Here is a 106,057-nt window from a genome sequence, read left to right as displayed (position 1 = left end):
GCTGGTGATGGTCGACGACGAGCGCCTGCCGCTGGCCCCCGGTGAGGTGCCGGAGGAGAAGTGGGTGCGCTTCCGCACCCTGGGCTGCTACCCGCTGACCGGCGCGGTGGAGTCCAAGGCCGACACGCTGCCCGAGATCATCCAGGAGATGCTGCTGACCCGCACCAGCGAACGCAGCGGCCGGGCCATCGACCACGACCAGGCGGGCTCGATGGAGAAGAAGAAGCGCGAGGGGTACTTCTGATGGCACACCAGTCGACATTGATTGCAGACAACATCGAGCAGTACCTGCACGAGCACGAGAACAAGGACCTGCTGCGCTTCATCACCTGCGGCAGCGTCGATGACGGCAAGTCGACCCTGATCGGCCGGCTGCTGCACGACTCCAAGATGATCTTCGACGATCACCTGGCGGCGATCACGCGCGACTCCAAGAAGAGCGGCACCACCGGCGAGGCGGTGGACCTGGCGCTGCTGGTCGACGGCCTGCAGTCGGAGCGCGAGCAGGGCATCACCATCGATGTGGCGTACCGCTTCTTCTCCACCGACAAGCGCAAGTTCATCATCGCCGACACCCCGGGGCACGAGCAGTACACCCGCAACATGGCCACCGGCGCTTCCACCGCCAACCTGGCGATCATCCTGATCGACGCCCGCTACGGCGTGCAGACCCAGACCCGGCGCCACAGCTTCATCGCCGACCTGCTCGGCATCAAGCACCTGGTCATCGCGGTGAACAAGATGGACCTGGTGGACTTCTCCCAGGCTCGCTTCGACGAGATCGTCGCCGACTATCGTCGCTTCTCCGAGCAGCTCTCGGTCGATGACCTTCACTTCGTACCGATGTCGGCGCTGGAAGGCGACAACGTGGTCAATCGCAGCGACCGCACGCCCTGGTATCGCCATGAAGGCGAAGCGGGGCCGGCCTTGCTGGAACTGTTGGAAACGGTGGAAATCGACCGCGATCGCAACCTCACCGACCTGCGCTTTCCGGTGCAGTACGTCAACCGGCCCAACCTCGACTTCCGCGGCTATGCCGGCACGCTGGAAGCCGGTGTGCTGCGTCCTGGTCTTACCGTCAAGGCGCTGCCCTCGGGCAAGACCAGCCGGGTCGAGCGAGTGGTCACCTATGACGGCGACCTGGAAGCGGCATGGCCGGGCCAGGCGGTCACCGTGACCCTCGAGGACGAGATCGATATCTCCCGCGGTGACTGGATCGTCGCCGAGGATGCCGACATCGCCCTGACCAATGCCTTCGATGCGGACATCGTGTGGATGCACGAGCAGCCGCTGGCACCGGGCCGGCAGTACGACATCCGCCTGGCCGGACGTTCGGTAGCGGGGCAGGTAAGCGACATTCGCTATCAGATCGACGTCAATACCCTGGAGCGGCACGAGGCCGAACGCCTCGAACTCAACGCCATCGCCCGCTGCCGGGTCGAGCTGACCGCCGAGGTGCCGCTCGATGCCTATGACCAGAGCCCCGGTACCGGCAGCTTCATCGTCATCGACCGGCTCTCCAACGTCACTGTGGGCGCGGGAATGGTGCGTAGCGTTGCCGAGACGGCAGAGCGAGCGCATCGTGAGGTCGATTGGGCCGCCTTCGAGCTGGAACTCAATGCCCTGATCCGTCGCCACTTCCCGCACTGGGAGGCCAAGGACATACGCGACCTGCTGCGCTGAGATAAGCCAAGCGAACCATGAGCGGTTGATCTTGCGGCAGCATCCTCCACACTAGAGACAGGGCTCGGCGCTTGCCGGGCCCTGTCGAGTGTCAGGGAGGAGACCATGCTGCATTGCCAGGGTTGGCTGATAGCGCACTGTTCAGGAGCATCCCCGCAAGGCAACGCAGGTCAGGTGAAGAAATGACGGGTTTCGTCAGGCGCCTGTTGCGTATCGCCGCCCGTCCGATGAGGCGCGACCGGGGCCGGGGTGGCTACGTGGTGCACCCTTACCGCGGCTATGGCTCCCGGCATGAAGTCTTCCTGAAGGGACGGGTGTTTCGCCAGGCCGCTCTAGGCGACTACATTCCCCGTTACGGCATGCTACGCGATGTTGCCGATGTGATCCGGCGCATCTTTCGTCATGGCCTGCCGCGAGTCGTTGTCGAGGTGAGCCTGGGCGACAACGTCACCACCGTTACCACCGACCGCGACGGCTACTTCGACGTTCACCTGCCACTCGACCATCCCTTGCCGTCGGATACCGCCTGGCATCACGCTCAACTGCACGTGGTGCTACCTGGCGTGGAGCCGGTGCAGTCGTTTACCGAGATATACATTCCACCCGCCGAGGCCGACCTGCTGGTGATCAGCGACATCGACGATACGGTGATGTACACCGGCGTGGCCAACAAGTTGCGCATGTTGCTTCGCCTGTTCGCCAAGCAGGCCCATCAGCGCATGGCATTTCCCGGGGTGGCGGCGCTCTACCAGGCGTTGCATGTCGGCAGCAGCGGCAAGGCCCGGCGCCCCATCCTCTATGTCTCGCGCGGCCCCTGGAGCATCTACGAGATGCTCGAGAAGTTCTTCCAGCTCAATCGCATACCCGTGGGCCCGATCCTGTTCCTGCGCGAGTGGGGCATCTCCTGGCGCAAGCCTTGGCCGCGTCGCGCCGAGGATCACAAGTACGAGCTGATCCAGCACCTGTTGTCGATGCGTGATGAGCTGCCCTGCGTACTGATCGGTGACAGCGGCCAGCACGATCCCGAGGTCTACGCGCGCATCGTGCACGAGTATCCCGAGCGTATTCGAGCAGTGTATATCCGCCGGGTCGAGCGCAAGCCCGAGCGTGAGCGTGCCATCGATATGCTGCGCGACGAGATTCGCCACACCGGCTGCGACCTGGTGCTGGCCGACGATAGCCTGGCCATGGCGGAGCATGCCTTTGCTCAAGGCCTGATTGCCGAAGAGGGGGTGGAGAAGGTGCGCCGTGAGTCGGACCGATAGGTCGATTTGGCGTCGGCTCCGCCGCCTGATGAAGGCATGGATAGGGTTGCGGCATCGTTAACCTGTGTGTCGATTTCTTGCGTTTTTCGATTTTACTCTGCGCCTGACGCAAGGGGCTTCGTCGTTGAAGCCTGCGCCTGATCTACACAGAGGTACTCAGCATGACCACAATCGTATGGGACGGAACGACGCTCGCGACGGATTCGCTGATCAGTGTCAATGGCTCGACCTACAACCATGCGCAGAAGCTGTTCCAGCTCGACAACGGCGAATGGGTCGCCTTCGCCGGCGAGCAGCAGGAGTGGTGGGAGGTCATGGAGTGGTTCAACGCAGGTGCTCCGCGCAACGACAAGCCGCACGTGACGCGGGTCGAGATGATCATTGCCGGCCCCGATGGCGTCTACGAAATGTTCAACAAGCTGGTACGCATCCCGGTCAAGGGCCCCGTTGCCTACGGCACCGGCTGGAAGTGGGCCCTGGCGGCCATCGATCACGGCAAGAGCGCCGTCGAGGCGGTGGAGTATGCCAAGACCCGCGATCACGATAGCGGGGGTGAGGTGCAGTCCGTCACGCCAGCGACCAGGGCCGGCGTGCCCTTCGAGGCGCTGATGCGAGATGCCGAGGCGATGCCTGCAACCACCTGAATGTTGCACTGCATAACGCAGCCCCGGCCACCTGGTCGGGGCTGTGGCGTTTGGGGCCCGGGTACAGGCGACGCATGAACGCGAAAAGGTTAGGCTTGGTCCAAATTCAAGACGCTGAAACGAGACCCGAAACGCCATGATCGTGCTGCTGATTGCCTTTCTGCTGGCCATCTTCCTGCTGCCCAACGCTTGGGCCAAATGGGTGCTGGCGCGCCATTCCCGCGGTCGTGACGACTATCCGGGTACCGGCGCCGAACTGGCCGACCATCTGTTGCGCCGCCTGGGCATCGAAGGCGTTCAGGTGGAGATGACGGAGCAGGGCGATCACTACGACCCGGAGGCGCGACGGGTGCGGCTCTCCCGCGAGCACTACGAGGGGCGTTCGCTTACCGCAGTGACCGTGGCCGCCCATGAGGTCGGCCATGCCATTCAGCACCATGAAGGCTATGCACCGCTGACCGCCCGGGCGCGCATGGTCGGCGTGGCGCAGCGGGCCGAGAAGCTCGGTGCCCTGCTGATGATGGCCGCCCCCTTCCTGTTCATCCTGACCCGGCTGCCCGGAGGGCTGGCCATCGTCATCGCAGCGGCGGTGATCAGCTTCGGCACGGCAGCGCTGGTGCACCTGGTGACCCTGCCGGTGGAGTTCGATGCCAGCTTCAATCGCGCCCTGCCGCTGCTCAGGGAGTACGTACCGCCCTACGACATGCCCGGCGCCCGCCACGTGCTCACCGCCTGCGCCTTCACCTACGTGGCGGCGTCGCTGGCGAGCATTCTCAACTTAGGGCGGTGGTTGGTGATATTGAGAAGATAACCTTCTCCTTGAGCGTAAGCGGGAGCGCTTCCTAAAGTTCTGGGTGTAGTCACAGGCCTTCATGGAGGAGGTGCGATATGACGACTCCCCGGGATTACATCCGCGACAATGCCAAGTCGCTCGCCGGTTGCAGCAGCGATTACGACGACCTGCTGGAGCAGGTGGGTGAGCGCCCGCTGGTACTGCTCGGCGAGGCCTCCCACGGCACGGCCGAGTTCTACCGCATGCGTGCCGAGATCACCCGGCGCCTGATTCGCGAGAAGGGCTTCGAGGCGGTAATCGTCGAGGCCGACTGGCCCGATGCGCTGCGGCTCAACCGCTACGTTCGCGGCGAAGGTGACGACACACTCAAGACCGCCTTCGACGACTTCCAGCGCTTTCCGCAGTGGATGTGGCGCAACACCGAGGTGCGCGACTTCATCGGCTGGCTCGAGGAGCACAACGCCGGCAAGGAAGCCAACGAGCAGGTGGGTTTTCACGGCTTGGACATCTACAGCCTGCACCGCTCGGCGGAAGCGGTGATCGAGTATCTCGAAGGCATCGACCCGGAGCAGGCGGGAATCGCCCGCGAGGGCTATGGTTGCCTCGACCATGGCGGTGACCCGGTCCGCTATGGGCACGATGCCGCCTTCGGTCTCAGCCGCATCTGCGAGGATGCCACCGTGCGCCTGCTCGCCGACCTGCTCGAGAAGTCGGCCGGCTACCTGCGCGAGGATGGCCCGCACTCGCGGGACGAGCAGTTCTTCGCCGAGCAGAATGCCCGCGTAGTGGTCAATGCGGAGCACTATTACCGCGCCATGTTCGGTTCACGAGTGGACACCTGGAACCTGCGCGACGGGCACATGACCGATACCATCGTCGAGCTGCGCGGGCACCTGCGCCGCCAGGGTGGGCAGGGCAAGCTGGTGGTATGGGCGCACAACTCGCACCTGGGCGATGCCTCGTTCACCGACATGGGCTGGCACCGTGGCCAGCACAATGTCGGCCAACTGGTTCGCCATCGCTTCGGTGAGGAACAAACACTGCTGGTGGGCTTCACCACCCATACCGGCTTCGTCTCCGCGGCCCATGACTGGAGTGGCCCGGTGGAGCATCGCCGGGTGCGGCCTTCCATGGACGGCAGCGTCGAAAGACTGTTCCACGACAGCGGCATCGGTGACTTCTACCTGCCCCTCGGCGAGCGTGCGGCCCCCCTGAAGGAGCCGCTGTGGGAGCGTGCCATCGGCGTGATCTACCGCCCCGAGTCGGAGCGAATCAGCCACTACTTCAAGGCTTCCGTGGCCCAGCAGTTCGATGCCGTCTTTCACCTCGACGAGACCCGTGCCGTGGAGCCGTTCGACAAGGGTGAGCTGTGGCGGCCCGAAGAAGTGCCGGATACCTATCCCTTCGGTGTCTAACGCCAGGGCGGGAACCGGCCGGTCCTCAAAACTCCGATACCTTGCCCCAGGCGCCCTTGTTCAGACGAGCCAGACGGTACTGGTGATGATCGACAAAGGGTGTCTTGCCCGTCACCATTTCGGCGATGAGGCGCCCGGCGCCCGGGCCGATACCGAATCCGTGACCGGAAAAGCCGGCTGCCAGTACGAAACCGGGCAGGTTTGCCGCCTCGTCAATGACCGGGACGCCGTCGGGCGTGCTGTCGATGTAGCCTGCCCAGCCCGCCTGAACGGGCACGCTGCCCAGGGCGGGCAACAGGCGGCGTGCACGGGCCAGGGTCTCTCTCAGGATCCGTTCCGATGGGCGCGGATCGAGAATACGGATACGCTCCATTGGGGTGGGGCGATCGAGCGCCCACTTCCTGCGCGTCTCGTGTCCGGACAGCCAGCCCTGCAGGTCGCCGAGGGAGAGCTGCTGCCAGCGCTTGGCGAACATCGGCAGGAAATGCGATGAAAAACGAAGCTGCTGCGGGGTCGGGTCCAGGCAGGCGCGCCCCGAGGTGGCAAGCGTATAGCCGCCATCTCCCCGCCGGGTGACGGATACCTCTGCCGTGTGCAGCGCATCGGGCAGGCCTTTGGCGCCTGGCATGACCGAGAGAATCGAGGAGCGCACCGAGGCCTGCGGAAAGCGGATACCGAGCTGACGACAGAAGGAGGATGCCCAGGCGCCACCGGCCATCACGACTTGCGTGGTCTTGATCACGCCCTTCTCGGTGATCACCCCCGACACCCGCCCGGCCTCGGTTTCGATGCCGCGTGCCGCGCAGTACTGATGAATCGATCCGCCATGCTTGATGACGCCCTTGGCAATCAGCGGCGCTGCCCGCGCCGGATCGGCAATACCGTCTGTCGGCGAAAATACGCCTCCCAGCCAGGACTTGCCGGTCGCTGTGCCGCGTTCGGTGGCTTCGGCGGCGCTCAGCATGTGGGTCGTGACCCCCTGGGTAATCGCGAAGTCGCGCCATCTGGCCCAGCCATCCAGCTCGGCCTGGTCATCCGACAGGTAGAACAGCCCGCAGCGGCGAAAACCGAGGTCCTCACCGAGCTCGGCGGTGATCTCTTCCCAAAGCTCGAGGCTCTTGGTCGACAATGGCAGCTCGCGCGCGTCACGGTTCTGCTGTCGGCACCAGCCCCAGTTGCGGCTGGACTGCTCGGCGCCGATGCGGCCCTTTTCGATCAGCGCCACGCTCAGGCCCTGGCGAGCCAGGTAATAGGCGGCACATGCGCCGATGATGCCGCCGCCGATGATGACGGCATCGGCGCGTTGCGGCAGGTCCGGCGTGGATGGAATCGTTAGCAATGGAGCCGGCATGGGCTTCTCCTGGCCTGACTACGAGTTTTTTATACCGCTTCGGCCTGCGCATTTCAGGCGAGGTTGCCCTGGCACAGGTATTTGGTCGCCATGTAGTCGTCGAGGCCGTAGCGTGAGCCTTCGCGACCGTAGCCCGACTCCTTGATGCCGCCAAAGGGCGCCGACTCGGCAGCGAGCGCACCTTCATTGATACCGACGAGGCCGGTTTGCAGACGCTCGGCGAGGCGCCAGATGCGTTCCACATCGCGGGAGAAGAAATAGGCGGCCAGGCCGTAGGGCGTATCGTTGGCCGCCGTCACCACCTCTTCTTCATCGGCGAAGCGGAACAAGGGCACCACCGGGCCGAAGGTTTCGTCCTGGGCCAGCTCCATGTCGTGGCTGGCGTCGCCGAGCACGGTGGGAGCGTAGTAGTTGGGTCCGCTGGTGACGCCGCCGCTCAGGCGCTGCCCCCCGGTGAGCAGCGTGGCGCCTCGGGCCAGGGCATCCTGCACGTGACGTTCGATCTTGTCGACGGCGCGGCCGTTGATCATCGGGCCGATCTGACTTTCTTCGCGGTCGCCGGGGCCGACGCGCAGCGACTGGACACGGGCCACCAGCTTGTCGGCGAAGGCCTCATAGACCGACGCCTGGACGTAGACCCGATTCGGGCTGACGCAGGTCTGGCCGCCATTGCGGAACTTGGCGGCCATCAGGCCCTCGACCGCGGCATCGAGATCGGCATCCTCGAACACGATGAAGGGGGCGTTGCCACCGAGTTCGAGCGACAGGCGCTTGAGCGTGGCGGCCGAATCGCGGGCCAGCAGCTTGCCGACCGCCGTCGAGCCAGTGAAGGTGATCTTGCGCACCCGGGAATCGCTCAGCCAGGCACCCACGACATCGCCGACACGCTCGCGCGAGGAGGTGACGATGTTCAGCACGCCGGCGGGGAGCCCGGCTTCCTCCGCCAGCGCGACCAGTGCCAGCGCGGTCAGCGGCGTATCCTCGGCCGGCTTGGCGACCACGGTGCAGCCGGCGGCGAGGGCCGGTGCGATCTTGCGGGCGATCATCGCCAGCGGGAAGTTCCAGGGGGTGATCGCCGCCACCACGCCGACCGGTTCCTTGGTCACCAGCATTCTCTTGCTGCCCACCGGGGCGGGGATGATGTCGCCGTAGCTGCGCACCGCTTCCGCCGCGAACCAGTCCACGTAGGAGGCGCCGTACGCCACTTCGCCGCGCGCTTCCGCCAAGGGCTTGCCCTGCTCACGGGAGATCAGGCGGGCGAGATCCTCGGTATGTTTCACGATCAGGGCGTACCAGCGTTTGATGATCTGCGCACGCACCGCTGCCGGTTGCTGACGCCAGCTGTCGAATGCGCGGTGCGCTGCAACGGTGGCAGCCTGTGCATCGGTGGCAGTGCTGTCGGCGACGCTGGCAAGGGTCTCGCCGGTTGCCGGATCGCTGACGGTGTATTGGTCACCGGCGGCACCTGATTGCCATTGTCCGTCGATGAAGTTGTCGGAGCGTACAAGATCGAAACGATCGAGATGGAGGGCCATGGTTGCTGCCTCGTTGATGTAATGGGTGTCGAAGCCAGAGCAGCCAAAGGGCCTTGCCCCGAGACGTGCCGGCTGCTGCATGGACCCTATATTAGGCGCCCCGTCTCGGCGGAGGCTTTCGTAATGAGGTCCGGCAATCGCAGATTCGGGCGTTTTCTAGGGAGCTCACGGAAGCTTATGCCGTTAGGTTAATGAGGGGAGGTGACAGGGTAAGGAGGAGAGAGGCCAGTCGGGAGGGATCAGTCGTGATCGCTGATCAGTTTTTCAATTGGATAGTATTTTTTCACGACGGGCGACTTGATCACGATATAGCTGAAATACTTGTCGATACCGATATTCTGCTCGAGCAGATCCTCCATGACACTTTGGTAATGGACGACGTTGCGGGTAAGGAAGGTCAACTGGTAGTCGAATCCGCCACTCACCAGATGACATTCGAGAACTTCATCCACTTTGCGTATATAGGACTCGAAGCGTGCAAAGTCTTCGAGCCGATGGTCGGAGAGGGTGATCTGAGTGAAGACCCGCTGGACGCTGCCGAGCTTCTCGAGCTGTAAGTGGGCGCCATAGTCGATAATGTAACCGGCTTTTTCCAGGCGTTTGACACGAGTCAGGCAGGGACTGGGGGAGAGTCCAACGGCGTCTGCCAAAGCGACATTCGATATACGGCCGTTGCGCTGCAAATGACTCAGAATGCGTATGTCGAGGCGGTCCAGTTTGGGTGCGCCGATCATCCAGGGCTCCGGTGGGTTCGGTCTGTCGGTCCGGTAATGACAGAAAAATGCGACGCACCATTGCCTGCGTGCGTCGCATGCGACTGTCAGCGCAGGGCCTGGCGTACTTCGGGCTGGTCGAGCACCGCATTCAGGGTGCGTTCGAGGCGCTCGAACAGTAAGTCGAAGTCATTACTTGTATAGCAAAGTGCGGGGGCAAAGCCAAGAACGTTATCGGCGAAAGCCCGCAGGATGATGCCGTTGCCATAGGCGGCTTCGAAGAGACGATCGGCCAATTTCAATGAAGGATCGAAGCGCTCTTTGCTCTGCTTGTCGGCAACCAGTTCGAGGGCGCCAAGGAAGCCGCGACTGCGTGCATCGCCGACCAGGGGATGATCGAGCATGGAGCGCAGGCCTTCTTCGAACCGCGGTGCCAGGGCGATGCCGTTCTCCAGCAGGCCATCCTCATACAGGCGTAGCACCTCCAGGGCGACGGCGGCACTTACGGGATGGGCGGAGTAGGTATGGCCGTGTCCGATCGGGAATTCCGCCCCGCCGCCTTCGGCGATGCCCTGGTAGACGGCTTCGCTCATCATCACGGCACCCATGGGGGCATAGCCGGCGGTCAAGCCCTTGGCCAGGGTCATCAGGTCCGGTGTGACGCCTTCGGCCTCACAGGCGAACATCGGCCCCGTGCGACCGAAGCCGGTGATCACCTCGTCGACCACGAACAGAATGCCCAGCTCCTGGCAGCACTCCTGCATGGCCTTCAGCCAGCCCTTGGGCGGCACGATCACGCCGCCGGAGCCCTGAATGGGTTCGCAGAAGAAGGCCGCGACGCGGTCGGCGCCGAGTTCCCGTACCTTGTCACGCAGTGCCGCAACGGAGGTCTCGATGATGGTGGCGGGATCCGAACCGAGCGGGTTGCGGTAAGGATAGGGCGAGGGAATGCGATGCTGATTGGGCAGCGGCAGATCGAAGTTGCGATGGAACACCGGCAGGGCGGTCAGCCCCGCGCCCTGGGACGAGGATCCATGGTAGCCGCGCTCCAGGGTGACGAAATGCTTCTTCTCGCTTTTGCCCTGAGCGTTCCAGTAGTTGACGATGAAGCGGATCGCTGAATCCACCGCATCGGAGCCGCCCATGGTGAAATAGACGCGCTGCAGCGATGCCGGGGTCAATTCCACCAATTTGGCGGCCAGCCGGATGGCCGGTTCGGAGCCGAAATGGAAGTAGCCGGTAGCGTAGGGCAGCCGGCGCATCTGCTCCTCGGCGGCACGCACGATGCTCTCATGGCCGTAGCCGGTGTTGACGCACCAGAGGCCGGAGAAGGCATCGAGGAGCTCGCGACCGCTGCTGTCCTGCAGGTAGGCACCGCGGCCCGCCGTGAGTACCGTGACGCCGCGCTGTTCATGAGAGCGGTAGTTGACGACCGGATGGACGAGGTGATCGCGGTCCAGTGTGACGAGATTATCTGTGTGCATGGGTCTGTCCGCCGAATATCAAATGAACGTTGGGCCTGGTGCGAGCCGCGCCGTTCCGGCGCGGGTGTCGGCCTGCCAGTTATCCTCGGCGGTTGACACGATGCACCCAGGACCATGATAGTCACCCGGCCGCAACGTTTTATTGCGACTATTCGCTTCGCCAGAACCGATAGTTTCGTAATCGTCACTGTTTCGGAAGATACTGTCGGCACCGTTCTATCGCGGCCATTGAGCCGTTGCCACCCGTTGCTTCATGCGCTCCGCGCGGCGGCATACGCGCCGAACGGTCGAGTCCCTCGTTGCTGCGGCACGTCATACCCAACTTGGCTTTCCGGTTGCGATCACAGTCAGTGGATATCCGCGTTGATCGAGCGGCCGGCGCAAGACGACCCGGCTGGAGAATTTCTCGATGCCGATGTCGTCTTCCAACAGCCGCTCCATGAGCGCCTGGAAATGGGCGATGTCCGGCGCCACGATTTTCAGGAGGTAATCGTAGCCGCCGCTGACGTTGTAGCATTCGACGATCTCGTCGTACTTGCCGGCCCCGGTTTCGAACTTGCGGAAGTCGTGCGGCCGATGGTTGCTGATGGTCACCTCGGAGAACACGATGACGTGGCTGCCCAACTTCTCCAGCGCGACGTCCGCGCCGTAGCCCCGGATGACACCGATCTCCTGCAGTCGCTTGGTACGGGCGAGGCATGGGCTCTCACTGAGGCCGACGGCCGCGGACAGGTCGACATTCGAGCAGCGTCCCTCGCGCTGAAGATGCACGAGAATCTTCATGTCGAACTGATCGAGGGAGGCTGCAGATCGCATGGTCGATTACCTTCGAGGCCGGCGCTGGTTACTGTGCTTGTGCCGCGAAGCCCAGCGCTTCGTCGAGCACTTCGATCACCATCCGGGCCTGTTCCGCTGACAGCACCAACGGCGGTCGAATCTTGAGCACATTGTGGCCCATCGCGCAGGCGCTCAACAGCACGCCCTTGTCGCGCATGCGATTGACGACCCGGGTGGTGAGTTCACGGTCGGGTGCGCGCGTCGTACGGTCCGAGACGAGTTCTACACCGACGAACATGCCTACACCGCGCACGTCACCGATGGCCTCGTGCCGGTTAGCAAGTTCCGCGATACCGTCGCGCAGGAGCTTCCCGACCCTGGCGGCATGCTGTATCAGGCCTTCCTTTTCGATCGTATCCAGCACCGCCAGTGCTGCCGCGCAGGATACGGTATTACCGGCGAAGGTGTTGAAGTACCTGGAGTGCTTGCCGAATTCCGCCAGCGTGTCAGCGGTGGCTAGCAGTCCCGCGATAGGTTGTCCATTACCCATCGGCTTGCCCATGGTGACGATGTCCGGGATGACGCCGTGACGCTGAAAGCCCCACATATGCTCGCCGGTCCGCCCGAAGCCGGGCTGGATCTCGTCGGCGATGAACAGGCCGCCGGCCCGCTTGATCGCCTCGACCGCGCCCTTCAGGAAGCCCGCTGGCTCAGGGAGGATTCCGTCGCTGGTGAACAGGGAATCGACGATCAGTGCCGCCGGCTTGATACCGTGGCGCTGCAAATCGGCAATTGCTGCCTCGACATCGCGGGTAAAGCGTTCGGAGAGGTCGGCACCCTCGGCATGATAGAGACGCGGTGCCGGGACCAGGCGAACGTGGGCGCCGAGGTCGACCGTCACGCCGAGCGACGGCGAGAATTTCGACACGGCATCGGTGAAGCCGTGATAGGCGGTGTCGGTCACGATGATACCGGTGCCGCCGGTGCGGACCTGGGCGATGCGATAGGCGACGTCGTTTGCCTCGCTGCCCGTGCAGGTCAGCATCAGATGGGCAAGCTCGGTCTCGGGCACGGTGGCGAGCAGGCGTTCGGCCAGTTCGAGAATCGTGTCGTGCAGATAGCGGGTGTTGGTCGCGAGAACCTTCACCTGATTGCAGATCGCCTCGGTCACCGCCGGGTGGCAGTGTCCGAGCGAGGCGACGTTGTTGTAGATGTCGAGGTAGCGGCGGCCATCCGGATCGATCAGCCACACGCCGTCGCCGCGCACGATATGCAGCGGATGTTCGTACATCAGCCGATAGGCCGGTCCGAGCAAGGCGTCGCGCCGCTCGATCATCGCCGCGGTGACGGGGCCCACGTCGACGCGCCCGGGGATATAGGCGTTGACCATGTTGAGGTCGGTGGTGCTTTTCATCGGCTTTCTCCTTTTCGCACTTCGGTCAGCAAGCGGTCGCGCGCTTCATCACGGGAAAGATCGTTCATCATGGCCAGCGCCGCCCAGGACGCAGGATTGTGGCGCATGATGTAGTCGCGGTTCTCGGGGTAGCGCTTGGCACGCCATTCCGAAATCAATACGGTGATGAGGTGGCGTGTCGCCATGAGATCGGCGACGATCTCCTGCTCGTTTTCGGTAAGCGGCAGTGTCGCGTGATAGGCCCCGACGAACTGAGCCGCTCCCTCGAACGGGTCGGCATTGCCCTTGGTGTGAAAGGCTGCCGCCGTCGCGACCTCGCCGACCAGCGGTGCATGCAGCATGTCGCCGAAGTCGATGATCCCCACGATGCGCTCATGATCGTCGGGAGCCACCAGCACGTTGTAGAGGTGAAAATCGTTGTGAATGACCTGCGCCCGCACCGAGGCAAGGCGGGGCAGCACATGGTCGGTGAAGCGCGTCATGAACGACTCGGCGAGCGCACGACGCGGGGCGTCCACGATGGCATTGAACTTGTCGGCCAGCCGGTGCGCGGTGGAGACGTTCCACAGTAGGTCATGCGTTGCCCCAGGGTGCGAGAAATCGCGCAGCGCGAGGTTCAATTCGGCGAGCACCGTGCCCATGGCCCGGCGCTGCGTGGCGGTCCGAGGCGTCTCGCGGATCTGAACGCCGTCGAGATAGGTCAGCATCCGCACGATGGTCTCGACCCCGTCGGGCAAGGTCACCGTATCGCGCGTTTGTCCGCCAAGCGTTCGCACCACGCGGGGCACCGGCTGGTCTGGCGATACACGGGCGATGTGGTCGAGTGCTGCGATCTGGAAATCGACGACCGACACCGGCTCGGACGGATTGCTGATCTTGACGACGTAACGGCTGCCGTCCGCGGTCTCTATACGACAATTCTGGTCGCGTTCGCCCACCAGTGACTTGATGCTGCCACGGATACCGTAGAGACGACTGACCAGGTCCTCCACCTCATCCGGGGCAAGACTGGGCACCGCCGTGCTCAACGCCGCTGCCGCAATCGCATGATTCTCTGCCATTAAGCGCCTCGTGCCGTCATGGTGGTCTGGGGCAGATACTCGGGCCCAAGCAAACCGGAAAGTTGGGAAATGTCGGTACAAGTTTATGGCGGTCAGTACTACGGCGATGCTTAATTGTCGCAAGATTCGAGCAGTTTCCTTTTCGATCTGGAGCAGGCGTGGCATTTCCTGCGGAGTGCGTCGAGACCGGGTTTTATTGGGCTTATTCGTCCTATTTCCTGAGATTCGAAAAGGGACGGTCAACTGACTAGTAGCCTCGTGTCCTATCCACCAACCCGACCAGCGGCAACCCTTCCCGGTGCCGGCGCAGGTTGTCGAGGACAGCCTCGGCGGAGGTATCCGGCTGCGTCATGCTGGCGATATGGGGCGTCAACATGATGTGTGGGTGATGCCAAAAAGGATGGCCAACCGGCAGCGGCTCTACATTGCATACGTCGAGAATCGCCGCCGAGAGGTGGTGGCTATCCAGGGCATCCAGCAGGTCGGCTTCGACCAGGTGATCGCCGCGTCCCAGGTTGATCAATACGGCCCCTGGCGGCAGCTGCCGGAACAGTTCCCGCGACAGGATGCCACGCGTCTCGTCGGTCAACGGCAGCAGGCAGACCAGGATCTCGGTGCGCGCGAGGAAGTCTGCCAACCCCTGCTCGCCGGCGAAGCATTCGATGCCGGGTAAACTGCGCTCCGAGCGACTCCAACCGGCGCATTGGAAACCGAAGTCGCGCAGCTTCTCGAGCACAGCTTTGCCCAGAACTCCCATGCCGAGCACCCCGACGCGGCGCGTGTTCGCCGTGTGTACCGGCATCGGCTTCCATATCTCCTCGCGCTGCTGGCTGGCATAGGCGAGCCAGTCACGGTGGGCAGCCAGCACGGCAAGCGTGGCATATTCGACCATGCCCGCGACCAGGCCGCTCTCTATCATCCTTACGACCGGAATGTGCTCCGGTATTCGAGACAGGTCGAACTGGTCGACACCGGCTCCCACCGAAAACACCAGTTCCAGATTGGGGAAGGTCTGCGCGATGTCCTCGGGTGGTTGCCAGGCCGCGAGATAGCGCACCTGCTGGGGGTCACCGATGTGTGGCCATATATGAAAGTCGATGTCTGGCTCACGTTCGGCGAACAGCTCGGCCCAACGTGCGCCGCGAACCGGTTCGGACTTGTAGAGAAAACTCATGGTGAGGTCTTCCTTCAACGGGTCTATTCGGAGGTGATGAGAGATCACTCTACAACAACGAACGCCCAAGACTAGGACAATCTTGCCTGCGGTTCTTATGCAATCTAGTTCATAAGCTAAGCCAATATTGGCGGCATGATGTGCCGTTAAGTGGAGAAAATCCCGTGGAACATATAATAAATCGCGCTGAAAACAGGGCAGTCGTTCAAGGGGCGGGTGCTGTAATGATTTGGAACTTGGGATGTTCCCGAGGATAGGTGGAGTTGCGACGAGGCAGCTCGAGATTCCCGGGAGCCAAGTAGGGCGAAACGATAGTCGTCAATGACAATGGTGCAATGACAGTAGACACTGGAGGCATGAGATGCAAAACAACAAACTGCCCTTTTCTCAGGCTGCTTCGGACCTGATTCGCACAGCCGGCCAGGGCATCTCGCGACGCGATGTGCTGAGGGGCATGGCGGCCGGTACCGTGCTGGCCGCCACCGCCGGCGGCTTGATGACCGGTGCGCCGTCCGCCTTCGCCCAAACGCCCCAGCGCGGCGGACGCATCAAGGTGGCGAGCGCGACCAGCTCGACCGCTGATACGCTGGACCCGGCCAAGGGCGGGAACTACACCGACTATTGTCGGCACTTCATGTTCTACAACGGCCTGACGACGCTGGACGCGACGCTGGTGCCGCAGATGTCACTGGCGGAGTCGTTCGACACCGACGACGCCCAGTCGTGGGTCGTCAAGCTGCGCCGGGACGTCGTCTTCCATGACGGCCAGCCGTTCACCGCGGCCGACGTGGTCTACTCGCTGAATCGCCACAAGGATCCTGAAACCGCCTCCAAGGCCCTCAGCGTCGCCCAGCAGATCGAGGAGGTCAGGGCCGCCGGGCCGCATGAAGTGCATATCCGGCTGGTCAGCCCCAACGCCGACCTGCCGGCGATCCTTGCCACCTCCCACTTCCTCATCGTGCGCGACGGCACCACGGACTTCAGCCTCGCCAACGGTACCGGGCCCTTCGAATGCGCGGAGTTCCAGCCGGGCGTGCGCTCGATCGGGGTGCGCAACGACAGCTACTGGAAGCCGGGCCAGCCGTATCTCAACGAGATCGAGTTCTTCTCGATCCCGGATGAGGCCGCGCGCATCAATGCCCTGCTTGCCGGCGATGTCGATCTCATCAACCCGGTCAATCCGCGCTCGATCCCGCGCGTGCTGGACAGTGCCAATGCCTCGATAATGGAAACCCCGACCGGAGGCTTCACCAACCTGGTGATGCGTGACGCCCTGGGGCCGGTTCAGAACCCGGACTTCGTGCTGGCGATGAAGTACCTGCTCGATCGCGAGCAGATCCAGCGGCTCGCCTTCGGCGGCTTCGGCGTGCTTGCCAACGACCAGCCGATCGCGCCCAACCACCGCTACTACTTCAACGAGCTGCCGCAGCGCGCGTACGACCCGGACCGGGCGAAGTATCACCTGGAGCGCTCCGGCATGGCGGGGAAGACGATTCCCCTGGTGGCCTCCGAAGCCGCCACCGGCTCGGTGGACATCGCCCAACTGCTGCAGCTTTCGGCGCAGCAGATCGGGCTCGGGCTCGAGCTTCGGCGGGTGCCGTCGGACGGCTACTGGTCCAACCACTGGATGAAGCATCCGCTGGGCTTCGGCGCCATCAGTGCCCGGCCGACCGCCGACCTGATGTTCAGCCTGTTCTATCACTCCGACGCCGCCACGAACGAATCGGGCTGGAGCAACGCCCAGTTCGACCAGCTGCTGCTGGCGGCGCGCGGCGAGACCGACGAAGCCAAGCGCCGGCAGATGTATGCCGACATGCAGGTGCTGGTGCACGAGCAGTGCGGCATCGGCATCCCAATGTTCAGGAGCAGCATCGATGGCCACAACGCCAAGCTGAGAGGGCTCAGTCCTCACCCGATGGGTGGCCTGATGGGCTACATGTTCGCCGAACACGTCTGGCTGGAAGCCTGAGGAGCGGGATGCCTGAGGGGTAGTGCATCCCGGTGAAACGCGGAACGTGAGAAGTGAGAAAGGAGAAGGGAGCGGCCACACTGGCCGCTCCCTTCTTATTTGCTGGTTTTATTACTAGAGCGCAGCTTATGCCGGGCGGTAAATGGCGTAGACCTTCTTCACATCCTCGCGGCTTTCCCAGCTCCATACGGCCCCTTTCTCGACCAGGCAGATGTCGCCCTTGGTGTAGGTGCGAGAGGCGCCGCTCTGCTCCACGACCGTGACGGCCCCCGCCAGCAGGTGCATCAGTTCGTACTGCCGCGATTCCATGGCGCGACGGTGATAGGGAGTCGAATCCCAGGTGCCGCACATGAATTCCTCGTCGACGGAGCGGTAGTCGGTATGGTTGCGGCAAGCGGGTGTCGGGCCGATCAGCAGCTCCACCAAGGGAGTGCCGGAGGGCTCCAGCGCAGCCGATTCGTCGATGGCGATCAGGTTTCCCTCGCCGGCACTTTCACCCAGGTAGCGCATGTAGAGGAGGGTGGTGGGTTCCAGGCAGTGCCAGTGGAAACCGGCACCGGCACTCAGCACCGCGCTGGCACTGTCGGTCAGCTCGAGCGTCTGGCCCTGCTGGTTCAGCGTCAGGCTGCCATCGCAAAGAATGATGAACTCGTCGGCAGGCAGCTCGGCCACGCTGCCCGTGCCCGCTTCCAGCCGGATGGCGCCGATTTCGACCGGACCGGGGGGGATTGCCAGGGGGTAGCGGTTCGCCAGGAAGGCATCCGTTTGGCCATCGGCTTGGCTGGCCGCGGCGGCAACGACTTCCCTGGCGAACTGGCGCAGGTCGATGATGGAAGGGTGGGCTGGCCGGCTGGAAACCTGGTGCGGGTCGAGAGAGTGAAGCATGAGAACCTCGGATCGATTATTGGTGGAAGAAGTCATCAGGGAAGCATGTCTTTCATGCGGTAATAGGCTCCTACGATGGGCAGGAACCAGGGCTTGCCCGTATGCATCGGGACCGCTCGCCAGGCCAGGCCCTCGAGCGGATTGGTCCCCTTGCGGCCCATGGCGATATCGGCGAGCACGCTGCCGATCAGGGTCGAGACCTGCGCGCCATGCCCCGAATAGCCCATGCCGTAGATCACCCCATCGGCGGTGCCGGCGCGCGGGTAGCGATCCTGAGTGCAGCCGACGAGACCGCCCCAGCAGTAGTCGACCTCGACGTCGGCAAGCTGCGGAAACACCTCGATCAACTGCTTGCGCAGCAGTTGACCGGAGCTGACGTCCGTTTTCTGATTCGACGCCGACGAGAAGCGGGCCCGGCCGCCGAACAGCACCCGGTTGTCCGGGGTGAGGCGGAAGTAGTTGGCGATGTTGAGCGAGTTCGTATAGTTCCGGTTGCCCGGCATGGTCGCCGCCACCTCTTCCGCGTTGAGCGGGCGCGTCACGACGATGAAGGAAGCGACCGGCATCATCCGCCGACGAAAATAGCCGAAGGTCTCGGTCGTGTAGGCGTCGGTCGCCAGAATGACCTGCCGGGCGACCAGGGAGCCGGTCGGCGTGGTCAGTCGCCAGCCCTGCGGTACCCGCTCGCGGGCAATGACAGGGTTGCGCTCCCAGATGGTCGCACCATGCCGATGGGCGGCCTGAGCCATGCCGGTGACGTAGCGTCCCATGTGCATCATCGCGGACTTCGGCGACAGCACTCCACCGTGGAAAGCGTCCGATCCCAGTTCCTTGCGCACGTCTTCGCGTGACAGCCATTCCACCGTGGGGTCGACCTCGCGGCGGAGCTCGTCGCACATGGCCTGCAGCTTCTTCACGTGGGAGGGCTTGGAGGCCAGCTTGATCTTGCCGCCACGGCGGAAGCCGCAGTCGATCTTCTCCTCGCCAATGATCGCTTCGATCATGTCGATCGAGTCGTCATAGGCCTTCCACAAGCGGCGCGCCTGGGCGTCGCCGAAACGGGCCTTGATGGCGCCGAAACTGGCGAAGTGGCCGCTGTTGAGGTGCCCACCGTTGCGTCCCGAGGCGCCATAGCCGACATGCTCGGCCTCGAGCAGGGCTACCTTGAGACCGGATTTCGCCAGCTGGCGCGCGGCGTTGAGGCCCGTGAAGCCCGCCCCGATTACCGCCACCTCGAACTCCCCCGAGACGGGGCCGGCTGCGGCCTTGTCGAACGGAACCGACGTATCGTGCCAATAGGAAACGAATTTCATGGCTGCATCTCCTGCGAAAAGTCGACAAGCACGCTCTTGATTCTGAGGTTCGCCTCGTAGGCCTGACGTCCGAGGTCCTTGCCGATGCCGGAGCGCTTGTAGCCGCCGGTGGGTATCACGAAGTCGGCCGTACGCCCATAGCGGTTGATCCACACGGTACCCGCCTCGATGCCGCGTGCCAGCCGCAGGGCACGGCCGATGTCCGCGGTATGCACGCCTGCGGCCAGGCCATAGTCGGGATGGTCTGCGAGGGCCTGTGCCTCCTCTTCGTCGTCGAAGGACTGCACGGTGAGCACCGGGCCGAAGATCTCGTTCTTCACCGCTTCCATCCGCTGATCGACATCGCTCAGGATGGTCGGCTGATAGAACCCGCCACCGTTACCCATCGAGAGGCATTGCCCACCGGTGACGATACGTGCCCCCTGTGCCGCGCTGCGCTGCACGATGCCATCGATACGTTCCATCTCCCGGCCGGAGATGATGGGGCACAGGGTGGTATCCGGCTCCCAGGTGTTGCCTGCCTTGAGTTCCGCCACGATGGCGACGAGCCGCTCGATGAACCTCTCGGCGATGGAGCGCTGCACGATCAGACGCGAGCCGGCAACACATACCTGGCCTGCGTTCGTCGTGATTGCGCGAGCCACGATGCGTGCCGTTCTTTCCAGGTCGTGAACGTCGGCGAACACCACCTGCGGGCTCTTGCCGCCGAGTTCCAGTGTTACCGCCTTGGTACCGCTCTCCGCACATGCCGCCATGATGGCCGCACCGGTTCGGGTCGAACCGGTGAAGGTCACCTTGGCAATTTTGGGATGGCGGCACAGCGCATCGCCGGTGGTGCGGCCATCGCCCTGCACGACGTTGAAGATGCCTTCCGGCACGCCGGCTTCGACGGCCAGTTCCGCCATTCGCAGGACGCTGAATGGCGTCATCTCGGATGGCTTGAGCACCATGGCATTGCCTGCGGCCAGTGCGGGGCCCACCTTCCACGAAGAGGTCACCAGCGGGAAATTCCAGGGCACGATGGAGCCGATGACGCCGTAGGGTTCCGCAATCGTCATGCCGAGATGGTCGTTGCGGGTCGCTGCCACTTCGCCGCCGATCTTGTCCGCCCACTCTGCATAGAAGCGGATGCCCTCGGCGGTGAACGGTACGTCCCAACCTGCCGCGTCACGGATCGGCCGTGTCGAGCCCACGGCTTCGAGCGGTGCCAGTGTCTTGACGTCGGCTTCGATCAGATCCGCCCAGCGCCGCAGGATGCGTGCACGATCCCGCGGCGCGCAGCGTGCCCAGTCGCTGTTTCTGAACGCATTCCACGAATCCTGCACCGCTTGGTCAACGAAATCGGCGTCCGCCACCGGCAAGCCCGCATAGGTGACGCCGTCGGAAGGGCGTTGCACATCGATCGCACTCGGGCCGCCGTCGATGTAGCGGCCTCCGATGAAATGTGCGCTGCGCACTGTTACCCGATTCGGGTCAAAGCTTTCCATGACAACAACCTCTCGATATTTGAAGAGCCGGGGCCTGGGATTTGCCGCCGGGCCGAAGGCGTGGCTGGCTAGGCCAGGCGGTAGACCGCATCGACTCGGGTCATCGGCTGGCGCGCCACATTGCGATTCGGTCCTGCATTCCATAGCCCTGTATGACGGCCGGCATGAACCACGGATTGCCACGATAGAAAGGGATGCAGGCCGGCGGCCGGAAGTCGAAGGCCGAATAAGCGTGCTCGCTGTGTCCCAGCAGTTTGTGGGCTGCGCGCGTGCCGACCCAAGGTGCCCAGACCACGCCCGAACCGCAGAAGCCAGTGGCGTAGAGCACGCCATCCTTCTCGAAGATGCGGGGTAGCATGTCGCGGTTCATCGCCACGTTGCCGAACCAGCTGTGTGAGAGGCAAACGTCCCCCAGTTCGGGAAAGCGCTTCACCAGGCCCTTGCGCAGGCGCAGCGTCGGAGCCGCCGGGTCGCCGACCCGGGAGCTGTCGCGGCCTCCCAGCAGGATGCGTCTGCCGTCGGGCGAGGGGCGGTAATAGAAGCCCAATTGCAGGCCCTCGCTCATCATCATCAGTTTCGGCATCAGGCGAGCCATTACCTCGGGGGCGAGCTCTTCGGTGGCAATGATCCGGCTGCGGACCGGCACCAGGCGGCGGCGCAGATAGGGCGTGGCGCCATCGGTATAGCCGTTGGTGCAGACCAGAACTTGCCGCGCCTGAACCGTTCCGGCCGAGGTGACGACGCGGAAGCCGGCGCCATCCCGCGCTATCGAGCTAACGGGGGTGTTCGAATGGACCGTCACTCCCGCAGCCAGGGCCACGCGCAGCAGCTCGGCGTGGAACTTGGCCGGGTTCAGCCCTCCGATGTCCATTCTGACCGTGCCGCCGCGGTAGAAGTCGGTGCCGATATAGTTGCGCTGTTCGACGTGCGGAACGGCATAGGAGTCGATCCCCAGTCTCTTCGCCAGTGCCTCTGCGCCACGGGCCATGCTCTCGTACTGCTCGAAGCCGATGGCACCGCGGAACAGGCCGGTGAGCTGGAAATTGCAATCGAGCCTTTCTGTTTCGATGAAATCGTAGAGGAACTCACGGGCGATCTTGCCTTCAGCCTCGATGGTAAGCGCCTTCTTCTCGCCGAAGCGGCGGCTGAGCGTGGCGTAGTCCGGGCGAATGCTGCCGCTGGTGATGCCGCCGTTGCGCGATGAGGCACCCTCGCCAGGACTCATGACATCGAACGCAGCAACCGATCGTCCCGCGCGTGACAGTGCGAGCCCCGCCGAAAGCCCGGCGTAGCCTGCACCCACGATCAGCACGTCGAGCTTATTGGTCAGCGGCTGCTGCGGCAGAGGTTTGACGGGGGCCGCTTGCCACCAGAAGGGGGTGCTCTGTTTGGCGATGCTGCGCTCGTGCATGGGAGTGCCTTCTCGTTGTGTTTTCAGGCAATGATCACATTGCGGGCACTGGAGTCAGCGGCCCGTCATGATAACGAGTATGGCCCTTTCGCTTTTTGAAGAGTCGCCGAAACTGGGGGGGCGAGCGGCAGGAAACACCGAAAACAGCGCTCTTGTTGGTATATCGGTCCGCGCGCTACGCAAGGTGTCTTTTCACGCTCTGGGATATCCGCAAGGCGTTACAGCCAGTGCCTTTACGAGTGCGGACGAAGGGAGAGGAGGTGCTCATTCGCCACCTCCTTACTGTATAGGCCGTGATGAGGCTCTCGCTGACCCGACGCGAGACATCCAGGGATTAGCCGAGCGCCTGGTTGATGATGGCGAACTGCTGCATGCCGGGGACAGGTTCCGGTGCTACGCCCCTGACCATGGCAACGACGGAATCGGCCTGCAGGAGACCAAGCTCCTGTAGCCAAGGGCTCAGCTGGCCAGAGTCATGGACGTCGATTCGTATGAAGGAGTCGGCGCGAGCTCCGACCCAGTAGCTGATCATGGCCTTGGCCCGTTCGGGAGAGGAGGCCACGACCGGCCCGATCACGTACCCGTGCCCGAAACGCCGCATCAGCGCGAAGCCGGTGAGTTCACCCTGGTTGTCGAGGACCACGCCATCGGCGACCTGAAGCAGTTCGTTCAGGACCGATGCGCGGGGCAGGCCGGTGCCGGCTGCCGCCAGCTCGACCAGCTTGGCGCGGTCGTTCAGACCCATTGGCCGTATGCGCTCTCCAGGCGGTGGCGCAACGACTGCGGGTTTGATCACGGTTCCCCGGTGCTGGTGGACCGTGCCGATGGCCTTGAAGCCGAGTCGCTCGTAGAGCGGTTGGCCTTCGGGCGTGGCGAACAGCAGGGTATGGCGTTTGCCGATCAAGTCGAGTATCGATTCCATCAATACGCGCCCGATTCCCTTGCCCTGTGCTTCGGGCGAAACGATGATCATACCGAGCGTTGCGTAGTCGCTGCCATGGCTCCAGCACATGGCGGTGCCGATGACCTCGCCGCTGCGCTCCGCGACGAAACCCTCGCCAAGGCGGTGTACGAACTGCCAGTCTTCGAGTCGATGCGGCCAACGAACCGCCTGCGAGAGTCGATGGGCGGCAGGCAGATCGCTCTCCCGCAGGCGTCGATAGGTAATGTCGGTGTCTAGATGCTGGATGGTCATGAATGGCTCCTCCATGGATTCTTTTAACTCTGGCGTCTGAAGCAGGGCAATACTAGGACGTTCTTGCTGTATGGAGGCATGATTATGGTGAGAAATGAATACGGTATTAATGTCCGGAGCCGATGGCAGGGGCAATAGAAAGTGCCGCTGAGTCCCATGTTTTTGGCATGTTATTGAGCATTGTCATGCGCAACAGAGTCGGGCGAGAGGGGGGGGTGGGCGAATGCGATCAATGATTCTTGTGCACGACAATTCCAGGTATCCCGGGAGCGGCTAGCCCAGAGACTGGTTCACCAGCGCGAAAGTGGCGACCTCGGTGTCGGCCGCCCCGGGGGAGGGGTGGGTCATGACGGTCACCTTTTCATGTTCCTCCATTCCGCAGCGCTTGAGGAATTCGGTGAAATCGCCCTCGGATTGGGTGGTATCGACCCTGAGAAATCTTCCTGCGTGTTTCGCTACATGGGGGGCGGTCAACGCGATGGCGTCACTGGAATCCTTCGCGACGACCGGCCCTACGACATGGCCCCGGCCGAACCTGCGGCACAGGGCAAAACCGGCGATGCACCCCTCACGCTCGAGCACCGTGCCGGTGGAACGCCCGACCAGCTCTTCCAGGATGGCCGTTCTGTCGGCACCGAAGGCGGCCAGGTCGAGGCGGGCGATGTCCACGAAATCCGTTGCTTTCAAAGGCCGAACCCGGGTGTCGGCCGGCAGCGAAACCTCGCCCGGGTCGATGGCCGTGCCCTGGTGCTGATGCACGACGCTCACGGCCTTGAAGCCAAGGGCATGGGCGAGACGATAGGCGGCCTGGGGGGCGATGATCTGAAGACGACGGCCGTGGCACTGCTGCATCACGTGATCCATCAGCCAGCCGCCACCGCCCTGCGCCTGCAGCTGTGGCGTGGTGATGACCATGCCGATGGTGGCGAAATCGTTGCCCATCGGAAACCACATTGCCGAGCCGACGATTCGGCCGATCTTGTCGCAGCCGGCAAATCCCTTCCCGACCTTGAGCAGCAGGCGCCAATCGTCGGGCCGGTGCGGCCAACCGACACCGACCGACAGCTGATGCAGCTTGTCGATATCGTCTTCCTGAAGGTCTCTCAGCGCCAGCTCATAGGTCTGCAGGCGCTTTGACGTCTTGTGGGACACCTGGCTCTCCGTCAGTGGCTTCCCTTGCAACTTTTGTAGTTTGGCAGCTGGTAAGGGCCATGGCTAGGACGTTCTTGCCGCACGGGGTGGCACGGATGTAGACCCCGCTGCCTGACGAAGTGCCGCTTCAACGACATCTCGGCAAGAGGGATGGAGACGTTGCCGGCGTGGCTTCGGGTACGCGGCAGCATCTGCCGTAGGGCGTGGGCAATGCCAACGATTGTATGTGCGAGAGGGAATAAAACGAACCAAAAGCGTTTCCCGTTGGTGCTGTAATTGTTTCAACGGCTTGTTCACATTCGATGAAGACCCTGGATTGCTGAGGTGGGCCCCTTGAGAACGGTGCGCCGACATAACAACAGACAAGCAATGATAAGCGGATAGACGGAGGCAGAACATGAAAAACAGGAACTTCCCCAATCAAGACCGACGGATCATGGCTGAGCTGGCGCGCACGGCCGGCCACGGCATCTCGCGGCGCGATGTGCTGCGGGGCATGGCGGCCGGTACCGTGCTGGCCGCCACCGCCGGCGGTCTGATGACCGGCGCGTCGTCCGCCTTCGCCCAGACCCCCCAGCGCGGCGGACGCATCAAGGTGGCGAGCGCGACCAGCTCGACCGCTGATACGCTGGACCCGGCCAAGGGCGGAAACTATACCGACTATTGCCGTCACTTCATGTTCTACAACGGCCTGGCCACGCTGGACGAGGTGCTGGTGCCGCAGATGTCACTGGCGGAGTCGTTCGACACCGACGACGCCCAGTCATGGGTCGTCAAGCTGCGCCGCGATGTCGTCTTCCACGACGGCCAGCCGTTCACCGCGGCCGACGTGGTCTACTCGCTGAATCGCCACAAGGATCCTGAAACCGCCTCCAAGGCCCTCAGCGTCGCCCAGCAGATCGAAGAGGTCAGGGCCGCCGGGCCGCATGAAGTGCATATCCGGCTGGTCAGCCCCAACGCCGACCTGCCGGCGGTCCTCGCCACCTCCCACTTCCTCATCGTGCGCGACGGCACCACCGACTTCAGCCTCGCCAACGGCACCGGACCCTTCGAATGCGCGGAGTTCCAGCCGGGCGTGCGCTCGGTCGGGGTGCGTAACGACAGCTACTGGAAGCCGGGCCAGCCGTATCTCGACGAGATCGAGTTCTTCGCGATCCCGGACGAGGCCGCGCGCATCAATGCCCTGCTCGCCGGCGACGTCGACCTCATCAACCCGGTCAACGCGCGCTCGATCCCGCGCATCCTGGACAGTGCCAACGCCGTGGTGATGGAGTCGCCGACCGGCGGCTTCACCAACCTGGTGATGCGTGACGCCCTGGGGCCGGTTCAGAATCCGGACTTCGTGCTGGCGATGAAGTACCTGCTCGATCGCGAGCAACTCCATCGTGTCGCCTTCCGTGGCTTCGGCACCATCGCCAACGACCAGCCGATCGCGCCCAACCACCGCTACTACTTCAACGAGCTGCCGCGGCGCGAGTTCGACCCCGAGCGGGCGAAGTACCACCTGGAGCGCTCCGGCGTGGGCGGGAATTCGATTCCCCTGGTGGCCTCCGAAGCCGCCACCGGTTCGGTAGACATGGCCCAACTGCTGCAGCTGACGGCGCAGCAGGTCGGGCTCCGGCTCGAGATCCGTCGGGTGCCGTCGGACGGCTACTGGTCCAATCACTGGATGAAGCACCCGCTGCACTTCGCCAATATCGGTGCGCGGCCGACCGCCGACCTGATGTTCAGTCTGTTCTACAAGTCCGACGCCGCCTGGAACGAGTCGGGCTGGCAGAACGAACAGTTCGACCAACTGCTGGTGGCGGCGCGCGGCGAGACCGACGACGCCAAGCGCAGGCAGATGTACGCCGACATGCAGGTGCTGGTGCACGAGCACGGCGGCATCGGCATTCCTCAGTTCAACAGCAGCATCGATGGCCACAATGCCAAGCTGAGAGGACTTAGCCCTCACCCGATGGGTGGCCTGATGGGCTACATGTTCGCCGAGCACGTCTGGCTGGAAGCCTGAGGAATCACGACTACGACAATTCCATCATCAAGGCGCCACCCGTGCAGCCCAGGGGTGGCGCCATAACAATAGGGTGAACCATGAACAGCACCATTCCACGGCTCGTGATTGGCCGGCTGGGCATCGGCGTGCTCACGCTGCTTATCGTCTCGCTGGTGGTATTCGTTCTCACCAGCCTGCTCCCGGGTGACGCAGTCCAGGAACAGCTTGGCCAGGAGGCTACGCCGGAAGTGGTGGCGGCACTGCGCGCCAAGTTGGGCTTGGACCAACCCGTGTACCTGCGTTACCTGAGCTGGCTGGGTGGCCTGGTGACGGGCAACCCCGGGGTTTCGCTGGTCAACGGCATGGCGGTCGATGACTTGATTGCGAGCCGGCTTCCCAACTCCCTGAAACTGGCAGCGGCCACTGCCCTGATTGCCGTACCGCTGGCGCTGACCATCGGCATCGTGTCGGCGATGTATCGCGGATCGATCTTCGACCGCTATACCAACATGCTGGCGGTGTTCCTGGTGTCGGTACCCGAGTTCCTGATTGCCACCATTGCGGTGCTGATTTTTGCGGTGAAGCTGGGTTGGCTGTCGGCGCTGTCGCGCTCGGTGGAAGTCGATTCCTTTCTGCAGCTGCTCAGTGTCTATGCCATGCCGGTGTTGACCCTGTGCTGTGTGCTGGTCGCGCAGATGGCGCGCATGACGCGGGCGGCCGTCATCGATCAGCTCAGCTCTCCCTACGTCGAAATGGCGGTTCTCAAGGGCGCACGACCGGTGCGGGTGGTGCTCCGGCATGCGCTGCCGAATGCGATCGGGCCGATCGCCAACGCCGTGGCGCTGAGCCTGTCGTACCTACTTGGCGGCGTGGTCATCGTCGAGACGATCTTCAACTATCCGGGCATTGCGACGCTGATGGTGAACGCCGTGGTCACCCGCGACATGCCGCTGGTTCAGGCGTGCGTGATGCTGTTCTCCCTTGGCTTTCTGGTGTTGGTACTGGTCGCCGACATCATCGCCATCGTATCCAACCCGAGGCTGCGCACATGAACCCGAACACGATTCCGACAGACTCACCGAAATTGAGTACACCGGGTTCGCGGGCCGATGCCGTGGCGGGTGTGACGTTCGAGGAAAAGCCGCCAAGCGTCACAAGCGTCACGCGCCGGCGCGCCAAGCGGCCGATCAGCGGTGCCCTAGGGTTGTTCGTGGTCGGGTTCTGGCTGCTGATGGCGTTGGTCGGCCCCTGGTTGGCGCCCTATGGGGCCAACAGTCTGGTCAGCGATGATGTATTCGGCGCCATCAGTCTGCAATTCCCGCTCGGCACGGACTTCCTGGGCCGGGACATCCTCAGCCGTCTTCTGAATGGCGCGCCCTACACCATCGGCGTGGCACTGGCGGCAACGTTGCTCGCCTGCCTGTTCGGCGTGGTGTTGGGCCTGGTGGCGGCTGCTTCCGGCGGTTGGATCGATGCTGCCATCAGCCGCACTCAGGACGCCTTGATCGCGATTCCCAACAAGATCTTTGCGCTGATCATGGTGGCCTCCTTCGGTTCTTCCGTGCCCCTGCTGCTGGTCATGGCCGCCTTTGCCTATATGCCCGGTTCGTACCGCATCGCGCGTGCGGTCGCGGTCAATGTCATGACGATGGACTTCGTCCAGGTCGCGCGAGCGAGGGGGGAGGCCATGCCGTACATCATGTTCATCGAGGTGTTGCCGAACATGCTCCGTCCGGTGCTGACCGACCTCGGCCTGCGTTTCGTCTACGTCGTGCTGCTGTTGAGCGCGATGAGCTTTCTCGGTCTGGGCGTGCAGCCTCCTGATGCAGACTGGGGCTCTCTGGTTCGGGAAAACATCCAGGGCCTTGGGGAAGGCGCTCCGGCGGTATTGGCGCCGGCGATTGCCATCGCCACTCTCACCGTCGGGGTCAACCTGATCATCGACAGTTTCGGCGGTCGGGCCAAGCGCGAGATGGAGAACTGAGATGAACGAAATCGTCAAGGTAAGCGGCCTGCGCGTAGCGGCGCGCAGCGAGGCTGGCGTCGATGTTCCGATCGTGCACGGTGCCGATTTGAGCCTGAACAAGGGCGAAGTACTGGCGTTGATCGGCGAGTCCGGTTCCGGCAAGACCACCATCGCGCTGGCGCTGATGGGCTATGCCCGTGCCGGCTGTCGTATCGTCGGGGGATCGGTGCGCATCGGTGATGTCGAGGTACTCGAACAGTCGGATTCCGAACTGGCGAAGCTGCGTGGACGCACCGTGGCCTATATCGCTCAGAGTGCGGCGGCGGCGTTCAACCCCTCCAAGACCATCATGCAGCAGGTGATCGAGAGTGCGCTGATCCATGGCGTGATGTCGCGACGAGCAGCGCAGACCAAGGCGGTCGAGCTGTTTCGGGCGCTGGCACTGCCGGACCCCGAGAACATCGGTGCGCGCTATCCCCACCAGGTGTCGGGCGGGCAGCTGCAACGGCTGATGGCGGCGATGGCGCTGATCACCGAGCCGGCCCTGGTGATCCTCGATGAGCCGACCACGGCACTCGATGTCACCACGCAGATCGAGGTACTTCGGGCGTTCAAGAAGGTCGTGCGCGAGCTCGACACGACGGCGGTGTACGTTTCGCACGACCTGGCGGTGGTGGCGCAGATGGCCGACCGTATCGTCGTGCTGCGCAACGGCGAGATCCAGGAGAACAGCCGCACCGAGCAGATCCTGGTGGAGCCTGAGCACCCCTATACCCGCAGCCTGCTGGCGGCGATGAAACCGGCGGAACACACGGCTGAAGCGGTGCCAGCAACCTCCGGAATCGATGAGGATCTGCTGCTCGACGTACGGGGTCTCGAGATCTGCTATGGCAGCAAGCGGGTCGTGCAGGATATCGACCTGAAGGTCCGTCGCGGAGCAACGGTCGGGATCATCGGTGAATCCGGGTCGGGCAAGACCACCGTTGCTCGGGCCATTGCCGGCCTGGTGGCACCCTCGGCCGGGCAGGTCCTGCTGGATGGCCAGCCGCTCAGCGGCACGCTCGCCGGACGAACCCGCGAGCAGTTCCGGCGCGTGCAGTACGTTTTCCAGAATGCCGACACGGCGCTGAATCCGCAGCACACCATCGAAGAGATCCTGGCGCGACCCCTGCGCTTCTACCACGGCATGCGCAGCGCGCAGCGCCGTCGCCGGGTGGCCGAGCTGCTGGAGCTGGTGCAACTGCCGGCGAGCCTGGCGACGCGTCGCCCAAGTGAGCTTTCCGGTGGCCAGAAGCAGCGCATCAACCTGGCACGAGCGCTGGCGGCCGAGCCGGACCTGATCCTCTGCGACGAAGTCACCTCGGCGCTGGATACGGTGGTGGGTGCCGCGATCCTCGAACTCATGGCGGAGCTGCGGCGGGAACTGAACGTTTCCTATCTGTTCATCAGCCACGACATCAGCACGGTACGCGCGATCTGCGACGAGGTGGTGGTGATGTATGCCGGCGCCAAGGTGGAGCAGGGCAATCGCTCGACCTTCCAGGCGCCGCCGTATCATCCGTACACCCATCTGCTGATCGACTCGGTGCCGGAGATGTACCAGGGCTGGCTCGAGGAGACACGGGCTGGCCGCGGTGCGCTGCCGCAGATCGTCATGCCGGCCTCGTCGACGCAGTTCTGTCCGTTCCTGACACGCTGTCCGGTCAGGATCGAAGGCAAGTGCAACAAGGTCCGGCCGTCGCGTGTGCGTCTCGACAAGGGCAACGAGATCCTTTGTCACCACAGCGATAGCGAACTGCGGCAGCTCGACGAGCCTGTGCCCGCCCTTGCGGCTAGCACGAGTAATTGAGGGTGCGTTCTATCATGCCGGTAGCGCCGGGCCTACGGTGACGCTGGCGTAGGGAGTGTGGAGCATGAACGAGAACAGCGGCATTCCCCCGGTGCGGCAACATGGCGAGCCTGCCCCTGACGGGAAGCGGAACGACGACGAAACGGCGCAGGCGGTCGCAACGGCCAAGCAGTATATCGATGAGAACTTCTGCGAGCCGATCAATCTCGACGATCTGGCGGCACTCGTCGGCATGACCCGTTTCAGTCTGGCCAAGCGCTTCCGTCAGCGATTCGGCACCTCCCCCTATCGCTACGTCTGCCAGGTGCGGGTCCGGCAAGCGCAGACGATGATGGAACAGGGGCTGCGGCCGACGGAGATCGCCATCGAGATCGGCTTCTTCGACCAGAGCCACCTGGCGAGGCATTTCAAGCGCCTCTGCGGGATGACGCCACGTCAGTACAGAACGCGCTGTGCACAGTCCGCAGGTCAGTGAACCCTGCGGCAGATCAAGGGGGTGGTTATGGAAAAGACGAAGGTAACGCTCGAGGACGTAAAGCAAGCGGCGGTGCGTATCCGGCCTTATGTGTGCCGTACACCACTGCTTCGGGAAAGCAAGATGGACAGCGCTTTGGGTTGTCAGGTGTATGTCAAGCCCGAGATGCTTCAGGTGACCGGCGCGTTCAAGATCAGAGGAGCGTTAAGCAAGATCTTGTCTTTGTCGCAGGAGGAACGGGACAAGGGAATCATCACCAGCTCATCGGGCAACCATGGTCAGGCATGTGCCTATGCAGGAAAAGTGCTCGGCATTCATGCGACCGTCATCGTTCCGGAAGACACCCCCACACTGAAGGTCGAGAATGCCCGGTCGATGGGGGCGGATGTCATCTTGTGGGACCGTGCCTACACAGAGCGCTGGAAAAAGGTTCATGCAGAGGTCGAGGAGCATGGCTACACCATAGTGCACAACTACGAAGACTTTGACGTCATGGCCGGCCAGGGCACGATTGCCCTGGAGATCATGGAGGATCTGGCGGATGTGGAAACCGTTCTTGTTCCGATCGGCGGGGGCGGGCTCATTTCAGGGATTTCCACCGCCATAAAAGAGAGCAATCCTGAGATAAGGGTGATTGGCGTTCAGGCCGAGGCCTGCTGTCCCTACTATTTGAGCCGCCAAAACGGTGAGCGAACCAAGGCGACAGTGAAGCAGACCATAGCCGACGGCCTTGCATGCGACTGGCCCGGCAACAACACCTACCCCATCATCGAAAAATATGTGGATGATATCGTCACCGTCTCGGAAGAAGCCATCGAAGAGGCGGTAAGGGTGGTGGCAAACGATGCCAAGCTCGTCGCGGAGCCTGCAGCCTGTGTGGGAATAGCCGCCTTGCTGGCAGGCGCTGTAAAGACTCGTCCAGACGAGAAAGTCTGTGTGGTCCTTACCTCCGGAAACTGGGGCATCGACATGATCGGCAAGCTCCTCAAGGGCGAGCGTGTGGTAGGTATTTTTTAACAAGTAAAAAGGAGCGAGCATGAAGACTCTGTTGTTGAACAAGGATGAAGTGGGATCGCTCATCGATCTGGATGCGGTGCTCGAAGCCGTGGAAAACGGTTACCGGGCATTTAACAGCGGGCAAGTCGTTCAGCCCGATTTCATGAGTATCGAGCTTCCTGGTTCACATGCCTGCATCGATTTCAAGGGCGGACTCGATCTGGCTGGTGGGTATATCACCATCAAGTCCTCCGCTGGTGGGTACAAGGGAAACCCTGAGTTGGGCCTGCCGACGGGCATGAACACCGTGATGCTGTTCGAGGCAAGCACCGGTGCTCTCAGGTGCATCATGGATGGAACCTGGATTACCGGTTGCCGTACCGCTGCTGCGGGTGCCATTTCGGTAAAATATCTGGCACGCGAGGATGCAAAGACGCTTTGTATCATAGGGGTGGGCAATCAGGCGCGCAGACAGCTTCGGGCCATCATCCGGGTGAGGAATTTCTCCGAGGTTGTCGTGTGGAATGCCTCCTCGCAAGCGCTTGATGACTACGTACGAGAAATGTCCGAGGAAACGGGCCTCGACATCCGCAAATGCGAAACCGCGGAGGAGGCGGTTCGCGCGGCTGACGTCGTCGTCACTACCACCCGCGCCCACAGGGGACCGATTGTCGAGAAGGCGTGGCTGAAGCCCGGTACGCATATCGTTGCCATTGGCTCTGACATGCCAGGTAAACAGGAGATCAGCGCCGATATCTTCCAAGAGGCCAAGGTGGTCAACGACTCTGTCGAGCTTTGTATCAAGTACGGCGATACCCAACATGCCGTTAAAGAAGGCATCATCAAGCCAGAAGACATTCATGCGGAAATCGGTGAGATCCTGCTGGGAAAAAAGGCCGGTCGCGAAAACCAGGAAGAGATAACGATCTTCGATTCGGTCGGCATGGCCATTCAAGACACCGTGACGGTTGCCATGCTGTACGAGGCGGCCCTCGACAAGGGGCTGGGCACTCCTTACGAGTTATTTTAAATAAAAGATCTTTGGTGTGTTTCAGCCTGCCCAAGTAGTTCCGTATGCGATTGGGACCGGAGCCAACAAAGCGCAGGCGATGATGAAACAGGCGCACCACGGCCGCGACTGGACAGCTTCGCCGGTCCTGATTGGTTGCGGCCTTTCCTCGAGAGATACGGCATCTGATCTGCCTGTTGCCGCTCAGCCATTCTCGACGTGACCGCCCCCGAACCTCTGCCTTCCGAGCATCCCTTCTGGGTGCATCCACGCATATTTCTGACGCCTTACGTAGCGAGCATGACCCAACCCGAGACGGCCGCGCCAGTTGTGCTGAAAAACCTTCGCCGACATCGACGTGGCGAGGCGCTGGCGAACGTCATCGATTGGTCGCGCGGCTACTGAACCTGAGAGGGCAGGAAAAGATGGCAAAGGCTAGGCATTGTCTGAAAAGTCGGCGAGCGATGGTCAGACAAGGCAAAAATCAATGAAAAGACGGAGTTTACGGGGTGTAAATGAGTACTTTGAGCTGATTTTTAACGCCGTATGACCGAGCGCAGACAGTTTTCGGACGATGCCTAGGAGGGAGTCTTCGGCAGGGCCTGGTACAACCGCCAGCCCCACGCTTCGCCGGCTGGGCGAAGCGTGGGGCGCATCGAGGACAGTGGATGTGTGATTAGAGGCCGACCAGGCCGGCCAGGCCGCCCATGTCCTTGATCACGTGAGTCACGTAATTCGGCGCCAGGTTCGGCTCATGGTTGCGATCGACCAACACGCGAGCGCCGTAGCCCAGGTCGGCAGCGGACATATGGTCGTAGCGGAAGCTGCTGGAGACGTGCATACACTCTGTCGGGGAGCAGCCGAGCTGGTCGAACATGTATTCGAAGGCCTGGAGGCGCGGCTTGTAGGCACGGGCCTGCTCGGCGGTGAAGACATGGGCGAACGGGGCGCCGAGCTTTTCGACGTTCCGGTAGATCTGGTCGTTGTCGGCGTTGGACAGGATCACCAGCGGAATTTCGTGGGCGACCTTCAGCAGGCCTTCCGGCACGTCCGGGTGCGGGCCCCAGGTTGGTACGGAGTGGTAGATCTCAAGTGCCTCCTCCTCGCGGAACTCGAGTTTCCACTTGCGGCAAGTGCGCTCGACCGAGTTGCGAACGACGTCCTTGAACGGCTTCCAGTCGCCCAGGACTTCGTCGAGGCGATAGACCCTAAAATCTTCGACGAAGGCTTCCATCTGCTCCGGGCTGATGCGATCCGCGAAGATCCTGCGCGCCGACGGGCCCATCTGGAAGTTCGTCATCGTGCCATAGCAATCGAAGGTGATGTACTTCGGCTTGAATGTGCTCATGAGTTGGGTTTCCTGTTTTTTTGCGATGGTGAAAGAAAAGCCCTTCGGCGTAGTAAGCAGTATCCCGGAGGCATGCCTCACGAATTGGGTTCATTCACTTTGCGCCGTAAACCCATTACACCATGGAGGTGCAAACAGATGGTTTCGATGCATGGGGGAGAAACCGCAAGAAACGTCGCTTTTTGGGGTGCATGCGGCATATATAAGCGTCCGTTCGGGGTAACTTGTTGCATCAGTGTTTTCCAATCCAGCCAACTTTTGGAAATGCAGTCGTGGCCACGGCCCAAGGCGCATGAGTTCCAGTAGCTGGGTCGTGGCTTGCGCCGCCATGACGGACCGGCCTGCCCACACGACAAGCCGGTCTCAAGCGACAGATGCAGTATCCGGGCTAGGAGGCCGTCGATTGGCAGCAGGAGCAGGCAGTGTTGGCGTCACTCTGGACGGCTTGTTCTTCCGGCGTGGCTGCGGTGGGCTCGCGGTCGGCCGAGGTATAGAAGGCATCGGCATGGATGTGGTCCGCCGGCACACCGCGGGCCGCAAGCAGTTCGGTAGCCGCTTCCACCATCGGGGGCGGGCCGGCCAGGTAGGCGTGGCAGCCGGTCAACCCGTCCTCGTTCGCCGCTATGAACTCGGTGACCAGACCGGTGGCGCGCTCGGTGGGACCGGTGGGCTCGGACAGCACGATATTGACCTGCAGGTTGGCGTGGCGCGCGGCCAGTTGCTGGAGATGCGACTCCAGGTAGACGTCGCGTTCGTCGCGGGCGCCGATATAGAGACGTATGGGCTGACGCATGCCGGCGGCAAGCGCGGTCTCGATGATCGACTTCACTGGCGCCAGGCCGGAACCGCCGGCCACCGCGATGATGGGGCCGGCATGCTTCTCGCGTAGGTAGGAGCTGCCGAACGGCCCCTCTACTGCCACCCGATCGCCTACCGTCAACTTGCTGGCCACATGAGTGCTGGTGGCGCCGCCCGGGACATGCCGCACGTGGAACTCGAGGGCGGGCTCGTCCGGGTGGCTGGCCATGGAGTACTCGCGGGTCGGGCAGCCGGGAAAGGTCACCTGGGCGTACTGGCCGGCGGTAAAAGCAAAGCGCTCGCCATCTTCCAGGCGCAGGCGGACTTGCTTGATGTCATGGGTGAGGTCGTCGAGCGCCACCACGGTAGCGTTCACCTTGCGCACCGGGTGGGCGGCACGCTCTTCGTCATCGAGCAGCCAGGCGACAGTACAGTCGCTGCGGGGCAGGGCACGGCAGGCGAGTATCAGGCCGGCGTCGCGCTCCTCGTCGGTCAGGGAGAAACGCGTGTGGGGGAGCAAGTCGACCTCACCTTCCACCAGCCGCGACTTGCAGGCGCCGCAACGCCCGGCGCGGCAGCTATGGGGATAGTCGATGCCCGCCGCCATGGCGGCATCGAGGAGGGTATCTCCGTCTTCCACGGTGATGGCCTTGCCGGCCGTCGTGATCTGAACGTTGTGACTCATGTTGTTGTTCTCCGAGCGTCGTTTGTGCGCCCCCCTCGTTGGGGGAGGCGCGTTGTCAGTCAGGCAGCTTGTGTGACCTGGTGGCCAACCGGGGCGGCCTCATCCGCTTCGATCACGATCGGCGGCCGGAAGCCCTTGAGGCGCAGCGCATTGGTGAGCACACAGATGCTCGAGGCGGCCATGGCCACGGCGGCGAAGACCGGCGAGAGCAGAATCCCGAAGGCGGGAAACAGCACGCCGGCGGCCACCGGGATCAGCACGGTGTTGTAGGCGAAGGCCCAGAACAGATTCTGCTTGATGTTGCGGATGGTGGCGCGGGACAGCGCGATGGCATTGGGTACGTTGCGCAGGTCGCCGGACATCAGCACCACATCGGCAGACTCGATGGCGATGTCGGTGCCGGTGCCGATGGCGATGCCCACGTCGGCCTGTGCCAGTGCCGGGGCATCGTTGATGCCGTCGCCGACGAAGGCCACCAGGCCGCCTTCTGCCTGCAGGCTCTTCACCGCATCCACCTTGCCGTCGGGCAGTACTTCGGCCACTACCTTGTCGATGCCGAGACGGCGGGCAATGGCTTCGGCGGTGCGCCGGTTGTCGCCGGTGATCATGGCCACCTGAAGGCCCTCGGCGTGCAGCGCGCGGATGGCGGCCGGCGTGGACTCCTTGATCGGGTCGGCGACGGCGATGATGGCGGCCAGGCTGCCATCAATGGCGGCATAGAGCGGTGACTTGCCCTCGTCGGCGAGCCGGTACGCGGTCTCGGCGAAGACCGTCACGTCCAAGCCCAGCTTGCGCATGTAGCGGTCGGCTCCTACTTCGACACGGCGGCCGTTGACCTCTGCCGCAACACCATAGCCGGGCTCGGCCTCGAAACGTTGCACGGTATCGGGCTCCATCCCGCGTGCCTTGGCGGCGTTGACGATCGCCTCGGCGATGGGGTGTTCCGACTGGCGCTCCACGGAAGCCACCAGTTGCAGAACCTCGGCTTCTGCGAAATCCCCGGCTACCACCAGGTCGGTGAGTTCGGGCCGGCCCTTGGTCAGGGTCCCGGTCTTGTCCAGCGCGATCACCTTGGCGTCACGCAGCGACTGCAGGGCTTCGCCCTTGCGGAACAGCACGCCCATCTTCGCCGCCTTGCCGGTACCCACCATGATCGAGGTGGGGGTGGCAAGGCCCATGGCGCAGGGGCAGGCGATGATCAGCACCGCCACGCCGTTGACCAGGGCGAAGGTCAGCGCCGGGGCAGGGCCGAAGATCAGCCAGATGCCGATGGTGATCAGGGCCACGGCGATCACCGCCGGCACGAAGTAGTTGGTGACCTTGTCCACCATGGCCTGAATGGGCAGCTTCGAGCCCTGGGCCTGCTCGACCATGCGCACGATCTGCGCGAGCAGGGTATCGGCGCCGACCTTGGTGGCCCGGAAGGTGAAGCTGCCTACCTTGTTGATGGTACCGCCGACAACGTCCGCGCCGGCTTCCTTGCGCACCGGCACGGGCTCGCCGGTGATCATGGACTCGTCGACGAAGGAGCTGCCGTCGATGACCTGGCCGTCCACCGGGACCTTGTCGCCGGGCCGTACCAGCACCATGTCGCCCTGGCGCACCTCGTCGATGCCGATCTCCATTTCCTCGCCGTCGCGGACCACGCGGGCGGTCTTGGCCTGGAGCTTCATCAGCGCCTTGATGGCCTCGCTGGTGCGGCCCTTGGCGATCGCCTCGAAGTAGCGGCCGACGAGAATCAGCGTGATGATCACCGCCGAGGCTTCGAAGTAGACGTTCACCGTGCCGGCCGGCAGCACCTGGGGGAGAAAGGTGGCCACCACCGAATAGCCCCAGGCGGCGGAGGTGCCCAGCATCACCAGCGAGTTCATGTCCGGGCCGCCGCGCATCAACGCCGGCCAGCCCTTCTGGTAGAAGCGCAGGCCGGGGCCGAACTGCACCACCGAGGCCAGGACAAAGAAGAGATAAAACAGGTTCTGCTGGCCCACGCTCATGTGTAGCCAGTGATGCAGCATGGGGATGAAGTGCGAGCCCATGTCCAGCACGAAGACGGGCAGCGTAAACACCGCGGCGATGGTGACCGCGCGCTTCAGCTCGGCAATTTCCCGTTCGCGGGCCTCGCGTTCGCGATCGCTGCGGTCCGGTGCATCGCTGGCGACTTCGGCGTCATAGCCCGCGGCCTGCACTGCCTCGATCAGGGCCTGCGGGGTCACGGCCTCGGCGACCACTTTCACGGTTGCCGTCGCCGTGGCCAGGTTGACGTTGGTCTCGAGTACCCCGGGCACGTCGGCGAGCTTGCGCTCCACGCGGCCGACGCAGGAGGCGCAGCTCATGCCCTTGACCGTCAGCTCGAGAGTGTCGGTGACGGCGGGATAGCCGGCGGTGTCCACCGCCTGCACGACACCGGCGAGGTCTGCCCGGTCGGAAGCGAATGCCACCTGGGCGCGCTGGGTGGCCAAGTTGACGGAAGCGCCAATGACGCCGGGCACGCCGCGGATCGCCTTCTCGACCCGGCCGACGCAGGAGGCGCAGCTCATGCCCTCGATGGCCAGGGAATACGCATTGGCCTCGTCGGGAGCATGCTTCTTTGTTGATTTCATAGTTTCGATCGGCATGGTCCAGGCTCCTCTGGTGTGCCGCAGGGGGTATTTGGAGCCTAAACCTTCTCATCATGGGAAGGTCAAGTGCTTATTTGAAGTTTTGTATGTTGTCTACAAAATATTGTTGACAAATTTTTTTCTGTCACCCTATCTTTTTCTCAATGGTGCAAGAGTTGGAGCGGCTCGCAGGACGCGTGACGAGCTGCGACGGGTGCCGAAGCGCGACAACAGTAATGAATATTCGAAAGTATCTGAAGGCAACGCCTCGGCTGGCTAGAGGAATGGCAGCTGCCGTGATGATCGGCCGAAGGCCGCTCCACCCTGGTAGCCTCCGGTGGAAAGATCGTCGTCGGCGAACTGTTCACCGCGGCCTCGGGATGGACGCCGAGCAACCTGAAGGCGCGCCATTGGTCTCTTGACCTTCCCAGTATGGAAAGGTCTAAGTTCCTAAACATTGCCATCACGGCACAGCTAAAAGAATAAGAACAAGAGAGGCGGGATGCCCCTGCGAAGTCCTTCGCTACATGTCGTTTTGCACAACAACAAGCTAGAGGGATAGACAATGTTGAATATTCGAAATTGCCTCAAGACGGCACCCGCCCTGCTCCGAGGGGTGGCTGTCGCTGCCATGATTGGCCCGATGGCCGCTTCGGCCTCGACAGCCTCCGGTGGCAAGGTCGTCTTCGGCGAGCTTTTCACCCCGGCCTCGGGGTGGGCGGTGGAGACCATCGACGCTTACGTGCTGTCGCGTGCGGGCTGTCTGGAGGGGCTGGCGCGCATGGATTACGACGCCTCGATAAATCCGGCGCTGGCCGAGTCCTGGGAGCAGGTATCGCCGACGGAGTGGGAGTTCCAGTTGCGTGAGGGGGTGACCTTTCATGACGGCTCCGCCTTGACGTCGCAAGTCGTCAGCGATCAGCTCAACCGACTGTTGAACGTGGCGACCCCGCCCCCGGGTTTTTCACCGAGCGTGATCGAGTCCGTGGAGCCGGCCGGCGAGCGTGTCGTGCGCATCGTCACCAAGGTCCCGGATGTCTTCGTGCCCAACCGCCTGGCCAGCCCCAATACCGGTATCCTGTCGCCCGCCGCGTTTGCCAGCGACCGCATCAACCCGGTGGGGCACTGCACGGGGCCCTTCGAGATCGTGCGTGAGATTCCCCGCCAGGGCCTGGAGCTCAAGCGCAACGAGAACTATTGGGGTGGCGAGGTGAAGCTGGCCGAAGGGGAAGTGCGCTACATCCCCGACGGGCAAGTGCGTTCCATGATGGTGGAAACCGGCGAGATTCATATCGCTCGCCAGATACCCGCGGCGGCACTGGCACAGATGGAGCGCTCGCAGAAGCTGAAGGTGCATACCGTCGAAGCGCCGCGAACCACCTCGCTCTACCTCAACAACCGTCGCGCTCCGCTGGATAACATCAAGGTTCGGCAGGCGATCCAGAGCGCCATCGACGTGGCCGGTATCGCCGAGGCGGTCTACGAAGGTTCGGTGAACCCGGCAGTGGGGCAGTTCTCCCCGAACACGCCCTGGGCACCGGAAAATGCTGCCGTCATCCCCCAGGACCTGGAGCGAGCCCGTCAGCTATTGGCGGAGTCGGGTATACCGGCGAGCGAACTGCAACTCGAACTTCTGGCTTATGTGGAGCGCCCGGTGCTGGCCGATCTGGCCGCGGTCATCCAGTTCCAGCTCCAGCAGCTGGGGATGAAAGTGAATATTCGAGTCTCGGAATATGGCGCTATCGAACCACAGCTGCTCTCGGGGGATTTCGACATGGTCCTGCTCTCGCGCGGCTACCTCACCGATGTGGCGGATCCGATCGGCACCTTGGCCGAGGACTATGGTTGTAACGGCAGCTACAACCTGGCCGGCTTCTGCGATCCGCAGGTGGATGCACAGCTGGAAAGGGCGAGCGCCCTGGTGGAGCCCGAGGAGCGCAATGCCATCTATCGGGACATCGCCGCGCGCCTGCAGGAGGAAGCGGTGAATGTGTTCTTGATCCACGAGACCATCAGCGAGGCGGTCTCCAACACGGTGGAGAACTACCAAGTGCATGTTTATGAGCGCACTGCCTTTCACAAGGACCTGGAAGTCAACTCCCACTAGCGGCTCGCTGTGAGGAAGCGCTGACTCATGTCGTGAGCACAGCACTATGTCAGCGCTTCCCGAACGAAGATGACAACAATAAACGGAGACCCTCTGATGAACAGCATGAGATTTCAGCCCTTGATTACCGCCTTTCACGATCATCTGTCAGATCCCGGCGACGCGTCACGGTTGCTCGACCGGTGAGGGGATGCTCGTGAGACACATGGCATCACGGAGTTTCGTTCCGGCCGTGCCGAAACGGGATCCGCTCGATCACTGGGAGGGCTGACACTATGGGGCTTTTCATATTACGCCGATTGGCAGTGCTGGCACTGGCGCTACTGGTCGTAACATTTCTGGTTTTTCTCATCCCCTATATCGGGGAGACGGATCCGGTGCGGGCGCTGGCTCGGGCGCGTTTCGGTCGTCTGGACCTGGATGCGGCCACCATCGAGGCGCTACGCATCGAGCTGGGCATGCATAGGCCCCTGCTGGTGCAGTATCTGGACTGGCTGCGCAGTGCGGTGACCGGCGACTTTGGCAACTCGTACATGAGCCGTGAACCGGTCGTCGAACAGGTCTGGTCGGCGCTCAAGGTGTCCGTCGTGCTGACGCTGGCGTCGCTGGGCTTCGCCTTCGCTATGGCCGTTCCCGCCGGCAGCATCGCTGCCCTGCGGCAGGGCGGCTCTTTCGACATGACGACCAAATCGCTTAGCCAGGCGTTCGTGGCCGTGCCGGAGTACTGGCTCGCCCCCATGAGCATCCTGGTCTTTGCGCTCTATCTGGGATGGCTGCCATCGGCAGGCTGGCGGGGACCGGAGTCGGTGATCCTGCCGGCCCTGGCGCTGTCGCTGCGTCCCATGGGCTATTTCACCCAGGTCATGCGAGCCTCGATGATCGACGTGCTCAACTCACCCCATATCGTGGCGGCGCACAGCCGCGGCCTGAGTGTCCGGCGCACGTTGATTGCCCATGGCCTGCGCAACGCCCTGCTGCCCGTGATCACGCTGTTCTCGGTGTGGATGGCGGGCCTGCTGGGTGGAGCGGTGGTCATCGAGGTCATCTTCGCGGTACCCGGCATGGGGCGGCTGGTCTACTCGGCCATCGTCAATGGCGACATTCCGGTGCTGCAGGCGGGGCTGGTCGCCATCGTGACCCTTGCCGTCTTGATCAACACGGTCACGGATCTGGCCTACACCGTTCTCAACCCGGTAGTGAGGATCGACAATGCCACAGCTTGATACCCCAATGCCACCGGACAGCGTGCAGGGCATGAGATCGAGAATGGGCAACTTGCACATGGTGAAGACCTGGCTTGTCCATCTCTCCCGACACAACCGCACGCTGTTGCTGGCCAGCAGCGTATTCGCCACCGTGATCATGCTCCTGCTGCTCACGCCCTGGATAGCACAACACGACCCTTCGGCGATGACGCTTTCGGGCCGCTTTGCGGGTCCCAGTGCGGAACACTGGCTGGGACTCGACCACTTGGGCCGGGATGTCTTCAGTCGCCTGCTCTACGGCGGTCAGTTCTCGGTCTCCATTACGGCCATTACCCTGGTGATCTCGGCCGTCGTTGGCACCCTGCTGGGCGTGATCAGTGCCCGGGTCGGTGGTGTCGTGGATGAATTCCTGATGCGCCTCGTGGATCTTATGATCTCGTTTCCGGATGTGCTGGTGGCACTGCTCCTGGTCGCTATCATGGGACCTGGCTATGGCACCCTGATCCTCGCGCTCACCATTACCGGTTGGACGCCCTTTGCACGGATGACGCGTGGGCTGGCGCTGGAGATCAACTCCAAGGACTACATCCGGGCGGCGGAGATCCTCGGCTGTTCTCGAACCTTCATCATTGTGTATCACGTGATTCCCAATGTCCTGAGGCCGCTCGCCACGATTGCGTTCCTGCGCTTCGGTCACAAGCTGATCACGGTGGGAAGCCTCTCCTTCCTGGGGCTCGGGGTGCAGCCGCCCGACACGGATTGGGCTGCGATGCTGGCCGAAGCATTGCCCTACCTGGATCGGGCACCTGCTCTGGTGTTGATTCCCGGCCTGGCCATCTTCATTACCGCGTTGAGTGTCACGCTGGTCGGGCAGGGCCTGGAAGCGCATATGGATGCGAAAATGAAGTGGCGTCATGAAAGCAAATGAATGATTTCCGATCGAGATAAGGAGGGTCGTCATGATGCAGCTGCATGCAGGACCAAAGCCCGTCGTTCGTTCGACCATGTCGAGCATGGTTACCGAACAGATTCGCGATGCCATTCTGTCTGGTGCCTATCCGCCGGGCATGCAGTTGAACGAAAAACTGGTCGCTGAAAGCTGTGGCGTCAGTCGCGGGCCGGTCAGGGAGGCCATTCAACGTCTCCTGCAAGAAGGGCTACTGGTCAGCGAGCCGCATCGAGGGGTTTTCGTTCTGGAGCTCACGGAGGAAGATCTCGAGGATATTTATTTTACTCGTGATGCGGTAGAGCGCGCGGCATTGAGGCGTATTGTCCATTCCGGTTGCGGAGAAGCGCTTTCCGGCCGGCTCATGACCATCGTGGAGTCCATGAAAAAAGCCGTCGAGCAGGAGGAGTGGACCGAAGTCGCCTCCCTGGACATTCGCTTCCATTCGGAACTGGTGAATGCCGCCGGCAGCCTGCGGTTGTCCCGCTTGTATGCCACGCTGATGGCAGAGATGGGACTCTGTCTCAATCAGTTACTCGGAGTATATCGTGGGCGCGGACGGCTGATCGAAGAGCATGAGCATTTGGCGAAGCTGGTGGCGAGCGGTGATGCCGAGAGACTCGAAAAAGCCATGGCCGACCATCTTCAGGAACCGGTCGAAACCATCTGCAATGCCTGGGAAAGGGCAAGGCAAGGAGCCGGAAAATTGTCTGCCTCAAGTGTGGAGAAAAGCTGAGTCGTCATGCTGGATATCGAATAGGCGTTGCTAGACAAAATCACCTGAATAATCACAACTAGGGGGTTAAAGATGCTTGCCAATCAAACAATAATGCAGCACCAGATACGACCGGAAGCCTGTGAGCCGGTCCTCGAAGTCGAGCACCTCACGGTGGGCGTTCCCGGGGTCGGTGCCATCATCAACGACTTGAGCTTGACGATTCGGCGGGGTGAAATTCTGGCCTTGGTGGGAGAATCCGGCTCTGGCAAGAGCATGACCGCGCGTAGCCTGATGCGCCTGATGCCGTCCGGGATATCGATCCTGGAGGGATCGGTGCGTATCTGTGGCGAAGAGGTACTCTCGCTACCCGAAGACAAGTTCAATGAGTACCGCGGCGCCAGAATCGCGATGCTGTTCCAGCAACCGCACGTGATGCTGGATCCGACCTGCACCGTCGGTGCTCAGGCCGGCGAGGCATTACATGTCCACCAGCATCTGACGGCGAAAGAGGAGCACGAACGGGTCGTGCAGCTGTTCCGCGACGTCGGGATCCCGGAGCCCGAAGAGCGGATGAAGTGCTATCCGCACCAGATGTCTGGGGGGATGGCGCAGCGCGTGATGATCGCGGCGGCACTGAGCGCCGAGCCTGACCTGCTTATCGCCGATGAACCCACGACTGCGCTGGATGTCACCGTCCAGGCCCAGATCCTCCAGCTGCTGGATCGTAAGCGCCGGGAGAACAACCTTTCCATTCTACTGATTACACATGATCTTTCGGTTGTCTCGGCCATTGCTGACCGGGTCGCCGTGATGTATTCGGGAGAGATCGTGGAGCAGGGCACGACAGACGAGATCCTGCACCATCCTCGGCATCCCTACACCCAGTCGCTGATTCACTGCTCGCTCCTGCAGGCCGATGAGTCGGGGCAGCTGTATGCCATTCCGGGAAATCCCCCGGAACTGTTGTCGAAGATTGCGGGGTGCCGGTTCCGTTCGCGCTGCCAGGTCGCCGAAAAGTGGGGGCACCCCGAGATCTGCTCGAGGATAGCTCCGCCGATGGTCGAGCATGACGGAGCCGGCTGCTGCGCGCGGTGCTGGGTCGGGGCATCAGATGACATCCAGGCCCAGGCCATCAGGATCTGTCAGTCCGACGTGGAGGGCAATCATGATGGCTGTTGAGGCACGAACCGACCCGACGGCGCCGATTCTCCAGATAGCGGACGCCGTCAAATACTACCCGCTGCGCGGCGGTCTCTTCCGCCAGCGGCGACAGGTGCGCTCGGTGGATGGCATCAGTCTTTCCGTGACTCCGGGCGAATCCCTGGGCCTGGTAGGCGAATCGGGCTGCGGCAAGAGTACCCTGGCGCGGCTGATTCTCGGCATGTCATCGCTGACTTCGGGCCATATCGATATCGATGGTATCGACGTCTCGTCGGCCAGGGGCAGCGAGCGCAAGCGTCTGCGGCGTACCGTCCAACTGGTGTTCCAGGATCCTTTCAGTGCACTTGACCCTCGCATGACGATAGGCCGCAGCCTGTATGCTCCGCTGTCTCAGAACCGCATCGGTACCCGGTCAGAGAGGCTGCAACGGATCATCCGTGCCCTGGACGATGTCGGCCTGGACTCGAGCTTCATCAACCGCTTCCCCAGCCAGTGCTCCGGGGGGCAGCTGCAACGGGTGGTGATCGCGCGTGCCCTGCTGCTCGAACCGCAGGTGCTGGTGTGCGATGAGCCGACCTCGGCGCTCGATTCCTCGATGCGATCGCAGATCCTGAACCTCCTGGCATCGCTCAAGAAGCGCTACAACCTCACCCTGGTGGTGATCTCCCATGACCTGCGCGTGGTGCATTACCTTTGTGATCGCGTTGCGGTGATGTATCTGGGACGCATCGTGGAAGTCGCCGAGAGCGAGGAGCTCTTCGCGAACCCGCTGCATCCCTATACCCGTTCGCTGATCAATGCCTCCATGCTCGAGGAGAAGGGGCTCGAGGGGTGTGCGATGGCACGTGGTGAACCGCCAAGCCCGATTGCTCCGCCGCCGGGTTGCAGTTTCCATCCCCGCTGTCCCATTGCCAGGCCGGAGTGCGGCAGTGCCCTCCCGGAATTGATCGCCACCAGTGATGGGCACCGGGTTCGCTGCCCCTACCATGCCGCTGATTCAGGGGAAAGTGACCCCGCCAGTCGGGTAGACATGGCGGCAGTGAGTTCCGGTTAGCGGGGTGGATCATGTTCGAGCCTTTACAAGATTGGCGATACCGGCGTCTGTTCTCAGCCCAGTGCATCGCGCTGCTGGGCACGGGCCTTGCCACCATCGCGTTGGCGCTGCTGGCCTTCGAGCTGGCGGAGGAGCGGGCGGGGGTGGTCATGGGCACGGCGTTGGCCATCAAGATGTTCGCCTATGTCATCATCGCACCGCTGGCTCAGGCCTTCGCCGAACGCTTGCCCCGGCGCCTGGTGCTGATCGTGTTGGAAGTGATGCGTGGCAGCGTGGTGCTGTTGCTCCCCTTCGTCACGGCGGTGTGGCAGGTCTACGTACTGATTTTTGTGCTGCAGTCGGCGTCGGCGGCGTTCACGCCGACGCTGCAGGCTACCATTCCCGCCGTGTTGCGAGAGGAGCGCCGCTATGTCAAGGGGCTAGCCCTGACACGACTGGCGCATGACCTGGAGAACCTGCTCAGTCCCTTATTGGCCGCTTACCTGTTGACCCTGGTCTCCTTCAACCTGCTGTTCGTCGGGACGGCGATCGGGATGTTCGCGTCGGCGGCGATCATCGCCATGACGGCACTTCCCCACTTCGAGCGCGCCGAGCAGCGCTCTTTCGCCACCCGTGCACTGCGTGGGGTGAAGATCTTTCTCCATACCCCCAGCCTGAAGGGACTCACCGCCATCCACTTTGCCATCGCCGCGGGTGGTGCCATGGTATTGGTGAATACCGTGGTCTACGTGCAGAGCGTGCTGGGGCTGGGGCAACGGGACGTGGCCCTTGTGATGGCCTGCTTCGGTGCCGGTTCCATGGCGGTGGCGCTGCTGGTGCCGCACCTGCTCGATCGTGTCAAGGACCGAACCATCATGCTGGCGGGTTGCATCATCACGGTGGTTGCACTGGGCATCGGGGTGCTGGTCCCGCAGAGCTTATGGAGCCTGCTGCTGCTGTGGCCCATGCTGGGCGCCGCCCTGGGGGCAGGCGTGACCACGGCAGGACGGGTACTGCTCCACTCGTCCAGGGAAAGTGATCGTCCCGCCGTTTTCGCGGCACATTTCTCCATTGCCCATGCGACCTGGCTGGTGACCTATCCCGTTGCCGGCGTCGTAGGAGCCCGATATGGCCTCGACACTGCCTTCCTGGTGCTTGGCGTGATGGCTGCGCTGGGCACCCTGCTGGCCATGCGTGCCTGGCCGGCCGGACTCGTGCTGACGGTGGAGCATGAGCATGTCGACCTGCTCCCCGACGATCCACACCTGATGGATGCCTATGGCAGGCGTCATGCCCACCCCATCGTGATCGACGATCTGCATGGCAGCTGGCCAGCTCCGGGGGGCAGAGTGGGGCGCCTTTAAGGAATCGTTGAACAAACCGCCGAGGGAGATGAAGCGCAAGGCGCACGGAGCACAGGAACCGGAGCATATGGGGTATATGTGAGGATTCCGAGCACCGCGCAACGCAGCGATTCGCTCGCGCAGGCATTTGTGCAGTGTTTCCTCAATGGGTGTCGACCACTACTGTCCGGCCTCATGCGTGGAGAGGCCGCACGCTGAGTGCGCAGACTCAAATAGTTCAATGGTTAGGGTGAAATGCCCACTATTCCCATCATAAGGTTACCTGCCGTGTCTCCATCGATAAAGCACATCCCAAGCGACGAGAACCTTCCTCCCTCGGCGGACATCGTCATCATAGGCGGCGGCATCATCGGCGCAACCGCAGCTTATTTTCTGGCCAGACGGGGCCTTTCAATCGCCCTGATCGAGAAGGGCTATGTCGGCTGCGAACAGTCGAGCCGCAACTGGGGCTGGTGCCGACAGCAGAACCGTGATGCCCGCGAATTGCCGATCTCCGGTATAGCCATGCGGCTATGGGACGAACTCACGGCGGAGGTAGGCATTGACCTCGGGTTTCGCCGTTGCGGCCTCCTGTACGCTACCGACGATGCCAAGCAACTCGCCCAATGGGAAGCGTGGCTAGATACGGCACGCCAGTTTGGCATCAATACACGGATACTAAGCCCTGCGGAGGCGACCTCCGCGATTCCGTCTGTAGGGCGCAAATGGCTGGGCGGCGTCCACTCCGTCGATGATGGCAAGGCGGAGCCCGCCCTCGCGGCGCCGGGGATTGCCGAGGGGGCGCGCATGCGTGGCGCCAGCATCCACCAGAACTGTGCCGCTTATGGTCTCGATATCACCAATGGTGCAGTGACGGGGGTGATCACCGAAAAAGGGGTTATCCGCACCAATGCGGTCCTGTGCGCCGCCGGGGCCTGGGCATCGGCGTTCTGCCGGCGGCATGGGATCCGCTTCCCCCAGGCGAGCGTGCGTCAGACCGCGCTGCGTACGCGACCGGCGCCAAACCTCGGGGAGGCGCTCTACACACGGGATTGCACGCTTACTCGTCGCCTCGATGGCAGCTATACCGTGGCCCTCAGTGGCAAGACAAGGCTTGAAATCACGCCGCAGGGCATCCGCTACGGGAGGGAGTTCCTGCCCATGTTCATCAAGCGGTTGGGCGCCATGGAGTTCGGCGTTGGCAAATCTTTCATTCACGGCCCCGAAGGGTCGGCCGGCTGGGGTTCGGACAAGCCCTCCGCGTTTGAGCGCAACCGTGTGCTCGATCCCGCGCCCAGGTCGGCGGCCGCGATTTTTAAACAGATCAAAAAGCGGTTCCCGGCTCTGGCGAACATCGAAATGGCCGAATCCTGGGGGGGCTATGTGGATTGCACGCCCGACGCGGTGCCGGTGATCTCCGCCGTGGATGGGATATCAGGCTTCGTTCTTGCGGCGGGTTGTTCCGGACATGGGTTCGGCCTGGGGCCGGGGCTCGGTCATTTGGCGGCAGACCTGGTCGCCAACGATACCCCCTGTGTCGATCCCAAGCCCTACAGCCTCTCGCGCTTGACGGATGGTTCCAAGGTGAAGGTGGGTGCGATTTAACCCAGGCCAATCGTGACCAGCACTGCTTTGCGTCGCCGACGCTTCTCCGGCGCCGCGTCTTGCACAGGCACGTACAGTGCCGTCATGCAGCGAAATGCAGAACAGGAGAGTCAGTATGAAGGTCAATCAGGCTTCTGTGGAGAAAGCCAGGCTTCAAACGCTCGAAACCCCGTGTCTGATACTTGATGCGGATCGTATGGACCGTAATATCCGGCGTCTGAAGTCCCATCTGGCTACCCTCGGGCCTGGGTTGCGGCCGCATCTGAAAACGGGGAAGTCGGTAGAGGTGGCCCGGCGGGTCATGATGAGCATTGCAGGCCCGGCAACGGTTTCGACGTTGAAGGAGGCGGAGCAATTCGCCGCCGCCGGCGTGCGTGACATCATCTATGCCGTCGGCATCGCGCCCGGCAAATTGGGCCGGGTGCTGGCCTTGCGAGCTGCGGGTGTGGATATTGCCGTCATTCTCGATAGCGTCGAGCAAGCGCGCCTGGTTGCCGACGCGTCTCGCGAGGCGAATACCCGCATTCCCGCGCTGATCGAAATCGATTGCGACGGCCATCGTTCGGGCGTGTTGCCGGACGAAACCCAAAGACTGGTGGAGATTGGCCGCGCCCTCCACGAGGGGGGGGCCGAGTTGCGCGGGGTGCTCACCCATGCCGGCGGCAGCTATTCCGCTCGGGGCCGAGCTGCGCTCGAGCAGTGCGCCGAAGCAGAGCGTGCGGGGGCGGTCAAGGTGGCGGAAGCCCTGCGTAAAGCGGAGTTGCCATGTCCAGTGGTCAGCGTTGGTTCCACGCCTACGGCCCATTTCAGCCAGGATCTTACCGGCGTCACCGAAGTCAGGGCCGGCGTTTTCGTTTTCTTCGACCTGGTCATGGCCGGAATCGGCGTCTGCCAGGTCGAGGACATTGCCCTCTCGGTGCTGGCCACGGTCGTCGGGCATCAGCCGGAGAAGGGATGGATTCTCGTCGATGCGGGCTGGATGGCCATGTCACGGGATCGCGGCACCGCCAAACAGGAGGTCGACCAGGGGTACGGTCTGGTTGGTGACGTGCACGGCAAGCCCTACGGCGACCTGATCATGGCGGATGCCAATCAGGAGCACGGCGTCATCGCCCTGCGCCCTGGATCAAAGGGTACTCTTCCCGAGCTACCGATTGGTACTCGGGTCCGCATCCTGCCCAACCACGCCTGCGCCACCGGCGCCCAGCATGGCAGCTATCATGTGGTTCGCGACGGTTCCGATGTCGTTGAAGCCGAATGGCTGCGTTTCGGAGGCTGGTAACGAGCGATAGTCGTCCTTCCGATATTGCGGGAAAAGGCAGAGGTGTCACCAACGCTGCCACTCAGATCGCCAGATGGCGTTCGACGAGCGCGACATGCAGGCGAATTCCGATTCCCAGCACATCGTCGTTGAAGTCGTAACGGGGATGGTGCAGCGGTACCTCCGCATCGCCGCGCCCCTGACCCAACCAGATATAAGCGCCCTTGCATGCGTTTAGCATGAACGCGAAATCCTCCGAGGTGAAGGCCGGGTCCGGAGCGAGTTCGGCGCGGGCAACGCCGGCCGCGGCGGCCAGTGCCTCGTCGGCGGCAGCCGCGTCATTGACCGTCGCCGGGTAGTAGCGCTGGTAGGTCACGGTCACGCGCGTGCCGCTGGCCAGGGCCACGCCCTCAGCGACCTGCCGCAGGGATTCCTCTATCTTGTCCTGCACCGCGCTATCGAAGGTGCGGACAGTACCGACGACACGGACCGCAGCGGGCAGGACGTTGTGCGAACTCCCTCCTTCAATCTGGGTAACCGAGAGCACCGCCGTGGACATCGGCGGAATCCGGCGAGACACTAGTCCGTTGAGCTGGGTGACGAGATCGCTTGCCGCCAGGATCGCGTCCGGTGTCTTGTGCGGCATTGCGGCATGAGCACCACGTCCCTCAACCAGGATTTCGAACTTGTCGGCCGCCGCCATGATCGGCCCCGGCCGTGTCGAAATTGTCCCGGCCGGAAGGTCCGGCCAGTTGTGGAAGGCGAAAATTCGGTCGCAGGGAAACCGCTCGAACAGCCCGTCTTCGACCATGGCGCGCGCGCCGGCGTGCCCTTCCTCGGCCGGCTGAAAAATGAAATGGACGGTACCGTCGAAGCGACGGGTACGCGCCAGCTGTTGGGCGGCGCCCAGCAGCATCGCCACATGGCCGTCGTGGCCGCAGCCATGGAAGACACCCGGGTTGCGGCTGGCGTAGGGCAGGCCGGTCTCCTCATGGATAGGCAGCGCATCCATATCGGCACGCAAGCCGATGGCACGATCGGATCTGCCTACCTTCAAGGAGGCGACGACACCGGTTCCGCCGATGCCCGTGTGAACCTCCAGTCCGAGTTGGCGCAGCGCCTCTTCTATCTTGCGCGACGTACGGCGTTCTTCGTAGGCGAGTTCGGGGTTGGCATGCAGGTCGTGGCGAAACGATATCAGGGGTGCCACCAGATCACCGATTTCCGATGTCTTGTCAGACATTTTCAGCCTCCATCGAGCAGCTTCAGCCATATCCCGCTACCCATCCCGCAGGTTGCCGAGAGGTATCGAAAGGGGATGAGCAATGCCTCATATCATGCACGAGAGCGGCAGTAATATCTTGCCAATGCCGGGTGGTTTTATGGCATTTCCTACTGTTCGTTCTCTCAAATAAGCAGCCCGTACCGCATGGCTGGAGTTAAAGTGGTCGGTAATAGAAGACGTTTACTTTGTTCGCGCTTTAACACGCCTCCCCGTGTCGATGAGGCTGGGAAATGGAGACTCGTATGTCACCTACGACCGCGGCAGTTCAAATCCAGTATCGCCCCATGCTGGAAAGCGACATTCCCGCAGCGCACACGCTTTCCCAGGCGGTGCACTGGCGACACCGGCCGGAAGACTGGCAGCTCCTGCATCGCCTCGGTGGCGGTTTCGTTGCAGAGTGCGATGGCAGCGTGATCGGTACTGCCTTGTGGTGGCCTCATGGCGACGACCATGCGTCGCTCGGCATGGTCATCGTCTCGCCGTTGGCCCAGGGGCGGGGCATTGGCCGCGAGTTGATGAACCGGCTGCTCGAGGCGATCGGTGAGCGCAACACCCTGCTTCACGCCACGCCGGCTGGGCAGCCCCTCTACGAACGGCTCGGCTTCGAGGTGATCGGTAAGATCCACCAGCACCAAGGCATCGTGGCCTCCCGCGAACCCGTCGCGCCTCCGCCGGGCACGCGCCTGCGGGCGGCCGAGGCGGGCGATGCTGCCAAGCTGGCCGAGCTAGCCTCCCGCGCCGCCGGCATGCCGCGTACGCAGGTCGTGAGCGAGCTGCTGCGCACCGCCGAAGGTGCCGTCATCGAGGACGCCAACGGCAATCCGGTCGGCTTTGGCATCCTGCGCAGCTTCGGGCAAGGCGGCGTCATCGGTCCGCTCGTTGCCCTCGATCCGGAGCACGCCAGCGCGCTGCTCAGTCACTTGGCTGCGACGCGCACCGGCTCCTTCGTGCGTATCGACATGTCCGATGAGCACGGGTTGGATTCCCTGCTGAGCGAGCTGGGGCTGGCGCACGTCGATACCCCGGTCGCCATGGTGCGGGGTGAGTCCCCACAGGTCGATCCCGGCATCCGCCAGTTTGCGATCGCCAGCCAGGCGTTTTTCTGAGCCCAGTCACTACGAGCCCCCGGTTTCTTGTCCATTTCGGGAACTCATTCTCAAGGATCGACTTCTATGACCTCGCCCATCGCACATCTCAACAGCGCGGACCGTCTCGAACGCATGTTCATCGACGGCGAATGGACCTTCCCTGAGACCTTGACCCGAACAGACGTTATCGACCCTTCGACGGAGGAGCCCATTGCCGAGATCGCCCTGGGCAGTAGTGCGGATGTCGATACGGCGGTGGCCGCGGCGAGGCGTGCATTTGCGGGCTGGGCCGCCACCTCGCCCGAGAGCCGGGCCCAGTTTCTGGATCGCATCCACGCCTTGATTCTCGAGCGCGCAGAACTGTTTGCTCAGGCGATCTCTCAGGAGATGGGGGCTCCCATTGGCTATGCGCGCAGCACCCAAGTACGGCTTGCGGCGGAGCACATCCGCGTGGCGCGGGACAATCTGGCCACCTATCCCTTCATCACCCATCGTGGCACCACAGCCATCATGCGCGAGCCGATCGGTGTGTGCGGCCTGATCACCCCCTGGAACTGGCCGCTCTACCAGATCACCGCCAAGGTGGGGGCCGCCTTGGCGGCTGGATGTACGATCGTGCTGAAGCCAAGTGAGCTGTCACCCCTTAGCGCCTTGCTCTTCGCGGAGGTGGCGCAGGACGCCGGCATTCCGGCGGGCGTCTTCAACCTCCTGAACGGTGATGGCCCCGGGGTCGGTGCGGCTCTCTCGTCCCATCCCGACGTGGACATGATCTCGCTGACGGGCTCGACCAGGGCGGGTGTCCTGGTAAGCCAGGCGGCCGCCCCGACGGTGAAACGGGTGGCTCTTGAACTCGGGGGCAAGTCGCCCAACGTCATCCTGCCGGATGCGGACCTGAGCCGTGCCATCGCCCCCGGCGTGGCGGCCGCGTTCCGCAACCTCGGGCAGTCCTGCAGCGCACCCACACGCATGATCGTGCCCCGCCAGTACCTCCAGGAGGTCGAGCGGCTCGCCTGTGCTGCGGTATCCGAGATGGTCGTCGGCGATCCACGCTTGGAACAGACGACCCATGGCCCTGTGGCGAACCGCGCCCAATTCGAGCGGGTGCAGGAGATGATCGCCGTCGGGATCGGTGAGGGCGCACAGCTGGTGTGCGGCGGGCCTGACCGGCCGGAGGGCCTGAACCGGGGCTTCTATGTCCGCCCCACCGTCTTCTCCGAGGTGCAGTCTCACATGAGGATCGCTCAGGAGGAAATTTTCGGGCCGGTCCTCTGTATCATTCCCTATGACACTATTGATGAGGCCGTGGCGATTGCCAACGACACCATCTATGGCCTCGGCGCACATGTCCAGGGCGGGAATCTCGAGACGGCACGGGCAGTGGCGGCTCGGATTCGCTCTGGGCAGGTACATATCAATTATCCGGCCTGGGACCCCAACGCACCCTTTGGCGGCTACAAGCGTTCGGGAAATGGCCGTGAATACGGCATTGAGGGCATGGAAGAGTATCTGGAGACGAAAGCCGTCCTCGGTTTCTAGTTAGCGCCCGAGCATTGCCATCTTCCAGCTCGTTGATGAGGTCGGTGATGATAAGGGGGCCGTAGATACGAATGGTACCTTCGGCCCCTCAGTGCTACGCCAGCTCGTTGGGATAGCCGGCTTCCTCGAGGACAGCGGCAAGGGCTGTTGTATCGGCGCTACTCTTGATCGTCACGTGCTGTTTCGTGAGGTCGATCTCGATGTTGGCATCGGCATCAACAGACTTGATAGCGGTCGTGACGGTCGAGGCACAGTGGCCACAGGTCATCTTGGGTACTTTGAGCGTCAACATGGTCCTGCTCCTTCTGGGTTGGGAGTTCTTAGCCTAAAGCTTCCTACTATTGGAAGGTCAAGCGCCAAACGAAATGATCGATGCGTTCATGAAAATCAATACAAGACACCTGACGCCTGTTCCGAAGTTTCCTATCATGGGAAGGAATGACCCGGTTCCGTTAAGTCGGCGGAAGTAGCGGGACAGCTCCCAGCCCAAGGAACCAGCAGGCCGCCATCGACAGGGCGCTAGTCCCGTAGCCGATGGCTATGTCACTGCAGCTGAACGCCCTCGCGGATCGGTGGCTTGATAATGTGAGGTATCCAAAATGAATATCGGACAAGCGGCGAAGGCATCCGGCATCTCGGGAAAGATGATTCGCTACTACGAGAGTATCGGCCTCATTGCCCCGGCCAATCGGACGGAGTCGGGGTATCGGATCTTCAGCGAGAAGGACGTCCACGCGCTTCGTTTCATTTCCCGGGCCCGGGGTCTGGGTTTCTCGGTGGAGCAGATGGGCAACCTGCTCGCCCTGTGGCAGGACCGTCATCGGGCCAGCGCCGACGTCAAGGCCGTCGCCCAGGCGCACATCGAGGAGCTGGACCTCAAGATCAAGAAGCTGCAGGACATGCGCCAGACCCTGGAGCACCTGGTGGATCATTGCCACGGAGACAAGCGGCCGGATTGCCCGATCCTGAGCGGTCTGGCGGCAGAGGGTGTTGCAGAAAGTACCGAACTGGAATCCGAGACCTCCTAGCATGTGGGCTGCGCGTTACCTGGGTTTCTCCGCCATCACCACGGCGCGCCTTGGCGCCGGGTAGCCCTCGCGGGTCTTGCTCGGGTCGGCCGGGTCGAGAAAGTCGGCCAGCGACTGGAAGGTCATCCACTCGGTGGTGCGCTGCTCGTCCAGTGAGGTGGTGGCTTCGTCCACCACGCGGACGTTAATGAGCCCGCAGCGTTCGAGCCACTGGCATAGCGCTTTCGAAGACGGCAGGAAATAGACGTTGGGCATGGCGGCGTAGCGTTCGCCCGGTAGCAGCACGGTGGTCTCGTCGCCTTCCACGACCAGCGTTTCCAGTACCAGTTCACCGCCGGGGCGCAGGGCGTCCTTCAATTGCAGCAGGTGCTCCAGCGGCGAGGGGCGGTGGTAGAGCACCCCCATCGAGAACAACGTATCGAAGAATGCTAGCCGCTCGGGTACGTCCTCGATGCCCACCGGCAGGAAGTGGGTGCGTCCGCCATCGGCATCGCCGATGAAGTGGCGCAGCGCCTGGAACTGGTAGAAGAAACGCGGCGAGGGGTCGATCACCAGCACGAAGGCGGCACCGGCGCCGGCCATGCGCCAGGCGTGGTAGCCGCTGCCGCCGCCCACATCGAGCACCCTGCGGCCGTCAAGCGAGGCCAGGTGCGGGGCGACCCGTTGCCACTTCCAGTCGGACCGCCATTCGGTGTCGATGTGAATGCCGGCGAGCCGGTAGGGGCCCTTGCGCCACGGCATCAGCTTGCGCAGCAGGTTCTCGCACTGTCGGCGCTGGCTGTCGTCCAGCGCGCAATCCACCGTCAGCGTGTCGCTGTCGAGTTGTACGTCGCGGGCCTGGGGCAGGGCGGGTAGCTTGGCCACCGCTTTCTCCCAGGCCGGCAGGTCGCCGTAGCGCTTGCGGTCGAGCCCGCGGGCCAACTGCTCCGGCAGGCGGGCCAGCCAGCTATCCAGCCCCTGGTCGATAAAGGCGCGGTAAAGAGGGCGCTGTTCAGGAGGAATTGCCACCTCAGGCCTCCTTGAACGCGATCAGCGAGGCGAAGTTGAGGTACTGGAACCAGGTCAGCGAGCGCGTGAAGCCGGCTCGGGTGAGCCGTGCGTGGTGCGCCTCGAGGGTGTCCGGCACCAGCACGTTCTCCAGCGCCGTGCGCTTCTGGCTGATTTCCATTTCGCTGTAGCCATTGGCGCGCTTGAAGTCGTGGTAGCGCTCCACCCGCCAGGCGTTGTCGCGCTCATCGGGGTCGACCACCTTCTCCGAGAGTACCAGCACGCCACCCGGTTCCAACGCCGCGTACAGGCGCGCCAGCAGGGTCTCACGGTCCTCGGGCGGCAGGAACTGCAGGGTGAAGTTGAGGATCACCATGCCCGACGGCTGGTAGTCGAGGGTGCGGATGTCGCCCTCGATGACCTCGATGGCGTGCTGTGGGCACTCGGCGGCGAGGGTCTCGCGGGCGCGGGCGACCATGGCCGGAGAGATGTCCACTGCGGTGAGACGGAAGGCGTCTGCAGGCAACTGGCCGGCCAGCGCCAGGCTGGCGGCACCCAGCGAGCAGCCCAGGTCGTAGACATGAGCGCCGTGGCGCAGGTGGCGTCCGGCGATCAGCCCCAGCATGCCGAGGATCTGGCCATAGCCCGGTACCGAGCGGCGGATCATGTCGGGGAAGCAGGCCACCACCCGTTCGTCGAAGGAGAAGCGCGCAACCCGGTCCAGGGGTGTGGAAAAGATCGCGTCGCGATAAGATGCGTCACTCATGAGCAAGCCGGTAACGTGGGACAGGCCAGCATTCTACGCCTGCCGCCGTCCGGCTGCACGGATGGCGCGCCGTGTCGCCGCCGAGACACGGGGAGCCGGCATGTGTGCGACATCCCGATGCGCCCGCGCTGTGGATTTACAGGCGGATACAAGGCTAGCCTGTGAGCGAAGGATTTCGCCCGTCTTGGGCTAGCCGTCAACGACGCGGTTGCTCCCGCAAGACGTCAAGGAGGATTGCTATGAACCACGCCCCAATCGACCAGACTGGCGCCTGGCAGCGGCTGATGGAGCATGCCGAGGAGATGCGCACGACCCATCTGCGCGAGTTGTTCGTCGATCAGGCGCGAGGCAGTGCCTTCATGCGCCAGGCAGCGGGACTGACCCTCGACCTGTCGAAGCAGCGCTGGAGCGACACGACGCTCGCGCTGCTGCTGGATTTGGCCCGCGAAGCCCGGGTGCCGGAAGGTATCCAGGCACTGTTGGGTGGAAAGCACGTCAACGTCAGTGAGGATCGCCCGGCACTGCATACGGCCCTGCGCCTGCCCCCGGAGGCCTCATTGATCGTCGATGGCGAAGATGTGGTGCCCGGCGTGCATGCCTCGCTGGATCGCATGGCCACCATGGTCGAGCGCCTGCATGCTCGGCAGTGGCGCGGCGCCACCGGTCGGCCAATCCATGACGTGGTCAACCTGGGCGTGGGCGGCTCCGATCTCGGCCCGCTGATGGTGACCCATGCGCTGGCCGACTATCGACCCGCCGATGCCCACCATGTCGAGGTGCACTTCGCCTCCACCATGGACGGCTCGCAGCTTGCCGACTACCTCAACCGCTTCAACCCCGAGACCACGCTGTTCGTGATCTCATCGAAGTCCTTTACCACCATCGATACCCTGTCGAACGCACGCACTGCCCGCGACTGGCTGATGGCGCGGCTGGTGAACGACGGTATCCAGGGAGTGGACGAGGAAATGGTGATGCGCCAGCACTTCGTCGGGGTCTCGGCCAAGCCCGAGAAGATGAGCGAATGGGGTATTGCCGAGGCCAATCAACTGCTGTTCTGGGAGTGGGTCGGCGGCCGCTACTCGCTGTGGGGCGCCATTGGACTGCCCATCGCCTTGGTGGCTGGCATGGCCAACTTTCGCGAGCTGCTGGCCGGCGCCCATGCCATGGACGAGCATTTTGCCAAGGCCTCTCTGGGTGACAACCTGCCGGTGCTGCTGGCGCTGGCAGGCATCTGGAACGTCAACTTCCTCGACATCCGCGCCCACTCGATCCTGCCCTACGATGGCCGGCTGGAGCACTTCGCCGCCTACCTCGAGCAGCTCGAGATGGAGTCCAACGGCAAGTCGGCTACCCACGAGGGTCGCCAGGTCAGCTACTCGACCTGCCCGGTGCTATGGGGGCAGCTCGGCCCCAATGCCCAGCACGCCTTCTACCAGCTGCTGCACCAGGGGACCCAGCCGGTGGTGTGCGACTTCATCGCTCCGCTCAAGCGTTACGATGACGTGGAAGATGTGGCGACCCGCAGGCATTTGATGTCCCAGCATCGCCTGACACTGGCCAACTGCTTCGCCCAGTCGCGCCTGCTGATGCTCGGCGACGATGCCATCGACGAGCCTGGCGAGCGGCCCGGGCACAAGCGATACCGTGGCAACCAGCCCTCCACCACCCTGCTGCTCGATCGCCTGACGCCCGCTACCCTGGGAGCGCTGATCGCGCTCTATGAGCACAAGGTGTTCGTCCAGGCCGCCATCTGGGGAATCAACCCCTTTGACCAGTGGGGCGTGGAACTGGGCAAGCAGATTGCAGGGGAGACCGAACGCATCCTGGCCGATCATCACGGCCATGAAGGCATGGATGCTTCGACCCGGGCCTTGCTCGAAGCGGTCTGGCATGCCGAGAGGGAGAACGATCGTTGAAGCAAGAAATTCGGGAGAGTGTAGAAGGGCTGGTAATGTATACAGTGGGTTCGGTATGCTGAACGCGCCCTTGGCGCCGCCGCCCGTCAGTGGTTTGCTCTACCTGCATGGCTTCAACAGCGGCTATGGCTCGCCCAAGGCGGTACTGATACGGGCCGCCTGCGCTGCACTGGCGCTACCCTGCGAGACGCCGCAGCTGCCGCATCGCCCCGCTGCGGCTCTGGAGCAGGCCGAGGCCCTGTTGGGCGGGCTGGGCTCGAACCCGCTGCTGGTCGGCAGCTCCATGGGTGGTTTTCTGGTCACCTGCCTGGCCGAGCGTCACGACCTGTCGGCCGTACTGGTCAACCCAGCGGTGCGGCCGGCGCGGCTGGTGTCGGAGTGGGTCGGAGAAGCCTTCGTCAATGAGCATACCGGTGAGCGCTTCGTCATCGAGACGGCTCACGGTGAGGAGCTGGAAGCGCTGACGCCGCGGCGTGTTTCCCCCGAGCGTTACCTGCTGCTGCTGGGGACTGCCGACGAGACGCTGGACCCGGCGGATGCTTTCGCGCTCTACCGGGGCGCCAGGACCCTCCTGCACCCCGGGGGGGATCACGTTTTCAGTATGCTGGAGACGTACCTACCGGCAATACTGGCCCATGGTGGGCATCGCCTGAGCCGTGGCGCGTGATCGCCGCAGCGTCGGGTTGAGCCCGCTGCTGCGGGACGGGCTCCAGGGAAGGAGCGGGAACCCAGCTGGGAGCGCAATCGAATTCGTAATGGCTTTGGGACACGCATGACACAGTACAGTGCCAGCTCAATCGAAGTTCTCTCCGGTCTCGACCCGGTGCGCAAGCGCCCCGGCATGTACACCGACACCACCCGGCCCAACCACCTGGCCCAGGAGGTCATCGACAACAGCGTCGACGAGGCGCTGGCCGGCCATGCCCGGGAAGTCACCGTGCGCCTGCTCGAGGATGGCGGCATCGAGGTTTCCGATGACGGCCGCGGCATGCCCATCGATATCCACCCCGAGCACGGCGTCTCGGGCATCGAGCTGATCCTCACCCGGCTCCACGCCGGCGGCAAGTTCTCCCAGTCCAGCTATCGCTTCTCCGGTGGCCTGCACGGTGTCGGCGTGTCGGTGGTGAACGCGCTGTCGCGGCGCCTCGAGGTCGAGGTGATGCGCGACGGCGCTCGCCACGGCATGGCCTTCGAGCATGGCGACAAGGTGTCGGAGCTGGCCGAGATCGGCAGCGTGGCCAAGCGTACCACCGGTACCCTGGTACGCTTCTGGCCGGACGAATCCTACTTCGACAGCCCGCGGCTGGCCATGGGGCGGCTCAAGCACCTGCTGCGGGCCAAGGCGGTACTCTGCCCGGGGCTCAAGGTTACCTTGGTGGAGACCGACGGCGCCGAGAGCGTATGGCAGTACGAGGATGGCCTGCGCGACTACCTGGCACAGGCCACCGATGGCTTCGAAGTGCTGCCGGCCTCGCCCTTGATCGGCCACTTCGCCGACGACGATCAGGCGGTGGACTGGGCCGTGCAGTGGCTCCCCGAAGGCGGCGAGACGCTGATGGAGAGCTACGTCAACCTGATTCCTACGCCCCAGGGCGGCACCCACGTCAACGGGCTGCGTTCGGGCCTGCTCGAGGCGCTGCGCGAGTTCTGTGAATACCGCAACCTGCTGCCGCGGGGCGTCAAGCTCACCGCCGAGGATCTGTGGGAGCGCGTCGCCTACGTGCTCTCGGTGAAGATGCTCGACCCGCAGTTCGCCGGCCAGACCAAGGAGCGCCTGTCGTCGCGCACCGTGGCGGCCTTCGTCTCCAGTGTGGTGAAGGACGCCTTCTCGCTGTGGCTCAACCACCACGTCGACCAGGCCGAGGCGCTGGCCGAGCTGGTCATCAGCGCCGCTCAGCGGCGCCAGAAGAGCGCCAAGAAGGTGGCGCGCAAGAAGGTCACCGCCGGCCCCGCACTGCCCGGCAAGCTGGCCGACTGCTCCGGCCAGGACCCGGCCCAGGGCGAGCTGTTCCTGGTGGAGGGCGACTCGGCCGGCGGCAGCGCCAAGCAGGCGCGCAACCGCGAGACCCAGGCGATCCTGCCGCTGCGCGGCAAGATCCTTAATACCTGGGAGGTCGACAGCCACGACATCTACGGCTCCCAGGAGGTTCACGACATCGCGGTTGCCGTGGGCATGGATCCGGGCAGCGACGATCTCAGCCAGCTGCGCTACCACAAGATCTGCATTCTCGCCGATGCCGACTCCGACGGCCTGCATATCGCCACGCTGCTATGTGCGCTGTTCGTGCGTCACTTCCCGGCGCTGGTAGATGCCGGCCACGTCTACGTCGCCATGCCGCCGCTCTACCGTATCGACCTGGGCAAGGAGGTGCACTACGCGCTGGACGAAAGCGAGAAGGCGGCGATACTGCGCCGCCTCGAGGGCAAGCGCGGCACGCCCAACGTACAGCGCTTCAAGGGCCTGGGCGAGATGAGCCCGCTGCAGCTGCGCGAGACCACCATGGCGGTGGAGACCCGCCGTCTGGTGCAGCTCACCCGCGAGGTCGGCGACGGCACCATGGAGATGATGGACATGCTGCTGGCCAAGAAGCGCGCGTCGGACCGCAAGAGCTGGCTCGAAGACTACGGCAACCTCGCGGATATCGAAGTCTGAGCTACGAGCTACGAGCTACGAGCTACGAGCTACGAGCTACGAGCAGTGGGTTCGAAGCCCGAAGCCCGAAGCTCGCGGCTCGCAGCTCTTCCAGAACGTTTCGTGCGGGCACGGCCCGCGATTTTTCCATGATGGCAGATAGGGCGCAGAACCCATGACCATGGATATCCAGGTGGCGGAGGGCGACGTCGAGCGTCTCTCGCTGCGCGAATACACCGAGAAGGCGTACCTCGACTACTCGATGTACGTCATCCTCGACCGGGCGCTGCCGCACATCGGCGACGGCATGAAGCCGGTACAGCGGCGCATCGTCTACGCCATGCGCGAACTGGCTTTGAATGCCAGTGCCAAGTACAAGAAGTCGGCGCGTACCGTCGGCGACGTGCTGGGCAAGTTCCACCCCCACGGCGACAGCGCCTGCTACGAGGCGATGGTACTGATGGCCCAGCCGTTCAGCTATCGCTATCCGCTAGTGGACGGCCAGGGCAACTGGGGCAGCCCCGACGATCCCAAGTCGTTCGCGGCGATGCGCTACACCGAGTCGCGCCTGTCGAAGTTCGCAGAGGTGCTGCTCGCCGAGCTGGGCCAGGGCACCGTCGACTGGACCCCCAACTTCGACGGCACCATGAACGAGCCGGTGGTATTGCCGGCGCGCCTGCCCCACGTGCTGCTCAACGGCGGCACCGGCATTGCCGTGGGCATGGCCACCGACATCCCGCCGCACAACGTGCATGAAGTGGTCGAGGCCACCTGCCACCTGTTGCGCCATCCCGAGGCAACCACCGGCGAGCTGATGCAGTACCTGCCGGCACCGGACTTCCCCACTGCGGCAGAGATCATCACCTCGCGTGATGACCTGCAGAAGCTCTACGAGAGCGGCCGCGGCTCGGTGAAGCTGCGCGCCCGCTATACCATGGAGGAGGGCAAGGTAGTGGTCACCGCGCTGCCCTACCAGGTCAGCGGGTCCAAGGTGCTCGAGCAGATTGCCGCGCAGATGCAGGCCAAGAAGCTGCCCATGGTGGACGATCTGCGCGACGAATCGACCCACGAGGAGCCGACCCGGCTGGTGATCGAGCCGCGCTCCAACCGCGTCGACATCGAGGCGATGATGGCGCACCTGTTCGCCACCACCGACCTCGAGAAGAACATTCGCGTCAATCTCAACGTGATCGGCCTCGACGGCCGGCCGCGGGTGATGCCGCTGCCGGACATGCTCGGCGAATGGCTCACCTTCCGCCGCAAGACGGTGCGCCGTCGCCTGGAGCATCGCCTGGGCAAGGTCGAGGACCGCCTGCATATCCTTGAAGGCCTGTTGGTCGCCTACCTCAACATCGACGAGGTGATCCGCATCATCCGCGAGGAGGACGAGCCCAAGAGTGCGCTGATGGAAGCCTTCGGTCTTTCCGACCGCCAGGCCGAGGCCATCCTCGAGCTGCGCCTGCGCCACCTGGCCAAGCTCGAGGAGATGAAGATCCGCGGTGAGCAGGACGCGCTGGAAGCCGAGCGCAAGCGCCTGAAGGAACTGCTCGGCAGCGAGGCCAAGCTCACCGACCTGATCGAGGAGGAACTGCGCGAGGCGGCACGCGAACATGGCGACGAGCGCCGTTCGCCCATCGTCGAGCGCGAGGAGGCCAAGGCACTCTCCGAGGTCGAGCTGATGGGGGCCGACCCCATCACCGTGGTGCTCTCCGAGAAAGGCTGGATTCGTGCCGCCAAGGGCCACGACATCGACCCCGAAGGACTTTCCTACAAGTCCGGCGACCGCTTCGCCCTGGCGGCCCGGGGCAAGACCAACCAGCCGCTGGTGCTGCTCGACGATACCGGCCGCGCCTACACCTTGGCCGCTCACAACCTGCCCAGTGCCCGCAGCCAGGGCGAGCCGGTCACCGGTCGAGTCAATGTGGTGGCCGGCGCCCACATGGCCGGATTGATGTTGGCCCCGCCCGAGACTCGCTACCTGCTCGCCAGCGACGGCGGCTACGGCTTCGTGGCCAAGCTCGATGAGCTGATCGGCAAGAACAAGTCGGGCAAGGCGGTGCTCTCGGTGCCCAAGGGCTGCCGTGTGATGGCGCCGATAAGAGTACCGGAAGGCGAAGACGTCTGGGTGGCGTCGGTTTCCAACGAGGGGCGGCTGCTGCTGTTCCCGCTGGAGCAGCTGCCCGAGTTGGCCAAGGGCAAGGGCAACAAGATGATCGATATCCCCGGGGCTCGAGCCGCCCGGCGCGAGGAACTGGTGCGCGATATCGCCCTGCTACCCGCCGGTGCGTCGCTGATCATCCATGCCGGCAAGCGTCATTTGACCCTCAAGGACGCCGATCTGGACTATTATCGCGGCGAGCGCGGCCGCCGCGGCAGCAAGCTGCCCCGCGGCCTGCAGAAGGTCGATAGGCTGGAAAGCTCGGCAGACTAAAGCCATAACCTGACGGCCAGGGGCAGGTCGAAGAGGAGGTCATTTGCCATGGATGGCAAATGTAGCGCCCAGGGATGGGGTCACAGCGCCTCCTCGAAGACCTGGCGCCGAAAGCCGTCCTATCAGCGTATCCTGAGGCATGCATGACACGACGACTGCTGATTCGCGCCACCGGCGCGGCACGACCCGGCCAGCTGGCCGGCCTGGGCCAGGCCATGGCGCGCAGTGGCGCAAGGCTGCTCGACATCAACCAGAGCGTGACCTTTGGCATGGTTTCGCTCGAGGCCCTGGTCGGGCTCGATCGCGACAGCGACCTGGAAGGGGCGCTCAACGAGGCCGGCGACAGCCTGGGCCTCGACGTGCAGGCCATCCAAGTCAGCGCCGAGGACTACCAGCGCTGGAGCGCACATGCTAGCCAGCCGCGGCTGATCCTGACTCTGCTGGCACCGCATCTGCCTGCCGGCATCCTTGCCGAAGTCGGCGCGCTTACCGCCGAGCACGGCCTCACCGTGGAACTGATCCATCGGCTTTCCGGGCGCGAGCCGCTGGATGGCGGCATACCGCGATTCGGCTCCTGCGTCGAGTGCTGGTTACGCGGCGAGGAGGTCGATCTCGACAGCCTGCGCGAAAAGGCGCTGGCGCTGGGCGCCATGCATGGCGTCGACATCGCACTCCAGGAAGACTCCATCTGGCGCCGCCATCGCCGCCTGGTCTGCTTCGACATGGACTCGACCCTGATCCAGGCCGAAGTGATCGACGAACTGGCGCGACGACACGGCGTCTATGAGGACGTCGCCGCAGTCACCGAGCGTGCCATGCGCGGCGAGCTCGACTTCCAGCAGAGCTTTCGCGAGCGCATGGCCAAGCTCAAAGGTCTGGATGAATCGGTGCTGGCCGAGATCGCCGAGGAACTGCCGCTGATGGATGGCGTCGAGCGGCTAATGAAGCACCTCAAGCGGCTGGGGTATCGCACCGCCATTCTCTCCGGTGGTTTCACCTATTTCGCCCGCCACCTGCAGGACAAGCTCGGCTTCGACGAGATTCATGCCAACGAGCTGGTGGTCGAGAATGGCAAGGTGACCGGCGAGGTACGCGAGCCGATCCTCGATGCCAACCGCAAGGCCGAGCTACTGCGCGAGATTGCCGCGCGCGAGGGGCTGGCCATGGAGCAGACCATCGCCGTGGGCGACGGCGCCAACGATCTCAAGATGCTCGCTGCCGCGGGGCTCGGCATCGCCTTTCGGGCCAAGCCGCTGGTGCGCAGCCAGGCACGCCAGTCGATATCGACCCTAGGCATCGATGCCGTGCTCTACCTGATGGGCTATCGCGAGGGAGACCTGGAGGACGAAAGCCGCGCGGGTTGACAGGCGGCACTGGTGAAGCGCGAGCAAGTGGCGTACCTTCGAAGGGCCTATCTCGAAGAACTATTACATCGGAGGTCGCCATGGCCCAAGCGCATTTCTCCGCGGAACTGCTGGACGAATTGAACCTGCTCTGTCTATACAATCTGGACACCACCCACGAAGGCCTCAAGGTGCATGCCGGCAGCGCCGCTACCGGGGCCGTAGCCGCTGCCTCGCGGCTGTATGCCAAGGGCCTGGTGACCCAGGCCGACGGCGGTTACCTGACACCCCGCGGGCGCGAGGCAGCCTTGCACGCGCAGGAACTGGCGGGCCTGCTGACCCCGGCTGAACTCACCACCTGAAGTCGCGCTATATCGGAAACGATGCTTCGAACTGCCCGAACTCGTGCGCCCGCCTGGATGCTCCAGGCGGGCGCCGTCATATGCATGCGGTACTCAGGTGTTGAGCACCACACCGCCGTTCAGATGCAGCGTCTGGCCGCTCATGTAGGAAGATTCCTCGCAGGCCAGGTAGACGTAGGCCGGGCCCATCTCGGAGGGCTGGCCGGCACGGTTCATCGGCACCTGGCCGCCGAAGGAAGCGACCTTCTCGGCCGGGAAGCTCGCCGGAATCAGCGGCGTCCACACCGGCCCCGGGGCTACGGCATTGATTCGAATGCCCTTCTCGGCCAAAGGGACGGCCAGTGAGCGTACCAGCCCTTGAATGGCGCCCTTGGTAGCGGTGTAGTCGATAAGAGAAGGGTTGCCCTTGAAGGCATTGATCGATGAGGTGCAGATGATGCTGTCACCCTCCCCCATGTGGGGCAGGGCCGCCTTGGTCAGGTAGAAGTGGCTGAATACGTTGGTCTGGAAGGTGCGCAGGAGCTGGTCGTCGGGAATGTCGGTGATATCGTCCCAGTCGTACTGCTCGGCGGCGTTGTGCACGACGATGTTGAGCTTGCCGAACTCCTGGAGCGTCTTGTCGACGATTTCCTGACAGAACGCGGGATCGCCCACGTCGCCCTTGAGCACCAGGCAGCGGCGTCCTTCCGCCTCGATCAGGGATTGCGTTTCGCGAGCATCGGTATCCTCCTCCAGGTGTACGGTGACGCAATCGGCACCCTCGCGGGCGTAATGCACGGCGACGGCGCGGCCGATACCGCTGTCCCCACCGGTGATGATCGCGACCTTGTCCTTGAGCTTGTCGGCGCCGCGGTAGCTCTCGCGAATGTACTCCGGCTGAGGGTCCATCTTGTACTCGGCGCCGGGCTGGTGGGGCTGCTCCTGAGGCGGTTGCTTGTCTTCGCTCATGTACTGAACTCCTTTTCCTTGGGAAACACTGCATAAATGTCTGCGCGTGCGAATCACTGCGTTGCGCGGTGCTGGTGCGCCAGCCCGGTCGAAATCCTCACCTATACCCCATAGGCTCCGGTTGACTCGCAGCCTTCGGCTTCTCGCCCCTTCGGGGCCAGCCTACGGCTGTTTGTCGCTTCGCTCGGTACTGTGCTCCGTGCGCCTTGTGCTTCATCCCGCTCGCCGATTTATCAGCGCTTCCCTTTGCACGTGATGATTTGAAGGTAGGCAGGCCGCAACCGCCAGGACAAGGCAGGGAGCGTGAATAAAGGTTTCGCTGTCGTAATGTCTGGTGAAACCGGCCGTGCCATGAATGGCGCGCCCCTCGTTTCACACCCGTGATACCATCACGCCGCCCCGACGGCCGGTGCCGGTAACCTGCGTCCGGCGGCTCTTCGGTTCCTGTCCTTTCGGATCCTGTCATGGAGTGCTTTCGAGAATGCCCATGAGTGCTTCCTTCGAGACTTGGCGCGACCGCTTCGAGCGTCTGCGCGCCCACAAGGCCTTCGAGCTGACGGTGATCACCATCATCGTCGTCTCGGCGCTGCTGATCGGCGCCAAGACCTACGAAGAGGAGGTCAGCCCCTTCCAGGAATGGCTGCTGCTGCTCGACACGGCGGTGACTGTCTTTTTCCTCGTGGAAATCCTGATCCGCATGGCGGCGGAGAAGCGTCTGCGTGACTTCTTCAAGCGCGGCTGGAACGTCTTCGATTTCCTCATCGTCACCGCCAGCCTGATCCCCATGGACGACTCGGAGATGGTGTTGCTGGCGCGGCTGTTGCGCATCTTCCGCGTGCTGCGCCTGGTATCGATGATCCCCGAGCTGCGCATGCTGATCGCGGCGCTGTTCAAGTCGATCCCGCGCATGGGCTACGTGGTGTTGCTGATGTTCATCATCTTCTACATCTACGGTGCCATCGGCAGTTTCCTGTTCGCCAGCGTCGATGAGAAGCTGTGGGGCAACATCTCGCTGGCCATGCTGACGCTGTTCCAGGTCGCCACCTTCGAGAGCTGGGCCACCGCGGTGCTTTACCCGACCATGGAGCACTACCCCTATGCCTGGATCTACTTCCTCACCTTCATCTTTCTCAATGCCTTCATCTTCCTCAACATGATGATCGGCATCGTGCTCGACGTGATGCAGAAGGAGAGCATTCAGGTGCAATTAGAGAGCGGCGAGGGCGAGGCTGCCGAGCTGCATGGCCTGCGCAGCGACGTGCGGGCGCTGAGCGAACAGCTGGCACGCATGGAGGCGATGCTGGAGCGGCGGGAGAAGTAAGTCTTCCGCTATGCTCTAATCAACCGGGCTCGATGGGCGAGCCGGATGGTAAAGGAGAGGAAAAGGATGACCGATTCGTTACCCGCCGGGGCGAGGCTCTTTCTGCCGCCCTACCTGCTCGAGCGCATCGCCAGCGCTGGGTCTGCGCACTTGCGCGAGTGCGCCCGGCATACCCTGCTGGTCGATCAGCAGTTCCGCGCCCGCGCGGGAACGGCCACTCTGCCCCAAGGCAGCGCCCGTCGTGGCGAGCCGGCTCGCTACGTGCATTCCGCCGAGCAGCGCCAGGTCCTGCCCGGCAGGCTGATGAGGCGTGAAGGGGAGGGCGATAGCGGCGACCCCGCCGTCGATGAGGCCTACCAAGGCCTGGGTGCGACCTACCGTTTGTTCTGGGAGGTCTACGAGCGGCATTCCATCGACGACGAAGGCATGGCGCTGCTGGCCACGGTTCACTACGGCCGGGATTACGAGAACGCCTTCTGGGACGGCCAGCAGATGGTCTTCGGCGACGGTGACGGCGAACTGTTCAACCGCTTCACCATTGCGCTGGACATCGTTGCCCATGAGCTGACCCATGGCGTCATCCAGCACGAAGCGGCACTGGCCTACGTCGGTCAGTCGGGGGCGCTCAACGAGTCGCTGTGTGACGTGTTCGGCAGCCTGGTCAGGCAGTATCAGCTGGGGCAGAGCGTCGATGAGGCGGACTGGCTGATTGGCAAGGGGCTGTTCACCGAGCGGGTCGCCGGACGGGCGCTGCGCTCCATGGCCAGGCCGGGCACCGCCTATGACGACCCCTTGCTGGGGCGCGACCCGCAGCCCGACCACATGGACGCCTTCGTGGTGACCGAAGCGGACAGCGGTGGCGTGCACATCAACTCGGGCATCCCCAACCGCGCCTTCCATCTGACGGCCATGGCGCTGGGCGGCCATGCCTGGGAACGGGCCGGCCGAATCTGGTACGACACCCTGGTCGACCGACGCCTGGAGCAAGATAGCGACTTTGCCACCTTCGCCACGCTGACGCTGGACAACGCCGAGCGCCGCTATGGTGCCACGAGTCAGGAAGCGACAGCGGTGCGCGCAGGCTGGCGTCGCGTCGGAGTGCTGCCGTGAGCCAGCCGCCGCCATTGACTCCGGCCAACGTGGTCCGGCTGCGGCGTGAAGGTGGGGTGGCGCACTTCCCCGGCCTGGCGCGCCCGCGCTGCATCCACTGCGCCCGTTGCAGCGAGGCGCAGCGTGACGCGCTGTGGCGTCTGCTGTCGAGCGCGGAATCGGGGGCAGGGGTGGAAGAGACGCCGGGCGCCGACCGGCGCCGGTTCTGCCTGAGCGTGGAGGACGCGAACGGCAACTCGCTGTGGCTACTGACGGTAGCCGAGGACGCGATGCCTCAGGAGCTGATCGAGTGGTGGCGGCGGGCCGATACGTCAGCGGAAAACGGCAATGCGCCTTGACAAGAGTCACGCATACTGATTTTCTAGAGGGCATGAACACGACATTCCGCTACCTCAGCCTGAACCTACGACTACTAGCCGGCCTTTGAGCGTCGGGCGATGCACTGCGCATCGCGTTTTGTCCAGGTCAGTCGAGGTACCGAAATGTCTACCACCCGAAGTGTTTTCCGCCACGTACATCGTTCCGTCGTGACCTTCGCCGGTCGTGGCCACTGTTTTGCCTATCGCTCCGACGCCCCGGTATGCTCGATGCAGCCGGGGCGTCGTCGTTTCTGAATGCCGCCAGCCCAGGGAGAATGCCACCATGATGCTCGACAACCCCGCCGCCAAGTACCGCCCCTTCGTCGCCGTCGACCTGCCCGACCGCCAGTGGCCGAATCGTCGTATCGAATCGCCGCCGCTGTGGTGCAGCGTCGACCTGCGCGACGGTAACCAGGCGTTGATCGACCCCATGGATCAGGAACGCAAGCAGCGCTTCTTCGACCTGCTGGTGAAAATCGGCTTCAAGGAGATCGAGGTCGGCTTCCCCTCGGCGTCGCAGACCGACTTCGATTTCGTGCGCGCGCTGATCGAGCAGAACAAGGTGCCGGATGACGTCACCATCCAGGTGCTGACCCAGGCGCGGCCGCACCTGATCGAGCGCACCTTCGAGGCGCTGAAGGGGGCCAAGAGCGCCATCGTGCACGTCTACAACGCCACCGACCCGGTGTTCCGTCGCGTGGTGTTCAACGTCAGCAAGGAGGAGTGCATCGGCATCGCGGTGGACGCCACCACCCAGATCCGCGAGCTGATGGCGTCGGCCCCGGAGACGAACTGGAGCTTCCAGTACTCGCCGGAGCTGTTCACCACTACCGAGATGGACTTCGCCAAGGAGGTGGTCGAGGCGGTAATGGAGGCCTACGGGGCCACGGCCGAGAAGCCGATGATCGTCAACCTGCCGGCCACGGTGGAGGCGGCCACGCCCAACAACTACGCCGACCAGGTCGAGTGGTTCTGCCGTAACGTCAAGAATCGCGACCACCTGATCGTCAGCGTACATCCCCACAACGACCGCGGCACCGGCGTGGCGGCGGCCGAGCTCACCGTGATGGCCGGCGCCGACCGCGTCGAGGGCACCCTGTTCGGTAACGGCGAGCGCACCGGCAACGTCGACATCGTGACGCTGGCCATGAACCTCTACACCCAGGGCGTGCATCCGGGGCTCGACTTCTCCAACATCACGCCGATCATGCGCGAGGTGGAGTACTGCAACCAGCTGCCGGTGCACCCGCGTCATCCCTACGTGGGCGACCTGGTGTTCACCGCCTTCTCCGGCTCCCACCAGGATGCGATCAAGAAGGGCATGGCCGAGCGTCGCGCCAACCCCGAGGCCATGTGGGAGGTACCCTACCTGCCTATCGACCCGATGGATGTGGGTCGCAGCTACGAGGCGGTGATTCGCGTCAACAGCCAGTCGGGCAAAGGGGGAGTCTCCTACCTGCTCGAGCAGGAGCACGGCATCGAGCTGCCGCGCCGGCTCTCGATCGAGTTCAGCCAGGTGGTGCAGGAGGTGGCCGACCGTACCGGCAAGGAGATCACCTCGCAGATGATCTACCAGGCCTTCGCCGACGAGTATCTGGTGCGTACCTCGCCCTATGCGATGGTCAATCATCGCCTCTCCTCGGAGCCCGACAGTCCCAAGGTGAAGCTCGAAGCCAGCATCGAGGAGCATGGCGAGCGGCGGACCATCAGTGGTGAAGGCAACGGCCCGCTGGCGGCCTTCATCAAGGCGCTGGCGGCGGCCGGCCACGATGTGGAGATCATCGATTACCACGAGCACTCCCGCGGCCAGGGGGCCGACGCCGAGGCGATCGCCTACGTCGAGGTGCGCATCGACGGCAAGGCGGTATTCGGCGTCGGTACCGACGAGAGCATCACCAGCGCCTCGATGAAGGCGGTGATGAGCGCCATCAATCGCCACGTCTCTACCCAGCCGGTGGCGGCCAATGTGACTGCCGAAAGTTTGGGATAAGCACGCTGGTGGTGGGGGGAGGCGCGATGATGCGGCCTTGGAGGGTAATGGTGCTGGTCGCCGTGCTGGTTGCCGGCGTCATATCCGCGGCGGCGTCTCACGAGCCATACGAGGCCAGGCTAGTGCGCTTGGAGGTACAACGCACGCTTCCCGAGCTAGCACCGATGCTGCGCGAGGAGCCGCCAGAGGTCAGCGCGCTGTTTCTCGGCTTCGCCTCGGATCAGGTGCTGTGGATGAGTGCTTCCCTGGCGATGGTACGCCACGGCGACATAGCGCGGAGCACGTTGCTCGATTATGGCTTGTCTCCGGCGTTCCAGAGGGTACTGGTGCGCTACGGCGCGGATGCGGTACTACCAGTGAGCTACTTCCACGATCATGATATTGCCACTCTGCGAGCACGGCACTGGCTTGGCGAGCGCTATCGGCAAGTCAGTGGTTGGTGGGACGACGAGGCGGACGCTGAGCCTGCGATGGTGGAGTTGACGCCTTATCGACGCGGCCAGATGGGCATTGCGCTGCTGGAGACGCATGGGTACGGGCTGCTCAACCAGTTCGTGGTCAGCGACGAAGGGCGCGTGGAGTGGCTGCAGGGCGAGCGTGTAGTGGCGGGAGTGGGGGATTTCTTCACTCGCGGACTACGCGACCTGGAGAGCCAGTGGCGCCGTGGTGAAGCAATAGGTGCAAGCGACCTGGGCTGGGCGGGTCTCGATCTGCTGGTGATGGCCAGTACCGTCAAGGTACTCAAGGCCGGGCGGGCGGCACGTGGTGCACGGGTGGGCAGTATCGAGGCTCAAGGCACCCGATCAGGAGTGCGGCAGGGCGTGGTCGCCAGTGGCGGACGCTTCGCCGCGCTGCCGCGCATGGCCAAGGTAGCCGCGGTGGCTGGCACGGCTTATGTGCTGGTTCGCCACCCTAGCTTGATCAGTGCGCTCGGTGCCACACTCGCCGGGTGGCTCGGCTGGCCTACCTGGTTGGGCCAGTTCCTTCTATGGCTGATCGTGCTGTTGCCGGTGTTTGCCGTCGCCCGTCTTGTCCGTCGCTGGTTGCTCGCCCCGCTGCTGTGGCTGCTGACGCCGGTGATGCGGGCGTGCCTCGGCTTGGCCAGCCGTCGGCTGGCCAAGCGCGCTCATGACACGGCGGTGGCGCGCTGACGTACGCTTGAAACAAGGGATCGCATGGAGCGAGCGCGACATATGGCTACAGCGGCGTCTTGCTCGCCTCGCCAGGAATCTCCCTGACCAACCGCGGCAGCAAGAAGCCCGGCAGTACTTCTCTGAGGCCCGCGACCAGCTCGCGGGCCTCTGCGTCTGGCACGTCGAAGTGGGCGGCCCCGGCCACCGGATCGAGCACGTGCAGGTAGTAGGGCAATACGCCCGCCTCGAACAGCCGCTCGGAGAGTTCGGCCAGGGCGTCCACCGAGTCGTTGACGCCACGCAGCAGCACGCTCTGGTTGAGCAGGGTGACGCCGGCCTGTTTGAGCCGGGCGCAGGCATCAATCACGGCTTCGTCTATCTCCTGGGCATGATTGACATGCAATACCACGACCTTCTGCAGCCGGCTGGCACCGAGCCAGTCGAGCAGGGCATCGTCGATCCGGTCGGGGATCACCACCGGCAGGCGGGTGTGAATGCGTAGCCGCTTGAGGTGGGGAATCGCTTCTAGGCGCTCGACCAGCCAGGCGAGCTGGCGATCGCTGGCAGCCAGCGGGTCGCCGCCGGAGAGGATCGCCTCGTGAATCGAGGTGTCCTGCCGCAGGATATTCAGCGTTTGCTCCCACTGGGCGCGTGAGGGGCTGTTGTCGCCGTAGGGAAAATGCCGGCGAAAGCAGTAGCGGCAGTTCACTGCGCAGGCGGGGCTGGCGATCAGCAGCACGCGGCCGGCGTACTTGTGGATCAGCCCCGGCCCGGGGGTGTGCTCGGCCTCGGCCAAAGGGTCGCTGACGTAGCCCGGTACCGTCTCGTCTTCGTCAACGAGCGGCAACACCTGGCGCAGCAGGGGGTCGCTGGGGTCACCGTGATGCATGCGCGCCAGGAACGCCTCCGGCACGCGTACCTCGAACAGGGCGTGGCCGCGCTCGGCGCCAGGCAGCCAGGCATCGTCCAGCCCCAGCCGCCGGCACAGCTCGCGCGGGTCGCGAATCGCTTGCGACAGCTGGGTCTGCCAGGCGCTCGGAAGCGTCAAGGGCGTCACGTCGACGCTTGGCGAATCCGCTCTCTGCAAAAGGGCGGAGCTTCGGGTTATCATGCGGCACACCAGTCACAAAGGGGCGAGGGCTCGAATCCTCGTCGATTCGGTATTTGCGCGTCCAGAGCCTGCTGCGGCGCGCCCGATCATTCGAGAGGCAACATGGCAAACTATTCTACCAACGAATTCAAGGGCGGTCTGAAGGTGATGCTGGACGGCGATCCCTGTGCGATCGTCGAGAACGAATTCGTCAAGCCGGGCAAGGGCCAGGCGTTCAACCGCGTGAAGCTGCGCAACCTGATCACCGGTCGTGTGTGGGAGCGCACCTTCAAGTCGGGCGAATCCCTCGAAGGCGCCGACGTGGTGGATCTCGAGATGGAATACCTCTACAACGACGGCGACATGTGGCACTTCATGAAGACCGACGGCTCCTTCGAGCAGTACGCCGTCGAGAAGAAGGCGCTGGGCGACACGGTCAAGTGGCTCAAGGAGCAGGTGGCCTACACCGTGACGCTGTGGAACGACAACGCCATCAGCGTGACGCCGCCCAACTTCATCGAGCTGGAAGTGGTCGAGACCGACCCGGGCCTCAAGGGCGACACCGCCCAGGGCGGCTCCAAGCCGGCCACGCTCTCTTCCGGCGCCGTGGTGCGGGTGCCGCTGTTCATCAACCAGGGCGAAGTGCTGAAGGTCGATACGAGATCCGGCGAATACGTCTCCCGCGCTTGAGCTGCAGCCCTTCCTGCGCTTGCTCATACGTCGTTGAATCCCGAGACGGCTTGCTCATTTAGCGCTGCTAAACTCCGCTGCCTTACTCGGGATTCGCCTCGTCTGAGCATCGCTCGGAGAGGGCGCTAGGACGGCTTGTGCGGTTAGCGGCGTAGGGGACAGGTCGTAGAGAGGGTCTTTTGCCATGGATGGCAAAAGTAGCGTACAGGGATGTATTCACAGCGCCCTCTCGTAGACCTCTCGCCGGCAAGCCGCGGTTTCTTGCTGCCCAATGTAGGCCACGCTCAAGGGCGTGGCTTTCTTGTTGCTGGGAGGTAGTAGAATATGACGACTGACTGGCGCCCCACGGCGAGTATCGAGACGCTGCGCGAGCGGGCGCGGCTGCTGGCCGAGGTGCGGGCATTCTTCGCCGAACGCGGCGTGCTGGAGGTGGAGACGCCGGTGCTGGGGCACGGCGGCAGCACCGACGTGCACCTGGCGTCGCTGTCGCTCGAGGCGACCACGCCGGCGGGGCGCGAGCGGCTGTGGCTGCAGACCTCGCCGGAATTCCACATGAAGCGGCTACTGGCCGCAGGCTCGGGGCCGATCTTCCAGCTCGCGCGCAGCTTTCGCGACGGCGAGGTGGGCAGCCGTCACAATATCGAGTTCACCATGCTGGAGTGGTACCGGCCTGGCTTCTCGCTCGATGAATTGATAGAGGAAACCGAGACGCTGATCCGTGCTGTGCTGGGACGCGACCCGGGGCCGCTGCGCCGGCGGCGCTATCGCGAGCTGTTCCGCGAGGCATTGGGACTCGATCCCTTCACCGTCGAACTCGACATGCTGCGCCAGGTTGCCGGCGAGCGCGGTGGGCTCGATATGAACGACGCCGAGCGCGACGACTGTCTCGACCTGTTGATGAGCCTGGTCATCGAGCCCGAGTTGGGGCGCGAGGGGCTCGACGTGGTGGTGGACTACCCGGCAAGCCAGGCGGCGCTGGCGCGGCGCCATCGCGACCCGGAGGACGGCGAGTGGGTGGCATCGCGCTTCGAGGTCTACCTGGCGGGGCTGGAGCTTGCCAACGGCTATGACGAGCTGACCGATGCCGGGGAGCAGGCTGCCCGCTTTGCCGAGGACAACGCCAGCCGTCGCAGACAGGGGCTTCCCGAGGTGGACGTCGACCAGCGCCTGCTGGCCGCACTGGAACACGGCATGCCGGCAGGCAGCGGCGTGGCGCTGGGCATCGACCGGCTGATCCAGCTCGCCCTGGGCAGGACGAGCGTGGCAGAGGTTATGGCCTTCGCCACGCCCAACGCCTAAAGGAACTCGGGACCGCGATTGGGAAAGCCGCCCAGCGACTGGCCCATGGCGACCTTGGTCTTGGGCGCCAGGCTAGCATCGAAATCGATCTTGCCGGCGAAGGCCATCACCACCGTGGAGCCGAGTTTGAAGCGCCCCATTTCCGCACCGCGCTCGAGATGGATCGGCCGGTCGAAGCGAATGCGCTGCACCTGCCCCGAAAGCGGGGTGATCTGGCCGGCCCATACCGTCTCGATGGCGGCCACGATCATCGCACCGACCAGCACCACCGCCATGGGCCCATGTTCGGTATCAAAGTGGCACACCAGACGCTCGTTGCGGGCGAACAGGTTGGGCACATGGTCCGTCGTGGCCGAGTTGACCGAGAACAGCCGCCCCGGGACGTAGACCATTTCGGTCAGGGTACCGGCCAGCGGCATATGCACGCGGTGGTAATCCTTGGGCGAGAGATAGACGTTGGCGTAGCTGCCGCCGCTGTAGCGCCGCGCGGCCTCGGCGTCGCCGCCGAGCAGGTCGACGACCGAGAAGCGGTGTCCCTTGGCCTGCAGCAGACGGTCCGCCTCGATGGGGCCGAACTGGGACAGATTGCCGTCGGCGGGGCTGAGTAGCCCTTCGCCCAGGGGGCGGGCTTCCGGCTTCAGCTCCCGGGTAAAGAAGTCGTTGAAGGTGGCATAGGCCGCGGGGTCGGGCTCGGCGGCCTCGCGCATGTCGACCTCGAAGACCTTGATGAAGGCGCGTATCAGCGCATTCTTCAGCCAGGCGACGCGACATTCGGCCAGAAAGCCCACCAGCCGCGACAGCAGGTGATGGGGAATCGGGTACTGGATCAGGGCGAAGAACTTGGCGAGAGACAAGGTAGTTCATTCCATGCAGGCAAATGGTGGCGGTCTGTGAGGCAGCGTAGCGACCTTGTCGAGGGAGAATTCCAGGATTTCGTCCTCGATTGTCGCGAGCCGCCTCGCATGAACGCCCGCGATGAGGGCGTAGTTTACTTCTCTATTGGCGTATCATCGCGGTTGCCCCACTCCTTCCACGAGCCGGCGTAGCCGCGAATGTTCTCGAAGCCCAGCGCCTTGCCCACCAGCCAGGTGAAGCCGCTGCGGTGGTGGCTCTGGCAGTGGGTGACCACTTCCATATCCGGCGTGAGCCCCAGGGCCTCGAGTTCGGTGATCAGCTCGGCGTAGTCGCGGATGCGCAGGGCGCGCTCCTTGTCCATGGCCTCGGTCCACTCCATGTTCACCGCACCGGGGATATGGCCGAGTTGCCGGTTCTCGCCCTTCTCTCCACGATATTCTTCCGGCGAACGGGCGTCCCAGATGGCGAAGCCCTTCTCGCCGAGGCGTTCCTGCAACTCGAAGCGGTCGATGGCCACCTCCGGATGTAGGATCTCGGCCTCGTAGTCGCTGGGCGTCGGTAAGGTCGGCTCATGGGCGACGGGCCGACCGGCCTGGCGCCAGGCGTGGATGCCGCCGTTGAGGTAGGAGTAGCGGGTATGGCCGATCAGTTCCAGCGTCCACAGCAGGCGCCCCGCCCAGCCGCCACCTTCGTCGTCGTAGGCCACCACGTGCACGTCGCGGGTCAGGCCGAGCGAGGAGAACAGCTGCGACAGCGCCTCTATGCTCGGCACCTCGTTGGGTACCTCGCCTTCGCCACGCATCAGGCGTCGGAAGTCGAGGAATACGGCACCGGGGACATGCCCCTCCGCGTAACTCTCTGCCTTGAGCGGCACGTCGACGATCAGCAGCTGGGAATCGTCCAGATGCTCGGCGAGCTGCTCGGGTTCGACGATCAGCGGTAGCAGATTCTCTTCGGAACTCATGGCGCTCTCCTTATCCTCAATCTCGCGATGCGGGCCTGATCAGGTCTCGCTGAGACTATCGACGATATGGCGATAGCTGGCAAAACGCTGTGGATGAATGTCGCCGCGTTCCACGGCCTCGAGCAGGGCGCAGCCCGGCTCCTGTCGGTGGCTGCAGTCGCGGAAACGGCAGCGGCCGAGAAAGTCGTGAAACTCGATGAAACCCTCGGCGACCTGCTGCTCGTCCAGGTGTATGAGGCCGAATTCGCGGATCCCCGGTGAGTCGATCAGTTCGGCATCGTCGGCCGTAGGCAAGCGGTAGAGGCGCGCCGTGGTGGTGGTATGGGTGCCCTTGCGTGAATCCTTCGATAGGTCGCCGATGCGCAGCGACTCATCGGGCAGCAGGCGGTCGATCAGTGAAGACTTGCCCACGCCGCTCTGACCGACGAACACCGAGGTGCGCCCGCTCAGTCGTTCCAGCAATGCATCGAGCCCATCGTCGCGGGCGGTGGTCGTTGCTACCACCGGATAGCCGAGTGCCTCGTAGCGAGCCAGCAGCGTGCGCAATTCACCACCGTCTCCCGGCAGCAGGTCGATCTTGTTGAGCACCAGTGCCGGGGCGATGCCGGTGGCCTCGGCGGCCACCAGGTAGCGGTCGATCAGGTTGGGGTGGGGGAGCGGTTCCACGGCGAAGACGATCAGGATCTGATCGATGTTGGCGGCAACCGGCTTGAGCTGACCGCGGGGATCGGGACGCTCCAGTACGTTCTTCCGCTCGCTGCGGGCTACCACGACGCCTTCCACGGCGTTGCCCTCGGCGTCGTAGGTGGCGCGCCAGATGACCCGGTCGCCGGTCACCAGTCCCTCGAGATTGGCCCGCAGGTGACAACGAACCGTCTCCTCGCTGCCTGCGCCCTGGACGTCCAGGGTACGCCCGTAATGGGCGATGACGCGGCCAGGCTGCTCGGGGCCGTACTCGCCAGCGGCAAGCTTCTGCGAATCCTCGGCGTCGCGTTGCCCGGCACGGCGTTCGCGCTCGGCCTGAATCTTCTCGATTCGCCAGCGTTGCTGGCGACTTAGCTTGCGTTTGCTCATGGGCACCCGAAGGTCGTTACAATAGCAGCATTGTACCCAGCGTGGCCCGGCCTGTCCTGCTGTGCCCGCCCGACAGGAGTTCTACCATGCCCAATACGCCCGAGCCGCGCCAGGATCTGCTGGTGTGGATCGATCTCGAGATGACCGGGCTCGAGCCCGAGCGCGAGCGCATCATCGAGGTGGCCACCCTGATCACCGACAATGACCTCAACCTCATCGCCGAAGGCCCGGTGATTGCGGTGCACCAGTCCGACGACCTGCTTGCGGCCATGGACGAGTGGAACCAGAAGACCCATGGCGAGTCGGGCCTGGTCGAGCGGGTCAAGCAGAGCCGCATCGATACCGCCGAGGCCGAGCGGCAGACCCTCGAGTTCCTGAAGGCTTACGTGTCGCCAGGCTCTTCACCCATGTGCGGCAACAGCGTGCATCAGGACCGGCGCTTCCTCGAGCGCGAGATGCCCGAGCTGCTGGCCTTCTTCCACTATCGCAACCTGGATGTCTCGACCTTGAAGGAGCTGGCAAAACGCTGGAACCCGGGCGCGCTAGCCGGCTTCAGCAAGCGCAATACGCACCAGGCGCTCGATGACATTCGCGAGTCGCTGGCCGAGCTGGCGCACTATCGCAATACGTTTCTGCGGCTGGCGGGCAGCGAGCGCGACGAGGAGGAGTGAGAGGTAAGTCTGACCAATCGCTAGATGGAGGGAGTCGGAGCTGTCATGTGAGCGATTTAGCCGGGACGCCGATGCGAGCGAGCCGAGTCGCGCAAATCGACAGGGATGTCGATTTAGGGCTAGCAAGAGGGACCTTGTTCTAGCCCGGCGCGTTGCTCGGCTCGTGAAGCGTCGGGGTTTGGTCACGGCGCAAGCGAGCATACAGGCTCCGGCGTACCCTAGCCCTGACTGGCAATCAGCCTGTCACGCTTCTCGCGCTGTCGCCCGAGCGCCCAGCGCACGTGCTCACGCACCAGGTCGGAAGGGTAGGCGAGGCGGGCACGCAGGGCGGCTTCCACGGCCGTGCTCCAGGGCGCGTTGCCCAGGCCCACCGCCAGGTTGCGCAGCCAGCGCTCGTAGCCGATGCGACGGATCGGGCTGCCGGCGGTCTTGTCGAGGAACTCTTCCTCGCCCCAGCCGAACAGCGACACCAGGCTGGCGCGGTCGAGGTCGTGGCGCGGGGCGAAGTCGTCTTCCTGCGTGGCGCGGGTGAAGCGGGTGAAGGGGCAGACCAGCTGGCAGTCGTCGCAGCCGAACACGCGGTTGCCCATGGCTTCGCGGAAGCGCTCGGGTATGCTGCCGAACAGCTCGATGGTGAGATAGGAGATGCAGGCGCGGGCGTCCACCACCTTGTCCTCGACGATGGCGTCGGTGGGGCAGGCCGTGCGACAGGCACTGCAGCTGCCGCAGTGCTCGCCTTCGAAGGGGGGATCGACGGGCAACGGCAGGTCGACGTAGAGTTCACCGAGAAAGAACAGCGAACCCGCCCGGGGATTGAGCAGCATGGCGTTCTTGCCCACCCAGCCGAGCCCGGCCTTGCGCGCCAGCGCGCGCTCCATGACGGGGGCCGAGTCGACGAAGGCGCGATAGCCGAAGGGGCCGACCTGCTCCTCGATCCGCAGGGCCAGCGTGGCCAGCCGCTTGCGCATCAGCTTGTGGTAGTCGCGGCCCACCGCATAGCGTGAGACATAGGCCGTTTCCGGCTGGCCCAGCACCTTGGTGCTCTCGACCTCGGCGGGTAGGTAATCCAGGCGCACGCTGATGACGCGCAGCGTGCCGGGCAGAAGCTCTTCGGGTCGGGTGCGCTTGGTGCCATGCTTGGCCATGAAGCCCATCTCGCCGTGGTGGCCGGCATCGAGCCAGCGCTGCAGATGGCGCTCGTCTTCGGCCAGGTCGACATCGGCAATGCCCACCTGCTGGAAGCCAAGCTCGCGGCCCCAGGTCTTGATGGTCGCGGCCAATTCGGCCAGCGCATTGTCGTCCAGGGTCGCGGGGTGGGTCATGATCGAGAAAAAACCGGGTAAATACACAGCGGGGGGATTGGCGAGCGCGCCACGGCGCTTACACTCCCATGATAAAGCAATGCTGGCAGGGAGACACGGGATGTCCGGGAATCGTTCCGACGAATCGCAGGTCGTGCTGCGCCCACTCTATCGGGCCGAACAGGTGCGTGAGCTCGATCGCCGCACCATCGCTGCCGGGATCGAAGGCTTCGCGCTGATGCAACGGGCAGCCACGGCGGCCTGGCAGAGTCTCAAGGCGCGCTGGCCCGGGGTGAAGCGGATCACGGTGCTGTGCGGTGGCGGCAACAATGGCGGTGATGGTCATGTGCTGGCCGCCCTGGCGGCAGTGGCAGGGGTCGAAGTCCAGCGCATCGCGCTCAAGCCGCCCAAAACGCTCAAGGGCGATGCGGCGCGCGCCGCCGAGATGGCCACCGCTGCGGGTGTCGAACTCGAGCCCTGGTCCAAGGGAATCGACTTTTCCGGCGAGGTGATCGTCGATGCACTGCTGGGTACCGGCCTCACCGGTGAGGTCCGGGGTGAGTTCCGCGATGCCATCGAGGCAATCAATTCCAGCGGACTGCCGGTGCTGGCCATCGACATTCCCTCCGGGCTAGCCGCCGATACCGGAGCCGAGCTCGGCATGGCGGTGCGTGCCACGCGCACCGTCACCTTCATCGGCGACAAGATTGGCCTGCACACCGGGCGTGCGCCGGCGCTGACCGGTGAAGTGCATTTCCGTGCCCTGGGAGTCGATGCGCGTAGCCAGGCCGACTTGACGCCGGCTGCGGAACTGCTCGATCAGGAGTTGCTGAAGGTATGGTTGCCGCCGCGAACCCGCGACGCCCACAAGGGGGCCATGGGGCACGTGCTGGTGCTGGGCGGTGCGCCGGGCTTCGGCGGAGCGGCACTGCTTGCCAGCGAGGCTGCGGCGCGCCTGGGGGCCGGCAAGATCAGCCTGGCTACGGCGCCTGAGCACGTCACGGCCTGCCTGACCTATCGCCCCGAGGTGATGGTGCACGGCGTGCGCGGTGCCGCCGAGCTCGGCGAGCTGCCGGGCAAGGCCGACGTGCTGGTGGTCGGCCCCGGGCTGGGGCAGGACGCCTGGGGGCAGGGCATGCTGCAGGCGGCGCTGGCCGAGCCCAGGCCGCTGGTCGTGGATGCCGATGGCCTCAACCTGCTGGCCTCGCATTTCAGCGGCCGACGCCGGGACGACTGGATCCTGACGCCACACCCGGGGGAGGCGGGCCGCCTACTGGGTTGTGGTGCAGCGGAAGTGGAGGCCAACCGGCCCGCTGCGGTACGCGAACTGCAGCAGCGCTATGGCGGGGTGGTCGTGCTCAAGGGCGCCGGCAGCCTGGTGGCGGGGCCGGATGGCGTGGCGGTGTGCCCCTACGGCAATCCGGGCATGGCCTCGGGGGGCATGGGCGACGTGCTTTCCGGTATTCTCGGAGCGTTGCTGGCCCAAGGCTTGGCGCTGGAAACGGCGGCGAGGCTCGGTGTCATGATCCATGCCATGGCGGCCGACCTGGCCGTACGCGACGCGGGGGAGCGTGGTCTGTTGGCTGCCGATCTGGCATCCTATGCCCGAATCATTGTCAACCCTGGCTTCGAGCCAGGGTTCCATTCGCTTGCAGGGGGCCATGATGCACATAAGACTCGATGACGAAGACCGCCAGGTCGTCTTCGGGCAGTGCCTGGGCAAGGCCCTGAAGGGACGCGGGCGCATCTATCTCGAAGGCGAACTCGGGGCGGGCAAGACCACGCTCACCCGTGGCATCCTGCGCGCCCATGGGCATGCCGGAGCGGTAAAGAGCCCGACCTACACGCTGATCGAGCCCTATGAACTGAAAGAGGGCCGGGTCTACCATTTCGATCTCTACCGCCTGGGCGATCCCGAGGAGCTGGAGTTCATCGGTGGGCGCGACCTGCTTGCCGACGATGCCCTGTGTATCGTCGAGTGGCCCAGCCGAGGCGAAGGCTGGCTGCCGCTACCTGACCTGAGCGTGGCCCTGTCGCTATGCGGGAACGGACGCGAGGCTCGGCTCGAGGCGCATACCCAGCATGGCCGAGCGCTGCTCGAGGCCCTGTCCCTGGATCCTACCCTGGCCGACATGATCAGCGAAGAGCGTGAAACGCCGTGATGAGCACTCGACCCTTGTCCAAGCGCCATGTCCGAACGCTGGTCATTCGCTGCCGTGCCTTCCTGGCTCTAATGCTGCTGCTCTGTCTCGCGCTGCCTGCCCAAGCGGCCCAGGTCGACAACATTCGTCTGTGGGCGGCGCCGGATCACGCACGTCTGGTCTTCGATCTTTCGGCCGATGCACCGGCCAACGTATTCACGCTGGACAACCCGCGACGCCTGGTGATCGACCTCGAGCAGAGCCGGCTCGAGACCGACCTGGCGAGCCTCAATCTGGAGGGGAGCGCCATCACCGCGGTGCGTAGCGGTGCGCGCGACGGGGGCGGTTTGCGCGTCGTGCTTGAGCTTTCCCGCGAAGTGGAGCCGCGTCACTTCACCCTGCCGCCCAACGAACAGTATGGCCACCGCCTGGTGGTCGACATGGAGTATCCCGGCGAAAGCGCGGTGCAGAATCCCATCGACCCGATCGAGGCGATGATTCGCGAGCAGGAGATCGCCGCCAATCGGCACAGGAGCGGCTCCAGCGAGGCGGATGCGCCGCGCATTGACCCCGAAGTGGTGGCGCAGCAGCCGGCGGCACCGCACCCGCGTCGCGACATCATCATTGCCATCGATCCCGGCCATGGTGGCGAGGACCCGGGCGCCATCGGGCCCAACGGCACGCGGGAAAAGGACGTGGTGATGGAGATCAGTCGTCGCCTGCAGCGTGTGGTCGACGATACCGAAGGCTTCCGCGCGGTGATGATCCGCGACGGCGACTACTATATCGGGCTGCGCCAGCGCACCCGTATCGCACGCGAACAGAAAGCCGACTTCTTCGTCTCGATCCACGCCGATGCCTTCAACAGCCCGCGTCCCAACGGCAGCTCCGTCTATGCCCTGTCCCAGCGTGGCGCTACCTCGGAAACCGCCCAGTGGCTGGCGGCCAGCGAGAACCAGGCCGACCTGATCGGTGGCGTCGATGGCAATCTCTCGCTCAATGACAAGGACGAGGTGCTGCGCGGCGTACTGCTCGACCTGACCATGACCGCCACCCTCAACGATTCGCTGGCCATCGGCGGCCAGGTGCTCGACCAGCTGGGGCGTGTCAACCGGCTGCACAAGTCGCGGGTCGAGCAGGCCGGCTTCATGGTGCTGAAGTCACCCGATATCCCGTCGCTGCTGATCGAGACGGGCTTCATCTCGAACCCCGACGAGGAGCGCCGCCTGCGCGACTCGGGCCATCAACAGCGGCTGGCGGAATCGATCTTCTCGGGGATACGCTCGCACTTCGATATCAATCCACCACCGGCGAGCCTGCTGGCCTGGCAGCGTGACAATCAGCGCACGCCCTCCGGCAACGAGTACCGCATCCAGCCGGGAGACACCCTGTCGCAGATCGCCGCACGCCATGGCGTGCCAGTGGCGCAGCTCAAGCAGGCCAATGAACTCAATGGCGACGTGATCCGCGTCGGACAGGTACTACGGATTCCCCGCTCATGACGGTAGTCGAAGAAGCCCGCCGCATCCGCGTCCTCGACCCTAGGCTTGCCAACCAGATCGCCGCCGGCGAGGTGGTGGAACGCCCGGCGTCGGTGGTCAAGGAACTGGTCGAGAACGCCATCGATGCTGGCAGCACCCGCATCGAGGTGGAACTCGAGGCCGGCGGGGCGCGGCTGATCCGCGTGCGCGACGACGGCAGCGGGATCGCCGAGGCCGACCTGCCGCTGGCACTGTCGCGCCATGCCACCAGCAAGATCGCCTCGTTGGAGGATCTCGAGGGTGTGGCCAGCCTCGGCTTTCGCGGCGAGGCGTTGGCGTCCATCAGCTCGGTATCGCGTCTCGAACTCGTCGCCAACATCGAGGACGACCCGCGTAGCGGCTGGCGCGTGGTGGCCGAGGGGCGCCAGATGGAACCCCGCGTCAGCCCCGCGCCGCATCCGCGGGGCACCTCGGTGACGGTGCGCGACCTGTTCTTCAACACGCCGGCACGGCGCAAGTTCCTGCGCACCGAAAAGACCGAGTACGGCCACGTTGAAGAGGCCTTTCGCCGCCTCGCGCTGTCGCGCTACGACATTGGCTGGGTGCTGCGTCACAACCAGAAGACCGTGCATCAGCTGCCGGCAGGCGACGACGCAGCTCGCCGCGAACGGCGTATCGCCGCGCTGCTGGGCAAGGGCTTCCTCGACAACGCCCTGCATCTCGACCTCTCTGCGGGTGGCCTGCGCCTGTGGGGTTGGGTCGGCCTGCCCACCCACTCCCGTGCCCAGGCCGACCAGCAGTATTTCTTCGTCAACGGGCGCGTGGTACGCGACCGGCTGGTGGCGCATGCCATTCGCCAAGCCTACCGCGACGTGCTGTTCCATGGGCGGCACCCGGTGTTCGTGCTCTACTTGGAGGTCGACCCCACGGTGGTGGACGTCAATGTCCATCCCACCAAGCACGAGGTGCGCTTCCGCGATGGCCGCCTGGTACACGACTTCCTCTTTTCCAGCCTGCACCGGGCGCTGGCTGAGGCGCGTCCGGGTGTGCACGAACCGCACGATGGCAGTGCGGAGAGCTCAGGCGCCGCTGACGAGGACTCCGCTAGCGTGAGTCCCGGTGGCGAGCAGGCAGTGCGTGAGCCTGCCGGGCGCTGGCAGCAGCAGCCCATGAGGCTGCATGATACTTCGGATACGGCAGGGCGAGTGACGGCCGATCGCGTGCGTGCCTTCATGAGCGGCTATCGTGCGCTGCATCCCGAGCATGAAGAGCACCTGCTCACACCCAGGCCCGCCGATGTTGATGCGGACGTCGCCGTGGCGTCGTCGCCGGTGGGCGAGACCATGGCTACGTCTAGCGCGCCGGCACTGCCCGCCGTGGATGAGGGTAGTGGAATACCGCCGCTGGGTTTCGCCATTGCCCAACTGCACGGTATCTACATCCTCTCGCAGACGACACAGGGCATGATCATCGTCGACATGCATGCCGCCCACGAACGTATCGTCTACGAGCGCATGAAGGATCAGGTGCATGGCGGGGCGTTGGAGGCGCAGCCGCTGCTGGTGCCGGTGTCGATGGCGGCCAGCCACGGGGAAGTGGCTACCGCCGAAGCCGAGCGAGACGCCTTCAGCCGGCTGGGTGTCGAGCTCGACGTGGCCGGACCGGAAACGCTGTTGGTGCGTCAGGTACCGGCGCTGCTGGCCGATGCCGACGTCGAGCCGCTGATCCGCGACATGCTGGGCGATCTGGAACGCTATGGTCGCTCCGACCGGCTGGAGGCCCGCATCAATGAACTGTTGGCCACCATGGCCTGTCACGGCAGCGTGCGTGCCAACCGACGCCTGACCGTCGCCGAGATGAACGCGCTGCTGCGCGATATGGAGCGCACCGAGCGTAGCGGCCAGTGCAATCATGGCCGCCCCACATGGACCGAGATGTCGCTCAAGCAGCTGGATCGGCTATTCTTGCGGGGCCAGTAAGGAAACGTTGATGCCTGAACGACGCCCCCTCGCCATCCTGCTGATGGGCCCTACCGCCGCGGGCAAGACCGACCTGGCAATCGCTCTGCATGAACGGCTCGACTGCGAGCTGGTCAGCATGGACTCGGCCATGGTCTATCGCGGCATGGATATCGGCAGCGCCAAGCCATCGCCGCAGGAGCTATCGCGAGCGCCGCATCGCCTGATCGATATCCGCGATCCGGCCGAACCCTACTCAGCGGCGGATTTTCGCGAGGACGCCCGTCGCGAGATGCGACGAATTACCGCAGCCGGGCGCACCCCACTGCTGGTGGGCGGCACCATGATGTATGCCAAGCGCCTGCTCGAAGGCGTGGCCAACCTGCCGGCGGCAGACCCGGCGATACGCGCCGAGTTGACCCGCGAAGCCGAACGCAGCGGCCTGGCCGGGCTGCATGCCGAGCTTGCCAGGGTCGATCCCGACTCCGCCCGGCGCATCCACCCCAACGATCCACAGCGCCTGATGCGGGCGCTGGAGGTCTATCGGGCCAGTGGCATGACCCTGACCGAGCTGTGGCGTCGACAACGTCCTGAAACCTTCCCCTGGAAAGTGCTGTCGATAGGATTCACGCCCTTCGATCGTCGTGTCCTTCATGAGCGGATCGCAGCACGCTTCGAGGTCATGCTGGATGCCGGTTTCATCGCCGAAGTCGAGGCGTTGAAGGCCCGTGGCGACTTGCATCTCGGTCTGCCGTCGATGAAAAGCGTGGGCTATCGCCAGGCCTGGGAATACCTCGACGGTGTGGGCGATCTCGAGCACCTGCGCCAGCGTACCATCGTGGCGACCCGGCAGTTGGCCAAGCGTCAATTGACCTGGCTGCGCAGCTGGACGGCGCTACACTGGGTCGATAGTCAGGGCCAGGATGCATTGGACGATGTCCTGAATTTCGTGCGTGAATCGGGCTCTTAGCGTAAGATGTTGGCTTCGAGTGGCCGGGTGACCAGCCGAGCAAGAACACAACTTCCACCCCTCATTGAGAACGATTTAGGGAGAGGTAACATGTCCAAAGGGCAGTCCCTTCAAGACCCGTACCTGAACATCCTGCGCAAGGAGCGCATTCCGGTTTCTATTTTCCTGGTCAACGGCATCAAGCTGCAGGGACAGATCGAGTCGTTCGATCAGTTCGTGATTCTGCTGCGCAACACCGTCAGTCAGATGGTCTACAAGCACGCCATCTCCACTGTGGTGCCTTCGCGCAACGTGCGGCTGCCGCCGCAGGATCCCGCGGCCCAGCCGGACAGCAACGCGTGAGGTATTGATTGTTTTTTGAACGACCCGATGCCGGCGAAACGGCAGTACTGGTTCATGTCGACTTCCAGGACGAGCGGGAACGCGAGGATCCGGGCGAGTTCATGGAACTGGTCCGTTCCGCCGGTGCCGAGCCGGCCATGCTGCTCAGCGGCAGCCGGCATCGGCCCGATTCGCGTACTTTCATCGGCAGCGGCAAGCTCGAGGAGCTGCGCGAGGCGCTGAACGTGCATGGCGCCGAACTCGTCATCTTCAACCATGGCTTGAGCCCTTCCCAGGAACGCAATCTGGAGCGGGAACTCAAGTGCCGGGTGCTGGATCGCACGGGGCTGATACTCGATATCTTCGCCCAGCGGGCGCGTACCCACGAAGGCAAGCTGCAGGTCGAGCTGGCCCAACTGGAGTACATGTCCACCCGCCTGGTACGTGGCTGGACCCACCTGGAACGCCAGAAGGGCGGTATCGGCCTGCGCGGCCCTGGCGAGACGCAGCTCGAGACCGACCGACGACTGCTGCGAGCGCGCATCAAGGCGATCCACAAGCGGCTCGACAAGGTGCGCAGCCAGCGCAGCCAGAACCGACGTGCACGCGCCAGGGCGGAGATTCCGAGCGTATCGCTGGTTGGCTATACCAATGCCGGCAAGTCGACGCTGTTCAATGCATTGACCTCGGCGAAGGTCTATGCGGCCGATCAGTTGTTCGCTACGCTCGATCCGACCCTGAGACGGCTGGAAGTCAATGACGTCGGTCCGGTGGTGTTGGCGGATACCGTGGGCTTCATCCGTCATCTTCCGCACAAGCTGGTGGAGGCCTTCCAGGCCACCCTCCAGGAAGCGGCAGAGGCGTCGCTACTGGTGCATGTGATCGATGCCGCCGATCCCGACCGCGAACTCAACGTGGCTCAGGTCGAAGGCGTGCTCGATGAGATCGGTGCGCTCGACGTGCCGATGCTCAAGGTCATGAACAAGATCGATCTGCTCGACAGTGCTCCGCGGATAGAGCGCGACGGACAAGGTCGGCCCGAAGTGGTCTGGCTGTCGGCACGTGACGGGCGTGGGCTCGAGCTGCTCGGGCAGGCCCTCTCGGAGTGCCTGGCGGATGACGTGATCGACTTCAGCATGCATCTTTCGCCGCAGCAGGGCCGCCTGCGGGCGGGCCTGCACGAGCTGGGAGCCGTGCGAGAAGAACATTATGAAGAGGGCGGGAAGGTGCGGCTCGATGTACGCCTGCCTCGCCGCGACTTCCTGCAGTTGATGGCCCGGTTGGGAGAACGGGCGGAGGATTACCTGCCGTCCGAGCTGCATGAAAGGCCGGTATGGGATGCGTGACAACTGCGGTTGTCCTGGCCGACTGGATTGGCTTCCCCTAGAAACGACGGCATCAGGCGCCCTTGGGCGCCCCTACAGGATAGCAACCGACCTCCCCATGCGGGCCGATCGAGACGCCGGCAGGGGGGTAACGCAGAGTGGAGACGACGTATGGCTTGGAATGAGCCGGGTGGCGGCAACCAGCATGACCCCTGGAGCGGCGGGGGCCGGCGCGGCGGTGGAAACGGCGGCGGCGGAGGCAATCGTGGGGGCAACCAGGGACCACCCGACCTTGACGAGGCCCTGAAGAAGTTTCAGGACAAGCTCAACAACATGCTTGGCGGCCGCGGAGGCAAGGGTGGTGGCGGTCGTGGCGGCAAGGGGGGAGGGCGTCCGCGTAATACCTTTGCGCTGCCGGGTCTGCTACTGGTCATCGCCCTGGGTATCTGGGGGGCGATGGGCTTCTACCTGGTCGACCAGGCCGAGCGTGGCGTGGTGCTGCGCTTCGGCGAATTCCAGACCGTGGTGGGCCCCGGCCTGCACTGGAATCCGCCGCTGATCGACGATGTGCGCATGGTCAACGTGACCCGCGTACGTTCGCTGACCCAGACACAGTCGATGCTGACCCGCGACGAGAACATCGTCGAGGTCGAGATATCGGCCCAATATCAGGTCAACGACCCGCGCGACTTCGTCCTCAACGTGCGCAACCCCCAGCTGTCCATCGAGAACGCGCTGGATAGCGCCCTGCGTCACGTAGTCGGTGGCACGGACATGATCGAGATCCTCACCTCAGGCCGTGAGATCCTCGGCAGCTCCGTGGCGAGCCGCCTGCAGACCTACCTGGACAGCTACGGCACCGGTATTCGTCTGCAGACCATCAACATCGAGTCGACCTCGGCGCCTGCGCCGGTCATCGACGCCTTCGACGACGTGATCCGGGCCCGCGAGGATCGCCAGCGGACCATCAACGAAGGCATGGCCTACGCCAACGCCATCATCCCGGCCGCCCAGGGTCAGGCGCAGCGCCTGGTCGAGCAGGGCCAGGGTTATCGCGAGTCGGTGGTGGCCGAGGCCCAGGGTCAGGCCAACCGGTTCAACGCACTGCTGGTTCAATACACGAATGCGCCTGAGATCATGCGTGAGCGCCTCTACCTCGACGCCATGGCGGATGTCTTCGCCCGCACGCCGAAGGTTCTGGTCGACGTGCGCGACGACGCACCGCTGATGTACCTGCCGCTCGACCAGCGCCCCGGTGGCAGCGGTGGCGGTGAAGGCAACGACGGCGACGCGGCGCGTGGCGAAAGCGGCGAACTCGACCCGCGTGTGCTCGAACGCCTGCGTACGACGAGCTCGGCGCAGGGTGGCAATACCGGTGGTATCCGCAGGGAGGGCCGCTAAATGGTGAACAACCGTTCCTTGATCATCGTGGGTGGCCTCGCTGCCGTTGCCTGGCTCGCCAGCAACAGCCTCTACGTGGTTGACGAAACCGAACGCGCCGTCAAACTGCGCTTCGGTGAGGTCATCGAAGAGAACATTCAGCCCGGCCTGCACTTCAAGGTGCCGATCACTCAGACGGTTCGCAAGTTCGATACTCGGGTGCTGACGCTGGATACCGATACCAGCCGCTACCTGACCCTCGAGCAGAAGGCGGTGATCGTCGACTCCTTCGTCAAGTGGCAGGTGGTCAATCCCACCCGCTACTACGAGGCGACGGCGGGCGATGAGATGATGGCGATCCGTCTGATCCAGCCGCGGGTCGACGAGAGCCTGCGTAACGAGTTCGGCCGTCTGGATCTGCAGCAGATCATTGCCGAGCGCCGCGACGACCTGATGATCCGGCCGACCCAGGAGCTCGACTCGCTGATGCGCGAGGAACTCGGCGTATCGATTCTCGATATCCGGGTGAAGCGCATCGACTTGCCCGACGACGTGTCGGCCGCGGTTTATGACCGTATGCGCTCCGAGCGTGAGCGCGAGGCCCGCGAGTGGCGCGCCCAAGGGCAGGAAGAAGCAGAACGCATCCGGGCCAACGCCGACCGTCGGCGTCAGGTGCTGCTGGCCCAGGCCACCGAGCGGGCCGAGACCCTGCGCGGTGAAGGGGATGCCGAAGCGGCAGCGATCTTCTCCGAGGCTTACGGTCAGAATGCAGAGTTCTTCTCCTTCTGGCGCAGCCTCAACGCCTATCGCCAGAGCTTCGACGGCGAGCGGGACATGCTGGTACTCGACCCGACCAGCGATTTCTTCCGCTACCTGCGCAGCCCCGGTGTCCAGAACGAGGAGTGAGCCCGGAAGGTCGGCCGGCCCCGGCCGGCCTCCCGGTCTTGGGCCGGTGGGGTTCAACCTGCCGCCAAACGTGATAGAATCCATGAACCGGGCGTGGCCCGGTTTTTTTGTGGGCCATTTTTACCATCGAGTCTTTTTTGCCCGCCCAAATCGCCTTGCAGGATTGACGACATGACCATTGCTGACCGCTGGCTGTTGCCCGACGGCATGGATGAAGTGCTGCCGCCCCAGGCGAGCCGCATGGAAGAGCTGCGTCGCACGCTGCTCGACCTTTACTACCGCTGGGGATACGACCAGGTGATGCCGCCACCGGTGGAATTCCTCGATTCCCTGTTGACCGGTACCGGCACCGACCTGGACCTACAGACCTTCAAGCTGACCGACCAGCTCACCGGTCGCCTGATGGGGGTGAGCGCTGACGTCACCCCGCAGGTGGCGCGCATGGACGCTCACTCCATGCGTCACCAGGGCCCGGCCAGGCTGTGTTATTGCACCAACGTGCTGCGAGCCAAGGCCGACCAGCTCCAGGGGGGGCGTAGCCCGGTCCAGGTCGGCGTCGAACTGTTCGGCCATGCCGGCCTCGAAGCGGATCTCGAGATCCTGCGTCTGGCGCTGTTGAGCCTCAAGGCTGCAGGCGCCGGTGAGCTGCACTTGGCGTTGGGCCACATCGGCATCTATCGTAGCCTGGTACAGGCGGCCGCATTGGAGCCCGATCAGGAGCGTTCACTGTTTGAGGCGTTGGAGCTCAAGTCGCCGGGAGCACTGGCCGAGCAGGTCGAGGCGAGCGTGCCCGATCCAGCCCTGGCGGAGATGTTCCGCGCGCTGGGGAGCCTGCACGGTGGCCCTGAAGTGCTTGACAGTGCTCGGGATATCTTCGCCGGTGCCCCGGCTGCCGTCGGCGAGGCCTTGGCGCAGCTCAGGGCGCTGCACCAGGGCGTGGCAGACGAGCATCCCGAAGTGGAGCTCTATTTCGATCTGGCCGAGCTGCGTGGCTACCAGTACCACACCGGGATGATGTTCGCTGCCTTCGTGCCGGGTTACGGCCAGGCGCTGGCCAAGGGCGGACGTTACGATGATACGGGGCGTGCCTTCGGGCGTGCGCGTCCCGCTACCGGGTTCTCGATGGACCTGAAGCTACTCGCAACGCTGGTGCAGAGCGAGCCCGCCTGCGACGGTATCTGGGCGCCGGCGGCGGGAGAGGGCGTCGCAGAAGCGATAGCGACACTGCGCGACGGCGGGCACCGGGTGGTGCAGGCGCTGCCGGGGCAGACGACGCCGCCCGAGGCGCACCGCTGCAGCCTGCGACTGGTTCAGGTCGATGGCCGCTGGCAGACGGAAGCACTCTAGGCGTTGGTACGCGCTGACGCCTGACATGAACGATACCGGCAACGGGCCGGAAGACGAGCGCGGCCCGTGGGCCGGATGATCGACGCGCGCATACGCAGCGCTGACACGAGAGACGAGACACAATGGGCAAGAACGTAGTCGTACTGGGCACCCAGTGGGGAGACGAAGGCAAGGGCAAGGTGGTCGACCTGCTGACCGAATCCGCCGCGGCGGTAGTACGCTTCCAAGGCGGGCACAATGCCGGGCACACGCTGGTGATCGACGGCGAGAAGACCGTGCTGCACCTGATCCCCTCCGGCATCCTGCGCCAGGGCAAGACCTGCGTCATCGGCAACGGCGTGGTGTTGTCGCCAGAAGCGTTGATCAAGGAGATCCGCGAGCTCGAGGGCAAGGGCGTACCGGTGCGTGAGCGGCTGCGACTCTCTCCGGCCTGCCCGCTGATCCTGCCGTATCACGTGCGCCTGGACCTGGCGCGTGAAAAGGCCCGCGGCGTGGCCAAGATCGGTACCACCGGGCGCGGCATCGGTCCCGCCTACGAGGACAAGGTGGCGCGCCGCGGCCTGCGACTGGGCGACATGCTCCATCGTGAGCGCTTCGCCTCCAAGCTGGGCGAGGTGCTCGACTACCACAACTTCGTGCTGGTCAATTACCATGGCGAGAAGGCAGTGGACTTCCAGCAGGTTCTCGACGAAGCCATGGAAATGGCCGAGGAACTGCGCCCGATGGTGTGCGATACGGTGAGTCTGGTTCATGAGCTGCGCCGCGCCGGAGAGAACATTCTCTTCGAGGGGGCCCAGGGCTCGCTGCTGGATATCGACCACGGCACCTATCCGTTCGTCACCAGCTCCAACACCACTGCCGGGGGCACCGCCACCGGTTCCGGCGTTGGGCCGCTCTACCTCGACTACGTGCTCGGCATCACCAAGGCCTATACCACCCGAGTCGGCTCCGGACCGTTCCCCACCGAGCTGTTCGACGAGCATGGCCGCCACCTGGCCGAGCGCGGCCATGAGTTCGGTGCCACCACCGGGCGCCCGCGCCGCTGTGGTTGGTTCGATGCCGTGGCCCTGCGCCATGCGGTGCAGATCAACTCGGTCTCGGGCATCTGCCTGACCAAGCTCGACGTGCTCGACGGGCTGGAGAACATTCGGGTCTGCGTGGGCTACCGTAGCAAGGATGGCGAGGTGCTCGACAACCCGGTCGACTCCGAGGGCTACGAGGCGGTCGAGCCGCTCTACGAGGATCTGCCGGGCTGGAGCGAGTCGACCCTGGGCGCCAAGCGCATCGAGGACCTGCCGGCCAACGCCCGCTCCTATATCAGTTACCTAGAGGAGAAGGTGGGCACCTCGATCGATATCGTCTCCACCGGTCCGGACCGCAACGAAACCATCGTGCTGCGCAATCCGTTTGATGATTGATCCGTCCTGGTGCGACAAGAAAGGCACGACATGAAGCGTACAAGGCCGGCACCTGGTGCCGGCCTTGTCGTGCCGGGACGTGACACATCCTCGACTGCCCTAGGGGCGCTCAGTCCTCGACGTCTACTTCGCTGGCGGCGGCGATGGCCGCTTCATCGGTAAGCAACTGGCGCAGAGTCTCGATGGCGAGCTGCCCTTCGCTCTCGAAGACGTCGTCGAGCCACAGTAGTGCCTGCTGCTGGTTGGCCTGCTCCAGACCACGAGCCGAGAGGTAGGCCTGGGCCAGGGCGAGGCGCGCGCTGCGGTGCCCTTGGCTGGCCGCCTCATAGAGGTAGTTGGCGCCGCGCTCTGGGTCGGCTTCGATATTGTCGCCGCGCAGGTATTCGCGACCGAGGGAAGCCTGGGCACCGGGGTGGCCCTGTTCGGCGGCGTCGAGCAGCAGTTCGTGGCCTTGCTCGACATCCTGGGCGATCGCTCCCTCTCCGCGTATCAGGGCGAGTCCCAACGCTGCGCGTGCATAGGTGACGCCAGCATCGCTGGCCTGACGGTACCAGCGTTCGGCTTGCTCGGCGTCCTGTTCCACGCCATCGCCGTGCTGGTACGCCTCGCCCAGCATGAAGGCAGCATGCGGTGAGCCAGACTCGGCAGCGGCAGTCAACAGCTCCAGGCCGCGGTCCACATCCTGTGCGACGTGACTGCCGGTCAGGTAGGCTTCGCCCAGATCGGTGCGCGCACCGTCGTGGCCCCGTGACACGGCAGCTTCCAGGTAGTCGATGCCACGCTCGCTGTCGCCCCGGTCCATGTACATCCGACCAAGGCTTGCCGCAGCGCCGGCGTGGCCCGCCTGGTGAGCCTGTCCCAGCCAATACTCTGCTTGGTCCTGGTCGCGCTGGACGCCTTCGCCGTCGAGGTAGGCGCGGCCAAGGTCGGCCATGGCGCCGGGATGGCCATTCTCCGCTGCGGCGACGAGTGCCTCGATATTGCCCCGGGCGCCCAGATCGCGCTGCACGTAGGTGAGCGCATCATCGGCGGCTTCATGGCCCGCCTCCTGGGCCAGCGTCAGCCAGCGGTTGGCTTCGCCCAGGTCGCGCTCCACGCCGGTGCCGTTGCGATAGGCACGGCCCAGGACCACCATGGCATAGGCATCGCCCTGGCTGGCGGCCTGGTTCAGAAGTTGAATGCCCAGGGAGGGATCTTCTCTCAGTGGCCCCTCCAGGTAGGCCTCGCCGAGCTGGGTCATGGCGGTGGTGTCGCCGGCCTCGGCGGCCTGGCGCAGCAGCTCCTCGCCGCGGCTGGGCTCGAAGGCGAGGCGTTCTTCATTCAGGTAGGCTTCGCCCAGCAGCCGCATCGCTCCCGACTGTCCGCGTTCGGCGGCCTCGCGCAGCAGCTCCTCACCGCGTAAGGGATCCTCCGGCACGCCGCGCCCCTCGAGGTAGGCCGCCCCCAACTGCTGGGTCGCCCACGGGTGGCCGAGTTCATGGCCGCGCTCAAGATAATCGACAGCGATGTAAGGTTGGCCGGCGACCCGCTCGTCATCGAGATAGAGTGAGCCCAGTTGGGCCAGTGCCAGTGGGTGGTTCCGTTCCGCCGCTTGTTCCAGCAGGCCCATGCCGCGAGGGAGGTCGTTGAGGCCTCCCTGGCCTTCGACCAGCGCCCGGCCGAGAATCACCTGGGCATCGACCGATCCGGCCTCGATCGCCTCACGCAGCCAGCGCTCGGCGCGCACCGGCTCGGGTCGCCCGGTCTCGGGTTCGAGTAGCGCCTGGCCAAGGTAGGTCATGGCGTCGACGTGGCCCTGGCGGGCGGCATCTTCCAGCAGGTCGATGCCTTGCCGTTGGTTACCGGCCTCGGCCATGTCGCGTCCGGCGCGGGCCAGGGCATCGAGATCGCCGGCTTGGGCCGCTTGCTGCAGCCAGTGAATGCGCTGGTCGGGCTGGTCGCCGAGAAGACCGTCATCGGAGTAGAGCGAGGCCAGCTGCAGCATGGCGTCGACGTCGCCCTGTTGAGCGCTGGCCTGTAGTACCTCGGCGTAACGCTGGGCGTAGTCCATGGCCTGCGCCGGATCCTCTTCCAGCCAGCCGCCGGGCGCGTAGGCCTCGGCCAGGGCTTGCAAGGCCTGCTGCTGGCCTTGCGCGGCGGCTTGTTCATAGAGCTGGCGGGCCAGCTCCGGGTCGGTCTCGACGCCTTCGCCTCCTTCGGCGAGTAGGTCGGCTAGAAGGACTTCGGCGGTGCGGTCGAGATCGGCCTCCCTGGCTTGCCAGAGCAGGTAGTAGGCCAGCACGTCGTTGCGCTCGACGCCTCTGCCTTCGAGGTAGAGGCGAGCAAGGTTCAATGAAGCATGGCCGCGCACGGAGGAGGGCTTCTCGATGGCCAGGCCATAGAGGCGAGCCGCTTCGGCGGGGTTCTCCTCGACGCCCAGCCCCTGGTCGTAGAGCTTGGCCATCTCGTAGTAGGCCGGTGGTAAGTCGCGCGCGAGCAGAGGCTCCAGGTAGTCGATGGCTTCGTCGTAGCGTCCCTCATCGATGAAATCCTGCGCGCGATTGATGCGGCTCCAGTCCGACGAGTCGATGTCGGCCTCGAGGCCGCCGGCAAACCAGGCGGCGTACTGCTCGGGAATCCCGTGCGCGTGCTCGCCGCCCGGTGGCTCATCGGCGGTGATCGCGCAGCCGGCGAGCCATGCCGACAGGGTGACCGCTGCGGTCAGCCGCAGCGAGGGGACGAGCCGAGTCCAGTTCGTTGTGCGTTCCATGTGTTCCCCTCTGTGGTGTGTGGTTGTGATCGATTCCTCAGTTGCTCAGACCGCGGAAGGCTTCGGTGCGTCGCTGTTCCTCGTCCATGTAGATGTGCTGCTGGGCGTCGGGGTCCATGAAGTAGAGCGTGATGAAACCTCCGGCGCTGCGGTTGTAAGTAGGGCGCACCCGGGTGATGAAATTGGCCATCTGCGGATGATCGAAGTGAGAGAGATAGATGTCCATCCAGGTGAAGTACTGGGGATCCCGCAGAAACCCCGTGAACTGTTCCAGCGGCGCGTAATCGCCAAGTCCTGCCGGGTTGTCCAGGATCTGGAACAGGAAATCGATGGCATCGTGGATATCCTTGCCTTCGTATTCCAGATCGAAGATGTCGTAGCCCTGACGCTGGATGATCTGCATGTTGGTGATCAGGTAGTTCAGCGCATAGTTCTGGTAGTGGGTCGCACGCCGGCCGCGACTCACCTCGAGGGGCAGGGCACCATTCTCGGTCATGTCGTGCAAGGCCGAATAGATGGCACTGACACCGAAGCGGAACAGCTCGTCGTCCTCCACCAGTACGCCGATCATGCTGGCGTAGAGGGCACGCCGATAGAAATGGTTGTTGCAGCAGCTCTCCTCCGGCTCGCCGGGAAACGCCGAGTGCTGCAGGGCTAGACCATGCAGCCACTGTTCGATCTCGGCGCGCTCTTCCTCGAAGCCATCCACATAGGGGCGCACGATGGAGTAGGCCATGGCGGCGGCGAACAGCATCGACTCTGCGGCGAACCAGGCCTGAGGGTCGTTCGGGTCGAAGACGAAGGTGGTCAGGGCCTTGGCCTCGGCCCAGCCGTGCAGGAAGCGCACCAGGCAGTCGGCATGGAAGGTGTCGCCAGTGGCAACGAAGGCACCGGCCAGTACCGATACGCTATCCTCGAAGGCGAATAGCGGTTCGGTGGCCAGTTCCCACTCCTCGGGGTTGGGGTAGAAGCCCGGTATTCCCCCGCGTGTGGTGATGGGCTTGAAATTGAGCTTCTGACGGCAGCTGGGGCCCGTTGCGAGTTCGTCCTTCAGTTGCAACAGGATCGAGTTGTTGGTCTCGTCCAACAGGGCCATGCGCGCGTCGACATCGAAGTAGCCGGCATCGGTATCGTTGACCCGGTATTCCGAGAGGTCGAGTTCCATGCGCTCCTCTCGCGAGAGTGTGTCGGCCGCTGCGGCAATGCTTCCCATTGCCAGCAGGGCGAGGGAGAGCGTGCACAGCAGTCTTGCGGAAAATCCTTTTGCTACGGCAAGGGACATGATCGGCGTCGCTCCATTGGCGCTCGAATGCGGGGCGGTCAAGGTTGCGGTGTGAAGAAGCGAAAGGCGGCAAAGTCCACGTACTGGTCACGCGGGGTACGCCAACCTTCGCCGGTACCGCCAAAGAAAGTGGAAAACATCAGCCCGTCGATGGTGACCGTCGGCGTGGTACGGAAGACGACGTTCTGCTGCTCCAGTACCGGCCGGCCATCGATCCAGAGCCTGGTGATGCCGTTTTCCTGGCCGGGATCGTTGAGCACGACTTCCTGCTCGATGGTGACCCAGCGACCCACGGGAAAGTGCCAGAAGCCGCGGCCTACCGAATCGCCCTCGAAGCCGACGACGTAGGGATAGAGCTCACCCTCTCCCTCTTCGCGCCACATCAGGCGCAACGAGAAGCCCGTGGTGCCATCGACGTCCTCGCCTCCTGAAGGGGCTTCGCCACCATAGAGACCCGGGAGCTTGCCGCCGCGCACGAAATCGAAGTCCGCCGGAAAGCGAACCATGTAGCTGAGGCAGGCTCGGTCGGTCCCCTTGATCGAGGGTGGATCGCTGTAGAAGCCGGCCCCCCCAATTGGCTCCTCACCTGGTGAGGAGGTGCCGGCGGGGTAGTGCACGCGTAAGCCGGGTTCGCCGATACCGGTCTGTCCGGCACCGAGGCGTTCCACGTTCTCCTCGGTGCCCCAGTGGCGGGTGGTATGGAAGTTCTGTCGCACGGCGGCATGACCGTCCACGGCTTGCTGCGGACGGGGCGTTTCGGCCTGCACATAGCGCTGCGAACAGGCTTCCACCTGGGGGATGCCGACAAGGGCATTCTCGGCCTCGTCGGCATGGGCGATGGCCAGCGGCAGCAGCATCAGTGCGCCAAGCAGCGGCAGGCATCGGCTACTGCTCGACTCGGCTTGGCTGGACTCAACCTTCATCGGTACCTTCATCGTTGTCCTCCGTGGCGGCGCGATAAATGTCGTCGCCGAACTGGATGACCGTTCGCACACCCTGCCAGATCCGCTCCGAGGCGGCTCCCAGCAGAGGTGCTTCGGTAAAGCGTACGTCCACGGGCTGGCCGACGCTTTCTGCGGGAAGCGGTTCCTCGGGTACCAGCAGCACACTGGCTACGTTCTGCTGCTGGCGCACCCAACTGGGGAAGCCGGCACGGGGCTGACGCTCGACGTCGAGGGCAACGTTGCGGACCCGGGCACGAATGGGCTGGTTGGCGTTGGCCAGGGTGACGTAGGCCTGCTGGTTGGGCTCGATGCGACTGATGTCGTTCATGTGCACCAGGGCCTCGACCAATACGTCATCCTCGTCGGTACGGATCAGGGTCATGATCCGCTCGCTTTCGTTGATGTAGACGCCGTCGGCACTGCTCAGGGCCCACGCCACCAGGCAGTCGCAGGGGCTATAGATATCGTTGCTGGCCGCGCGCGCCTCGAGTGCGGCGATGCGGGAACTCTCGTAGTCGCGTACCGTCTCGAACTGCTCGATACGTGCCTGGGCGATCTCCGGTGAGACGGACTCGAAGGTCATGGTGTCGCCGCTGGCAGGCTGTGCAGAGTTGGCCAGGCTGACCTCCTGCATGCCGCCGTCGAGGTGCTCTTGCAGGTTCTCGATCAAGCGGTTGTTGTAGTCCAGGGCCGCCTCGGCCAGGATCAGGTCCGATTCCAGCTCGCTGTTGACCACGTTGGTCAGCAACTGGTCGCGTTCGACCTGATCCCCGGCCGTCAGCTCATGCTCGCCGAGGATACCCGGCCCCGGCGCCCGTATGTCGATGCGCGGTGCGGTGACGGCGGCAAAGCTCGGCTCGATCAGCATGAAGTTGCGATAGGCCGTGGCTGCCCCCACCAGCACCAACAGACCGATGGCGACGAACAGCAGAATGTAACGCCCCATGGGTTTCTTGGGTCGTGCCGGTGGCACCGGCTTGGTCGCCTGGCGCTTGCGTGGCGTCTGGGGGTCTTCGCCCGCCATCAGGCCCTCGACATTGGGCGAGCGGCCACTGAGCGCACTGCGGATGATCTGGCGCAACAGCTCTCGATGCTGGGGCTCGATCTCGACGATCTCGAAGCTGGCGTCGTAGCCGTCGGCCCCGCTGGCAGGCCTGGAGCGCAGGCACTCGGCCTTGAGCGGTACGATCAGTTCGGTGGCGCCGGCCATCATCAACAGCGAGGCGGAGATCCGCTCGCCCGGTTCGAAGCTGCGCCGGCTGTGGGCGGAAAAGCCCCCCAGTGAAACATCATTGCCGTTCAGCTCGGTACCGCCGTCGGCGAGATCGACGCGAAACGGCAGGGCAACGCGAATGTAACCTCGCTCGTCGCGGCGCTCATGTTGCAGTCGATCGCCCTGGGTCAGGCGTACGCTGTCATGGTCGGCATCCCCCGGCTCGGTGTAGGAATCTGGCCGCCTACTCGATTGGGTCCCTCCCAGGGTAGGCTCGTGCCGCTTGGGGTCGTCGTTGGAAAAATGATCAGCCATCCGTTGGTCGCTCCTTGCGTCAGGGGTGAGCCGTTGCCACTTCGGTCGGGGTGGCGGGCTCGACCCTGAGTCGTACGTTGACAAGGGTCAGGTTATGTTCGTCGAAGGCCAGTTGGCAGTTCGCATCCACGCTGCACTCAACGGCATCGTGGACGGGGTCGCCATTCGGCCCTTGCACCAGTTCCGCCACGGCGGGGGAAATCGCCAGTACGGTGGTGTGATGGTTGCCGCGGATTCGCTTCTCGCTCGGAAACGTACTCTGCTGCAGGGTTTCGATCAGGTCGCCCTCGAGGCGGAAGTAGCCCGAAGGCAGTTGCACCGAGTCGCCGGCCTTGTCGGCAAGGGCGGCGCTGAGCCAGCGGTCGATCCGTTCGGGGTCTTGGTTGCGCTCCCATGTCTGGTCGCGGGCGATGTGCAGCGATACCCGGTCCGGCGGCACCATCACGCCGGTGGAGAGAATCAGGATGAACAGCAGCAGGCCATAGGCAAAGCCATGCAGCACATGGCCCATGCGACGCTGCCGGCTGGCCGCGACCGGGTCGTTCGGCTCGCCTGCGGAGATCCCCTGGCGAGACCATTTCTGGCGGTTGAAGCGGAAGCTGACATAGGTCTTCAGCATCGCCCCCCATACCTGGTTGTAGTAGATCAGCGGAATCCACAGCAGGCTGAAGCGTCCTCGCTGCCAGGCCAGGATCGAAGTGGCGATACCACGCGTGAAGAGAATCCACAGCACATAGGCGAAGAAGAATGAGGGCCTGATGAACACTGAGACCAGCGTCACCACCGTGGGCCCGACCAGGGTCGTCCACATGGAGAGGCGCTGATCCACCAGGCTCCACCAGGTGAACATCCCCATCGGGCGAGGCCCGAGGGCGATCGCCCGATTACTGGTGCGCAGCATGTTGCCGTACCAGCGCCGCATCAGGTCGGTGGTCGAGGCGAAGAAACGCCGTCGGTCGGGCAGTTCCTCGAACCCGGTGACGAAGACATCGGGAATGTAGAGCATGCGCCAACCGTTCTTCAGCAACCAGTACCACGAGGACTTGTCGTCGCCCGAGAGGAACTTGAAATTGCCGAAACGCCAGTGGTCGACGTGGTCGCTCTCGATCAGCTCGATGAAGTCCGGCTGGGTCGCCAGGTCGGCGCGGAACACGCTGTAACGCCCAGTCAGCACCAGCAGGCGCCGCGAGACCGACATCGAACTCATCATCAGGTGCCGTTGCGCGTAGCGCAGGTCGTACCACTCACGGGTGGCATCGTTGCCGGTCACTTCGGCGCGGTTGTTGGTGGTCAGCGCACCCAGGTCATCCTGCGCCTGGAAGAAGGAGAGCGAGCGCGCAAGCGTACCCGGTTCGAGCCGGATGTCGCCATCCATCGAAACCAGCAGCGATCCCGGCGCCGGCAGGCGCCGGGAAATCGCGCGCAGGACTTCGGCCATGGCCGAGCGCTTGCCGTCCCCCTTCTGGAACATGTAGCGCACTTCGACGTTCTTCGGCCAGCCGTGGTCGTCCATGACGTGGGTAATGACATCCACGTCGGTACGATCCGAGATGGAAGCGAAGATGGTCGTCGGTACGCCGAATTCGCGCGCCTCCCTGATCAGGGCATCGTAGACCTGGAAATTGACCCGGGCCTCGATGCGAAAGGAGGTGCACAGCACGAACAGTTCCGGCGGCTTCTCGGACTCATCGACCGCATCGGCCTCGGCTCGCATACGCGGAAAGACCACGCGGTTGTACCAGGTCGAGCGCGCCGCCTGCACGGCCCACCAGGAGTACCGCCAGACGCCAATCGCACCGATGACGAAGAAGAAGCTCTTCGACTCGGGCGAGAACACATCCGACGGTAGCTCGCTGATGATGACGATCAGCAGCGCCAGGCCGAACAGGAACGTCGTCAGTTCCGTGATCCGGCTGGCCGTAGAGTGGTCTCGGGGAGTTACAGACATTGGAACTCCTCAGGCCAATACGGGCCGCACGGAGTTGCCTCGGCCGATAGCGTAGTAGGCAAGCCCGGCGGCTTTGACGGTATCGGGATGGAACAGATTGCGGCCATCGACCAGTACCGGCTCCACGAGTTTTTCGTGCAGCTCGGTGAAGTCGATGGTGCGGAAGGCCTTCCATTCGGTGCAGATGACCAATGCGTGGGCGCCCTCCAAGGTGTCGTCACGGCGCTCGGCCAGCACCAGGTCATCGCGCTCGCCGTAGAGGCGGCGGCACTCGTCGGTTGCTTCCGGATCGTAGGCCTGGACTCGTGCGCCGGCATCCCACAGGGCTTCCATCAGGGCTCGGCTGGGCGCTTCGCGCATGTCGTCGGTGTTGGGCTTGAAGGACAGCCCCCAGAGGGCAATGGTCTTGCCGGCCAGTTGACCGTCGAAGGCCTGGCAGAGCTTCTCGAACAGCTTGTTCTTCTGCCGGGCGTTGACCCGCTCCACGGCCTTGATCATTTCGGCAGGATGGCCGATCTCCTCGGCCGTATGGGCCAGCGCCTTGACGTCCTTAGGGAAGCAGGAGCCGCCGTAGCCGCAGCCGGGGTAGATGAAGCTGTAGCCGATACGAGGGTCTGAGCCAATGCCGTGACGCACCTCCTCGACATCGGCGCCGAGGCGCTCGGCGAGGTTGGCCACTTCGTTGATGAAGCTGATCTTGGTCGCCAGCATGGCGTTGGCGGCGTACTTGGTCAGCTCGGCGCTGCGTATGCCCATGAACATCATCTTGTCGCGCTGACGGTTGTAGGGCCCGTAGCACTCCATCATGGCCTGCTTGACGCGCTCCGAATCGGTGCCGACGATGATGCGTGAGCCACGCGAGAAGTCCTCGATCGCGGCACCTTCCTTGAGAAATTCCGGATTGGAGCAGACGTCGAACTCCAGATTCGCACCGCGCTTTTCCAGCTCGGCGGCAACGGTCCGCTCCACCTTGCTGGCGGTGCCCACCGGCACCGTCGACTTGTCGACGACGATCTTGTAATCGTTCATGTGCTGACCGATCGTCTCCGCTACCTTCAGCACGTACTTGAGGTCGGCGCTGCCATCTTCGTCGGACGGGGTGCCCACGGCAATGAACTGGAGCAGGCCGAACTCCACGGCCTTGGCCGCGTCGGTGGTGAACTCGATGCGTCCCGCGGCCTTGTTCTTGCGAATCAGCTCCTCCAGGCCGGGCTCGTAGATAGGCACCTCACCGTCATTCAGGCGAGCTACCTTCTCCTCGTCGACGTCCACGCACATGATCTGATGGCCAACGTCGGCCAGGCAGGCGCCGGTTACCAGTCCCACATAGCCAGAACCGAAGATGGTTATCCTCATGATCGTCGTCGCTCCTTGCAATTGCGCCCTGTTCATCCAATCGACGCCATCGCGCCGGTGCCGTAATGACCGGGGTGCGATGGCGAGCAGGGCCGGGTTCATTTAGTTAGCGTGCCATACGGGTACGCAACATCCGCGCCAACTAGAAAACACTGTTTCCAGTCAGTGATTTGGCAAGCTATGGAGAAAATAGTGATTCAAAGGGATAGTACAAATTGTCGCCAATAAGAGACACATATGGGCCTAAGCAGGCTTAGCCTTGCAGATCAAGGGGTTGAGCTGTCTCTTAATGGCAACAGTGACGGAAGAGAGCGAGGTAATTTATTGAATTGTTTTGTTTGATTCCGTAAGTGCAAACTGGGACATCTCGCGATGCCCTCAGCCCTCAGCCGACCCGGCCGACACGCGGGCTTCCATGCGGGTCAGAAAGACGCCCATGATGCGCTCGTAGAGCTGGCGGCCCAGGACGCTGTCCTCGATGCCGGCGTCCACATTGGGGTTGTCGTTGACCTCGATGACCACTACGCGCTCTCCGGCCTGCTTGAGGTCGACGCCGTAGAGTCCATTGCCGATCAAGCGGGTGGCCTTCAGGGCGGCCCTGATCACGGTGGGCGGCACCTCGGCCGGGTCGTGGGTAGTGAAACCACCGCTCTTCACCCGAGCCCCCGAGTGATCGTAGATCTGCCAATGCCCACGCGCCATGTAATAGCGGCTGGCGAACAGCACCTGGCCATCGAGTACGCCGATACGCCAGTCGTACTCGGTCGGCAGCCACTCCTGCAGCAGTAGCAGGGCGGAATCCTCGAACAGGCGCCGGGTTTCGTGCTCGAGCTGTTCGAACGAGCCGATCTTGACGATGCCGCGCGAGAAGGAGCCGTCGGGGATCTTGAGCACCAGGGGGAAACTCAGCCCGGCAATACGCTCCGCCAGTGGACGTCGGTCGCGGCGCTTCAGCAGCACTCCCTCCGGCGCAGGCACGCCGCGGGCACGCAGCAGCGCGTGCAGGTAGACCTTGTTGGTACAGCGCAGGATGTCCCGTGGGGAGTCGATCACCACCAGCCCCTCGTGCTCGGCGAGCCGAGCCATGCGATAGGTATGATGGTCCAGGGCGGTGGTCTCGCGGATGAAGAGCCCGTCGAACTCGGCGAGCCGTCCCGCATCGCGCCGGGTAATCAGCGAAACGTCGATACCCAGCTTGCGCCCGGCGCGAATGAAGGCCTTGAGCGCGCTGCGGTTGCTCGGCGGCATGGCCTCCTTGGGATCGACCAGTATTGCCAGGTCGAAGCGATAGCGTCGGCGTGCCTTGGGCGTTCGCCACACCTTGCGCGAGTGGCGGTTGAGCGCGGAGGCGAACAGGTCCTGTTCGTCGCTGTTCAGGTCGCGAAGCGGGATCGGCTTGAGTCGAGCCAGGCGCCACAGGTCGTGGCGTCGCACCAGGCGTGCCTCGAGCAGTGGGCAGGGCAGGCGCTCGAAGAGCTTGCGGGCGAGCCGGGCCAGCTCGGGGTCACGGCATTCACCGAACAGTACCCGCAGGGTCACGCTGTCGCCGGCAAGGCGGCCGTGGCGTGCCAGCTCGCCGAGCAAGGGTGCCAGCATATCCAGCTGCAGGTCGACCAGCGCCTTGCGCGACAGCTCGTTGAGGGTCTCCACGCTGGGCAGGACGCGCTGACCGCGTGCCTGGGCGAGCAGAGACACGTAGTAGCCGGTGCCGAGATAGTCGAGTTCGCCGCACAGGTTGATCACATGGGTGCTGCGGTCCTGGTCGGCTGCGCTGCGATGGCGTCGATCCAGGGCCAGAAAGTCGTCGGCGCTGATCAGGTCTTCGGAGGGATAGTAAGGCTGCCAGTCTTCCTGTCGGTCGACGACGATACGCAAGGCGCACATGGGCGAGATCCGTTCGGTTGGTACGTGGCGGCAGCGCCACGACATGCGGCCAGCATGCCGCTGCAACTTCCTGTCGACAAGCGCTTCGACAGGTGAAATGATTTCATGATTGCGGCGGTCCAAGGCCTGTCGATACGACCTGTCTTTACTGCATCCGTGTTGCTACCGCAGCCCCGGAGAGACCCATGACTGTTACTCTGCGCCAGGCCCAACCTCAGGATCTGGACGCACTTTTTCGCCTGGAGCAGGTGGCCTTCAGCGGCGATCTGTTCAGCCGCCGGCAGCTCTGGCACCTGTTGAATCGCGCTCATGCCGAGACTCTCGTCGCGGACGACGGGGGACGGCTCATGGGATATGGCACCCTGTTGTTCCGGCGAGGCAGTCGTCGTGCCCGGCTCTATTCGTTCTGCGTCCATCCCGAGGCCAGGGGCGGCGGGCTGGGTCGTCGATTGCTCGAGGCGCTGGAGCGGGTCGCCGTACGCCATGATGCCGAGGCGCTGGGCCTGGAGGTGCGGGCGGACAATCGCATCGCCTTGGGGCTCTACCGGCGCATGGGCTTTCGGCTGGAGCGCTGGCTCGATGACTACTACGAGGATGGCTGTGCAGGCTGGCAGATGAGCAAGCCGCTTGCCAGCCCGGTCGAGGAAGCACCGGGCCCAGCGGGTGTGGAACCCAGGCGCGCAGGGATTGGCCCGGGCTGATAGACTTCCCGGCATGATTGAGCAAACAAGGACATAGCCATGCCTTCCTTCGATATCGTTTCCGAATACGACAAGCACGAAGCCAGCAATGCCGTCGATCAGGCCAACCGTGAAATACAGGGGCGCTTCGACTTCAAGGGCGTAAAGGCAAGCTTCGAGCTGAATGGCGACACGGTGCTGCTCGAGGCGGAAGTCGACTTCCAGCTCAAGCAGATGCTCGACGTGTTGCGCAACCGCCTCATCGCTCGCAGCATCGACGCGCGTTGCATGGACATCCAGGAGCCCGAGCTTTCCGGCGTGCGTGCCCGTCAGGAGGTCAAGCTCAAGCAGGGCCTGGAGCAGGCGGAGGCCAAGGACATCGTCAAGCGCATCAAGGACAGCAAGCTCAAGGTCCAGGCCCAGATCCAGGGCGAGAAGGTA

The 106,057-nt window shown here is 63.9% G+C and carries 87 protein-coding genes and 1 pseudogene (1 of these 88 running past the window's edge); 54 read left to right on the top strand and 34 right to left on the bottom strand.

Annotation, left to right across the window (positions count from 1 at the left end):
- The 6 genes and pseudogenes from ACUY1T_RS18110 to ACUY1T_RS18085 all read left to right on the top strand — a co-directional run.
- Positions 1-244: pseudogene (locus ACUY1T_RS18110) on the top strand (sulfate adenylyltransferase subunit CysD); the annotation flags it as partial.
- The gene (gene cysN / locus ACUY1T_RS18105; protein ID WP_446024976.1) at positions 244-1,683 is read left to right on the top strand and encodes a sulfate adenylyltransferase subunit CysN; all 1,440 of its coding nucleotides are present in this window, start codon (positions 244-246) and stop codon (positions 1,681-1,683) included. The pseudogene ACUY1T_RS18110 and the gene cysN, both read left to right, overlap by 1 nt.
- A gap of 182 nt (positions 1,684-1,865) precedes the next feature.
- Positions 1,866-2,948: an App1 family protein gene (locus ACUY1T_RS18100; RefSeq protein ID WP_446024975.1), complete on the top strand. Its 1,083-nt coding sequence runs from the start codon at positions 1,866-1,868 to the stop codon at positions 2,946-2,948.
- 161 nt (positions 2,949-3,109) lie between these two features.
- The gene (locus ACUY1T_RS18095; RefSeq protein WP_446024974.1) at positions 3,110-3,592 is read left to right on the top strand and encodes a 20S proteasome subunit A/B; all 483 of its coding nucleotides are present in this window, start codon (positions 3,110-3,112) and stop codon (positions 3,590-3,592) included.
- A gap of 136 nt (positions 3,593-3,728) precedes the next feature.
- Positions 3,729-4,403: a zinc metallopeptidase gene (locus tag ACUY1T_RS18090; RefSeq protein ID WP_446024973.1), complete on the top strand. Its 675-nt coding sequence runs from the start codon at positions 3,729-3,731 to the stop codon at positions 4,401-4,403.
- A 77-nt stretch (positions 4,404-4,480) separates the two neighbouring features.
- Entirely contained in the window at positions 4,481-5,800 is a 1,320-nt protein-coding gene (locus ACUY1T_RS18085) for an erythromycin esterase family protein (RefSeq protein WP_446024972.1), read from the top strand.
- Positions 5,801-5,825: 25 nt separating this feature from the next.
- Here the strand turns inward: ACUY1T_RS18085 and ACUY1T_RS18080 are convergent, their stop codons facing one another.
- From ACUY1T_RS18080 to ACUY1T_RS18045, 8 genes are all read right to left on the bottom strand, one after another.
- On the bottom strand, positions 5,826-7,151 hold the full coding sequence (locus ACUY1T_RS18080) for an NAD(P)/FAD-dependent oxidoreductase (protein ID WP_446024971.1): 1,326 nt from the start codon (positions 7,149-7,151) through the stop codon (positions 5,826-5,828).
- A gap of 53 nt (positions 7,152-7,204) precedes the next feature.
- A complete protein-coding gene (locus ACUY1T_RS18075; protein ID WP_446024970.1) occupies positions 7,205-8,686 on the bottom strand; it encodes an NAD-dependent succinate-semialdehyde dehydrogenase in 1,482 nt (493 codons plus the stop codon).
- Positions 8,687-8,925: 239 nt separating this feature from the next.
- Entirely contained in the window at positions 8,926-9,420 is a 495-nt protein-coding gene (locus ACUY1T_RS18070) for an Lrp/AsnC family transcriptional regulator (RefSeq protein ID WP_446024969.1), read from the bottom strand.
- Positions 9,421-9,506: 86 nt separating this feature from the next.
- Positions 9,507-10,883 carry an aminotransferase class III-fold pyridoxal phosphate-dependent enzyme gene (locus ACUY1T_RS18065; protein WP_446024968.1) on the bottom strand — a complete coding sequence of 459 codons (1,377 nt, stop codon included), beginning with the start codon at positions 10,881-10,883 and terminating at the stop codon, positions 9,507-9,509.
- Positions 10,884-11,195: 312 nt separating this feature from the next.
- The gene (locus ACUY1T_RS18060; RefSeq protein WP_446024967.1) at positions 11,196-11,699 is read right to left on the bottom strand and encodes an Lrp/AsnC family transcriptional regulator; all 504 of its coding nucleotides are present in this window, start codon (positions 11,697-11,699) and stop codon (positions 11,196-11,198) included.
- A 28-nt stretch (positions 11,700-11,727) separates the two neighbouring features.
- Complete coding sequence (locus tag ACUY1T_RS18055; RefSeq protein WP_446024966.1) at positions 11,728-13,074, bottom strand: aspartate aminotransferase family protein; 1,347 nt, start codon at positions 13,072-13,074, stop codon at positions 11,728-11,730.
- Complete coding sequence (locus tag ACUY1T_RS18050) at positions 13,071-14,135, bottom strand: phosphotransferase (protein WP_446024965.1); 1,065 nt, start codon at positions 14,133-14,135, stop codon at positions 13,071-13,073. The genes ACUY1T_RS18055 and ACUY1T_RS18050 overlap by 4 nt, the downstream gene beginning before the upstream one ends.
- A 247-nt stretch (positions 14,136-14,382) precedes the next feature.
- Positions 14,383-15,309: a 2-hydroxyacid dehydrogenase gene (locus ACUY1T_RS18045; protein WP_446024964.1), complete on the bottom strand. Its 927-nt coding sequence runs from the start codon at positions 15,307-15,309 to the stop codon at positions 14,383-14,385.
- Positions 15,310-15,670: 361 nt separating this feature from the next.
- Between ACUY1T_RS18045 and ACUY1T_RS18040 the strand changes: the two genes are divergently transcribed.
- Positions 15,671-17,278, top strand: coding sequence for an ABC transporter substrate-binding protein (locus ACUY1T_RS18040; RefSeq protein ID WP_446024963.1), 1,608 nt, complete (start codon positions 15,671-15,673; stop codon positions 17,276-17,278).
- A gap of 126 nt (positions 17,279-17,404) precedes the next feature.
- Here the strand turns inward: ACUY1T_RS18040 and ACUY1T_RS18035 are convergent, their stop codons facing one another.
- The 6 genes from ACUY1T_RS18035 to ACUY1T_RS18010 all read right to left on the bottom strand — a co-directional run bounded on the left by ACUY1T_RS18035 (position 17,405) and on the right by ACUY1T_RS18010 (position 24,721).
- Positions 17,405-18,163, bottom strand: coding sequence for a cupin domain-containing protein (locus tag ACUY1T_RS18035; RefSeq protein WP_446024962.1), 759 nt, complete (start codon positions 18,161-18,163; stop codon positions 17,405-17,407).
- Between the two features lie 35 nt (positions 18,164-18,198).
- The gene (locus ACUY1T_RS18030; protein ID WP_446024961.1) at positions 18,199-19,476 is read right to left on the bottom strand and encodes an NAD(P)/FAD-dependent oxidoreductase; all 1,278 of its coding nucleotides are present in this window, start codon (positions 19,474-19,476) and stop codon (positions 18,199-18,201) included.
- Positions 19,473-20,963 (bottom strand): aldehyde dehydrogenase family protein, encoded by a 1,491-nt coding sequence (locus tag ACUY1T_RS18025; RefSeq protein ID WP_446024960.1) that lies wholly within the window; start codon positions 20,961-20,963, stop codon positions 19,473-19,475. The genes ACUY1T_RS18030 and ACUY1T_RS18025 overlap by 4 nt, the downstream gene beginning before the upstream one ends.
- 100 nt (positions 20,964-21,063) lie before the next feature.
- Positions 21,064-22,374 carry an FAD-dependent oxidoreductase gene (locus ACUY1T_RS18020; protein ID WP_446024959.1) on the bottom strand — a complete coding sequence of 437 codons (1,311 nt, stop codon included), beginning with the start codon at positions 22,372-22,374 and terminating at the stop codon, positions 21,064-21,066.
- A 334-nt stretch (positions 22,375-22,708) separates the two neighbouring features.
- Positions 22,709-23,569, bottom strand: coding sequence for a GNAT family N-acetyltransferase (locus ACUY1T_RS18015; RefSeq protein WP_446024958.1), 861 nt, complete (start codon positions 23,567-23,569; stop codon positions 22,709-22,711).
- A gap of 273 nt (positions 23,570-23,842) precedes the next feature.
- Positions 23,843-24,721, bottom strand: coding sequence for a GNAT family N-acetyltransferase (locus ACUY1T_RS18010; RefSeq protein ID WP_446024957.1), 879 nt, complete (start codon positions 24,719-24,721; stop codon positions 23,843-23,845).
- 397 nt (positions 24,722-25,118) lie between these two features.
- Between ACUY1T_RS18010 and ACUY1T_RS18005 the strand changes: the two genes are divergently transcribed.
- From ACUY1T_RS18005 to ACUY1T_RS17970, 8 genes are all read left to right on the top strand, one after another.
- The gene (locus tag ACUY1T_RS18005; RefSeq protein WP_446024956.1) at positions 25,119-26,732 is read left to right on the top strand and encodes an ABC transporter substrate-binding protein; all 1,614 of its coding nucleotides are present in this window, start codon (positions 25,119-25,121) and stop codon (positions 26,730-26,732) included.
- A gap of 80 nt (positions 26,733-26,812) precedes the next feature.
- Complete coding sequence (locus ACUY1T_RS18000) at positions 26,813-27,766, top strand: ABC transporter permease (protein WP_446024955.1); 954 nt, start codon at positions 26,813-26,815, stop codon at positions 27,764-27,766.
- The gene (locus tag ACUY1T_RS17995) at positions 27,763-28,698 is read left to right on the top strand and encodes an ABC transporter permease (protein ID WP_446024954.1); all 936 of its coding nucleotides are present in this window, start codon (positions 27,763-27,765) and stop codon (positions 28,696-28,698) included. Before ACUY1T_RS18000 ends, ACUY1T_RS17995 begins: the two co-directional genes overlap by 4 nt.
- A 1-nt stretch (position 28,699) precedes the next feature.
- On the top strand, positions 28,700-30,529 hold the full coding sequence (locus ACUY1T_RS17990; RefSeq protein ID WP_446024953.1) for an ABC transporter ATP-binding protein: 1,830 nt from the start codon (positions 28,700-28,702) through the stop codon (positions 30,527-30,529).
- A 64-nt stretch (positions 30,530-30,593) separates the two neighbouring features.
- Complete coding sequence (locus ACUY1T_RS17985; protein ID WP_446024952.1) at positions 30,594-31,004, top strand: helix-turn-helix domain-containing protein; 411 nt, start codon at positions 30,594-30,596, stop codon at positions 31,002-31,004.
- Between the two features lie 27 nt (positions 31,005-31,031).
- Complete coding sequence (locus ACUY1T_RS17980) at positions 31,032-32,021, top strand: threonine ammonia-lyase (RefSeq protein ID WP_446024951.1); 990 nt, start codon at positions 31,032-31,034, stop codon at positions 32,019-32,021.
- Between the two features lie 19 nt (positions 32,022-32,040).
- Complete coding sequence (locus tag ACUY1T_RS17975) at positions 32,041-33,030, top strand: ornithine cyclodeaminase family protein (protein ID WP_446024950.1); 990 nt, start codon at positions 32,041-32,043, stop codon at positions 33,028-33,030.
- A 189-nt stretch (positions 33,031-33,219) separates the two neighbouring features.
- Positions 33,220-33,414 carry a hypothetical protein gene (locus ACUY1T_RS17970; protein WP_446024979.1) on the top strand — a complete coding sequence of 65 codons (195 nt, stop codon included), beginning with the start codon at positions 33,220-33,222 and terminating at the stop codon, positions 33,412-33,414.
- Positions 33,415-33,685: 271 nt separating this feature from the next.
- Here the strand turns inward: ACUY1T_RS17970 and ACUY1T_RS17965 are convergent, their stop codons facing one another.
- The 3 genes from ACUY1T_RS17965 to ACUY1T_RS17955 all read right to left on the bottom strand — a co-directional run bounded on the left by ACUY1T_RS17965 (position 33,686) and on the right by ACUY1T_RS17955 (position 38,455).
- Positions 33,686-34,357: a haloacid dehalogenase type II gene (locus ACUY1T_RS17965; protein WP_446024949.1), complete on the bottom strand. Its 672-nt coding sequence runs from the start codon at positions 34,355-34,357 to the stop codon at positions 33,686-33,688.
- Positions 34,358-34,745: 388 nt separating this feature from the next.
- Positions 34,746-35,840 carry a 2Fe-2S iron-sulfur cluster-binding protein gene (locus tag ACUY1T_RS17960; RefSeq protein WP_446024948.1) on the bottom strand — a complete coding sequence of 365 codons (1,095 nt, stop codon included), beginning with the start codon at positions 35,838-35,840 and terminating at the stop codon, positions 34,746-34,748.
- A 59-nt stretch (positions 35,841-35,899) separates the two neighbouring features.
- Entirely contained in the window at positions 35,900-38,455 is a 2,556-nt protein-coding gene (locus ACUY1T_RS17955) for a heavy metal translocating P-type ATPase (RefSeq protein ID WP_446024947.1), read from the bottom strand.
- A 625-nt stretch (positions 38,456-39,080) separates the two neighbouring features.
- Between ACUY1T_RS17955 and ACUY1T_RS17950 the strand changes: the two genes are divergently transcribed.
- From ACUY1T_RS17950 to ACUY1T_RS17910, 9 genes are all read left to right on the top strand, one after another.
- Positions 39,081-40,544: an ABC transporter substrate-binding protein gene (locus tag ACUY1T_RS17950; protein WP_446024946.1), complete on the top strand. Its 1,464-nt coding sequence runs from the start codon at positions 39,081-39,083 to the stop codon at positions 40,542-40,544.
- A 275-nt stretch (positions 40,545-40,819) separates the two neighbouring features.
- Positions 40,820-41,767 carry an ABC transporter permease gene (locus ACUY1T_RS17945; protein ID WP_446024945.1) on the top strand — a complete coding sequence of 316 codons (948 nt, stop codon included), beginning with the start codon at positions 40,820-40,822 and terminating at the stop codon, positions 41,765-41,767.
- Between the two features lie 43 nt (positions 41,768-41,810).
- Positions 41,811-42,677 carry an ABC transporter permease gene (locus ACUY1T_RS17940; RefSeq protein WP_446024944.1) on the top strand — a complete coding sequence of 289 codons (867 nt, stop codon included), beginning with the start codon at positions 41,811-41,813 and terminating at the stop codon, positions 42,675-42,677.
- Positions 42,678-42,708: 31 nt separating this feature from the next.
- Entirely contained in the window at positions 42,709-43,431 is a 723-nt protein-coding gene (locus ACUY1T_RS17935) for a GntR family transcriptional regulator (protein WP_446024943.1), read from the top strand.
- Positions 43,432-43,503: 72 nt separating this feature from the next.
- Positions 43,504-44,592, top strand: a complete 1,089-nt coding sequence (locus ACUY1T_RS17930; protein WP_446024942.1) for an ABC transporter ATP-binding protein — start codon at positions 43,504-43,506, stop codon at positions 44,590-44,592.
- Positions 44,579-45,628: an ABC transporter ATP-binding protein gene (locus ACUY1T_RS17925; RefSeq protein ID WP_446024941.1), complete on the top strand. Its 1,050-nt coding sequence runs from the start codon at positions 44,579-44,581 to the stop codon at positions 45,626-45,628. The genes ACUY1T_RS17930 and ACUY1T_RS17925 overlap by 14 nt, the downstream gene beginning before the upstream one ends.
- Before the next feature lie 11 nt (positions 45,629-45,639).
- On the top strand, positions 45,640-46,971 hold the full coding sequence (locus ACUY1T_RS17920) for an MFS transporter (RefSeq protein WP_446024940.1): 1,332 nt from the start codon (positions 45,640-45,642) through the stop codon (positions 46,969-46,971).
- 267 nt (positions 46,972-47,238) lie between these two features.
- Positions 47,239-48,555, top strand: a complete 1,317-nt coding sequence (locus ACUY1T_RS17915; protein WP_446024939.1) for an NAD(P)/FAD-dependent oxidoreductase — start codon at positions 47,239-47,241, stop codon at positions 48,553-48,555.
- A gap of 115 nt (positions 48,556-48,670) precedes the next feature.
- Positions 48,671-49,837 carry a DSD1 family PLP-dependent enzyme gene (locus ACUY1T_RS17910; protein ID WP_446024938.1) on the top strand — a complete coding sequence of 389 codons (1,167 nt, stop codon included), beginning with the start codon at positions 48,671-48,673 and terminating at the stop codon, positions 49,835-49,837.
- Positions 49,838-49,898: 61 nt separating this feature from the next.
- On the opposite strand, the gene ACUY1T_RS17905 is transcribed toward ACUY1T_RS17910, so the two are convergent.
- Positions 49,899-51,059, bottom strand: a complete 1,161-nt coding sequence (locus ACUY1T_RS17905; protein WP_446024937.1) for a M20 aminoacylase family protein — start codon at positions 51,057-51,059, stop codon at positions 49,899-49,901.
- A gap of 284 nt (positions 51,060-51,343) precedes the next feature.
- Here ACUY1T_RS17905 and ACUY1T_RS17900 point away from each other — a divergent pair, with 284 nt between their 5' ends.
- Together ACUY1T_RS17900 and ACUY1T_RS17895 are read left to right on the top strand one after the other, a co-directional pair.
- The gene (locus ACUY1T_RS17900; protein WP_446024936.1) at positions 51,344-52,207 is read left to right on the top strand and encodes a GNAT family N-acetyltransferase; all 864 of its coding nucleotides are present in this window, start codon (positions 51,344-51,346) and stop codon (positions 52,205-52,207) included.
- Between the two features lie 66 nt (positions 52,208-52,273).
- On the top strand, positions 52,274-53,725 hold the full coding sequence (locus tag ACUY1T_RS17895) for an aldehyde dehydrogenase family protein (RefSeq protein ID WP_446024935.1): 1,452 nt from the start codon (positions 52,274-52,276) through the stop codon (positions 53,723-53,725).
- A gap of 94 nt (positions 53,726-53,819) precedes the next feature.
- Here ACUY1T_RS17895 and ACUY1T_RS17890 read toward each other — a convergent pair whose 3' ends face one another.
- Complete coding sequence (locus tag ACUY1T_RS17890) at positions 53,820-54,017, bottom strand: heavy-metal-associated domain-containing protein (RefSeq protein WP_446024934.1); 198 nt, start codon at positions 54,015-54,017, stop codon at positions 53,820-53,822.
- A gap of 307 nt (positions 54,018-54,324) precedes the next feature.
- Here ACUY1T_RS17890 and cueR point away from each other — a divergent pair, with 307 nt between their 5' ends.
- Positions 54,325-54,753, top strand: a complete 429-nt coding sequence (gene cueR, locus ACUY1T_RS17885) for a Cu(I)-responsive transcriptional regulator (protein WP_446024933.1) — start codon at positions 54,325-54,327, stop codon at positions 54,751-54,753.
- Between the two features lie 15 nt (positions 54,754-54,768).
- On the opposite strand, the gene cmoB is transcribed toward cueR, so the two are convergent.
- Both cmoB and cmoA read right to left on the bottom strand, forming a co-directional pair.
- Positions 54,769-55,761: a tRNA 5-methoxyuridine(34)/uridine 5-oxyacetic acid(34) synthase CmoB gene (cmoB, locus tag ACUY1T_RS17880; RefSeq protein ID WP_446024932.1), complete on the bottom strand. Its 993-nt coding sequence runs from the start codon at positions 55,759-55,761 to the stop codon at positions 54,769-54,771.
- A gap of 1 nt (position 55,762) precedes the next feature.
- Complete coding sequence (cmoA, locus tag ACUY1T_RS17875) at positions 55,763-56,506, bottom strand: carboxy-S-adenosyl-L-methionine synthase CmoA (protein ID WP_446024931.1); 744 nt, start codon at positions 56,504-56,506, stop codon at positions 55,763-55,765.
- Between the two features lie 239 nt (positions 56,507-56,745).
- Between cmoA and pgi the strand changes: the two genes are divergently transcribed.
- From pgi to ACUY1T_RS17845, 6 genes are all read left to right on the top strand, one after another.
- Positions 56,746-58,425: a glucose-6-phosphate isomerase gene (pgi, locus tag ACUY1T_RS17870; protein WP_446024930.1), complete on the top strand. Its 1,680-nt coding sequence runs from the start codon at positions 56,746-56,748 to the stop codon at positions 58,423-58,425.
- A gap of 55 nt (positions 58,426-58,480) precedes the next feature.
- A complete protein-coding gene (locus tag ACUY1T_RS17865) occupies positions 58,481-59,092 on the top strand; it encodes a YqiA/YcfP family alpha/beta fold hydrolase (protein WP_446024929.1) in 612 nt (203 codons plus the stop codon).
- 105 nt (positions 59,093-59,197) lie between these two features.
- Complete coding sequence (parE, locus tag ACUY1T_RS17860; protein WP_446024928.1) at positions 59,198-61,078, top strand: DNA topoisomerase IV subunit B; 1,881 nt, start codon at positions 59,198-59,200, stop codon at positions 61,076-61,078.
- Positions 61,079-61,232: 154 nt separating this feature from the next.
- Positions 61,233-63,488: a DNA topoisomerase IV subunit A gene (parC, locus tag ACUY1T_RS17855; protein ID WP_446024927.1), complete on the top strand. Its 2,256-nt coding sequence runs from the start codon at positions 61,233-61,235 to the stop codon at positions 63,486-63,488.
- A 143-nt stretch (positions 63,489-63,631) separates the two neighbouring features.
- Positions 63,632-64,852 (top strand): phosphoserine phosphatase SerB, encoded by a 1,221-nt coding sequence (gene serB, locus ACUY1T_RS17850; RefSeq protein WP_446024926.1) that lies wholly within the window; start codon positions 63,632-63,634, stop codon positions 64,850-64,852.
- An 80-nt stretch (positions 64,853-64,932) separates the two neighbouring features.
- The gene (locus ACUY1T_RS17845; RefSeq protein WP_446024925.1) at positions 64,933-65,193 is read left to right on the top strand and encodes a TIGR02647 family protein; all 261 of its coding nucleotides are present in this window, start codon (positions 64,933-64,935) and stop codon (positions 65,191-65,193) included.
- A gap of 93 nt (positions 65,194-65,286) precedes the next feature.
- Here the strand turns inward: ACUY1T_RS17845 and ACUY1T_RS17840 are convergent, their stop codons facing one another.
- Entirely contained in the window at positions 65,287-66,141 is an 855-nt protein-coding gene (locus ACUY1T_RS17840) for an SDR family oxidoreductase (protein ID WP_446024924.1), read from the bottom strand.
- A gap of 487 nt (positions 66,142-66,628) precedes the next feature.
- Here ACUY1T_RS17840 and ACUY1T_RS17835 point away from each other — a divergent pair, with 487 nt between their 5' ends.
- The 5 genes from ACUY1T_RS17835 to ACUY1T_RS17815 all read left to right on the top strand — a co-directional run bounded on the left by ACUY1T_RS17835 (position 66,629) and on the right by ACUY1T_RS17815 (position 72,072).
- Complete coding sequence (locus ACUY1T_RS17835) at positions 66,629-67,462, top strand: ion transporter (RefSeq protein WP_446024923.1); 834 nt, start codon at positions 66,629-66,631, stop codon at positions 67,460-67,462.
- A 66-nt stretch (positions 67,463-67,528) separates the two neighbouring features.
- On the top strand, positions 67,529-68,572 hold the full coding sequence (locus ACUY1T_RS17830; protein WP_446024922.1) for a M4 family metallopeptidase: 1,044 nt from the start codon (positions 67,529-67,531) through the stop codon (positions 68,570-68,572).
- Positions 68,573-68,586: 14 nt separating this feature from the next.
- Positions 68,587-68,910, top strand: a complete 324-nt coding sequence (locus ACUY1T_RS17825) for a protealysin inhibitor emfourin (protein WP_446024921.1) — start codon at positions 68,587-68,589, stop codon at positions 68,908-68,910.
- Positions 68,911-69,214: 304 nt separating this feature from the next.
- Positions 69,215-70,921, top strand: a complete 1,707-nt coding sequence (gene leuA, locus ACUY1T_RS17820; RefSeq protein ID WP_446024920.1) for a 2-isopropylmalate synthase — start codon at positions 69,215-69,217, stop codon at positions 70,919-70,921.
- A gap of 26 nt (positions 70,922-70,947) precedes the next feature.
- Positions 70,948-72,072: a hypothetical protein gene (locus tag ACUY1T_RS17815; RefSeq protein WP_446024919.1), complete on the top strand. Its 1,125-nt coding sequence runs from the start codon at positions 70,948-70,950 to the stop codon at positions 72,070-72,072.
- Between the two features lie 46 nt (positions 72,073-72,118).
- On the opposite strand, the gene epmB is transcribed toward ACUY1T_RS17815, so the two are convergent.
- Complete coding sequence (gene epmB / locus ACUY1T_RS17810; protein WP_446024918.1) at positions 72,119-73,165, bottom strand: EF-P beta-lysylation protein EpmB; 1,047 nt, start codon at positions 73,163-73,165, stop codon at positions 72,119-72,121.
- 102 nt (positions 73,166-73,267) lie between these two features.
- On the opposite strand from epmB, the gene efp reads away from it, so the two are divergent.
- Together efp and epmA are read left to right on the top strand one after the other, a co-directional pair.
- Entirely contained in the window at positions 73,268-73,834 is a 567-nt protein-coding gene (gene efp, locus ACUY1T_RS17805) for an elongation factor P (RefSeq protein ID WP_167116944.1), read from the top strand.
- Between the two features lie 324 nt (positions 73,835-74,158).
- On the top strand, positions 74,159-75,133 hold the full coding sequence (gene epmA, locus ACUY1T_RS17800; protein ID WP_446024917.1) for an EF-P lysine aminoacylase EpmA: 975 nt from the start codon (positions 74,159-74,161) through the stop codon (positions 75,131-75,133).
- Here epmA and asd read toward each other — a convergent pair.
- From asd to rsgA, 3 genes are all read right to left on the bottom strand, one after another.
- Entirely contained in the window at positions 75,130-75,987 is an 858-nt protein-coding gene (gene asd / locus ACUY1T_RS17795) for an archaetidylserine decarboxylase (RefSeq protein ID WP_446024916.1), read from the bottom strand. The two genes, epmA and asd, sit on opposite strands and share 4 nt — an antisense overlap.
- A gap of 134 nt (positions 75,988-76,121) precedes the next feature.
- Positions 76,122-76,952, bottom strand: coding sequence for a sulfurtransferase (locus ACUY1T_RS17790; protein WP_446024915.1), 831 nt, complete (start codon positions 76,950-76,952; stop codon positions 76,122-76,124).
- A gap of 39 nt (positions 76,953-76,991) precedes the next feature.
- Complete coding sequence (gene rsgA, locus ACUY1T_RS17785; RefSeq protein ID WP_446024914.1) at positions 76,992-78,026, bottom strand: small ribosomal subunit biogenesis GTPase RsgA; 1,035 nt, start codon at positions 78,024-78,026, stop codon at positions 76,992-76,994.
- Between the two features lie 86 nt (positions 78,027-78,112).
- Here rsgA and orn point away from each other — a divergent pair, with 86 nt between their 5' ends.
- Positions 78,113-78,697, top strand: coding sequence for an oligoribonuclease (orn, locus tag ACUY1T_RS17780; protein WP_446024913.1), 585 nt, complete (start codon positions 78,113-78,115; stop codon positions 78,695-78,697).
- A 218-nt stretch (positions 78,698-78,915) separates the two neighbouring features.
- Here orn and queG read toward each other — a convergent pair whose 3' ends face one another.
- A complete protein-coding gene (gene queG, locus ACUY1T_RS17775; protein WP_446024912.1) occupies positions 78,916-80,019 on the bottom strand; it encodes a tRNA epoxyqueuosine(34) reductase QueG in 1,104 nt (367 codons plus the stop codon).
- Positions 80,020-80,119: 100 nt separating this feature from the next.
- Here queG and ACUY1T_RS17770 point away from each other — a divergent pair, with 100 nt between their 5' ends.
- From ACUY1T_RS17770 to ACUY1T_RS17720, 11 genes are all read left to right on the top strand, one after another.
- A complete protein-coding gene (locus tag ACUY1T_RS17770) occupies positions 80,120-81,682 on the top strand; it encodes an NAD(P)H-hydrate dehydratase (RefSeq protein ID WP_446024911.1) in 1,563 nt (520 codons plus the stop codon).
- Positions 81,663-82,160, top strand: coding sequence for a tRNA (adenosine(37)-N6)-threonylcarbamoyltransferase complex ATPase subunit type 1 TsaE (tsaE, locus tag ACUY1T_RS17765; protein ID WP_446024910.1), 498 nt, complete (start codon positions 81,663-81,665; stop codon positions 82,158-82,160). Before ACUY1T_RS17770 ends, tsaE begins: the two co-directional genes overlap by 20 nt.
- A gap of 71 nt (positions 82,161-82,231) precedes the next feature.
- On the top strand, positions 82,232-83,641 hold the full coding sequence (locus ACUY1T_RS17760) for an N-acetylmuramoyl-L-alanine amidase (RefSeq protein WP_446024978.1): 1,410 nt from the start codon (positions 82,232-82,234) through the stop codon (positions 83,639-83,641).
- Positions 83,638-85,599, top strand: a complete 1,962-nt coding sequence (mutL, locus tag ACUY1T_RS17755) for a DNA mismatch repair endonuclease MutL (RefSeq protein WP_446024909.1) — start codon at positions 83,638-83,640, stop codon at positions 85,597-85,599. The genes ACUY1T_RS17760 and mutL overlap by 4 nt, the downstream gene beginning before the upstream one ends.
- A 10-nt stretch (positions 85,600-85,609) precedes the next feature.
- Positions 85,610-86,548: a tRNA (adenosine(37)-N6)-dimethylallyltransferase MiaA gene (miaA, locus tag ACUY1T_RS17750; protein ID WP_446024908.1), complete on the top strand. Its 939-nt coding sequence runs from the start codon at positions 85,610-85,612 to the stop codon at positions 86,546-86,548.
- A 90-nt stretch (positions 86,549-86,638) separates the two neighbouring features.
- Positions 86,639-86,890 carry an RNA chaperone Hfq gene (hfq, locus tag ACUY1T_RS17745; protein WP_103968388.1) on the top strand — a complete coding sequence of 84 codons (252 nt, stop codon included), beginning with the start codon at positions 86,639-86,641 and terminating at the stop codon, positions 86,888-86,890.
- Positions 86,891-86,898: 8 nt separating this feature from the next.
- Entirely contained in the window at positions 86,899-88,215 is a 1,317-nt protein-coding gene (gene hflX / locus ACUY1T_RS17740) for a ribosome rescue GTPase HflX (RefSeq protein WP_446024907.1), read from the top strand.
- A 150-nt stretch (positions 88,216-88,365) separates the two neighbouring features.
- Positions 88,366-89,595, top strand: coding sequence for an FtsH protease activity modulator HflK (hflK, locus tag ACUY1T_RS17735; protein WP_446024906.1), 1,230 nt, complete (start codon positions 88,366-88,368; stop codon positions 89,593-89,595).
- Positions 89,596-90,480, top strand: coding sequence for a protease modulator HflC (gene hflC, locus ACUY1T_RS17730; RefSeq protein WP_446024905.1), 885 nt, complete (start codon positions 89,596-89,598; stop codon positions 90,478-90,480).
- 171 nt (positions 90,481-90,651) lie between these two features.
- Positions 90,652-91,827: an ATP phosphoribosyltransferase regulatory subunit gene (locus ACUY1T_RS17725; protein ID WP_446024904.1), complete on the top strand. Its 1,176-nt coding sequence runs from the start codon at positions 90,652-90,654 to the stop codon at positions 91,825-91,827.
- Positions 91,828-91,949: 122 nt separating this feature from the next.
- Positions 91,950-93,245, top strand: coding sequence for an adenylosuccinate synthase (locus tag ACUY1T_RS17720; protein ID WP_446024903.1), 1,296 nt, complete (start codon positions 91,950-91,952; stop codon positions 93,243-93,245).
- A 109-nt stretch (positions 93,246-93,354) separates the two neighbouring features.
- On the opposite strand, the gene ACUY1T_RS17715 is transcribed toward ACUY1T_RS17720, so the two are convergent.
- The 7 genes from ACUY1T_RS17715 to ACUY1T_RS17685 form a co-directional block, all read right to left on the bottom strand.
- Positions 93,355-95,994, bottom strand: coding sequence for a tetratricopeptide repeat protein (locus tag ACUY1T_RS17715; RefSeq protein ID WP_446024902.1), 2,640 nt, complete (start codon positions 95,992-95,994; stop codon positions 93,355-93,357).
- A 37-nt stretch (positions 95,995-96,031) separates the two neighbouring features.
- On the bottom strand, positions 96,032-97,276 hold the full coding sequence (locus ACUY1T_RS17710; protein ID WP_446024901.1) for an alginate lyase family protein: 1,245 nt from the start codon (positions 97,274-97,276) through the stop codon (positions 96,032-96,034).
- Positions 97,277-97,314: 38 nt separating this feature from the next.
- Positions 97,315-98,211, bottom strand: a complete 897-nt coding sequence (locus tag ACUY1T_RS17705; protein ID WP_446024900.1) for a polysaccharide lyase — start codon at positions 98,209-98,211, stop codon at positions 97,315-97,317.
- Positions 98,189-99,748: an HlyD family efflux transporter periplasmic adaptor subunit gene (locus tag ACUY1T_RS17700; RefSeq protein ID WP_446024899.1), complete on the bottom strand. Its 1,560-nt coding sequence runs from the start codon at positions 99,746-99,748 to the stop codon at positions 98,189-98,191. Before ACUY1T_RS17700 ends, ACUY1T_RS17705 begins: the two co-directional genes overlap by 23 nt.
- A gap of 19 nt (positions 99,749-99,767) precedes the next feature.
- On the bottom strand, positions 99,768-101,696 hold the full coding sequence (locus ACUY1T_RS17695; protein WP_446024898.1) for a glycosyltransferase: 1,929 nt from the start codon (positions 101,694-101,696) through the stop codon (positions 99,768-99,770).
- 9 nt (positions 101,697-101,705) lie between these two features.
- On the bottom strand, positions 101,706-103,052 hold the full coding sequence (locus ACUY1T_RS17690; protein ID WP_446024897.1) for a UDP-glucose dehydrogenase family protein: 1,347 nt from the start codon (positions 103,050-103,052) through the stop codon (positions 101,706-101,708).
- 378 nt (positions 103,053-103,430) lie between these two features.
- Positions 103,431-104,936, bottom strand: coding sequence for a RimK family protein (locus ACUY1T_RS17685; RefSeq protein WP_446024896.1), 1,506 nt, complete (start codon positions 104,934-104,936; stop codon positions 103,431-103,433).
- 185 nt (positions 104,937-105,121) lie between these two features.
- Here ACUY1T_RS17685 and ACUY1T_RS17680 point away from each other — a divergent pair, with 185 nt between their 5' ends.
- Positions 105,122-105,637 (top strand): GNAT family N-acetyltransferase, encoded by a 516-nt coding sequence (locus tag ACUY1T_RS17680; protein ID WP_446024895.1) that lies wholly within the window; start codon positions 105,122-105,124, stop codon positions 105,635-105,637.
- Positions 105,638-105,676: 39 nt separating this feature from the next.
- Positions 105,677-106,057: the 5' portion of a YajQ family cyclic di-GMP-binding protein gene (locus tag ACUY1T_RS17675; protein WP_446024894.1), read on the top strand. It continues 105 nt past the right edge of the window; the window shows 381 of its 486 coding nt (coding positions 1-381); its start codon is at positions 105,677-105,679; its stop codon lies off the right edge, out of view.

Source organism: Billgrantia sp. Q4P2 (assembly GCF_052806135.1).
The sequence above is the reverse complement of the archived record's forward strand: the minus strand, read 5'-3'. Positions and strand labels throughout refer to the sequence as shown.

Bases quoted from the DNA above. Each gene is read 5' to 3' on its own strand.
- ACUY1T_RS17945 (WP_446024945.1), top strand. From the start codon at position 40,820: ATGGGGCTTTTCATATTACGCCGATTGGCAGTGCTGGCACTGGCGCTA.
- ACUY1T_RS17720 (WP_446024903.1), top strand. From the start codon at position 91,950: ATGGGCAAGAACGTAGTCGTACTGGGCACCCAGTGGGGAGACGAAGGC.
- efp (WP_167116944.1), top strand. From the start codon at position 73,268: ATGGCAAACTATTCTACCAACGAATTCAAGGGCGGTCTGAAGGTGATG.
- orn (WP_446024913.1), top strand. From the start codon at position 78,113: ATGCCCAATACGCCCGAGCCGCGCCAGGATCTGCTGGTGTGGATCGAT.
- ACUY1T_RS18025 (WP_446024960.1), bottom strand. From the start codon at position 20,963: ATGGAAAGCTTTGACCCGAATCGGGTAACAGTGCGCAGCGCACATTTC.
- ACUY1T_RS18050 (WP_446024965.1), bottom strand. From the start codon at position 14,135: ATGGCAGAGAATCATGCGATTGCGGCAGCGGCGTTGAGCACGGCGGTG.
- ACUY1T_RS17865 (WP_446024929.1), top strand. From the start codon at position 58,481: ATGCTGAACGCGCCCTTGGCGCCGCCGCCCGTCAGTGGTTTGCTCTAC.
- ACUY1T_RS17985 (WP_446024952.1), top strand. From the start codon at position 30,594: ATGAACGAGAACAGCGGCATTCCCCCGGTGCGGCAACATGGCGAGCCT.
- ACUY1T_RS18080 (WP_446024971.1), bottom strand. From the start codon at position 7,151: ATGCCGGCTCCATTGCTAACGATTCCATCCACGCCGGACCTGCCGCAA.
- cmoA (WP_446024931.1), bottom strand. From the start codon at position 56,506: ATGAGTGACGCATCTTATCGCGACGCGATCTTTTCCACACCCCTGGAC.
- hflC (WP_446024905.1), top strand. From the start codon at position 89,596: ATGGTGAACAACCGTTCCTTGATCATCGTGGGTGGCCTCGCTGCCGTT.
- ACUY1T_RS17695 (WP_446024898.1), bottom strand. From the start codon at position 101,696: ATGTCTGTAACTCCCCGAGACCACTCTACGGCCAGCCGGATCACGGAA.
- ACUY1T_RS17715 (WP_446024902.1), bottom strand. From the start codon at position 95,994: ATGGAACGCACAACGAACTGGACTCGGCTCGTCCCCTCGCTGCGGCTG.
- ACUY1T_RS18065 (WP_446024968.1), bottom strand. From the start codon at position 10,883: ATGCACACAGATAATCTCGTCACACTGGACCGCGATCACCTCGTCCAT.
- ACUY1T_RS18100 (WP_446024975.1), top strand. From the start codon at position 1,866: ATGACGGGTTTCGTCAGGCGCCTGTTGCGTATCGCCGCCCGTCCGATG.
- ACUY1T_RS17930 (WP_446024942.1), top strand. From the start codon at position 43,504: ATGCTTGCCAATCAAACAATAATGCAGCACCAGATACGACCGGAAGCC.
- ACUY1T_RS17700 (WP_446024899.1), bottom strand. From the start codon at position 99,748: ATGGCTGATCATTTTTCCAACGACGACCCCAAGCGGCACGAGCCTACC.
- ACUY1T_RS17925 (WP_446024941.1), top strand. From the start codon at position 44,579: ATGATGGCTGTTGAGGCACGAACCGACCCGACGGCGCCGATTCTCCAG.
- ACUY1T_RS17680 (WP_446024895.1), top strand. From the start codon at position 105,122: ATGACTGTTACTCTGCGCCAGGCCCAACCTCAGGATCTGGACGCACTT.
- ACUY1T_RS17935 (WP_446024943.1), top strand. From the start codon at position 42,709: ATGATGCAGCTGCATGCAGGACCAAAGCCCGTCGTTCGTTCGACCATG.
- ACUY1T_RS17905 (WP_446024937.1), bottom strand. From the start codon at position 51,059: ATGTCTGACAAGACATCGGAAATCGGTGATCTGGTGGCACCCCTGATA.
- ACUY1T_RS17960 (WP_446024948.1), bottom strand. From the start codon at position 35,840: ATGAGTCACAACGTTCAGATCACGACGGCCGGCAAGGCCATCACCGTG.
- ACUY1T_RS17990 (WP_446024953.1), top strand. From the start codon at position 28,700: ATGAACGAAATCGTCAAGGTAAGCGGCCTGCGCGTAGCGGCGCGCAGC.
- ACUY1T_RS17770 (WP_446024911.1), top strand. From the start codon at position 80,120: ATGTCCGGGAATCGTTCCGACGAATCGCAGGTCGTGCTGCGCCCACTC.
- miaA (WP_446024908.1), top strand. From the start codon at position 85,610: ATGCCTGAACGACGCCCCCTCGCCATCCTGCTGATGGGCCCTACCGCC.
- ACUY1T_RS17955 (WP_446024947.1), bottom strand. From the start codon at position 38,455: ATGCCGATCGAAACTATGAAATCAACAAAGAAGCATGCTCCCGACGAG.
- parC (WP_446024927.1), top strand. From the start codon at position 61,233: ATGACCATGGATATCCAGGTGGCGGAGGGCGACGTCGAGCGTCTCTCG.
- ACUY1T_RS18060 (WP_446024967.1), bottom strand. From the start codon at position 11,699: ATGCGATCTGCAGCCTCCCTCGATCAGTTCGACATGAAGATTCTCGTG.
- ACUY1T_RS17790 (WP_446024915.1), bottom strand. From the start codon at position 76,952: ATGAGTTCCGAAGAGAATCTGCTACCGCTGATCGTCGAACCCGAGCAG.
- ACUY1T_RS17830 (WP_446024922.1), top strand. From the start codon at position 67,529: ATGACCGATTCGTTACCCGCCGGGGCGAGGCTCTTTCTGCCGCCCTAC.
- ACUY1T_RS17910 (WP_446024938.1), top strand. From the start codon at position 48,671: ATGAAGGTCAATCAGGCTTCTGTGGAGAAAGCCAGGCTTCAAACGCTC.
- epmB (WP_446024918.1), bottom strand. From the start codon at position 73,165: ATGATAACCCGAAGCTCCGCCCTTTTGCAGAGAGCGGATTCGCCAAGC.
- ACUY1T_RS17840 (WP_446024924.1), bottom strand. From the start codon at position 66,141: ATGAGCGAAGACAAGCAACCGCCTCAGGAGCAGCCCCACCAGCCCGGC.
- ACUY1T_RS18020 (WP_446024959.1), bottom strand. From the start codon at position 22,374: ATGCACGAGCGCAGCATCGCCAAACAGAGCACCCCCTTCTGGTGGCAA.
- ACUY1T_RS18055 (WP_446024966.1), bottom strand. From the start codon at position 13,074: ATGAAAAGCACCACCGACCTCAACATGGTCAACGCCTATATCCCCGGG.
- ACUY1T_RS17835 (WP_446024923.1), top strand. From the start codon at position 66,629: ATGAGTGCTTCCTTCGAGACTTGGCGCGACCGCTTCGAGCGTCTGCGC.
- ACUY1T_RS17895 (WP_446024935.1), top strand. From the start codon at position 52,274: ATGACCTCGCCCATCGCACATCTCAACAGCGCGGACCGTCTCGAACGC.
- ACUY1T_RS17690 (WP_446024897.1), bottom strand. From the start codon at position 103,052: ATGAGGATAACCATCTTCGGTTCTGGCTATGTGGGACTGGTAACCGGC.
- ACUY1T_RS17975 (WP_446024950.1), top strand. From the start codon at position 32,041: ATGAAGACTCTGTTGTTGAACAAGGATGAAGTGGGATCGCTCATCGAT.
- cueR (WP_446024933.1), top strand. From the start codon at position 54,325: ATGAATATCGGACAAGCGGCGAAGGCATCCGGCATCTCGGGAAAGATG.
- ACUY1T_RS17980 (WP_446024951.1), top strand. From the start codon at position 31,032: ATGGAAAAGACGAAGGTAACGCTCGAGGACGTAAAGCAAGCGGCGGTG.
- ACUY1T_RS17950 (WP_446024946.1), top strand. From the start codon at position 39,081: ATGGCCGCTTCGGCCTCGACAGCCTCCGGTGGCAAGGTCGTCTTCGGC.
- ACUY1T_RS17710 (WP_446024901.1), bottom strand. From the start codon at position 97,276: ATGTCCCTTGCCGTAGCAAAAGGATTTTCCGCAAGACTGCTGTGCACG.
- ACUY1T_RS18070 (WP_446024969.1), bottom strand. From the start codon at position 9,420: ATGATCGGCGCACCCAAACTGGACCGCCTCGACATACGCATTCTGAGT.
- hflK (WP_446024906.1), top strand. From the start codon at position 88,366: ATGGCTTGGAATGAGCCGGGTGGCGGCAACCAGCATGACCCCTGGAGC.
- ACUY1T_RS17995 (WP_446024954.1), top strand. From the start codon at position 27,763: ATGAACCCGAACACGATTCCGACAGACTCACCGAAATTGAGTACACCG.
- ACUY1T_RS18035 (WP_446024962.1), bottom strand. From the start codon at position 18,163: ATGCTTCACTCTCTCGACCCGCACCAGGTTTCCAGCCGGCCAGCCCAC.
- ACUY1T_RS17940 (WP_446024944.1), top strand. From the start codon at position 41,811: ATGGGCAACTTGCACATGGTGAAGACCTGGCTTGTCCATCTCTCCCGA.
- leuA (WP_446024920.1), top strand. From the start codon at position 69,215: ATGATGCTCGACAACCCCGCCGCCAAGTACCGCCCCTTCGTCGCCGTC.
- ACUY1T_RS17920 (WP_446024940.1), top strand. From the start codon at position 45,640: ATGTTCGAGCCTTTACAAGATTGGCGATACCGGCGTCTGTTCTCAGCC.
- epmA (WP_446024917.1), top strand. From the start codon at position 74,159: ATGACGACTGACTGGCGCCCCACGGCGAGTATCGAGACGCTGCGCGAG.
- ACUY1T_RS17685 (WP_446024896.1), bottom strand. From the start codon at position 104,936: ATGTGCGCCTTGCGTATCGTCGTCGACCGACAGGAAGACTGGCAGCCT.
- ACUY1T_RS17900 (WP_446024936.1), top strand. From the start codon at position 51,344: ATGTCACCTACGACCGCGGCAGTTCAAATCCAGTATCGCCCCATGCTG.
- ACUY1T_RS18085 (WP_446024972.1), top strand. From the start codon at position 4,481: ATGACGACTCCCCGGGATTACATCCGCGACAATGCCAAGTCGCTCGCC.
- ACUY1T_RS17815 (WP_446024919.1), top strand. From the start codon at position 70,948: ATGATGCGGCCTTGGAGGGTAATGGTGCTGGTCGCCGTGCTGGTTGCC.
- ACUY1T_RS18075 (WP_446024970.1), bottom strand. From the start codon at position 8,686: ATGGCCCTCCATCTCGATCGTTTCGATCTTGTACGCTCCGACAACTTC.
- ACUY1T_RS18030 (WP_446024961.1), bottom strand. From the start codon at position 19,476: ATGAAATTCGTTTCCTATTGGCACGATACGTCGGTTCCGTTCGACAAG.
- ACUY1T_RS17705 (WP_446024900.1), bottom strand. From the start codon at position 98,211: ATGAAGGTACCGATGAAGGTTGAGTCCAGCCAAGCCGAGTCGAGCAGT.
- pgi (WP_446024930.1), top strand. From the start codon at position 56,746: ATGAACCACGCCCCAATCGACCAGACTGGCGCCTGGCAGCGGCTGATG.
- ACUY1T_RS18005 (WP_446024956.1), top strand. From the start codon at position 25,119: ATGAAAAACAGGAACTTCCCCAATCAAGACCGACGGATCATGGCTGAG.
- ACUY1T_RS18000 (WP_446024955.1), top strand. From the start codon at position 26,813: ATGAACAGCACCATTCCACGGCTCGTGATTGGCCGGCTGGGCATCGGC.
- queG (WP_446024912.1), bottom strand. From the start codon at position 80,019: ATGACCCACCCCGCGACCCTGGACGACAATGCGCTGGCCGAATTGGCC.
- ACUY1T_RS17845 (WP_446024925.1), top strand. From the start codon at position 64,933: ATGGCCCAAGCGCATTTCTCCGCGGAACTGCTGGACGAATTGAACCTG.
- tsaE (WP_446024910.1), top strand. From the start codon at position 81,663: ATGCACATAAGACTCGATGACGAAGACCGCCAGGTCGTCTTCGGGCAG.
- ACUY1T_RS18045 (WP_446024964.1), bottom strand. From the start codon at position 15,309: ATGAGTTTTCTCTACAAGTCCGAACCGGTTCGCGGCGCACGTTGGGCC.
- serB (WP_446024926.1), top strand. From the start codon at position 63,632: ATGACACGACGACTGCTGATTCGCGCCACCGGCGCGGCACGACCCGGC.
- rsgA (WP_446024914.1), bottom strand. From the start codon at position 78,026: ATGAGCAAACGCAAGCTAAGTCGCCAGCAACGCTGGCGAATCGAGAAG.
- ACUY1T_RS18095 (WP_446024974.1), top strand. From the start codon at position 3,110: ATGACCACAATCGTATGGGACGGAACGACGCTCGCGACGGATTCGCTG.
- ACUY1T_RS17890 (WP_446024934.1), bottom strand. From the start codon at position 54,017: ATGTTGACGCTCAAAGTACCCAAGATGACCTGTGGCCACTGTGCCTCG.
- ACUY1T_RS18015 (WP_446024958.1), bottom strand. From the start codon at position 23,569: ATGACCATCCAGCATCTAGACACCGACATTACCTATCGACGCCTGCGG.
- mutL (WP_446024909.1), top strand. From the start codon at position 83,638: ATGACGGTAGTCGAAGAAGCCCGCCGCATCCGCGTCCTCGACCCTAGG.
- ACUY1T_RS18040 (WP_446024963.1), top strand. From the start codon at position 15,671: ATGCAAAACAACAAACTGCCCTTTTCTCAGGCTGCTTCGGACCTGATT.
- ACUY1T_RS18090 (WP_446024973.1), top strand. From the start codon at position 3,729: ATGATCGTGCTGCTGATTGCCTTTCTGCTGGCCATCTTCCTGCTGCCC.
- ACUY1T_RS17760 (WP_446024978.1), top strand. From the start codon at position 82,232: ATGCTGCTGCTCTGTCTCGCGCTGCCTGCCCAAGCGGCCCAGGTCGAC.
- parE (WP_446024928.1), top strand. From the start codon at position 59,198: ATGACACAGTACAGTGCCAGCTCAATCGAAGTTCTCTCCGGTCTCGAC.
- hfq (WP_103968388.1), top strand. From the start codon at position 86,639: ATGTCCAAAGGGCAGTCCCTTCAAGACCCGTACCTGAACATCCTGCGC.
- cysN (WP_446024976.1), top strand. From the start codon at position 244: ATGGCACACCAGTCGACATTGATTGCAGACAACATCGAGCAGTACCTG.
- ACUY1T_RS17725 (WP_446024904.1), top strand. From the start codon at position 90,652: ATGACCATTGCTGACCGCTGGCTGTTGCCCGACGGCATGGATGAAGTG.
- ACUY1T_RS17965 (WP_446024949.1), bottom strand. From the start codon at position 34,357: ATGAGCACATTCAAGCCGAAGTACATCACCTTCGATTGCTATGGCACG.